Source organism: Pantoea deleyi (genome assembly GCF_022647325.1).
Lineage (GTDB): Bacteria > Pseudomonadota > Gammaproteobacteria > Enterobacterales > Enterobacteriaceae > Pantoea > Pantoea deleyi.
Genome location: NZ_CP071407.1, coordinates 343,994 through 450,383, shown reverse-complemented (window position 1 = coordinate 450,383; position 106,390 = coordinate 343,994). Strand labels below are relative to the sequence as shown.

Genomic DNA, 106,390 nt, shown 5'->3' with positions numbered 1-106,390 from the left:
GCTTAAGATCTTCATTCTGTGGATGAAAGGGATCGTTTTCTGACTACAGTGAACATTAGCACTGTTTATAGTGAACATTCTACCTGGTACAGTGAATAAAGTACTGATTACAGTGAACACTTTACTGATTATAGTGAACACGATCACCCTTTGAGCCCTTGGGGCGTGCGGCCTGCGACGATCGGGGATCTCTTAGGATCTCTCTATGATCTGTTAAGGATCGTTTTTTAGGATCTGGTCACTGTATAAGTGGAAAACATCAGAATCTGGCGATCCTCTGCGGGCAGTCTGCCGGCTGAGATAAGCGAAATGCAGGGATCCCGATCGTCTCGCCGAACCGATCCTGCCAGCATCAGTTCACTTTTAATAAACAACTTCCTCACTATTATTCATTTTTCATCACCAACCAGAGCGCGTATCGTTTTTCCATCACTGACAGAATGAGGAAACCGGCATCATGACTGAACATGTCCTATCACGTAACCCGACAACGGGTGAAATTCTGGCACGCTATCCCTTACAGTCCGCATCAGAGCTGGAGCAGGCACTGACAGAGAGCGCCGCTGCATATGCCCGATGGCAGCAGAGCGACATGGCGGACAGAGTGCGCGTGTTGCGCCAGCTGGGTGAACAGCTCCGTCAGCGCGAACCGGAACTCTCCCGCACAATCACGCTGGAGATGGGAAAACCGATTGCACAGGCCCGTGCCGAAGTCCTGAAATGTGCGAACTTATGTGACTGGTATGCTGAACATGGCCCGGCGATGCTTGCTGATCAGCCGACTCAGGTTGCAGAGGCCTGGCAGCGTTTCCGTCCGATTGGCGTTATCCTGGCCGTTATGCCGTGGAATTTCCCCCTGTGGCAGGTTCTGCGGGGCGCTGTCAGCATGCTGCTGGCAGGTAACACCTATCTGCTGAAACACGCGCCTAACGTCATGGGAAGCGCCACACTGATGGCCGAGCTGTTCAGGGCGACCGATCTGCCCGCGGGCGGCTTTAATCTGATTAATGTCGATAACGACGGCGTGTCCATTGCAATTAAAGATGACCGGATCGCCGCGGTCGCCGTGACCGGCAGCGTCCGGGCCGGTGCCGCAATCGCTGCGCAGGCGGGTGCCGCCCTGAAGAAAACCGTGCTGGAACTGGGCGGTTCGGATCCTTTCATCGTGCTGGCCGATGCCGACCTCGATGAAGCCGTTAAGTCTGCCGTGATCGGACGCTTCCAGAACACCGGACAGGTCTGCATGGCGGCCAAACGCTTTATTGTGGAAGCGCCGATTGCCGACGAGTTTGAAAAACGCTTTACGGCAGCAGTTCAGGCACTGACCATGGGCGATCCGCTGGACGAGAAGACGTTTCTCGGCCCGATGGCGCGCGCCGATCTGCGTGACGAACTGGACGGCCAGGTCAGGGCTACGCTGGCAGAAGGGGCGCGTCTGGTCCTGGGTGGCGAAAAGATCGCGGGACCGGGTAACTACTATGCACCGACGATCCTTGCGGATGTCACCAGCAGCATGACGGCGTTTCGTCAGGAGCTGTTTGGCCCGGTTGCCGCGATTGCCGTCGCACGGGATCCCCAGCATGCGCTTGAGATCGCCAACGACAGCGACTTTGGCCTCAGCGCTACCGTCTGGAGCGGCAATGAAGCGACCGCCGACCGTCTGGCACTGCAGCTGGAAGTCGGGGCTGTGTTTGTGAACGGTAACGGGGCCTCCGATCCGCGCGTCACCATCGGGGGGGTGAAGAAAAGCGGTTACGGTCGCGAGCTGTCACACTTTGGTGTGCATGAATTCTGTAACGTACAGACCGTGTGGAAGAACCGCCGCTGAGGGTTACTGCGCCGCAGGAAGATAGGCGGGTGCGCACCTGATGCCCGCACTGAGCGGTCGCAGCAGCCGATGCGGTGCAAAATCGTTCAGCATCGGCGAGGCGGTGCCGCTCAGCATCTCTTCCGCCACCAGCCTGCCCAGCAGCGGGGCCAGGGTCATGCCGCTGTGGGTGACCATCAGATAGATTTTTGACGATGCACTGAGATAGCCCAGCGCGGGCAATCCGTCAGCCGGGCGCGACCGCTGCCCGGTTTCAATTTTCTCAATTTTTGCCCCCTCACTGTGCCTGAACAGCCGCTGCAGCCGTCGCAGCATCTCTTTGCCAATCAGCCCATCCGGCGAAACCGGGCGGGCCGGATCGGCATGCTGATCCAGATCGAGCGCCTGCAGCATAAGGCGGCCTCCGCCGTCCGGCCGCACATTAAGTTCCGGCGTGATCAGATTGCAGTTAAGCGGGATCGGCAGCGGCTGGGTGTGCGCCAGAAAACTGCAGGCCACCGGATCGGCACGGTTCGCATCGGTCATCGCCAGTTCAAGCCCGCACTGGCTGAGCAGCTCAGGTGCCCAGCGGCCGGTTGCCAGAACCAGCTGATCGCCGCGCCACTCTTCACCGCTGGCCAGCGTCAGATGCACACCCCGGTCCGACTCCGCCAGCGTGGTGACCTCACTCTGAGAAATGAGTCGCCCCCCGCTGGCGTGCAGATCGGCCAGCAGAGAGGCGATGTAGAGGCTGGGATAGAGCAGGCATTCCGAGGAAAAAAACCACGCCTGCTGAACGCGGGGATCAAGCCGCAGACCGGGCAGGGCGCTGAGCAGCGCCTCGCGGTCACGCGTTTCACAGGGATAACCCAGCGCCGTGAGTTTCGCGGCACGCCGGGTCAGCTGCTGGTGGATAGCGGGATCGGCCGCCCATTCCAGCGTGCCCGTTTCCAGCAGCCAGCGGGGCGAGACCGGATGGCTGGCCTGCCAGCTCCGGTGCGCCTCTGTCGCGTGCGCATTGAGTGCGTGGTAGCTGGCGGGATCCTTGCCGTTGGCATTCACCCAGGCGTAACTGATCTGGCTGGTGCCGCCACCGGGACAGCCCTTGTCGAAAACGGTGACCTGCGCACCCTGACGGGAAAGGGACTGTGCGACGGCTAAACCCAGCACACCTGCACCAATAACGGCAATACGTTGCGGCATCTGCGGCACCTCCTGAACAGGGATCGGCGGGCGATCGTCACCCGCGCGGTTGTGTCACTATTGCGGAGCCCGGCCATGCCGTCAACCGGTGCGTCAGGCCGTTACCTCGTCAAACCAGGCGGGAACCGGGTCCGCCAGCATGACCCACTGTTCCGGGCCGGCCGCCATCTCCTGCTCTGTCAGCAGCGCGCGATCCAGCGCCGCACGGATGCGCGGCTCATCCATTTCGATACCGATAAAGACCAGCTCCTGACGCGCATCACCGGTGCCTTCCTGCCACTGTCCGGCGATGAAGTTAAGGGACTCCGCATCCTGCGGCCAGTCGGCGCGCGGAACGCTGACCCACCAGCGGCCGGCATATCCCTGACGCGCCACTGCGCCCGCCTGCGACCAGAGTCCGGCATAGTCGGGGCGGCTGGCCAGCCAGAAGTAGCCTTTTGAACGGACGATCCCGTCGAGTTCGTGGTTCACCACCTGCCAGAAACGCTGCGGATGAAACGGCCGGCGGGCGCGATAGACAAAACTCCGGATGCCATACTCCTCCGATTCCGGCTGATGCTCTCCGCGCAGCGTCTGCAGCCAGCCGGGTGCCTGAGCCGCCCGATCAAAGTCGAACCGGCCGGTATTCAGGAGTGCGTCCAGCGGCACCTGACCGAATTCGCTCTCCACAATACGGGCGTGCGGGTTAAGCGCGTGCAGCATGCCCTGCAGTTCATGGCGTTCCGCCTGGCTCAGCAGATCTGTTTTGTTGAGCACCAGCAGATCGCAGAATTCAATCTGATCCACCAGCAGATCCACCACGGAGCGCTCATCCTGGTCGCCCAGCGATTCGCCACGCGACCGAAGATCGTCGACCGAGCGGTAATCCCGCAGGAAGTTGAGGCCATCCACGACCGTGATCATGCTGTCCAGCCGGGCATAAGCGGAGAGGCTTTCCCCATCTTCATCCTCGAAGGTGAACGTTTCCGCCACCGGCAGGGGTTCGGAAATGCCGGTGGATTCGATCACCAGGTGGTCGAACCGACCAGCCTGCGCCAGACGTTTCACCTCCAGCAGCAGGTCTTCACGCAGCGTGCAGCAGATGCAGCCGTTGCTCATCTCGACCAGTTTTTCATCGGTACGGGAGAGTTCTGCGCCGCCGTTGCGCACCAGCGCCGCATCGATATTGATCTCAGACATATCATTGACGATGACCGCGATCCGCCGTCCTTCGCGGTTGTTCAGGATATGGTTCAGCAGGGTGGTTTTGCCTGCGCCAAGAAAGCCGGAGAGCACCGCCACCGGCAGGCGGGGATCGAGGGGAGTGACTGAGGAGAGGGTCATAGCGTTACCTTACAATGCACGTTAATTATTATGTTATAACATAACATTCAGGATTTTGTTTTCAACCCGTAATTGTGTTTAGTTGTCCGGATAACCACAGATGAGCAGGAGAAAAGATGCAGCGGCTTACACTCGTTCCGCGCCTGATGCCGGCCGTCCGGCGCGGCGAAAAAACCTCGACGATACGCTGGCAGGAGGGGGTGATCGTCCCTGGCCTGCTGAGACTGGAAAATCGGCAGGATGCAGCCGACGCGGTCACTGTGTGGGTGACGCACGTTGAGACTCTGCGTTTAAGTGAGGTGGCTGCGCGGCTGGGAAAAGCGGCGGAATGGCCGGATGCGTGGCTCCTGGCGGGGATGCGCGAACACTATCCGGCTATCTGCCTGAGCAGCGAGGTGCAGCTCATTCATCACCTCACGCCCGCGCAGACAGAGGCGAAACGCGCCGGACGCTAATCAGGTGTGTTCGATCACCAGCAGCGCCAGCGTATCGGGTTCCAGCGCCCGGAACATATGCAGCTCATCGCCCGGATAGGTGATGTAATCTCCCACGTCCAGATCGACCGCACTGTCGACCGGTCCCACCCGCGCACGCCCTCTGGCGATAATGATGTGCTCGATGGTATTGGGAATATGGGGCTGTGAAACGCGCTCGCTGCCGGGCTGAACCTCCAGCAGATAGATGTCACGCCGCGCACCGGGCGGGCAGGAGGCCAGCAGAACGGCCTGATAATCCGCCAGGTCGGCCGTCACCGTCAGTCCTTCCCCGCGCCGGATAACCTGCAGACGGCGGGCATCCGGCTCCAGCAGCCGCGAAAACGGGATATTCAGCGTCACGCAAAGCGACCACAGGGTTTCAATGCCCGGATTACCATTTCCTGCCTCCAGCTGGGAAAGCGTGGATTTGGCAATGCCGGCGCGGCGCGCTACCTCAGCCAGTGACAGCCCTGATCGCTGACGTTCCCGCACGAGGGCATTGGCAATAATGCTGATAGGGGTATTCAAACGCACTCCTGATAACCTGAATGTTTTTTTTATCGAACGTTACGTTCATCTTGTAAAACGATGCCCGGCTGTTCATTATATCGGATTATACGTTCATTATGAGAGGGGATGATGATTTTTCCGCAGATGCCGTTGCTGGATAAAGGGGTGATAAAAGCGATTTTTCTGGTCTGCCTGGCGGACGGAATCGTGGGCCTTTCTTACGGTTCGCTGGCCTCCGCCGACGGTTTCCCCCTCTGGGTGCCGCTGGCCTTGTCAACGCTGGTGCTGGCGGGCGCGTCGGAGTTCCTGTTTATCGGCATCGTGGCGGGCGGGGGCAGTCCCTTTACCGCCGCCGCGGCCGGTCTGCTGGTCAATGCGCGCCACCTGCCGTTTGGCATTGCGGTAAAGGATCTGGTGGGCAGGGGGCCGTCGGGCTGGTTTGGCTGTCACATCATGAACGACGAAAGCGTGGTGTTTGGCATCTCTCAGCCTCAGCTGGCCCAGCGCCGCAGCGCTTACTGGCTGTGCGGGATTGGGATTGGCCTGATCTGGCCGGTCAGCGTGATGACCGGCGCGGCAATAGGGCAGTTCATTCCGGATGTCTCCCTGATTGGTCTGGATGCCGTCTTCCCGGCCATCCTGATCGCCCTGATCTTCCCGGCGCTGCGTCAGCGTCGCACCCGGCTACCCGCCACCGTCGGCGCACTCCTCTCCCTGCTGGCGACGCCCCTGGTTCCGGCGGGCATGCCGGTACTGTTTTCGTTACTGGGCCTGCTGACATGGAGATCGCGCAAATGACGCACCAGGGATTGATCATCGCCGGCATCGCCCTGCTGGCCGCCGGAACCTATCTGATGCGCTTTGCGGGTGTCCGGCTGGGTAACCGGCTGCCCATCAGTGAGCGCACGCAGCAGATGCTCTCTGACGCGGCCACGATACTGCTGCTGGCGGTCGCCGCGACCACCACGCTGTTCGAAGGCCAGCATTTTGCCGGTGTGGCGCGGGTCGCGGGCGTGGGCTTTGCGCTGCTGCTGGCCTGGCGGCGGGCACCGCTGATCATGATCATTCTGGGGGCCGCGATGATGACGGCGCTGCTGCGTTTTCTCGGCGTGGCCTGACGCCTCCCTTACGCGCTTTCGGCGGGGCGGCCCGGTTCCCTGATCAGATTCGGGCCGCCTTTCATCCCGCGCTAGTCCGCTCCGCCCGATCCCGAAACCGCGGCTTTTACCGGGCGGGATAAAAAAGCTTCACACCGCAGGGGATTCGGTTTATGTTCAGGGAAATGATCGTTTCCTAAAGGTGCCCGCGATGAACGATAACCGCTACAAGGATCGGGGGCGGCCACGCGCCTTTGACGCCGACGCGGTGCTCGATCGTGCGATGCTGCTGTTTCGTCAGAAAGGGTATCACGCCACGTCGATCGGGGATCTGAGTCAGGCAATGCAGCTTACCACGGGCAGCATCTACAAAGCCTTTACCGACAAGCGCACGCTGTTTGCAGACGTTTTTGCCCGCTATCTCTCTCTGCGTAACAGCAGCCTGTCGCAGCGTCTGGCGCGGTGTGATAACGGCCGGGCGAAACTGGCAGAGCTGCTGGCGTTCTATGTGGATTCCGTGCGTGACATTGAGGGTGAACGGGGCTGTCTGGTGGCGGTCAGCGCCGTAGAGCTGCAGACGCTGGATGAGGAGCTGGCGGGCGCGGTCGGGGCGGCGCTGATGCGCAATTACCAGAACCTGCAGCAGCTTATCCTTCAGGGGCAGCAGGATGGCTCCGTGAATCCCACGCTCGACAGTGCACCGGCGGCCTCTCTGCTGCTCTGCGTCGTGCTGGGAATGCGGGTCGCCGGTAAAGTGGCGGCGACCCGGCCGGACGCCAGCGTGATTCCACTGGCGATGAAGCTGCTCGATTAATTTTTTTACCAATAAAGGAAATGATCGTTTCCTTAATATCCGGAGGTTCTATGTCGTCGCATCCCGCGTTTCAGCATCACTTTGTCACTGTCGGCTCACAGCGTCTGCACTATCTGCATGCAGGCGGTGATCACCCGGAAACCGTGGTCCTGCTGGCCGGATTTCCGCAGAGCAGCTATGCCTGGCGGGATGTGATCCCTCTGCTGGCCCGCCGTTTCAACGTTATCGCCCCCGATATGCCCGGTCAGGGAGATTCAGATTTCCCCGCCGACGGTTACGACACGGACACGGTGGCCAGGCGGATCGTCGAGCTGCTGCAACAGCTCGGCGTGGAACGTTTCTCGCTGGCCGGACATGATGTCGGTGCCTGGGTGGCGTGGTCACTGGCAGCCCGATACAGCGGAAAGGTCAGCCGGGTGGCGCTGCTGGACGGGGGCATCCCCGGCGTCACGCTTCCGGAGACGCTGCCGCTGGTCGGGGAGAGCGCCCGGAAAATCTGGCACTTTGCGTTTCACTCTGTGCAGGACCTGCCGGAAGCCCTGATCGCGGGCAGAGAAGGCCTCTATCTCGACTGGTTTTTCAACCAGAAAGCCGCCAGCCCGCATCGCATCGATCCGGCGGCCCGGCGTGAATATCTGCGTGTCTTTCAGCAGCCAGGCGCACTGCGGGCCGGGCTTGCGTTCTACCGCGCCGTTGACCAGTCCGCAGAGCAGAATCGCCAGCGTGCGCGCCAGGGAAAACTGTCTCTGCCGCTGCTGGCGGTGAGTGCCGATCGTGGCTCGATTCCTGATATGGCGGCGCCCCTGCGTGCCGTTGCGCAGCAGGTTTATGGTGAAACGATAACTGACTGCGGCCACTTTATTCCGGATGAGCAACCCGAAAAACTGGCGGACATCCTGACCCGCTTTTTTACCCCACAGCCCGGCACAAACGCCGAGGCGCGGCTATAACGCGCGCGGGCGATGATGCGCTGCGCCGCTGAAGAACTTCGCTACGGCCGCGGCCTGCGCATTGCAATCTGAACAGCCAGCCGGGCATGATGGAAGCCCCTGTATTTCCGGAGTTAACGCATGACCCCTTCACTGAAGATAGGCCTGTTGCTGTTTCCTGATGTTACCCAGCTCGATCTGACCGGCCCCTGGGAGGTGTTCGCGCGCACGCCGGGCGTCGAATGCTTCCTGATGTGGAAAGATCGTCATCCGGTGCGGTCCGATCGCGGCCTGTCGATCGTGCCGACCATGACGTTTGCGGCCTGTCCGCCGCTGGATGTGATCTGTGTGCCGGGCGGACCGGGGCAGATCGCCCTGATGTCCGATGCGGTCACGCTGGATTTTCTGCGGCGGCAGGCGGAACAGGCGCAGTGGGTTACGTCCGTCTATACCGGGTCGCTGGTGCTGGGCGCGGCCGGGCTGCTGCAGGGCTACCGTGCCACCTGCCACTGGGGTTCCCTCGATCAGCTGGCCCTGCTGGGGGCGGACCCGGTTAGCCAGCGCGTGGTGCGCGACCGTAACCGCATCACCGGCGCGGGCGTCACCTCTGGCATCGATTTTGCGCTGACGCTGGTGGCGGAAATCGCCGGTGAAGACACCGCCAGAGCGGTGCAGTTGCAGATGGAATATGATCCTGAACCTCCCTTCAGCAGCGGTTCACCCCGCACTGCGCCGCCACAGGAGGTGGCACAGGCACAGGCTCAGATGGCCCCCTTTATCGCCACACGCCGTGCGGCAACGGAAAGGGCGGCTGCCCGGCTGCAGGCTCAGCCGCGCGATCCCGCCGGAGACGGGGCGGAATAACCTTATCCGCAAGCCGGGTCAGGCTGGGCTGTTTCGTCCGGCGATTCGGTTTTTATTCCGGATGCCCAGCCGCAGCCTCAGCGAAAAGAGTGCTGATTTATTTTCAGTAGCGGGATTAAAGCCATTATCCCGCCGCGAAAGTAGGGAAAGTAATGTCACAAGGCGGATTATTAATATTATTGCTGATCCGCTGCTATCTCATACGACTTTCCAATAAATAGTTCTATCTTATTGATTTATCGTGATTGATTGCCGCTTCTTCCGCGTTGCTTTCTGCAACGTGCTGTGAATAAATAAATGGTCATCATCATCCGCCATCAGGATGAATTAAAAAGAAGGTTGGCCGGAGCCTGCCGATCTCATATTGCCGGGGCTGCTATGAATCAGGAAAAAGCACGACTGGCCGGGGAAATAAAAGCCAGAGTTAATGAACTCGACTCGCAGTTAGTGGCGATTCGACGGGATATCCACGCCCATCCGGAATTAGGATTCGATACGCTGCGGACGGCCGGTCTGGTGACGGACTACCTGCAGGCGCTGGGGCTTCAGCCCCGCAGCGGAGTGGGCCGCACCGGCGTGGTGGTCGATATCGAGGGCGCAGAGCCGGGTAAAACGCTGCTGCTGCGCGCCGATATGGACGCGCTGCCTATCCATGAGCAGACCGGTTTACCCTTTGCCAGCCGCTATCCCGGAAAAATGCACGCCTGCGGGCATGACATTCACACGGCGACCCTGCTGGGGGTGGCGACCATCCTGCCGCACTACCGCCAGCAGCTCAAAGGCCGGGTCCGGCTGATATTCCAGCCCGCGGAAGAGACGCCCGACAGCGGCGCAGCCGCCATGATTGCGGATGGCGTTGCTGACGGCATCGACTGGGCCGTAACCCTGCATAATAAACCCGAGCTGGCTGCGGGCGAAATCGCCCTGACACGCGGGGCCAGCACGGCCTCCAGCGACGAATTCGATGTGACGGTGCACGGCGTCTCGACCCATGCGGCCCGCCCGCATATGGGCACCGATCCGATCATCGCCACCGTTCATCTCATCAGCCAGCTGCAGACCCTGATTTCACGCGAACGCGATCCGGCGCACTCCGCCGTTTTGACGATCGGACATATTCAGGGCGGAACCACCCACAACATCATTCCCGACAGCTGCCTGTTTCAGGGCACGATCCGGACGAAATCGCCTGAGGTCCGCGCGGCCATGGAAGCCTCATTCAAACGGATGTGTGAAGGCGTCGCCCTGGCGCAGAATGTGCGCATCGACGTTAACTTCCAGCGTGGCGTGCCGCCCCTGATGAACGACGATCGTCTGATCGATGCGCTGGAAACCATCCTGTCGCATCAGTTTGACCAGACGATCGTCGCACAGCCCAGCGCCAGCTTTGGGGCTGAAGATTTTTCACTGTTTACGGAACGCGCACCCGGCTGCCAGATCCACATCGGATCGGCCACACCGGGCCGTGATGACCACCTGCATAACTCCGACTATCAGCCGGATGAACGCAGCATTGCCGCCGGGACGCAGGCGCTGACGCGCCTCGCAGTTGATTTACTCTCTTAATTATAACAATGAGGTTTCTATGATGATGCGTAACCGCCTGTTCACGGCGTCACTGACCGTGGCACTGCTTGCCACCTCCGCGTTCAGCCAGGCGAAAGATTTTGGCACCCTGAAGTTTGCGACCGAAGCGGCCTATCCTCCGTTTAACCAGACGACGCCGGGCGGCAAAATCGTCGGCTATGAGCCGGATATGGTGGCGGAGCTGGCAAAGCGCGCGGGCTTTAAATATGAAATCATCGCGCAGAAGTGGTCAGGCATGATCCCGGGGCTGATCGACGGTAAATATGATGCCGTGGTCGATGCGGTGACCGTAACGCCAAAACGTGCCGAAGCGATCGACTTCACCCACCAGTACACCGTCAGCGTCTCCAGCTTTGTAACCGCGAAAAAAAGTCCGCTGGCGACCCTGCCGGGCAGCGGCAGGGTCGTCGCGGCAGATGACGAAGCCGGGATGAAAAAAGCGATCGACGATCTGAAAACCACCTTCAAAGGCAAAACCATTGCGGTGCAGGTCGCCACCATCCAGGCTGATTTCCTGCAGAAATATCTGGGCGATGTCGCCACAATCCGCACCTATCAGGCCGGTCCGGAAACCTATGCCGATCTGCTGAATGGCCGCGTTGATGCGGTGATGGCGTCGCGCACCAACCTCAACGCCTTTGTGAAAAAACAGAGCGATGCGATCAGCAGCAGCGGCTATGGCTTCACCGGTGGCGTGCTGGGTGCCGGCTCGGCGATTGGCCTGCGCAAGGGCAACAGCGAGCTGCAGCAGGCGCTGAACCAGGCGCTGGAGTCGATGATCAAAGACGGAACGCTGAGCAAACTGTCGATCAAATGGTTCGGCGAAGATGTCGCGCCGAAAGCGTAACCCCGGATGCTGATGACTATTGACTGGCAGATACTGGGCTTCGGGGATGAGGGATGGGGCGGCGTGCTGCTTAACGCCGCCGCCGTCACCGTCAGCGTGTCGCTCTGCGCCTGGCTGCTGGGGGCGATGCTGGGCAGCGTGCTCTGCTGGATGCAGATTGCCGGTTCGCGCTGGCAGCAGCGGCTGGCGGCAGGCTACATCACACTGTTTCGCGGCGTGCCGGAGCTGCTGGTTATCTATCTCTTCTACTTCGGCGGACGGCAGGTCGTCTCCACCGTCGGCACCGCGCTGGGCTTGCAGGGGCCGTTTGATGTCAACGGTTTTGTGGCCGGTGCGATTGCCATCGGGCTGATTTCGGGGGCCTATCAGAGCGGCGTGTTTCGTGGCGCCTTCTATGCCATTCCGGGCGGCACGCTGGAGGCGGCCACCGTAACCGGCATGGGCAGGCTGATGATGTTCCGGCGCATTATTGTGCCGCAGGCGTTACGCACCGCGCTGCCGGGCATGGGCAACCAGTGGCAGTCGGTGATCAAAGAGTCGGCGCTGGTTTCCGTGACCGGGCTGGTGGAAACCATGAACCAGGTCTCCACCGCCGCAAACTCGACCCAGATGTCCTTTTTCTTCTACAGCGTCGGGGCGGTGATCTACCTGATTATCACCACCTGTTCCGATATGGTTTTCCGCTACGTGGAAAAGTTTGCGATGCGCGGTCAACAGCGCGTAAAGGGATAAGGAGTCCACGTGGATATCATGTTTTTACAGCAGACGCTGCTGGCGCTGCTGAAAGGATTGCCGCTGACGATTAACCTGGCGCTGCTCTCTCTGCTGGGCGGCGGCGTACTGGCGCTGCTGCTGAATCTGCTGCGCATGACGCGCGTCGGCAGCCTGTTCTGCCGGTTCTACGTCTGGCTGTTTCGCGGCACGCCGCTGCTGATCCAGATTTTCATGGTTTATTACGGCCTGGGCAGCTTACCGGCGGTGCGGGAGAGCCTCTTCTGGCCGCTGCTGCGCGATCCTTACTGGTGCGGCTTGCTGGCGCTGATCCTCAACGATGCGGCCTACACCTCGGAGATCCTGCGCGGCGGGCTGCGCGCCGTCAGTCAGCAGTCGCTGGAGGCCGCGAAAGTGTCGGGCATGTCGTCGTATAAGATCTTCACCCGCATCACCTTACCGATTGCGGTCCGTCAGGCGTTACCCGCCTACAGCAATGAAATCATCTCCATGATCAAAGCGACGTCACTGGTCAGTACCATCAGCCTGATGGAGATGACCGGCATTGCCGACTCCATCGTCTCGTCCACGTTCCGGGCGCTGGAGGTGTTCCTGAGCGCGGCGCTGATCTACCTGCTGCTGACCATCCTGGTCAGTAAAGGGGTATCGATGCTGGAACGACGCTTATCACCTTACTATTTTGGAGCACGCTCATGACCGCACCTACCATCATGCTGAGCCACCTCAGAAAGAGTTATGCGGGTCACGAAGTGCTGCATGACATCAGCCTGACCGCGCAGGATGGCGACGTCATTTCGCTGATCGGGGCCAGCGGATCGGGCAAAAGTACGCTGTTACGCTGCATTCCGTTTCTGGAGGTGCCGCAGGCGGGGGAGATCGCCGTCGGCGACGTCAGCGTCACGCTGGACAATGCCGATGAAAAACTGAGCCGCGAGCAGCGTCGTCGCATCAAGCTGATGCGGATGCAGCTCGGTTTCGTGTTTCAGAGCTTTAACCTGTGGCCGCATAAAACGGTGATGCAGAACATTATCGAAGCGCCGGTGCATGTGCAGAAGCGCAGCCACAGCGAGGCGCTCGAAGAGGCCGAAGCGCTGCTGCACAAGGTCGGACTCTACGCAAAGCGCGACGCCTGGCCGTCGCAGCTCTCAGGCGGACAGCAGCAGCGCGTGGCGATTGCCCGGGCGCTGGCGCAGCAGCCGAAAGCGATACTGTTCGATGAACCCACTTCCGCGCTGGACCCGGAACTGGTGGGGGAGGTGCTGCGGGTTATTCGCGGTCTGGCGGAGGAGGGGCGCACCATGATCATCGTGACGCATGAGATGGGCTTTGCGCGCGACGTCTCGAACAAAGCGGTGTTTCTGCATCAGGGCATGATCGAGGAGTCTGGCTCACCGGAACAGGTGTTTCTGGATCCGATCTCCCCGCGCTGCCGCGCCTTTGTGAACAGCCATTTTGAGCGCAATGCAGGCTGACGCAGACAGGCGCCGCCGCGCCTGATTTCCCCCTGCGGCCCATCCGTAGTGCGACGCCGCGCCATTCAGTCACCCGGATGGCGCGGCCGGTTGCATATTCTCCTGTCCGCCGCCGCTCACGTTAACCTGTTAAAAATCAGCGTGTTAAATTTTATTTCCTCCTGCCCTAAAAAAAATTCAACTTTTTTGCATCCGTTTTCCCTGCTCATTCGTATTAACAGATAAGGGCACATCGGCCCTGTCCGTAAACTCAATGAGGAAAGTGAAAATGAAACCATTCATGCCAGCTCTGCTTTTTTCTGCTTTAGTTTTCAGCGGTGCCTCTTATGCAGCGACCATGGACAGCGACACGGTGATGGTCGGTGGGGCAGCGATGTACCCGTCGAAAAATATTGTACAGAACGCCATTAACTCCAAAGATCACACCACGCTGGTGGCGGCCGTTAAAGCGGCGGGTCTGGTGCCGACGCTGGAAGGCAAAGGGCCGTTTACCGTTTTCGCGCCGACTAATGCCGCGTTCGAAAAACTGCCGCAGGGTACCGTCGACTCCCTGCTGAAACCCGAAAACAAACAGAAACTCACCAGCGTGCTGACCTATCATGTCGTGGCCGGGAAACTGGATATGAAAGCGCTGCAGAAAAAAATCAAAGCGGGTGGCGGCAAAGCCGAACTGAAAACGGTGCAGGGTGGCGCGCTGTGGGTGATGGCGAACGGCCCGCACAACATCCAGCTGAAAGATGCCCAGGGCAACATTGCTAATATCACCACCTATGATGTGAACCAGAGTAATGGCGTCATTGACGTTATCGATACCGTGCTGATGCCATAAAAAGTGTCATCTATACTGTGTGTAGCCACTGATGTGGCTACACCTTTAACAGGGAAGACGATGACAAAAAACGTGCCTCACATTCAGGCTGAGTTAATGAATCAGATTGCCTGCGGCGACAAAGCCGCGCTGGCGCAGCTGTATCACAGCCTCTCTCCGAAGCTGTTCGGCATTATCCTGCGTATGGTCCGGCGCCGTGACTGGGCAGAAGAGATCCTCCACGACACCTTCCTTCAGATCTGGCAATCGGCAACTTATTACGACGACAGGCGCAGCGAACCGCAGATATGGCTCTGTCACATTGCCCGTAATCGGGCGATCGATTTTCTGCGAAAACATGAGAACCGGTGCTGTTCCATGGAGGAGATCACCGAAGCGGAAGCGGGCTTTCATACCCCGCTCTCTGCCGATGGCGGACATGCAGAGGCGCGCCGTCTTCAGCACTGTATGGCGCATCTGCCGTCAGAACAGCGCCAGACGCTTTCGCTCGCCTATTATCGTGGCCTGTCGCAGAGTGAAATTGCCCTCTCCCTGAGCCAGCCGGAAGGCACCATAAAAAGCTGGATCCGTCGCGCGTTAACCCATCTGCGGGAGTGCATAGGCCTATGAGTGCTCAGGAAAACGAAGACCTTGTCGCCGCGGAATATGTGCTTGGGCTGACCGATGACGCCACCCGTCAGTCGCTGGATAAACGGCTTAATGAGGACGCAGCCTTTGCTGCCGAGGTGCTGCGCTGGCAGAAAGCCTTTAGCGGACCCGATCGCATCACTCCGTCGGTCGCGCCTGCGCCCGGCGTCTGGCAGCGGATTGAGCGGGATCTCAGCCGCGCCGCTTCCACAGCCTCTGCACCCCGCACATCCGCTCATCCCGGATTCTGGCTCGGCTGGGGGCTGGCGGCGGCGCTGGCGGGCTTCCTGATTGTCAGTTACGTGACCAGGCCCGATGTCACCCCTGCTCTGCAGCCGGTGGCGGTGCTCAGCGGGGCGCAGCCTGATGCGCAGTTTGTGGTGAGTCTGGATAAGTCCGCTTCGCTGATTGAGGTGTCTGCCCTCAACATCACGCTGCCTGCGGATAAAAACTTTGAGCTATGGCTGATCAAAGGCAGTGCCGCACCGCAGTCGCTGGGGCTGATCGCGCGTCGCGAGGGCAACGCCTTTAAACTGCCGGCCGGCGCGCTGGATAACCAGACGGTGCTGGCAGTCAGTCTCGAACCGCTGGGCGGCTCTAAACAGGCCGGGCCATCGGGGCCGGTCGTTTTCCAGGGCAGGGTCACACTTCTCTGATCGGGCCCCAGACCCGCACTGTTAATCATCCGGCCCGGCAGCCGGCTGTGCTGCCGGGCCGGCACTCAGGGCTGACGTCTGCAGCTCGCCAGAATATCGTCAGCGGCGACATATTCCCGGGTCTCCACGCCCGTCATTCCCAGCAGCGTGGAAAAGAGATTGTCGTGGGAATATTTCTGCGTCGCGGCGTGCTGGCCCAGACAGTGGTAGTCCACGCCGTAACGCTGCTGGTAGTCAGGCGACAGCCAGATCAGCAGCGGAACGTGGGTCTGGACGTCGGGCGCAATCGCGTAGGGCAGACCATGCAGATAAACACCGTTCTCGCCCAGAGACTCACCGTGGTCTGAGAGATAGACCAGGCTGGTGGTGAATCTATCCTGATGGGCTTTCAATATCGTAATCGCTTTATCAACGATGTAGTCCGCATAGAGGATCGTATTGTCATAGGTGTTGATCAGCTGCGCCTGAGAGCACTCCTGAATCTGTTTCGTTTCACAGGTAGGTGTGAATCTACGGAACGCCGGGGGATAGCGGTGGTTGTAGGTGGGCCCGTGACTGCCAATGGTGTGCAGCACGATAATGCCATTGCCCTGCAACTGGCTGATGTACGCCTCCAGCCCGTGGAAAAGCACATCGTCATAGCATTCGCCGTTGATGCACATCTCCGGCAGATTAAGATCGGTCATCTCCTGATTCGGCACCCGTGCGCACGCACCCTTGCAGCCGCCATCATTCTCATTCCATAACACCCTCAGCCCGGCGCGCTGCAGGATGTCCAGCAGGCCCTCCTGATGGCTGGCCAGCGCATCGTCATAATGGCTGCGCGGCATATTTGAGAACATGCAGGGAACGGAGACGGCGGTGGAGGTGCCGCAGGAAGAGGTCGCCGGAAAGTAGATAACATCCTCTTTCACCAGCAACGGATTGGTTTCCCGGCCATACCCGCCCAGCGAGAAGTTGGCGGCACGTGAGGTTTCGCCCACCACCAGGATCGTCAGGTTCTTTTTCGGGCCGTTCAGCCTCTGAGGCTGCTGACGGGCATCCTCGCCTATTTTCACCAGCGGAAGGTTGGCCCGCTCGCGATGGCTGTAGTAAGAGAGTGATGCGGCGATGAAATTCGAGGGGCTGAGTGACTTCAGCAGCGAATGGTTATTGCGAATCAGTGAGGCGTAATCTTTGTAAAAAAGCAGTGCAATCAGGGCGATGAGCACCAGTGAAATCGCCAGGCTGATGCCGCGCTGTACGATCCCTTTCCACACCGGGACGGACGTTTTGAACCTGGGCCAGAAGGCCAGCGCAGCGACAAAGACGCCGCTCGCCAGGATGACGAGGATCATCTGAGGCGTCAGCAGCGCCAGGCTTTCAGCGGGCGTGGTATCTACCACATTGGTGATCATCGACCGGTCAAGGACGATGCCGTAGTGCTGAATAAAGTACTGCGCGGTGGCGGCAATCATGACAAACAGCGCAATGATGATCCTGTCGAGCCACAAAAAGGAGGCGAGCGTCACCACCATATTAATGACGCAGAACGCCACCACCGGCATAGAGAGGAAAAAGAGCAGGTTACCCGCGCCGTTAAACGGAATGAGTGAACTGGCCTGGCGGTAAAAAGGGAGGTTAAGGAAAACCGAAATATAGAGCGAGAATAAAATAATGAACGTCACGCGGTGCAGCACGGGCTGACTGATTCTGATTCGTGGCATGAAGGTATTCCGTAACCCTGAAGTGAACTGTGCAAATAAACATGAATTTCTGAGCAGGCAGGCAAGCATTAATCAGAATTTTGCGCCGGGCAGAGCAAATAAACGAAGTCAGGGAGTGTCATTAATAAAGTGGCACGTGATTACCTTTACCTGATGAGATAACGAACAGGGCGGGGGCCGGATGGGGGCCTTTTCAGGTCCACTACTGTTAAGTATTCATGAACTTTTTTCTACAGTTTGTGCGCCTGTTATCGCCGATGTGTGATGCTGATCACATCTCTTCGCCAAAGCCCGCCTGTTTTGTTAAGCAGGGCGTGGAGTAACGGCAAAACAGTCTGGCCGGTGAAATCAGGCTCAGCAGACACGCATCTGAAGGAGTATCTGCTGAGGCGCTGACGCGCAACGGATCGGTTTACCGCGGCGCTGTGCTTGCGGTTGCGCTGACGGTTAAACCTCTTTTCTGCCCAGATACCGCTCTTTCTGCAGCGAGAGCGCAATCCCGATATCCAGCGCCGGTGAAGGTGGCATAAAGCTGGCTTTTCCGAGCGACAGCATATCCGCAAGGTGCGGGTTATCCTGTTTCAGCATGAAATCAGCCAGCAGGCTGCCCGCTACCGTCTGCTTGGATACGCCCGCGCCGTTACAGCCGCCCGCCGTACAGATAAACCGGTTCAGCTCGCCCCATTCCGGCGCGCCGTTGCGGGTGACGCTCAGCGTCCCGGACCAGGTCTGGCTGATGCTGACCTCGCGCAGGGTCGGGTAGACTTTATGGAATAACTGCTGATGCAGCTGGGTTGCCTGCCAGGTCTGCGCGGCACTCACCTGACCTTTCAGTGCGGGGATGACGTGCTGACGGATCAGGAAACGGCGATCCGGTGTAAAGCGGAAGGTGGCACCGGCAATGGCATTGACCGGTGTAAGCCCCCAGCTCTGCATCGGCGGCAGGGAGGCCAGCTGCGCGTCCGTCAGCGGGTCGGTCAGGCTGGCGAAGGTCGCCATCGCCGCCTGACGGGAAAGCCCCGGCCGCAGTTCAGGCGAAAGTGCGTTGGTCGCCAGCATTATTCTGGGCGTTCTGATAACACCATAAGGCGTCAGCACTTCAGCCACGCTGCCGTAACGCACTCCCAGCACGGGCGTATTATCATAACGCTGTACGTTCTCGGGCAGGCAGTGGTTCAGTCCGGCAATCAGCTGCGCCGGATTGACCAGTACGCAGCCCGGCGTATAGATACCTTTGTGGTAAAAGCGCGTGCCGAGTTTCTGATAGAGCGCGTCCCCCTCTGCCAGCGTCCAGGGCTCCTCCATTGAATCGAGCTGACGGGCATACTCCTGCAGAATACGGTCGTTACCCCGTTCGGCCTGACAGTGATATTTACCCACCTTTTCCCAGTCGCACGTAATGCCATGCTGAGCCATCACCTGCTCCAGCTGCCGGATGCCCTCCTGCAGCAAATGACGGTAGGCGTTGGCCTTTTTTAATTCGGCCGTTGAGCTGCCGATATTATGCGGCAGGCCAATGACAAAGCCGGAGTTACGGGCCGATGCGCTTTCGCGCGGGCTGTAGGCGTCGACGATGATTATTTTCAGATCGGGATTGATTTCCGACAGCCGGCGCGCAAACGCCACGCCGGCAAATCCCGCGCCGACGATAAGCCAGTCGGCAGCGATCTGACCCCGCAGCATCGGCTGCGGCGGAAAGGCGTACTGACCCGCTGGCCAGCCCACCTGATTGTGGTTGAAGGGTAGTGATGCGTAGCGCAATTCCCTGTGCCTCATCTGAAAAATGAAGCCAATTTATAAGGGAAAGCGGCGTATACGGGCCAGCGCTAATCGGACCTGAGTTGATTTCGGACAAGGAAATGTCAGGTGAGAATTTTTCACTTTGCGGGTGAACGGCCAGCAGGCCCTTCCCGGTTCAGCGGGAGGTGTCCGGCAGATGCCTGAAGCACGGCTGCACCCCGTGTCGCGCTGGCTGGCAGCGCGACACGGGTGCAGGTGATGCCAGCCTGAAGGCTCAGCGCAGTGCGATAATGGCCCTAATCACCTGCTGCGCTGCCTCATCCAGGCTTCCCTCATTACGGCATACTAACCAGCCGTTACGGGCGATCTCCCGTTCAAACGCACGGGTACAGGCAGCGTGCTCCTCCAGCCGGTGGATCACGGTGCTGCCCAGACCCCGCGATCGCGCCGCGGCTCTTGCCCAGGATACCGCCGGGGCGGTCACCACGCCGACATGCAGGTCCGGCACACGCACGTTGTGATCCCCGTTGAGCTTTAAAATCTCCGCAAAAGGGATCATCCGGCGAAACGCGGCGTCTGAGGGATACCAGCGATCCATCAGGATAATGCTGTCGGCTGGCTGCCGGGTCAGAACCTGCTGTGAAATCCACGCCCGGCTCAGCGCAAAGCGTTTGCAAATCTCCCGTTCCAGCTCAGCAGAGGGTTGTCTGGCGATCCGGTTCACCAGCAGCATGGTTTCCGCTCTGAAAGGATCGCTTTTCTTCTCGCACAGCCGGACCACCTTGTGTTTTCCGGCTCTCAGACCCTGGGTAATTGCCTCCAGCAGGGTGGTTTTCCCGGCACCTTTGGGGCCATCCAGCGTGACAAACAGCGGACGGTTCACCATCGTGCTGACGGGCCGCGGGCGCTGGGGGGAAAACGGGGATCTGGCATAAGCATTCTCTGTTCCGGGCTGAGGGTGTTTGTGATCGTTTATCGCGGTGGCCGCAGGGTTATTGCGGGCAGGGTCCGGGTCCCTGAGCGCTCTGATTTCTGATGCGTGGATGGCCCGCGGGGCAGTGTAGTGCATGAACATCGGGCTGGAAACGAAAAGTATCGCGGTCTGCACAGGGAGAGGATGGTTGCGGTCATCCGCGTATCGCTCCGGCGCGTAAAAAAAGCCGCCCTGACGGGCGGCTCTGATCACAGCGATGAAGAGGATAATCTCAGCCTGCCGTGACACGCCGGGTGGCGGGACGCTGAGGCAGCAGAACCAGAAAAGCGATAATCATCAGCGCCAGGGCCAGCGAGGCACCGTAGCGGCTCAGCGCCAGTCCGCCTGCGGCAAAGGGTTTATCCAGGAAGTCTCCGACAACCGCACCCAGCGGGCGGGTCAGAATAAAGGCGGCCCAGAAAAGCGCGGTGCGTGACAGCGAAGTGAAGCGGCTGGCCGCCCAGATGAGGGCCAGCGCGCCGACAAACAGCAGGATACCGCCATCGTAGCCCAGTCCTTCGCTGTCTGCCGTCCAGTCACCCAGGGCGGTGCCCAGCGTCTGCGAGAACATGATGGTGACCCAGTAAAATGTCTCGGTCACGCCGTTGCTGACCGAGCTGACCGCCACCGTGCCGCAGGTCACTTTCCAGAGGAAAAGCGAGAGCACCAGCAGAATGCTCAGCAGCAGGGTGCCGCCCAGGTAACCGATGCCCAGCGAGCGGTCGGCAAAATCCGCCAGCGTGGTTCCGACGGTGGTGGTGGCGACCACGGTGAACCAGTAGATCCATTTGTTGAAGCTGTGGCGATTAATCTGCACCACCACCGCCACCAGGAAGATGATGGCGAAAATCAGGGTGCCGGTCAGGTAGCCGAGGTTCATCGACATCGTCACCGCGTCACCCCCGGTTTCACCCAGCGTGGTCGCCGCGATTTTAGTCAGCCAGAACGCCGCAGTCACGGCCGGTACTTTACTGAAGGAGAGAGAGGCTGTGTGATTATTTTGCATAGGGTAACACTCCGGAAAAGCCCAACATGGGCTAATACAGCGCAGAGGTTATAAGAAAAATCTTAAGCAAAGATTAAGCGAGCGGCGGGAGAAGCGATTTTGCTGAGCAATCCAATCCGGCTCACAAAAGCGCACAGGCGACACGCCAGGGCATGAGGCGGATTCGACTTAGTGGCTTGTCAGCAGGTGCTTCTGCACGGTATCTGAAACGCTGTTCGCGGATGAAAAGCCGGGGCCGGTGACCAGTAAATCTGGCCGCACGTTATCAGTGATGCCGGGGCGTTTAAGAAATAAAACTGCACAGTGCCGCCGCCGCCGCTGATAAAGCCTGCAACGGTTCGCCCGCGTCCTGAACCCGCCGGGCGGATAACACGAAACGGCGCCGGGGCGGCAGGCACCGCCACGTCCGTCACCGCGATCGGGCCGGAAAAACGGATGTCAGGGTTAAAGGTTTTCGGCGCATCAGCCGATATACACAGGCTAATACTTTATCACTGCATCCGGTTATAAATTTGCGCAGAGCCACAGGGAGAAGGGCACCTCAGAAATGCAGCCGGACAGGTTCGGGTTGCAGCCATTGTTCAGGGCGGAGAATCTCGCAGGAATGAACCTCAGCCCGACGCCCTCATCCGTGCCGGGCGGGTTTTAACGGTTATAATCAGGTCTGTGCGACGAGTATTGAGCTTGTTTAATATCGTCAGTCACGCCGGAGCCGACCGCCATGTACACAATGATCAAACCCTCCTTTACCGCCGTCTGGTCTACAGACGCGCAGGGTATCTGCATCGCCAGCCAGGAAAGTCCTGCCGGCGTGATGCCTGAACTCAGGGGCGTGACGCTGAGTTCATGGCTGAGGCTGGCGCAGGCTGAGGATGATGCAAAGGTGGCCCTGCAGCTGACGGCAGCGCTGGAAGAGCTGACGCCTTTTCACATTGAGGTGCCGATTCACTGTCTGGATGGCAAGACGCGCCGCGTCCTGGTCTCCGGCCTGCCCGATTCGCAGCCTGGCACCTCTCATCTGCAGTACAACGGCTTCATCCTCGACGTGACCGGTCAGCGTAAAGCGCTGGAGGATGCGCTGCGCACGGCGGCCGAATACCGTCTTTTAATCGAAAACAGCACCGATCTGATCGCCCACTGCGACGCAGAGGGCCGGTACGTTTCCATTTCGCCCTCTTATTGCGAACTGATTGGCTGGACCGCCGAAGAGGTGATCGGCCGCAGGGTGGTGGATTTACTGCATCCCGACGACCGCCAGCCCGCGACTGAAGCGCTGGCCACGCTCTTCAGCGGCGGCGTGCTGCCGGATGTGGTTGAGGTGCGCAAACTCCATCGCGACGGCCACTACATGCTGGTGGGTACCAAAGCCTGTGGCGTGACCAACCCCTCTACGGGCAAAAACATCGGGGCCGTACTGGTTTCACGCGACATCACGCGTGACAAAGAGAAGTTACGCGATCTCGAAAAGCTGGCAACGCTGGATCAGCTGACCGGGCTGCATAACCGGGCCTGGATCAACGATAAGGTGGAGCGGATGCTGGCCCGGACGGATGAACAGGCCTACACCACGGTGATGTTCATCGATCTCAACGGCTTCAAGGCGGTGAACGATCTGATGGGCCATGCGACAGGCGATACGCTGCTGCAGCGCGTCAGCAAACGCCTGCAACGCTGCATGCGTCCGGGCGACTCGGTGGCACGGCTGGGCGGTGATGAGTTTGTGGTGGCAGCCCGCTGCATGGACAGTGAAGCGGCGTCGTCTATTGCTATGCGCATCAACAGCAGCCTGCAAAAGCCCTTTACCATTAATAACGTCGAGGTGCGCATCAGCGCCTCGATTGGTATCAGCCTTGCCCGCTTCGGTTCTGCCTCTGCGAAAATGTTATTCGAGAACGCGGATAAGGCGATGTATCAGGCTAAAGCGCGTCGTGACGGCACCTGGCAGTTTTTTGACGCACCGCCGCAGCCCGCCGGACAGTAAACCAAGGCTGGGGTGATCCCCGCCTGCTCCTGTGACGTTCTGCGCCCGGCAGAGCCGCCAGATCCTGCTCATGGCACAGAGCAGGATCTGGCCCGATCCGACCCGCTCGGTCTTTCACTACCCGCGCGTTCACCGGGCATGATCGATCTCAGCGCACCACTTTACCCGGCCCTGTTCTCACCTTCGGCATCATAGGCCACCTGCGCCTGTTCCAGCGTCTCTCCATGTTGCTTTGCCCAGCCGACCAGCGCGACAAACGGGGTCTGCAGGGTCTGGCCCAGCGGCGTGATCGCGTATTCGACGGCCACGGGCGATGAGGCGATCACCCTGCGGCTCACCAATCCGTTGCGTTCGAGTCGCCGCAGGGCTTCCGTCAGCGATTTATGGGTAATCGGGTCGAGCCTGCGCTTGATGGCGTTAAAGCGCGCGGGCTGGGCGCACAGCACGGTCAGGATCAGCACCGACCATTTGTTTGCCACCTGTTCCAGAATAGGGCGGGTACTGTTGATTTCGGCCAGCAGCGTCGTGATATCGGTGGTCACAGGGTTTCCTCGATGATATCTGGTATACATCAGGTGCGTAATTGACACTAAATATACGAAATATATTATCGGGTGTCTAACGTCTGTCCGGAGTCGCCAAAAATGAAACTACGTGGAAAAGTCGCCCTGATCACCGGCGGCGGCAGCGGGATCGGTCTCGCCATTGCCCGTCGATTTGCTCAGGAAGGAGCCCGGGTCTTTATTACCGGCCGCCGCGAAACGCAGCTGGCTGAGGCTGCTGCCTTGTCCGAGGGTCAGATTGAGACCATCGCCAGCGATCTCACCCATCCTGACGATCTTGCGCATCTGTTCGATACGCTGCAGGTCAGCGCTGGCCGTCTCGACATCCTCGTCAGCTCATCGGGCGTGGCAGAACCGGCGAGCCTGGAGGAGACGACGGAAGCGCACTTTGACCGCGCCTTTAATCTGAACGTGCGGGCCATGGTGCTGGCGGTGCAGCGTTCGGTGCAGCTTATGGGGGAGGGCAGCGCCATCGTGCTGGTGGGTTCGATCGCCGGCAGCATGGCGAATCCGGGTTACGGCACCTATTCCGCCAGCAAGGCTGCGGTGCGATCCTACGCCCGTACCTGGAGTCATGAGCTGGCCCCGCGCGGCATCCGGGTCAATACCCTCAGCCCCGGCCCGACCGACACGCCGATGTTTGATCAGGCAAGCGATGAAGTCAGGGAGGCGCTGAGCGCGCAGATACCGGCAAAACGACTGGGTCAGCCCGATGAGGTCGCGTCAGCGGCGCTGTTCCTGGCCTGCGACGAGAGCCGCTATATCAGCGGCACGGAACTGGTGATTGATGGCGGCATGTCTGCATAGCAAGGCCCTGTGCTGACGCTGCCCACGCTTCGCACAGGAGGGCGGGCAGCGCCGGCGATCATCGCGACAGGGGATGACAGGTTGTCCAGTTATAGTTCACGCTGGCCAGAATCAGCTCGCCGCTGACTTCACCATAATCCCGGTCCTGATGTTCCAGAAAATAGCGGCGCAGGCTATCGGGCAGAAAATCAGCGTGGTAGCGCAGGATCGTACTGTGCCAGAATGGCGCGGGCAGCGCCCGGCCGGCATGGCGCATCAACAGCTCCGCTTTCCAGTCAGACTGCATCACCTGTTCGCAGAAGGTCTGGCGCAGGTCAGCGGCCGGGCTTTCGGGGATGCCAGCCAGCAGCAACTGATCGGGCAGCGCCACCAGGCGAAGATGCCGGATGACCAGTTTTTTTGCCTCATAGTCTGACCAGATAGCCGCCAGTTGCGCCACCTTCTCCGGCAACGGTTCATGTTCTTTATACAGCGGCAAGGTCAGCGGTAAAAAGGTCAAATGAAAGCCTCGTGCGGGCAGCAGATCCGCCAGAGGATCGTGCTGAATGCACTGTTGTAACGCAGTAATCAGCCGTGACACCGCCGCTGACAATGGCGGCTGAATACCCGTCGCCAGAGCAAGCTTCACCGGGTCATAATAATTTTCCTCTTTTACCTTACCAATCCCGGGTTTTTCCGCCCATGTCGCGACCGTTTTCGCATTGGCAGAACGGTAGATCTCTTCCAGCGTGGCTGATTTCATCACAGACCTTCAGACGAGGGCATCGTCACCTTCCTGATGCGGTTAACGGGGATGCGATAGCGTTGCGGTGAATCTTCCACTGACGACCGGTCCGGTGGCCGAATCCCGGACGTCTGACGCCTCTCTCACAGGGTATTCTGCAATCGCGCCACTATTCTGCGTCTGCAGACGAAGATAATGACGCAGAGCAGAAGGCTCAGCAACGCCGTGCAGATAAATACTCCGGCACCGGTCCATGCCAGCATCACGCCACCGATTAACGGCCCCGTCGCAATCCCCAGGGTAGACAGCATGGACGCGCCTAGATAGGCCCCCCGGTGCGCTGGCGGCGCCAACTGGTCGAGCAGAATGTTCAGATTTGGCATCAGGATCGCCTCACCCATACTGAACACACAGGTCACCGTGAGCCAGATCCAGGCATCCGGAGAACGTACCGAAAAAAAGCAGAGTTGTGATATGGCGAAAATCAAGCCACCCAGCAGAATGCGTTTTGGCAGCGCATAGCCCGCCAGAAACCGCATGATAAAGGTCTGAAACACCAGTACGGTGCACGCGTTGGTCACCAGTATCAGGGTAATCAGCTTGATGGCCTTCTCGCCGTTCAGCAGAAGGAGGTACTGAGGCAGAACCGCTTCGTAATGGATAAAGACCACGGTGCACAGAATGCTGCACAGCAGCGCTGCAATAAACACTCTGTCCCTGATAATAATGCCCGTTACCTGATGCAGCCTGAGCTTCACCTCGCTCTCTTTCTGCTCCCCGGCCAGCAATGTCCCTGCCGGAATGAACAGCAGCACGTAAACGAAAAAAGGCAGGTAGGAGAGGCCGGTGATCAGGAATGTGCCTTTCTGCGAAGTCAGCCCGAAGGCTATCCCGACCAGAGGACCAAATACGGCCGCGACGTTGATCAGGTAATAACGCATCTGCAGCGCAAGCGCCCGGCGACGGCGATCGCCCAGTAAATCACTCATCAGCGCGCGCAGTGGCGGATCCACCCAGGCAAAGGAGACGCCAATAACCATCAGGCCGGTAATAAACAGCCCCATTCCTGCCGCCTTCGCGAGAATGATGTAGCCGAGGGCCGAAAAGGCACAGCCGAGTAAAAGAATCACGCGCCGGCCAAGTCTGTCCGAGATCTGTCCGCCGTACATGCCGAGCACCACCGAGATCAGAGCGCTGCTGGTCATCGCGCCACCAATGGCGATCAGAGACATGTGGTAGTTCTGTGTCATGATCACGGCAATAAAGGGCCACGCCATAAAATAGCTAAAGCGGATAACCAACGTGAAAAAGAGCAGGGCGTGGACGGTTCCCGGAAAAGTCCGCAGCGTCCGGAATAAACCCGGTGTCTGACACGCACCGTCGGCAGGTTCAGATTTCATAAAATATCCTTATATGAGAATGATTAGCGATTCTTTGGGCGTGCAGTCATAAGCGACTAAATAGTAATAATTTTATTCATCCGCTATCGCAACCGGATTGTTAATGAACTGTTGATTTCACCCGCTTATCAGGTAAACACCGTTAACCGGAGAGGAATATAAAGGGAACAGGCCAGCCGGAATCAAAAACGCCGACGGAAGTGCTGAATTAAGGGATGCAGGCAGAGGCGGGGCGGGCAAGAGCTTAAGCAGAGGAACATTGCGCGGCAGACCCGGAGCCGGATGAACCGGCCAGGTCGGGCCTGTTACTGCCTGGTTGGGGGGGCCACCGTGACCTATTTCAGATCAAACAGCCGGAATAATGCTGTCCGGCCTGCATCCGTCACGTTCACCTCACGATACCCCGGTACCCGCGTTAACCATTTCTTTTGCAGAAACAGCGTTAGCAGTGCAGAGCCAGCATTTCCGCCTAAATGATAACGTCGCTCGCTCCAGTCCAGACACGGGCAGCAGGGCCTGCGGCGTGATCGAGGCTCAGGTACGACGCCCATTTTTGCAAAACAGATTTTCCCGGACGAGGTCAGCTCAGAGCCATCAGCTGTCAGCCATTTTTCCCGCAGCATGTATTCATAGATACTGACAGCAAGCTCACCTGCAAGATGGTCATAGCAGGTGCGTGCGTACCGTTTTTGTCGATGAGTCAGGTATGGGGTTGGTGCTGCTTAGCGATGGGCTCATCGCTGTCACAATGTATTAGTTATTGATTTTAATGATTTTTAATAATCCTCAATCCGCTTGGGCTTGCATGTTCGCCGCCGGTAAATTCACTTCTGGGGCGTGGTTCACTTTTCACTGTCGTGCGGGGTAATTAATTACTCACCGTTGCCGATAATAATGATTCCGCATTACCTGCTGCGGGGCTTTATACCAATACCTCCTGTTGAACAGGGGAACCTTTTTGCATCAGCGGTATGCCTTCATGCTGATGCCTTACACCATAGGGTAAGTATGAATAACATCAGGATAGGAATCAGGCTCGGCGCTGCCTTCGGCTTTATGGCGCTCCTTGTCATGTTTATGGTGCTCATCGGCATCATAAAAATTAACTCTCTCGGACAAGCCAACGATGAAATATCCGGCAGTCTGTATGTCAAAGCCTCCACATCGCTTTCACTCCGCTACTACACCTCAGATATGAGTCGTCTGGCGCGAAACGCCATCCTCCTGAGCGATGCCACCAAACGTGAAAAAGCTATCAGCGACTATCGCGATGAAAGGCATAAGGTGGACGGTCTGATCACGCTTATCGGCGATCAGCTCAACACACCGCAGGGAAAGGAGATTTACGCCCGTCTTAATGACCATTCAGCGCTCTTTCTGCCCTTCATTGATGACGTAGTAACTCTGGCGCAACAGGGCAAAAGCGAAGAGGCTACGCAGCTGCTTTTCGGCCCCCGTTATCAGACTCAGGGCGACTACATGGCGTCTCTGAAGGAGATGCAGACCTTCCAGGAAGGGCGTATGAGTGCCGCCGCAGCTAAGGCGCGCGACGATCGCGCTGGTGCACTGACGATCATCACTATTGCCGGCGTAGTGGCTCTGCTGCTGGCGGCTATCTCTGCATGGATTATCACGCGCAGTATTACCCGTCCTCTTCAGGATGCCGTAGAGGCAGCACAGCGTGTTTCGCGCGGGGATCTCAGTGGTGTGGTTCGCAGCGATCGCCGGGACGAAACCGGCAAGCTGCTGGCGGCCATCGGAGAGATGCAGGATTCACTGATTAATACCGTCAGTCTGGTGAGGAGCAATGCCGAAAATGTGGCAGCCGCCAGTACCCAGATTGCACAGGGCAACGCCGATCTCTCGCAGCGAACGGAGGAGCAGGCCAGTGCGCTTGAGCAGACGGCCGCGACCATGACGCAGCTCGGCATGACCGTTAAAAACAACGCCGATAATGCCCGTCAGGCAGGCCAGCTGGCCGTCAACGTGCGTGACGTCGCCAGTAAAGGCAACGAGGCGACGGTGGCCATCACCGGCACAATGAAATCCATCAGCGAAAGCTCCGGCCGCATCGGTGAAATTACGGCCGTTATCGACGGCATCGCCTTCCAGACCAATATCCTGGCGCTGAATGCCGCAGTAGAAGCCGCCCGCGCCGGAGAACATGGACGCGGCTTTGCGGTCGTCGCCAGCGAGGTCCGGTCACTGGCGCAGCGCAGCGCCTCTGCTGCGGGGGAGATTCGTCAGCTGATTGCAGCCAATGCCACAACCGTCGGAGAGGGCAATGAGCTGGTGGTCCACGCGTCAGAGACCATGTCGGGCATTCTCTCTGCGGTCGGGAGACTCACGGATACGGTCGAAGAGATTAACTCAGCCAGTGCCGAACAGGCTCGCGGGATTGAGCAGGTAGGTATTGCGGTGACAGAGATGGATACCAGCACGCAGCAGAATGCCTCGCTGGTTGAAGAGTCGGCTTCTGCGGCCTCAAGCCTCAGAGAGCAGGCGGCGCTTCTTCTTCAGGCGGTCTCTGTGTTCAGCCTGGGTAATCATGCGGCTCCTGCGGCGGTTCAGGTTCCGGCTGCTCCTCTCAGAGCGCCTGTCCAGACTGCGGTTGTTAAACCCCGCGAGGAACCAGCGGACGACGGCTGGACGAGCTTCTGATGACGTCACCGCGCCTCTGGCAGGCGCGGTGCGTTTCTAAACACCGGCTGCAGCGACGTCAGCTAAAGGCGAAATCGCTGCGGCTTATATTGAGCGTTGAAACAGCAGAATACAGACCTCTTGTTTCCGCGTGGGCAGAGGCAGAGAGGCAGGACTGCAGGAAAGGTGCGCCAGAGACGTGATAACATCCTGCCAGCAACGTACTAATCATCAGTCAGTGCTATACGCAGATGATCCTCAATAAAGCTCGCTTTTAACGCGCTGTAACGATGTGGTTCATTACCGCTGAGTAAAGCTGCTGTGTATTTAATTTCTGCATACTTCGCTGCAATTTCGCGGTTATTACGAAGATAATCGCGGAAAGCAAGGTGTCTTAATAACTGGATATTTCCAGTGGCGAACGCATGCAGCTGATAGCTACGCTTATCACCGCCTTTAGTGAAATATCTGCGTTCCTTAATCCCGTTTTCATTGCGAGCAACATATCCGGCGCGAGACATAGCTTCATTACAGGTATCCAGTTCATGAATGTCTGAGACTTCCAGCATAATATCAATGACGGGTTTTGCAGAGAGACCCGGTACAGCCGTGCTGCCAATATGATGGACAGCCATCACGACGCCATTGAGTATTCTGCTTATCAGTAAACTTTCCGTTTCAAATTCCTCAGGCCATTTATCATCATAAGGCACAACAACCACTGTCCGCATTAACAAGTCTCCTGCGCTGAATATGCTTTCTGGGCATTTATGCACCTACTTGTGCCGTGCCTGCTGCAGGCGTTCCCTGATGAAAAACCAGACGCCACTGACCCTGATCTGAACAAATCCAGCAGGATGAACGTAACGCAGGACGGCTGCCATCAGCGTAACAGGTCCGATAGTGAAGCAGGACGCAGTTGAATCCCAGGTCGGTGAGCCGGAAATCGCTGCTATGGATAGAAGGCAGAGTTTCCTCCCTCAGCAGCGATATGATGGTCTCTGAACGGCTGACAACAACCCCTGACCGGGTAATTTCCCGAAATTCAGGATGAAGGATCAACTCAAGCCACTCGCGGTCTTTTCGTCTTTCGCCGTGAAGCGAGCACTCAAGCAACTTGAGATTTTCCAGAAGCATTCAGCTTATCCTCCAAAGGTTTTGCCGGACATTCACAGCGTAGCGAAATTTTAATTTGCATGACATTCGTTACCGTCGATCCTCCGGCATGAAACGGCAGCTCAGATACGGCCTGACATAAATCGGGATACACAAGTAACAGGCATCATGAAACAGCATTGAGGCTGTCTGTAACGTTTTCTGACGGCACATTATTTTCAGCAGCCATGAAAGCGAAGCGTCCGTAGCTCATCCTTTCCTGAATATGATCAGAGAGTATGTGTTAATAGAGCAAATCAAGTTGTTCAGGTTCACTGATAAGATGGATAATACCCTGACTGTTGGAGCTGAAGAGAGCCTGATAACGTACGGTATCCACTCCCATGACCAGGTTATCGAGATCCGTATTGGCAATACGAACTGAGTGATTTTTTGCCCATTCAGGCAGACCTTGAATGTAATAAGTGAAGGTCACATAAGTAATGCCTTCTTTGTCTGATGAGATAGTTTTGATAGCTCTGACGCGCAGAGTTCCATAGCAGAAGTCATGATGTTTTTTGAACAGGGCCTGACCGTAAGGCGTTAGCTCCCATATTTTTTGTCCTGCTTCCATATGAGAGATAATCAGACCGGCATCGACCAGTGCCTCCATTTTTGCATTAATCCATACATCGGTTCCTGCTCTGATTGAGACTGGCCACTGCTTCTCACCCAGGCAAAGAGACTGCTGGTTGAGTGACTGCTGTATCAGATCACTATAGGGACTTTTGTCCATCGCATGGGCACAACACGACAGGAAAAAAAGCAAAATGCCTGAGAAACGCATTAACGAAATTTCTCCATATCCAGGGTGTTGAACGCTTCATCCACATCGTCAAACGTCTGTTTTGTAAGATAGGAACCTGCAGGTGCCCAGTAAAAAACTGATGTCCCGGGATCGTCGCTATTTTCTTCGAGCCGAAAGCGAGAAAATCTGACCGGCAATGTATCAGTAACATCTTCATTGCCAGAGCTGCCGGCATATTTTGTCGCCCGGACAACATAAACGTGTTGCTTATAGCGGTGAAGTTCTGTGCCGCTTACCTTAAGCGTGGACGCTGACAGTCTCAAATCTGTCCAGGTAAAACCCTCGTCGTCCGGAATCGGCACGATAAACCAGTTTTTTTCCTGGCGAATAAATATATTGAGGGTTTCACTTGGATGAGAAGTGTTATTGTCATAAGTGGCGGCAAAAATAGCATCAGGTATACCGTCATTATTTAAATCCAGGCTATTCAGTCCCGTATTCAGATAAAGGCGGGTGTCTGTCTGCGAAAAAGCGCAAAGGCTAATCAGCATAGTGGCCAGTGCTATAAAAGCTATGTTCAGTTTCATCATTTACGCACCAGTCTGAAGCCGGTGTCTGGCAAAGCGTATCCTGCACTGTGCATGTCGCAGCTGGCCAGATTCATCGTAGGTAACAGGAAACTGCCGCCACAGAAATAATACATCTTTACGCCGGAAACGGTGGTGAACGTATCAACCCATTCCGAAACATTCCCGCTCATATCATACAGACCGAGCGCGTTGGGCTGGCGGCTTTTCACACGCACAGTGCCGAATTGCGGATCGCTAAAATCAGGAAACCATGCAACAGTTTTTGCGTGATTGCTGCCGGAGAATCTGAAACCGTAAGTGGCATTTTTCAGTCCGTTTTTTCCTCCACGGGCGGCAATTTGCCACTCTTCCGCTGTGGGTAAGCGATAACCATCTGCCTGAGCATCCTGCATAAAATCGTCGCGGGAGCTGTCCCGCGCCGGAACGCCTTCTGGCGTGAGATAAACCGGCTTCATTCCTGCCTTTTCACTCAAGGCATTTGCAAAGATCACCGCATCTGACCATTCCACATTGGTAACCGGATGCCTACCGTTATCTGTATCCGCCGGGCGGCACTCCTCATAAATGGCACCGTTACATCCGCTACCGAATGCATAGCCACGGCTTAGTGCCCATTCATGGATAGCTGAGTAGAGCAGGTAGGTGACTTCTGTCTGCATAATTCTGAATGAGCGCAGCGTGATATTCGTATGTGCTGCATAGTCATGCTGGCCAAAAACGTTACCGGCATAATATCTGCCGCCGTCAATGACGATTTCATCGGGGGGTTGTGTTGCACGAGCAAAAGCGGAGCAGATCAATAACAGATATAAGCATTTAGTTTTCACAGAGCCATCCTGGCGGCTTAAAAAGGCCATTTTCACGGCAGTTTTTTTACATCATCAGACTATAGCAATGCTGTCTGACTGAAGCGAAGCGTATTAATCCATTAAATTCTGAGATTCATTCTGATAACCTCTTCATTCACAGCTTACATTCGATGAAAAGGTTGTCGCTATCCTATTTCCAGCGTACGTTTCCGGTACAGACAAAATAGCTATGCTGGAAAGGGAATGCGAGCATGACCCGGACCGGCCATCACTTTTAGTCGATGATGCCTGCTGCAGCCAGCACGTTGCTGACTTTGCATCTCAAAATATTTAAAGTCACATAAACCCGATTTATGCGCATCCATCAGAGAGAACAATATGCTTACGGGCCTGAATCACGTCACCCTTGCAGTAAGTCACCTACCGAAGAGCCTGGCTTTTTACGTTGAAATGCTTGGATTCACGCTGAAAGCAAAATGGAATCATGGCGCTTATCTCTTGCTGGGGGATTTCTGGCTATGCCTTTCTCTGGATAAAGTCTCTGTCGGGGATGATTACACTCACTATGCTTTCACTATTTCACCAGAGAATTTTGATTCATTCGCTGAACGATTGAGAGCATCAGGCGTTACAGAGTGGAAAACCAACAAAAGTGAGGGGAAATCTCTCTACTTCTTAGACCCCGATGGTCATCGGCTTGAAATTCATGATGGCGATATTCAAAGCCGCCTGACCGCCTGTCTTAATCAGCCTTATGCAGGAATGGAGTTCTTCTGATCCAACGGTTTGCCTGTAAAAGACGTAACCCCGTAATTATGAGTTTTCGCCAGAGGCTTTGTACCTGTGCTTGAGGCACAAAGCCGACAGAGTACATTTCGTTAATTAAGAGCGCCAAACCGGCTTACCGGCATCCTGATTGAGACAGATAACCTCTCCCGAACAGGCGCCATCGTGAATATCAACGATGACCAGCGCGGCGCAATCTTCGGGTGCCTGAGCGATACGTTCTCCCCTGGCATTCCATGCGGCGCTTTTACCCACCGGTTTCCAGCCTCCTGACGGCCCGCAGTAATTCGCCATCAAGGTGGGCAGGGCATAAAGTCTGGCATAATGCGCAAGCTGCTTCGCATCGTTGTCATAGCCACCGGCGCTTAACACGGCGTTCAGGTAAACTTCAGCACCCTGATCCACTGTCCGCTCGGCATGACGTGGCTGACCGGCATCGGCGCATATTGCTAAGCCCAGATAAAATGCCCTTTCTTCGATAACGCACTCACGGCTGCCTGCTGAAAAATAGTCGGATTCACCCGGATGAAGATACATTTTCCGGTAACAGGAAACCGGGCGATGGGATGAAATAACATATGCACCAACAGCAGGCTTTTTGCCTTCAACAGACACTGGCGCGCCTGCAATGATTGTTATGTCATATTTGTCAGACAATGCCTGAAGGGGAGCAAGGCAGGTTTCATCGGAGAGAGCCAGTTCAGCCGCCAGCTCAGGTTCATAACCAGTCAGTGAAAGCTCGGGAAAGATGATAAGGTTAACGCCAGCAGAGGCTGCGGAAGTCACCAGGATTTCGTGGTAACGCCTGTTTTCTTCGATATGCCCACGCGCCGGGGCAAACTGTCCGGCTGCGATTCTTAACTTTCTCTCAGTTGCATCCATAGACTGTCCTGTCTGATTAAGGTCTCCGGGTTACCATACGGAAACAGACGTCTGGCATCATCACTCTGGCCGCGTAAAAAAGACCTGTTAACTTCCGGCACTCAGCGACACCTGGAAGCCAGACGCAGTACCCTAATCATCCCGGACGCTCAGGTAATTCCGTCGTTTATGCAGGCTGAAATGCAGGAGGATTTAATGAATATCCAGTTTGCGAAGATAACCCCAGACAGCGCCGGCTTTGGACCGCTGAAATCGCAGAGCATAGCCGGGGGATTTAATATGCTGCGTCGGCTGGAAGAAAACTGGCTCAGCGGACATAACCGTTTTGACAGGCCCGGAGAGAAACTGATGGGCGCTTACGCTGGTGGCCTTATGGTCGGAGTGTGCGGACTCAACATCGATCCCTTTGTCTCCGAAACGGGCATCGGGCGGCTGCGACATTTCTATATAGACAGGGAATGGCGAAACAGGCGGATAGGCAGCCGTCTCCTCAGTGAAATACTCCGGGATGCCGACCGCTGGTTCGATCGGATTAATACCAATGCGCCCTTATCGGCATTCGCTTTCTACGAACGGGCGGGCTTTATTGTGTTATCGGGCAGAGATAAAGTCACACACCAGTTCTGCCTCAGGCATCCAGCCTGACCGCAAAAGCACCCACTGGTCTTTCAACTTATATTCATCCATTCTCCAGAAACGTTTCATACACGTTCTGAAACACGGAATAGAAGGTAGCAATCACAGCAGAAATCCCCTCCATGCTTTCGTATGCCATTACAGTATCGCCTCGTTCTTTGAAATAACACATCGGGCACGGGATTGCCGACATTCAGCGTCTGCTAAACCACGCAATTGGTAAAAAATTTTATCAGTTGTAACGGATAATCGGCTGACCAGAAATTAAAACGCGTCGTGTTGATTAACGATAAGTGCGCATATTTTAGGGGGAAAACCCTGACAGGTATACGGTGATTAAACAGTCTTAATTTTTCTGAATACATTCACCAGCCTTGACTGTTCATACGGTTATTCCACTGCCTCTTCAGTGTTACAAAATTGTTGCTGCCTTCATTTTCAGCGCGTCTATAACGGTAGGGCGTTAGCAAAATAAGACCAGAGATAAACACTATTCTGAGGATGGATGGCTATGAAAACACTGACAAGAAGACACTTTATGGCTTTTGCGGCAGGGGGAACGGTCGCGCTTGCGGCTGGTCAGGCGATGGCTCACGACAATACCGTGAAGACGTTTCCTGCCGGAACGGGTGGCGGAGGACGGGATCCCGGCCCTCATGATCCCGTCCGCGAAGCAGAAAACCCGGATATCGTTAATCCGCCTGCGACAGACAGCGGAACACTGCCGAATCTGCGCTTCTCTTTCAGCGACGCGCACGTTCGCAAGGGAAGCGGTGGCTGGACGCGGCAGGTGACGCAGCGTGAGCTGGGCATCTCTACGACGATTGCGGGCGTCGATATGCGCCTTAATGCCGGAGGCATCCGCGAGCTGCACTGGCACAAGGAGGGCGAATGGGCTTATATGACATACGGCAATGCGCGGGTGACAGCGTTTGACACCAGCGGCGGATGGTTCGTCGACGACATTGCGGCGGGCGATCTCTGGTATTTTCCGCCCGGCATTCCCCACTCGATTCAGGGGCTCGGTCCCGATGGCTGCGAGTTTTTACTGGCTTTTGATGACGGTAATTTTGATGAGGACAGCACTTTTCTGCTGTCAGACTGGTTCAGACACATTCCGCCGGACATTCTCGCCAAAAACTTTAAGGTACCCGTCTCTTCTTTTGCGCATCTTCCTTCGCCTGATGATGAATATATCTTTGCCGGTAATGTGCCGGGCAGCCTGGAATCGGACAGCATAAAAGGCGCCGCGAAGTCGAAAATCCGCTTTACGCACAGGATGCTGGCTCAGGAACCGGTGCGCGCGCCGGGAGGAACTGTCAGGATCACCGACTCATCCAATTTCCCGGTATCCAAAACCATTTCCGCCGCGCTGGTGGAAATTGAGCCCGGTGGCCTTCGCGAGCTGCACTGGCACCCTAATAATGATGAGTGGCAATATTATCTGGAAGGTGAGGGGCGGATGGGGGTCTTTGCCTCGTCGGGTCAGGCAAGAACGTTCGACTATCGCGCCGGAGATGTTGGCTATGTGCCTTTTGCAATGGGGCACTACATTGAAAATACCGGTAAAGGGCCGCTGCGTTTTCTTGAGCTGTTTAAAAGCGATTACTATGCCGATATTTCGCTTAATCAGTGGCTGGCGAGCACACCGCCTGAGCTTCTCCGGCAGCATCTGCACCTGGATGATGAGTTTATGAACATGCTCTCTCTTAAAAAGAACCCGGTAGTGAAATAACGTAAAAGCGTCTGCACCTGAATCAGAGGTGCAGACGCCCCTCTGTAAAGAGGCAGAGCAAACAGTGCTATCAATTTTCAGGTATTCTCTGGCATTCCAGCGTCCGCTTCTGGCACAGAGCGGACGAACTAACTGAGCTGAAGTCCGCTATGAGCGAGAAGCGGACGTTCGGCAGTGGTATCAATGAACGGAGCATCGCAGATTAAAGTTTACTGAGATAGTTCAGCTCATCGCGTGATGATGCCCTTCCAAGAAGCTGATTCCGATGTGGATAACGCCCAAAGCGAACGATAATTGCGCGGTGTTCCTGTTGATGTCGGATAAAATTTGGATCGCCCAACTCTTCAAACAGTTCAGTGGCTTTTACATGAATAAGAGATGATTCTGAATGCATCCATGGCATCAGCAGAAAAGCTCTCTGAGGAATGCTAAGTTGCGGATACTCGGGTCTATTAATAGCTTCTTGTGAGAGAACCAGCGCCATATTATCGTGTGCCCATGCGTCCGGACTGTTTCTGTTCAGATTACGTGAAAACTGGTCCAGTAGTATGATTTCCGCTAAACGTCCCTTGATGCTTTCCCGCCATGTATAATATTCACCACGATACGCCGCTTCCCAGTGCGTTCGGAACCGGGCGCTGACTTTTTTGTCAAACTGCTCATCCCGGACGAACCACTTATCCTGACTGGCCTTACTGAACCAGAAATTCAGCACATCTTCGTAGTCCATAATGTTACTCCGTTTATTTTTAACGCCGATCGGATGCAGTCATAACGGAAGAATAGCTGAAATTTAACTCAGAGTGCTGGAGCTTAAACAGATTTTGGACCGAGCGGTCCTTATCGGTTATGCTGTCTGGCATCAAGTGAGGAGATTATGGCCAGACCCCGTTCATTCAATGAGCATGAAGTTCTTTTACAGGTGATGCAGATATTCTGGAAACACGGCTATGAGGCGACATCGCTCAGCGATATCATGCGCGAGACCAGACTCAGCAAAAGTAGCCTTTATGAAGCCTTTGGTAGTAAGCGCGAATTGTTTTTGTCAGCTTTTGAAATATATCGTCAGATGCGTATGCGAACGCTAAATGGTTATCTCACCAGCCAGCCAACTGCAATGGCCTCCATCAAGCATTTTTTTTCGATGATACTGGAACATGCCCGCAATCAGGAAAGGCCTTTTGGATGTATGAGCTGTAATGAGGCGGTCGAGCTGGCCCCGCATGATGACGAGGTTCACAGGCTGGTTGAGCGCGACTTCCAGGGAATTGAAGATGCACTGACGGCGGCCATTGAGCGCGGCATTATGGACGGCTCTGTTCCGGCTGAAAAAAATGCTCGTGCTCTGGCGCGTCATATGACCGTAGCCCATCATGGATTTATGATGATGTCGCGATCACGGGCCGACATCAGAAGATTAGAAGATACGATCGAAGTTATTCTGTCACTGCTATCCTGAAAATAGCAGCTAATTTTTTTAATAGTTCTGGACCGATCGGTCCTTAACGGTCCGGAATTATCCCGGCTGTTTCATTACCGGTTGGGGAAACCTGACATCAGTCCGATCAAATGAGAGGAAACCGAGATGAACATCAGAGAAACAAACATTCTTGTCACCGGCGGAACCGGCGGCCTTGGCGAAGGAATTGTCCGCAGCCTGATGCGACAGGGTGGCCGCCTTCTGGTTCCCACCCGTCAGCTGGAAAAACTGGACGCACTCAGGGAATACGTTGCAGACATAAACACCGGAAGCCTGGAGGGTGTGACGGGTTCACTTTCCACACCTGATGAGGCGCAAAAGCTGGCCACAGCCGTCAGCAAAAAAATGACGCCTGATGTTATTGTCGCCTCTATAGGTGGATGGTCGCAGGGGGGTAACATTACTGAGACTTCATTCGATTCCTGGGAAAAAGTCGTACGGGATAATCTGACTACCCACTTTCTTGCTATGAAGCACCTATCCCCCCTTTTGCGTCAGAACGGCACTTATATTCACGTAAACGGCATAAGCGCAGAAATGGCATGGCCCGGCGCGGGTCCGGTTGCTGCAATGGCTGCAGCTCAGAAATCATTATCGCTGACGCTGGCGAAAGAAAATGAAGCTCGTTTCCATGTCCGCGAACTTATCCTCCCGCCGGTAAACACCCGGGCACGTCAGGGACGTGGCAGACCGGAGTGGCCCACTGCAGAAGAAGTGGGTGATTTCATTGCTGGCATCCTCCATGGCGATGACGATCAGATCATTCATCGTTTTCCCGATTTCCATAAAACACAGGAGAAATAATTATGTGCACCCCCGTTCTCAGACATCTAATCCCTCCGGTCACTCTGGGCGAACTCAGACTGAAAAACAGAGTTATTATGGCACCCCTCACCCGCAGTCGTGCGGGTGAAGGTGATGTGCCCACGCCGATGATAGCTGAGTATTACTGGCAGCGTGCCGGCGCTGGTTTGATCATCACTGAAGCCTCACAGATTTCTCCACAGGGTAAAGGCTATCCTCGCACGCCAGGTATCTTCAGTTCGCAGCAGATTAATGGCTGGAAAACCGTAACCGATGCGGTGCATAGCCGTGACGGAAAAATCTTTCTGCAGTTATGGCACGTCGGGCGACTTTCTCATCCGGACGTTCAGCCACACGGAGGACTGCCGGTGGCACCATCTGCCATTGCAGCGGAGGGAGAAATTTTTACTTCTGAAGGCCTCAAGCCGCTGGTCACGCCGCAGGCGCTGACGGAGGAAGGCATTCTCAGCACCATTGATGATTTTCGTAAGGCTGCAGAAAATGCCCGGGAGGCAGGATTTGACGGCGTGGAAATCCATGCCGCCAATGGTTACATCATTGATCAGTTCCTGCGCGATGGAAGTAATCAGCGAACCGATGAGTGGGGAGGGAGTGCGGAAAACCGCATACGCTTCCTGAAAGAGGTGGTTGAGGCGGTAGTGCCGGTATTCGGCGCAGGTCGTACAGGCGTACGGATTTCACCGGTATTTGACGGTTTTTCTATGCGCGACAGTAATCCGGCCGAAACCTTCAGAGCAGCAGCTGAAATGCTGCGCGGATTTGGCCTGGCATATCTTCATGTCATGCAGCTGGGAAGTGAAACCTGCAGCTTCGACTTTGGTGCCCTGAAAGAGCAGTTTGGTGGCCCGTATATTGCTAACGGCGGATACAACGGCGACAGCGCCGCGCAGGCAATTGCAGCAGGGCAGGCTGATGCAGTCTCTTTCGGAACGCTTTTCATCGCAAACCCGGACCTGGTTTCCCGCTTTGCATCAGACGCACCATTAAACGATGTGGATAAAACGACTTTCTACCAGGGTGAAGAAAAGGGATATACCGACTATCCCGTTCTGTCAGGTGTGCCACTGGGTGGTCAGGGTGAATGGCACTGGATGGGGCTCACAGGGCAATCTGATAAAAAGCTTAAAGACGACGCGGGAGAATAGTCATGACTTCAAAGATCTTAATCACTGGTGCAACCAGTTCCATTTCCTCTCAGGTAGTGCATGAACTATTGTCTCAGGGGATCGCGGTACGCGCGCTTGTACGCAGCCCGGATAAGGCAGAAAAAATACGTCAGGCAGGTGCGGAAATTATTGTGGGCGATCTGGAAAAACCTGAAACCCTGCAGGCGGCTTTTAACGGCATTGAACAGGCTTTCATTCTGACGCCGCCGTCAGATCGCGCATCAGCTCAGTTTTCAAATGCTCTCTGGGCAGCCAAACAGGCGGGCGTCAGATACGTGGCGCGACTTTCAGCATTTGGCGCGGATCATGACGCCCCAACCATAAATGGACGGCATCATGCCCTGTCTGACAGTGAACTGATGGCTTCGAATCTGGCATGGACCATTATACGACCACACTTTTTCATGCAGAATCTGATGATGGCCGCGGACGGAGTAAATGCAAAAGACAAACTTTATTTTGCATTGGGCGAGGGCCGGATGGGCATTATTGATTCCCGGGATATCGGTCACTTCATCACATGTATTCTGACGACAACAGGCCATGAAGGAAAAATCTATACCCTTACCGGACCCGAATCGATCAGTATGCACGATGTGGCGGCCGACCTCAGTACTGTCCTGGGAAGAGAAATCCGCTATCAGCCGGTGATGACAGGACTGGCACTGTCAGATCTCAGAAGTAAAGGAGCAGACCAGTACACGCTTAACGTTCTTCATGACTACCTTGTAGAATACAGTCGTAACTGGGGTGATGTGGTCACTGACGACTACAAAAACGTCACCGGCAATGAGCCGCGAACGCTGAAAGACTTTGTGCAGGATCATGCTGAATTATTCCATAGTTGATTCATCACGTAATAAGCCTGCAGACGGAAGCTGCAGGCTTACAGTACATTCTACTGTCATGCAGATCAGTCTTTGAGTTATACGCCGATCTTTGCACGTACGGTATGACCCTGAATTTCCCAAACGTTTATTTTTCGGTCGTCCGCCTGAAATGCATATATTTTTGATAAAATTCAGGTCCGCTTCTGGCACAGAGTCGACAGTGACAGCATTATCACCACGATGAGCAAAAAGCGGACATGCTGAAACACTCATCGGTGTTTGCACGAAGTTCATCATGGTTTTCTTTGATTTCTGATACGTCAGCATTCAGCCCGGCTCTCCAGCCGGGTTTTTGCTGATCTGCCAGAAGCCTCATTTCATAAACATAATCTGAGGGGATGAGGGAGATTCAGCGCTTTCTGCCAGCAGCAGAGACGTTACTTCATGTAGGAACGGATTACCGCCACAATCTCATCAAGATCTTCCTTTCTTTCCTGTTCAGAGGCTTTTTCATCCATCAAATGTTCCCGGATATGGCCTTCCAGTAACTCACTCATCAGCCCGTTAACGGCACCTCGCACTGCGGCTACCTGCTGAAGGATCTTCAGACATTCCTGACCGGACTCCAGCGCCGTTTCGAGCGAGGCAGCCTGACCTTTGATACGGCGCACACGGGTAAGCAGGCTCTTCTGATTATTTAATGTATGTCCCATTGCCGATCTCCTGTCGATTAGGATGTATACTGGGGTATAGTATATTGGTTTAGTTTACGGTCCTTTTGGCCGTCTGCAACTTATCACGACCGGATCACGACATGAATGCTTTTTCCGTATTACTCAGCCAGGGCACGTCCAGTGCGCTGTTGTTTATACCCAGCGCAATACTGCTGGGCGCACTTCATGGCCTGGAACCTGGCCATTCAAAAACGATGATGGCGGCTTTCATTGTTGCGATCAGGGGGACAGTGAAACAGGCGGTCATGCTGGGTCTGGCGGCGACGCTGTCGCATACCGCCGTGGTCTGGCTTATTGCGATGGGAGGCATGTACATCAGCCAACAGTTTACCGCTGAGGCTGCTGAACCCTGGCTTCAGCTAATCTCCGGGATCATTATTCTGCTTACCGCCGTCTGGATGTTCTGGCGCACCGCATCTGATGCGCGGGAGTGGAAGAAAGGGCAGGGCAGAGAACATCATGAACACGATGAAAGCCACGTCATTGATACCGGTCACGGCAAAGTCAGACTCGCTATTGATGAGTCTGTTGGCCCAGCCCGATGGGTCCTTACCACCCTGTCGGGCCACCAATGGACTGAAGATGATGTCGTCGTGACGACCCGCCGCCAGGATGGTTCAGGCCAGGTATTCTGCTTTACCCCGCAGAATGGATCGCTTATTTCTGAAGAGGTTATTCCTGAGCCACATACGTTTAGTGCGCGCCTTGAGCTGGCACATCGCAGCCATGTTCACGGCTACGATGTAGCTTTTCATGAACACGATCACGCAGAGCTGGAAGGGCTTGAGGTTGGAACTGCTGCATATCAGGATGCTCACGAACGGGCTCACGCCAACGATATTCGCCGTCGGTTCGACGGGCGTGAAGTCAGTAATGCGCAGATCCTTCTTTTTGGGCTGACGGGCGGACTGATCCCCTGCCCGGCGGCTATCACCGTTCTGCTCCTGTGCCTCCAGGTTGAACAATTTACGCTTGGCGCCGCTCTGGTGGTCTGCTTCAGCATCGGATTAGCGCTGACGCTTGTCACCGTGGGCGCTGGCGCCGCGCTGAGCGTTCACCACGCCAGCAGGCGCTGGAAAGGCTTTGCCGGTATTGCACGCCGGGCACCTTATTTTTCCAGTGCCCTGATTGCGGTGGTCGGCATATATATGGCCTGCCATGGGCTCAACGGTTTGAATAAATAAAGAGGTGTGAAATGGCAGTGAAATCTCCCTGCATCGACCAGTGCGTTTTTACGGGTAAAAATGGATGGTGCGAAGGATGTGGACGAACGCGCAAAGAAGCACAGGACTGGCGCAGGTTGTCACCCTTTCATCAGAAGGCAATTGAGCGCGCGCTTGCAGGCCGGATGAACATACTGCGCACAAAATCCTGATACTGATTGAATCAGAAGCGAGGCCTCTCCTGATGCGGCCTCCCTGCCATCAGTCCGACCTGCCTCTGCTCTGTCCTCGCCAGCCTATCCCGCCTGCCGCACCACCCACGTTTCATTCACTGACCGGGTCTCTGCGGCACGCTCATCCGCGTTAAGGTTTTTTTAATCTTCGGCGGTAAGAATGAAGGTCGCTCTTTTTCTGAACAGGGTGGGTGTTTTATAACCGGCGTTCAGCGTCGGATATTTCTGCTCCCTGAATGCAGCGCGAGGTTCACCTGCCGGAAATTAAATCGATGGCTGATTCGGTCCCGGACGGCGCAGGGACTGTCGTCTTTCAGTAAACATGTCCCTGCATAGTGGCTTTCAGGAGCCAGTCAGGTTATCCGCACGGGACCATTTATATTAACCCGTCTTACCAATTTCAAGCGCTGAATCAGGTGTTGAATGGACAGAAAGAACGGCTGTTAAGCTCGCTTTCCGACAGGCAGAAAGGGTTTTTTGGCTTCATACCACAAAAAAGGTTTGAGACATTCCTCCCGCTGGCGGGAAAACCCCGGGATCTGCGAGTTGACATTTTGTGCTTTTTAGATAGTTTAAGTTAAATTATTCTTAACCTTAAAGACATGGGCGAACTGGTTAATGCGCATTCTGATCTTTGATAAAAATCAGGCTTCATCCCGCTTTGCCCCGGCGTTGATCTCACGGCTGGGATTTGTGACCGATACGTTTTCAGACACGGATAACGCACTGCGTTCGCTTAAAAAATTCTCTCCTGACGTGTTTATCATCAGCACTCATCAGCTTTGCGAGCAGCACTGTGCGCTGATCAGACGTTACCGCAAGCGGGGATTTACAACGCCGGTAATCGTCACCGCGACCGAAAGTACGCAGGTTCTGCGGATTGCTGCTTATGAAGCCGGCGCGGATGACATTGTGTCCGATGAGATCGAGCCTGAAGAGTTTGTCGCGCGTATCAGCGCCATCGACCGCCGCAGCCGGGGAATTGCCTCAAGCCGGATAACGCTGCCGCCCTATGAGCTGGACCTGACGGGTAAGCAGGTATTAAAAAATGGTACGCAGATCGAACTGACCAACTTCGAATATCTGGTCGCCGAGTTCCTGATGAAACGCAATGGAAAAGTCGTGACGCGGGATGAGCTGATGGGCCAGCTTTACGCCGATGCGGATCTGCGCAACCAGGATGTGGTTAACGTTCTGATCTGTCGGCTGAAGAAAAAACTGTGCCGGGATTCCGGGTTTCAGATCCAGAGTATCCGCGGGCTTGGGTATGTCTTCCGGCAGCAGCTATAGCGGCCCGACGCTGAGCCGGTTCGCGTAAGCTAACGCGAGCGATTGCTCAGGCCCGGGCGTCGGTGTCATGCCGGACAATCTGCGTGGCAGGGCCGGGCAGACGGAATCTCCGCCTCTCTTTAGCGCGGAGTCAGTGATATCGGTTCCAGCAGAGGCCTGCTTATCACGCCGCGCCATAAAAAAGGGCCTGCGCCGCAGGCCCCGAAAGTTAACGCAGCCTCAGCTGCTTCTGAACGTCACCACCGGAAAGCGTGATCGCTCATCCATGGCCCCAATGGCCCTGTTCCCGGCCGTCCGGGCCGCAGACGCACGGACCCGGCGGGCTGAGGATGATCCGGTCACCCGGTAGTCAGGATGCCACTCCTGAGAATTAATGACCGCTCAGCAGTTTTTCCGCTTCTTCGGGGTTTTCATGCACGCCGAAACGATCGACGAGCGTCCGGGTCGCGTCATTCATCCCTCTGATTTCCACCACGGCGCCTTCCTGGCGGAACTTAATCACAATACGATCCAGCGCGCTGACCGACGTGATGTCCCAGAAATGGGCGTGCGTCACGTCGATGATTACGCGCTTCAGCGGCTCGCGAAAGTCGAAGTGGCGGGTGAAGCGATCGGCCGAAGCAAAGAAGACCTGCCCGGTAACCGTATAGGTCCGGGTCTCCTCTTTCCGCTCAGAGGTGACTGCCATAAAGCGGGCTACCTTCGTGGCGAAGTTCAGGGACGCAATCAGTACACCGGTCAGCACGCCAAACGCCAGGTTGTGAGTTGCCACCACTACGGCAACGGTCGCCAGCATCACCACGCTGGTTGAAAGCGGATGCGTGCGCAGGTTCGCAATTGAACGCCATGAGAAGGTGCCGATGGAAACCATAATCATCACCGCCACCAGCGCGGCCATAGGGATCTGCGACACCCAGTCGCGCAGGAACACCACCATCAACAGCAGCACCACGCCCGCCGTCAGCGTAGAGAGCCGTCCGCGACCGCCCGACCTGACGTTAATCACCGACTGACCAATCATCGCGCAGCCCGCCATCCCGCCAATAAACGATGTGCAGATATTGGCGATGCCCTGCGCCTTGCACTCGCGGTTCTTGTCGCTCGGCGTGTCGGTCATGTCATCCACAATGGTGGCCGTCATCATGGACTCCAGCAGTCCGACCACGGCGAGTCCCGCTGAGTAGGGCAGGATAATCAGCAGGGTATTAAGGTTAAGCGGGATGTCCGGAAGGAGGAACACCGGCAGGCTGTCCGGCAGTTTGCCCATGTCACCCACCGTGCGCACATCCAGATGCAGCCACATGGAAATCGCGGTCAGCACAACGATGCAGACCAGCGGGGAGGGAAGGGTTTTATTCAGGAGGGGGAAGAGATAAATAATCGCCAGACCGGCAGCCGTGAGCGCGTAGACGTGCCAGGTCACGTGGGTCAGCTCCGGCAGCTGCGCCATGAATATCAGTATGGCCAGCGCATTAACAAATCCGGTCACGACCGAACGGGAGACATAGCGCATCAGACTGCCAAGCTTCAGGTATCCGGCCATCAGCTGGATGATGCCGGTCAGCACGGAGGCCGCCAGCAGATACTGCAGCCCGTGATCTTTCACCAGCGTGACCATCAGCAGCGCCATCGCGCCGGTGGAGGAGGAGATCATCGCCGGGCGACCGCCCAGAAAGGCCATGACGAGGGGGATGCAGAAGGCGGAATAGAGCCCGACCTGCGGATCGACGCCAGCGATGATAGAAAAGGCGATCGCTTCAGGAATAAGCGCGAGCGCAACCACAATACCGGCAAGGACGTCACCACGGACGTTACCCAGCCAGTCCTTACGCGTTGAGGACAGCAGCATAGTCATTTCTCAGATTTTAGATACGGTCAGCCCTTGAGGGCAGAATATTCAGGTACGAAAAAGCACATCCGCAGACGGGATGTTATTGAGTGCGCGACTGAGATGTCTCAGTGCAGCAGGGAGGGGGGACGACTCAGGGTGGCGTAAGACGCATGATGTCTGAAATCTCCTTTACGGCAACAGCGTGCCTTCAGGATGGATGTAAACCAGGCTCCGGTGACGGGCGCTGGCGGCGAAGTCCGATCGGCACATCAGGCCAATCGGGACAGGCTGAATACTATAAACGAAAGCAGGATGAGGTCAATCTCTGCTCAAAATGCCGGGCAGGGACAAAAAGCAGTGCATGGCTGACGACGCGCGGGGGAATCCGGCCCGGCAGGATCGCATCAGGCAGGACAGAGGTAAATCGTGCACCCCCGGCTATGCTTACTCTGAAGCCGGATGTGCGCCGCGCCGGGCGTAACCCACGCGGGCCATCTCTGACGATGCCGTTACAGCTGCTGTTCTTCACACCGGGGATGCAGCAGAACGATCATCTCAGAGGCCGTGCTGACTGTTCAGCCGTAACTGAAATTAATGATAACAGGTGACATGATGTCTAAAACGCAGTGGATTATTCACCGGCTGACCCGCCAGCTCTGGTTTCGCAGCTCACTGTTCGCCGTGCTGGCGGTGATCACTGCCCTGGTTGCCATCGCGATTAAGCCTTTCATTCCCATCTCTATGTCGGGCATCGTGGGAAGTGACGCGGTGGATAAGATACTGACTATCCTCGCCTCCAGTATGCTGGCCGTGACGACCTTTTCGCTTAACATCATGGTGACGGCGTACAATTCTGCCAGCAGCAGCGTCACGCCGCGCGCGACGGTTCTGCTGCTCGAAGACAGCACCACACAGACCATGCTGGCAACCTTTATCGGCTCTTTCCTGTACAGCCTGGTGGGGATTATCGCGCTCGGCATGGGGGCTTATGGCATGCAGGGGCGCGTTATTCTGTTTTTTGTCACCCTGGCCGTGATTGCCATGATCGTGATCACCCTGCTGCGCTGGATACAGCATCTGGCGCAGTTTGGCTGCCTGTCTGATACGTCGCATCGCGTTGAGGAGGCCACGACGGCGGCCCTTCACCACCGCCTCCGGTCGCCCTGCATGGGCTGCGCCTTCTGGGACGGCATCCTGCCGGAAACGATCCCGCTGCACCGTGTTTATCCGCCGCAGGCGGGCTATCTGCAGCATCTGGACCTGCAGGAACTTGCCGGCTTCGCAGAGGAAAAAGCGTGCCATCTCTATCTCACCGCGCAGCCCGGCAGTTTTGTGCATGGCGCGGCCCCGCTGTTCTGGTGCGACAGGCCGCTTGCGGATGAGGACCTTCAGCGACTGCTCAGCGCGTTTACCCTGGGTGAACAGCGCTCGTTTGAACAGGACCCCCGTTTTGGACTCTGCGTCCTGTCTGAAATTGCCTCACGCGCACTCTCTCCGGCGGTTAACGACCCCGGCACGGCAATCGATATTATCGGGCGGGCGGTCCGGCTGTTCAGCCCCAGCGAACCGCAGGAATCGGAGACTCCGCAGTATCCCCGGCTCTTTATGCAGCCCGCCGGGATAGGCGATATGTTCGACGATATGTTTACCGGCATCGCACGCGATGGGGCCGCCCTGGTGGAGGTACAGCTGCGCCTGCAGAAAGCGCTTCAGGCGTTAGCGATGATTGCACCGCATCGCTATGGCGCGGAGGCGAAGCGTCATGCGCAGCTTGCGCTGGTGCGTGCCAGCGTCGCAATGACCAGCGAAGCGGACAAAGCGGCGGTGGAACGGGTTGCCCGCTGGCAGGCAGAGGCCGTTATCTCCGACAAAACGCTGAATAACTGACCAAACGACGCCGTTTCGCTTTTACTCTTTTATACTGATTGTTACATTTGGTCTTCATTCATCTTGATCAGGATACCTATGTCTTCATCAGAAACTGAAACGCAACACAAGCGAAGCCACATTAATCCACCCGTATTTTTCACCTCTGCCGCACTGATTTTTATCCTGGTTGCCTTTGCTGCGCTCTTCCCTGAACAGGCTGATGTGCAGCTGGGCGCACTGCAAAACTCCCTGTTTGCCAACGCCAGCTGGTTCTATATCCTGGCCGTTGCGCTGATTTTGCTGACGGTCGCCTACCTGGGCTTCTCCCGCTATGGCGACATCAAGCTCGGCCCGGATCATGCGGAACCCGATTTCAGCTACCACTCCTGGTTTGCCATGCTTTTTTCAGCAGGCATGGGCATCGGACTGATGTTCTTCGGCGTGGCGGAGCCCGTGATGCACTACATGGCACCGCCCACGGGCCAGCCGGAAACGGTTGAGGCCGCACGGGAAGCCCTGCGCATCACCTTCTTCCACTGGGGTCTGCACGCCTGGGCCATTTATGCCATCGTGGCGCTGATTCTGGCGTTCTTCAGCTACCGCCACGGATTACCGCTGACGCTGCGTTCGGCGCTCTATCCGATTATCGGCGATCGGATCTACGGCTGGATGGGCCATGCTGTCGATATTTTTGCCGTTATCGGTACGGTCCTGGGCGTGGCAACCTCGCTGGGTTACGGCGTGCTGCAGGTGAATGCCGGGCTGAATCACCTGTTTGGTCTGCCGGTTAACCAGACCATGCAGGTCATTCTGATTGTCGGGATCACCGCGCTGGCGACACTCTCCGTGGTTTCGGGGCTGGATAAGGGCATCCGCATCCTGTCCGAAATCAACCTGACGCTGGCCGTGCTGCTGCTGATTATGGTGGGCGCACTGGGTCCGACCGTGCTGCTGCTGAAATCCTTTGTCGAGAACACCGGCGGCTATCTCTCCGAACTGGTCACCAAAACCTTCAACCTCTATGCCTATGAGCCTAAATCGGGTAAGTGGCTCGGCGGCTGGACGCTGTTTTACTGGGGCTGGTGGCTGGCCTGGTCGCCATTTGTCGGAATGTTTATTGCCCGTGTTTCACGCGGCCGCACCATCCGCGAGTTCGTGACCGGCGTCCTTTTCGTGCCAGCCGGTTTCACGCTGCTCTGGATGACATTCTTCGGCAACAGCGCAATCTGGCTGATTATGCAGGAGGGGGCCACCGATCTGGCGCAGACGGTGATGAGCGACCAGACCCTGGCGCTGTTCAACTTCCTGGAGCACTTCCCCTTCAGCGCGGTGCTCTCCTTTATCGCCATGGCGATGGTCGTCGTGTTCTTTGTCACCTCCGCCGACTCCGGCGCGATGGTGGTGGATACGCTGGCGGCGGGCGGAAACGACAACACACCGGTCTGGCAGCGCATCTTCTGGGCCGGACTGATGGGTGTCGTCGCGGTCACGCTGCTGCTGGCGGGCGGAATGAAGGCCCTGCAGACCGTGACCATCGCCAGCGCGCTGCCCTTTGCGGTGATTCTGCTGATGTCGATCTATGGCCTGCTGAAGGCGCTGCGCATTGACGCCTGGAAACGTGACAGTAAGCAGATTGCCACCATCGCCCCAACCGCGGCGCGTAATCCGATCCCGTGGCAGCGGCGGTTACGCAATATCGCGCACTTCCCGAAACGCTCACAGGTGAAGCGGTTCATGGCCGAGGTGATCTATCCGGCGATGGAGATGGTAGAGCAGGAGCTGGCGAAGCAGAATACCGTGTCGCATACCTCAAACGAGGTTGAAGATCGGGTGCGCTTCGAGGTGGATTTGGGCGACGAGCTTAACTTTGTCTATGAAGTGCGGGCCCGCGCCTATCTGCAGCCAGCCTTTGCCCTGGCGGGCATGTCCGGCAGCGACAAGGCAGAGGAGCAGAAATATTACCGTGCCGATGTTTATCTCAAGGAAGGGGGTCAGGATTATGATGTGATGGGCTGGAATCAGGAGCAGATCATCAATGATATTCTCGATCAGTATGAGAAGCATCTGCACTTCCTGCACATCGTACGCTGATGCAGCGCTGAGTTGAAAAAGAGGAGCCTGGCTCCTCTTTTTTTATCCTGGCGCGCTTTCTGTGCCCGCGACGGCGGGTCATCTCTCTCCGGTTGCGCATGGCGCTGAGCCCGGTCCCGCCGTCACTCTCAACGGAAGCCGGGCACGGCAGGCTGGCGCTGTCCGCGCTGCGTTCTTCCGGATCTTTTTTTTTCAGCCCGCCTGCTGCTGTGTAACATTATCAGACAGGGCGCACGTCCGCGCCTGCCGGGTATGCTGAGCTGAATCGCGAGTCAGCGCGGCACTCCGTGCCAGGGCGACCGGCGAAGCCTGCGTCATGCTGCCCGTGACGGTCAGATCCCCAGGCTGGCCAGCAGATCATCCACGTCATCCTGACTGGCCGCCTGTTCAGCGGGCGCAGGCGACTGAGGCGGCGCGGCACGTTCGCTGGAGGCCGCTGAAGCGGATTTATCGCGGATGATCTGAATCAGCTGCTGTTCGCACTGATTCAGAACCGCCATCATGCGCTGCACAATCTGTCCGGTCAGATCCTGAAACCCCTGCGCCATCATGATGGCGTGAAGCTGCTGCTGGGTCAGGCCGGTGATACGCGGCACGTCATCCAGCCAGGCCCGCGTGTCCGCCGCCAGCGTCTGCGCCTGGTCGTCGGTAAACGGACGTTCGGCGTTCGCTTCCCAGCGTTGCGTGAGTTGCTCTGCGTGATCGGCCAGCAGCGTCTGCATTGGCTGGGTAATTTCGACGCTGTTAATGACGCCATCTGCGGCTTCCCGCGTCAGCGTGACGACGTAGCCGAGCCGTTCACGCGCGTCCGGGATGCTGCCCGCCACCTCGGCAATGGTTTTATCAAGCCCCAGCTGTTGCAGACTGTCGTGCAGCGTCCGCAGGATAGCGCCAGTCCGCGCGGTGATCTCGCTGATTTGCTGTTGCTCATTGTGGGTATCGGGTAATGGCATGGATGTTATCTCCTGTGTACAAAATGTCGCTACCAGTGGTTATCGGCAGTTCGCCACGGTTTTTGAATCTCCTGAAAATCTTTCATGCCAGAGAGACGAACAACAGAAGAGGGCGTCACAGCGCGGGCATGCCCGAAGCGCGAGGGCCTTTGCCCTGAGCGGCGCTTCCGTCACCGACGTGCATCCGTCAGGTCAGTGATGGCGGGGCGGCCAGCGGGCCAGCCCGGTAAAGCGGATAGACAAGCCCTGCCAGAGTCCGTAGCCTTGATAAGAAAGGTTATTGCTCCCTAAAGAGTCCATGATGAAAAGTGATATCAGCGGGTTGGATCTCAATCTTCTCAAAGCCCTGGATGCGCTGCTCGATGAAGGCAGCGTGACGCGCGCCGCCCGGCGTCTCTCGCTGACGCAGCCTGCCGTCAGCGGTATGCTGACCCGTTTACGAGACTATTTTGACGACCCGCTTTTTGTTCGCAGCAGTCACGGTATGGTGCCGACAAGGCGAGCCACCGAGCTGGCGGGGCCGGTAAAAAATATTCTTACGGATATCGCCGTTCTGGTGAGATCGCCTGACTTTGACCCTGAAACCGCAGAGATGGTCTATTCGATTGCCGCCACCGATTATGCTCTCAGCGCGGTGGTCGTTCCCCTGATCGCCCGGCTGAAAAAGCAGGCGCCCCTTATCCGGATTGCCGTAAGGCCCGTTGATGACGAGCGCATGCATCAGCAGTTGTCCTGTGGCGAACTTGACCTGGCACTGGTAACGCCGCAGACCACGCCCGGCGATCTGCATGCAAGAGCGCTTTTTGAGGAGGAGTATGTCTGTGTCGCGGGCCGTCACCATCCTCTGGCCGCCGCCACGGCAAAAATGACGCTTGAACAGTTCTGCGAACAGGAGCACATCCTGGTTTCAACGGAAGGGCGCTTTGCGGGCGTCACCGACGAGGTGCTGGCGCAGCGGGGTCGTGAAAGGCGGGTGGGCGTGTCGGTAAACAGTTTTCTGGTCGTTCCCGATATTTTGCGCGTGACGGAGATGATGGCGGTAGTACCCGCCCGTCTGGTGCCGATGGACAGCAACCTGGCTGTGATCCCTCTGCCTGTTGCGATTCCGGGTTTTACCAAAAGCATGGCGTGGCATGAACGCACCCATCGCGATCCGGCACATCAATGGATCCGCGCCCTGTGCCTTGAAACAGTCCGTAAACCCTTTCCTGATATAAGTTAACTTATAGAGTTGATCACTAATCGCGATTCGTTTTATTACGCGGGCGGCGGAATAATGGCGGCTGTCGCGTCAGATAGCCTTTACTGATGGCACTGACGCTGCAGAAGATAACCACCGCTGGAGAAAACGATGAATGCGATTTACTGGCCGGAAGGCTATGCGCCTGGCTTCACCGATAACTTTGTTTCAAATGAAATTATTATTGCGGGGCTGGCGGTTGAAACGATCTGGCCTTTACTGAGTCAGCCCTTTCTGTGGCCGGACTATTATAAAAACGCCGCCGATGTCCGCTTTTATGACAGCAAAGGTCCGGAGCTGGAGGACGGGGTGCGTTTCTTTTTCAGCACCTTTGGGTTTCCGGTTGAGGCGCAGGTGGTGGAATGTGTGCCGCCGTCAGAGGGGCAGCCTGCGCGCCTGGCATGGCACGGCTGGTCCGGTAAAGAGAACACGCCTGAGCGTCTGGATGTGCATCATGCCTGGCTGCTGGAGGATCTTCCCGGCAACCGGGTTCGTATCCTGACGCAGGAAACGCAGAAGGGCGCGCCGGCAAAGGCGCTGGCCATCACCCGCCCGAATCCCATGCTGAATGGCCATCAGGAATGGCTCGACGGACTGACTGAGGCGGCAATGAAAAAATGACCGCTTTCCGGAGACGGTGTTAACCGGGGCGACGGGCCCTTCAGCGTGCCAGCATGCTGGCACGTTTTTATGAGATTAAAACACCGGCAGCAGATGAAACTCGCTGAGCGTCCACGAGAGGATATTCAGCACCGCGAAGGTCATGATGATGCCCAGCTGCAGCGGATCCCACCTGCTGCTCTGATAGCCGGAAGCGGGGCGTGCCTTCATCTTCAGATGGAGCATTCCCGGAATAATGACGGCCCAGAGCGTTGCGAGCAGGCCCGCATAGCCGATGGCGGTGACGAATCCATCGGGATAAAGCAGCGACAGACTTAACGGCGGCAGGAAGGTTATCGCCGTGGCTTTGAGGCGGCCCATCCGGGTGGTGGGGATGCTGAAGCGATCGCTGATGTAGTCCACCAGACCGGCGGTGACTCCCACGAAGGAGCAGATAACCGCAAAATGTGAAAACACAGAGAAGAGCAGCGAGAGCCGGGTGGTCACGCCGTCAGGGTTAAACGCCCGCATCAGGGCGGCAATGTCACCGCCCTGTCGGGCGATCTCCGGGAACGCGGAACGGGGCAGGTTGCCCATGGTGCAGACGATCCAGAACAGATAGATAACCAGCGCCATCGCCGTGCCGATGCACAGGCACCGTTTCACCCGGCGGGCATCGCCATCGTAATAGGCGATCAGGCCGGTGATGTTACCGTGATAGCCGAACGAGGCGAGGCAAAAGGGCACGATACCGAGCATATAGGGCCAGTAGGTTCCCGCCGGGTTATCGCTATCCAGCAGGTAATCGCTGTTCACGGTCGTCAGTAATCCGCCAAACAACGCCAGCAGCAGCACGATTTTGGCGATGAGCAGAACCGACATGATCCGGCCTATGCTGCTGGTTCCCAGCCAGACGATAGCGGCAACCGTCACGCCCAGGATGATTTTTGCGTCTGAAGATGAGACGCTGAGGCCGGTCAGGGCGCTCAGTGAGTGCTCGTAAACCGGCCCGGTAGCGGAAATATAGGCATAGGTCAGAATGCCCAGCACAAACATCAGGCTCAGGCCGTTGATCTCCGCCCAGCCGCGACCTGACAGGTCACGGACGATTCTGTCATAGCCGGTTTCCAGCGGATAGTGCTGGCTGACGCGCTGAAACAGCAGGCCACTGATCAGCATACTGATCCAGCTGAACGCCAGTATCAGCAACGACCAGCCAAACCAGGCGCCCGCCATCACAACCGGCAGGATGAACATTCCTGCACCAACCACCGTGCCGCAAATGATGGTCGCTCCCCAGAATACCGAAGGGGAACGCCCCGTAATTGCACTGTCTGACATGTGGGTTTCCTGAAGCGTTAAAGTGAGCGCAGAAGAATAGCGTTATTCGCCAGGGTATGGCGAATTAACTTGCGATCTTCTTCCGGTTATCTGTTCAGAAACAGGTCAACTTCGCCGTTCAGAGGTCAGTATGCAGGCGATCGTGTTAACCGGCGTCCGCATGCCGCCGGTTACGCAAAATCAGTGCGGGAGTGAGGTCTCGTGCAGGTGACGCCAGAGGAGTTCATCATCTCTGTTGACGTCGAACACCACCGTGGAGAAGCGCAGCGTCGGGGGCTGATCCGGCAGGCGCTGTAACTCTTTATAGACAACCGTTGCGCTCTTTTCGCCCTCAGCAATGATCCGCATATCGCTGATTTCAATCTCCAGACCAACGCGGGCGCCGCGCTGTGTGCGGAAGAACGAGGTCAGGGTCGTGATGTCCAGCATACCGCCGCCAGGCGTTACCATCGAAAAAGCGGGGCTGAAACGCGCCAGAAGCTGGTCACAGATTTCATTCTTTGCCGCGTGGTTGCCCAGCCACGCCCTGATTAAGTTATGGGCATCCAGGACTTCCTGAAAATAGCGATTCATTGTGACTCCCCGTTAAGCATAATTATTACTCTGTGATTAGCGATGCGCAGGGCGCACAGCAGCGGGATTGCCGCACTGCAGGCCGCAATCGCAAAGCAGAGTTGATAGGCGTGTTGCGGGGCCATCCCCGCGTTCGCCAGAAGATTGAACAGCAGGCTGACCAGCGTCACACCAAGGCAGAAACTGAGCTGGCGATTGATGTTCCACAGGGCGCTGGCATCCGCCAGATCGCGATCGTCGATCTGTATAAACGCCGCACTTTGCGCCGTGCTGCTGCAGAGGCTGCCCCCGAATCCCATCAGCGTGAAGGCCAGCAGGCAGAGCGGGGTGTCCGCTGCCTGCTCCGTCAGCGCCAGCAGGCCCATCCCCGCCGCCTGTGCCAGGCATCCGGCAATCAGCAGCGGTCGCGGCCCCCGGCGGTTGAACGTTCTGCCCGTCAGGCTGATAGCGGCAAAAGAGGCCAGCGACCACGGCAGCATCAGCGCACCCGCGACGCTGGCGGCCATACCCAGCTGATTCTGCAGATAAAGCATGGCGATCACACTCACGCCGGTAAACACGCCAGGGATGAACTGATAGATCAGCATCGCGGTGTGAAATAGCGGGTCCTTCACCAGTCGCAGGTTCAGGAGAGGTCGGCTCTTTCTGCACGCGTTTCTGACATACCCGGCCAGCACGACCAGTCCGGCCAGCAGCATCAGCGCGCCCTCCCCAGGCCGCGCCGCCTCACCCAGCGCGGTCAGGCTGAGAAGGATCAGCGTGAGCGCGGCACTCCCGCCGAGAAACCCAGTGAGGTCCAGCGGATCGGTTTTCGCCGTCGGGCGATCCGGTTTCAGCCACCATGCCGCCAGCATAAAGGCCATTACCGCCAGGGGCAGGCTGACAAGAAACACTCCACGCCAGCTGAGATGCTCGACCAGTACGCCTCCCAGAGCGGGCGAGAGTGCCGGTGCCAGCAGGGCAACCAGCATCACTACGGATGAGAGTCTGGCGCGCTCATGGTTCTGGTAAAGGGCATAGGTCAGCGTCTGACCGATCGGAATCAGCAGTCCGCCGCCGATCCCCTGCAGCCAGCGCCAGGCGATGAGGTGTGAAATCGATGCGGCTGCACTCACTCCGCAGGTACTGACGATAAAAATGAGCAGTGAGAGCATAAACAGACGCCGGGCGCCCAGGCGGCCAGCCAGCCAGCGGCTCAGAGGAATCACCAGGGTCAGCCCCAGAATGTAGCCGTTACTGATCCACGCCAGCTGGCTGACCGGGGCATCGAAGTGTCGGCCAATCTCCGGGTAGGCGACGCTGGCGATAAACATGTTCACCAAATCGATAAAAAATCCCAGCAGATAAACGCTGGCGACACGGACGCGATAGGTCATTTTGATTCCGGTAGCGGGAGGCTGTGGCGCGCAGTATAGGCGTGACGACGAACGGGATAAATTCGCTTCCGGTTGTTACACTGTCAAAAATATTTTGACAATCAGCCAGCGCAAAGGAGAGGGCAATGATCAATATGCAACGGCTGGGGATATTCGTCGCGGTGGCGGAAGCGGGCAGTTTTACCGGTGCGGCGCAGACGCTGGGGCTGACCAAAGCGGTGGTCAGTTTTAACGTCAGGCAGCTTGAGCAAGAGCTGGGTGTCTCGCTGCTCATCAGGAGTACCCGCCGTGTTTCAACCACCGATACCGGTGAACGGTTTTATCATCGCTGCCTTCAGCTGCTGCAGGATGCGGAAAGCGTGCTGGAGGATGTCCGCAGCGATCACGCAGGGTTAAGCGGACTGCTCAGGATCACGACGACGCCCGAGTATGGCGCCCGCGTGGTTGTTCCGGCGCTGGCCGCCTTTGCCGCTATTCATCCGCAGTTGCGCATCCAGCACGTTTCGTCATCTCAGAATGACGATCTGATTGCCGGTCGCTTTGATGTCGCGATCCGGCTCGGTCAGCTGGCCGATTCAAATCATCACGCCCGGCTTATCGATCAGTTCGCGATTCTGACCGTGGCGGCACCAGGCTATCTCGACACGCTGGCAGGGGCTGCCATCCGGGACCTGACACAGCTCGCGTCGGCAGACTGGATTGCGCACAGCCGCTTAGCGACGCCGCTAAGCTGGCAGGTGATCACGCCTGTCGGAGAAAGTGTGCTCTTCAGCGCCCGTCATCCCGCCATGATCACGGCAGACAGTGCCTCTTCGCTGCTGGCTTTTGCTCTGGCGGGGGCGGGTGTGGCTCTCCTGCCCGCCTGGCTGGTGCAGGATGAAATAAACCGCGGCAGGCTGACGCATGTGCTGCCCGATCATCTCTTTCCGCGCCAGGGGATCTACGCCCTCTACCCCAATACCCGCCATGTGCCGGAGAAGGTGCGCGCCTTTATCGATTTTCTGAGCGATCGTTCCGGTGCGGCGGAGAGGGCGTGATCAGGCGGCGGCGATACCCGCCGTCTGTCCGGATTAAAGGGCCGCCTTAATCGCCGCGTCCATCTTTTCCGGCGGGGTGATCGGTGCGAAACGCCTGAGCGGCTGACCATCGCGACCGATTAAAAACTTCGTGAAGTTCCACTTAATCCGACCGCCCAGGACGCCGGGTAACGCCGTTTTCAGATAGCGAAACAGCGGATGCGCCGACGCGCCATTGACCTCGACTTTGGCGAACATCGGAAAACTGACTCCGTAGTTGATGTGGCAGGTCTGCGCGATCTCGTCGGCACCGCCAGGCTCCTGTTTACCAAACTGATTACAGGGGAACCCCAGAATCACCAGGCCCTGATCGGCATACTTTTTATATAGCGTTTCCAGGCCCGCATACTGCGGCGTGAATCCACATTTGCTGGCGGTATTCACCACCAGCACTACCCTGTCAGCGAAGTCGGCCATCGTGACAGGCTGGCCATCCAGGCGGGTGGCGGTGAATTGATAAAAGGGCGACATACCATAATCCTCAGAGCATAATCCGTATTGCGTCAACCATAACACAGTGAGCGCAGCCGCCGTTCAGCTGAACGCCCCTGCGGGCTGCCTGGCAGGCGGGCGAAAAGAGGCGCTCTCCGCCCGCCTGAACGCGACCCCAGGCACAGGGTCAGGGGATTAGCCGTTGTCGCGGAAGCCGGGATAGAGGCTCATTCCGCCATCAATAAACAGCGTGGTGCCATGCACGTAGTCGGACAGGTCACTGGCCAGCCACACGACCGCATTAGCCACATCTTCCGCGTCGCCGATGCGGCCATAGGGGATCAGTTTCAGCAGTTCTTTGCCTGCCTCGCCCTGCGTAGTGTCTTCATTGATTGCGGTGGCGATCGCGCCCGGTGCGATACCGTTAACGCGGATGCGCTCTTCACCTACCTCCTGCGCCAGGGTCTGCATCAGCAGATCCACGCCCCCTTTGGAGGCGGCGTAATTGACATGGCCCGCCCACGGAATGCGCTGGTGCACCGAACTCATATGGATAATTTTGCCCGCCGCGCGGCTGATCTGCGTGTCGTGGTTCTGTTTGCGGAACTGGCGCAACGCGGCGCGTGCGCAGAGAAACTGGCCGGTCAGATTCACGTCAATGACGGTGTTCCAGTCTTCAAGAGTCATCTCGATGGAGGGCGCATCTTTCTGGAGGCCGGAGTTGGCGACCAGGATATCCAGCCTGCCAAATTCCGCGATCGTCTGGCTGAAAAGGGCGTCAACGTCCGCCTCTTTCGACACGTCGCCCTTCACGGCGATGGCCTGGCCTCCCGCTGCGCGGATTTTTTCAACCAGTTCCTCGGCCGGTTCTGCCTGACGATGGTAGTTCACCACCACACTGGCTCCTGCCCTGGCGAGTCCTTCTGCACAGGCATAGCCGAGGCCAGAGCTGGCGCCGGTGACCAGTGCAACCTGGTTTTCGAGTGATAAGATCATGAGGCTTCCTTTATTGGCAGATGATGAGCTTCATTAACCCGGCTGGCGTTATCCAGGGCATAAACGTCGATGCTTCGCTGACATGACGTTCAGTTACCCTGACGCTGGCTGACGCGCGCTCCGGGGCTGAGTCACTGAATTATAGATGCGAAGTCGGGGGTTGGCCGTTATCCTCGGGGTAAGGAGGATTAGCGCGAGACAGTAAGCGGCAGAAAGGCGCGACGAATATGAAGCCCGGACGGGCGGCAATCAGAGAATGCAGCCTGAGGGACAAGGTCGCTTGCGCACCCGTACTCCCCTCGTCTTGTGAAAAGCTCAGGAGCAGTCCGGCTGCACAAGTGCTCTTTCTGGCATGTAACCCGGGGAATAACTGTTCTGCCCCGCAAGTCATACGGCCTTATCTCAATGCGAAAAAGCCCGGGGCGGTCATAAGGCGCTGACTTTTTTCCATGCCGCTAAATTGTGACAGGGCCAGCTCCGCTTCCTTACCCGCGCCGGGCGTTTCACGGAGAGGGCTTAACGTGAATATCCCGCCCTGCCTGACGCCACATGCTAATGAGTTTGTTTCTGGGATGCGGATAGCAGTTCTGCAGAAGGTCCAACTCATCTAACCGGCTGACGTCGAAATGACGAAAATCATTCCGGAGCTCGCACCAGGCTGCAAGAATAATTTCACCAGAGAAGTAGCCTATCGCAAAAGGCCAGATCACTCTTTCACTCACGTGGCCCGAACGATCGGTATAAACCGCCCGGACTTTTAATCGTTGTCTTATAGCGCGTCGGATCAGGGGCGGAGCGGGCAGTACCTTGCTGGAAGGTGCTGCTTTTCCCACCAGCAATGTCGAATTTCCGAAGAGTGTCTGTAATTCGTCGGGAAGACCCTGGCTGACCTTGCCTTTTACTTCTGAGGCGGCTTTCGCAATCCCGGCGTCACCATACATCTGCACCCAGCGTAAGCCCAGCGCCAGAGCGTCTAACTGCTCCGGAGTGTACATCAGAGGGGGTAAAAGATAGCCCCGCGAAAGAATAAATCCTGTTCCTGCTTCACCCTGTATGTCAGCGCCCTGCATCCGCAGGGCCGCGATGTCACGGTAAAGGGTGCGCAGGCTGACAGAAAGTTCCGCAGCCAGTTGGTGCCCGCTTATTGGGTAGCGATGCTGATAAAGAATTTCCATCAGCGTGAGTAAGCGCCCCGCTCGCTGAGGTCCTGATGCTGACATGTTTTGTCACTGCTCCCTGCCATAGTGATCTCTCACCCATCTGAATGAGACATGCACAGAATGATACCGAATCTCTGGATACTGTACGTGGCAAATCCACCTGCCAGCAGTGAGTTTTATCAGCGCCTGTTCAATAAGGCGCCTGACATTGTACTTCCGACGTGGGCGGCGTTTTCTTTCGACAACGGTCTGAATCTCGGATTGTGGTCGACGTCCGCCCCAGATTTTATCTCCTGTGGACAAGGTAGCCGCACTGAACTGAGTTTTATGGTTGAGGATGCGCAGACCGTAGAGGCGTTGTATCAGCGATGGACAGACGCAGGCGTCAGGATGGAGCAGCAACCCGGCCAGGCTGTTTTCGGGTTAACTTTTGTCACGCTCGACCCTGACGGGCACCGCATTCGTGTCTGCATTCCGGACTAATGAGAGTCTGCCGCCTTCGCGCAGAACGTTATGATGCGAAGGCGGTATCATCGCTGGCGCCAGCACCCGCTTATTGATTCTGTGAAAGAGTTTCAGTCAACGTGGATCATTACCGGCGTTTAAAGCCCGGCCGATTCCACACCCGGTAAAGATGGAGTCAACAACGTTATCAGTAATGAACCAGTCCGCCATCGACGGCGTACTGACTGCCAGTAACGAATGGTAAACCCGGCGGGTAAGACCGCGATCGACAAAGATCAGCTTATTCGCCGAGCCAGAGACATCGATCTTACCATTCGCCAGTTAAAACTGTTCAGCAGTGGACTCAGACATATTGCCCGCTGTACAGAACAGGATCACACCCAATGTAAAGAGTTCCGGAGCGTGATCGCGAAAGGAAACCGGCTGATCCGTTAGCGAACTCTCACCATATTGGCCTGTTCTGCGATTCTGCACTCTGCGTGCAGACTCTGAGATGAGCCGCCCTGTCATCCCGACTAAGCCGACGTTTGCGGCTTCACTCTCTAAAGCCTTTATTTGCGTAAAGCGGCACTGAGATGAGATTTCACGCCAGAGACAAACATAAGGTTATCTCCTCCCGCAACACACCCTCCCTTGTACGCTGCTCCCCGCAACCCTCGGCAACGACACGCTCGTCACATAAAATAAAACTGGTGTGTACTTTTTTGTGACAACTGACACAACCTGATTACATCTTCCGGCGGAGAAGCAGTTTTATCGTGATAATGGTTTTACTGAGTACATCGATGTTTTACAGAGTACAACAAGGCGTCTGGCGTCACACACGCAGGGCGATGACAAAATTGTGAGGATCATCATGTCTGAAAAACAGCACATCACGACATTCTCTGCCGATATCGAGCAGCAGACCGTTAAAAAGGTGGTCTGGCGCATTTTGCCTTTTCTGATCGTCTGTTATCTGATTGCCATTATCGACCGCGGTAATATCGGCATGGCGTCATTGCAGATGAACGAAGATCTGGGCCTGTCAAAGGCGGTGTTTGGTCTGGCGAGTAGCCTGTTTTTCGTCGGTTACTTTCTGTTTGAAGTGCCCAGTAACCTGGCGATGCAGAAAATCGGGGCGAAAATCTGGATCTCCCGCATCATGGTGTCGTGGGGCGTCATCTCGGTCTGTACGGCGTTTGTGGAGAGCGCCAACACGCTCTATGTTCTGCGCTTTTTACTGGGTGCCGCAGAGGCCGGATTCTTCCCTGGCGTAATTCTCTATCTGACCTACTGGATCCCCGGTAAATACCGTGCGCGTGTGATTGCCACCTTCATGGTCGCGATCCCGGCGGCAAACTTTATCGGCTCGCCGATTTCGGGTCTGATTCTGTCGCTCGATGGCTGGTATGGCCTGCGCGGCTGGCACTGGTTGTTTATCCTGGAAGGGATCCCGGCCGTGATTCTGGGCATCGCCGCCTTCTTCTTACTCAGTAATCGTCCCTCCAACGCCAGCTGGCTGAACGAGGAGCAGAAAGCCTGGCTGAACGCGACGCTGGATGCTGAAAACGCGAAGAAAAAAGCGATTGGCCATATCTCGCTGTGGCAGCTGCTGCGTCACAAACATATCTGGGTGATGGCGCTGATTTACGCTGGCGCGTCTGCGGCGGGTTCTACGCTGAGCGTCTGGTCTCCGCAACTGCTTAAATCCTATGGTCTGGATAACCTCACTACCGGATTAGTGAATGCGATTCCATATGGTCTGGCGTCGATTCTGATGATCGTCTGGGGCAGAAGTTCTGACCGCAGCGGTGAGCGTCGCTGGCATACCGCGTTGACCCTGTTCCTGATCGCGGGTGGTCTGCTGTCGGCCTTTATCACCAACAGCCTGACCGGCAGCGTCGTGATCCTGTCGCTGGTTCTGATCGGTGCCTACTCCATGAAAGGGCCGTTCTGGGCGCTGGCATCCGGCTGGATGTCCTCAACCACGGCGGCGGCAGGGCTGGCTGCGATTGGGGCGATGGCAAACCTGATCGGCGGCGGATTGATGGTCAACGTCTACGGCATCATCAATCAGGCGACCGGCAGCCATACGCTGGCGATGGTGCCGCTGGCAATTCTCTGTGGCATCGGCGGTATCGCGGTGCTGATTATGGGCCGAAAAAAAGAGCTGACCATTAACGTCGAAAATGGCGCTTCGCCGGTAAGCAAATAACCTCAGCCCCTGCAGACGCGCGGGAAAGCGTCTGCAGGGAGATTCCGCACGCCACTCCGCATCGCCACCTCACCGAAAACCCAGCCTGCAATAATGCCCCGGCCACGCTCTGATAGCCTGTCGGACAGACGCTATCCCCCGTTCATGCTAATGCGAAGAGACATACGCCGAGACCGGCGGCGCAGCCGGAAAGGCGAAGTGACGCTGCATTCTTCGGATCTCTTCTGCCGGTGGCAGCCCAAACAGCCGTTTGAACTCGCGACTGAACTGAGAGGGGCTCTCATAGCCCACGGCATAGCCTGCGGCGGCGGCGGTCAGCTGCTGACGAACCATCAGCATCCGTGCCTGATGGAGGCGAACCGATTTCACATACTGCATCGGCGCCTGCTGGGTTATCGCCTTAAAATGGAGATGAAAGGTTGGCACGCTCATCCCGGTTTCTTTCGCCAGTTGCCCGAGCGTCAGCGGCGCGGCGTAATGCGCATGGATGTGCTGCAGGGCTTTGCCGATCCTGCCGAAGTGACCCTGTAACGACAGGGCGGCGCGCATCGCGTTTCCCTGCGCACCCGTTAGCACGCGGTAATAGAGTTCGCGCAACCGGCAACGCCCCAGGATGGCGGCGTCCGCCGGGTTGTCCAGCACCTCCAGTAAGCGCAGCATCGCCGTTTTTACCCCCGCATCCATCCGGCTCGACATCATGCTTTGCGGTGCGTCACCCGCGAGGGGCGCGCCCTGCTGGTCGATCTCGATCATCAGCTCTGCCGCCAGCCGGAAATCAAGATGGAGATACAGCGCCAGCAACGGACGCGCCTCAGAAGCATCGGTTTCCATCGTAAAGGGCACCGGAACCGAGACGGCCAGATAGTGCTGCTCATCATACAGATAGGTCTTCTGACCAAAATAGCCGCGCTTGCTTCCCTGGCAGACAAAGACGATCCCCGGATCGTAAAGCACCGGCGTTTTATCAAGCGGCCGGTTGGCCCGTAAAATCCGCACGTCGGGCAGCGTCGTCAGGTTGTAGCCCTCATGCTCAGCAAGCGCCTTTACCCGTGTAATCATGTCGGTCATCGCTGTTCCTCATAAGATCAGGCAAGGAAAGGAGAAGATCCGGCCTGAAAATCCGTCAGGTTTGAGAATAACATGCAATTTTTAACCGCAGGAGGAATCATGATGTCAGCAAAAACGATTCTGATTACCGGCGTCAGCAGTGGATTTGGTCTTGCTCTGGCGAAGGAGGCGCTGCTCGCAGGCCACCGGGTGATCGGGACGGTGCGCAGCCCTGAAGCATTACAGGATTTCAGGGCGCTGGATCCGGACCGGGCTTTGGGTTACCTGCTTGATGTCACCGACACCGATCGCATCGCCGGGGTGGTGGAGGAGGCGGAGCGTGCCGCCGGGCCGGTGGATGTGCTGGTGAACAACGCCGGATACGGGCATGAGGGCATTCTGGAAGAGTCGCCGCTGGCAGAGATGCGCCGTCAGTTTGAGGTGAACGTGTTTGGCGCGGTGGCGATGATCAAAGCGCTGCTGCCCGGCATGCGCGAGCGCCGTCGCGGGCACATCATCAATATCACCTCAATGGGCGGTTTCATTACCCTGCCGGGGATCAGCTATTACTGTGGCAGCAAATTCGCGCTGGAAGGGATATCTGAAACGCTAAGTAAAGAACTCGCGCCGTTCAACATTCATGTGACTGCTGTTGCACCCGGCTCCTTCCGCACTGACTGGGCAGGACGATCCATGAGCCGCACGCCGCGCACTATCCCGGACTATGACGCGCTATTCGATCCTATCCGCCACGCCCGCCAGGCGAAAAGCGGGCATCAGCAGGGGGATCCCGTTAAAGCGGCGCACGCCATGCTGACACTGATGGCGAGTCCGGCTCCGCCTGTACATCTGTTGCTGGGCAGCGATGCGCTGGACCTGGTACGGCAGAAAATAGCGGCGCTGAGTGAGGAGATCACGCAGTGGGAAGAGGTCACGCTCTCTACCGGGGGATAGGCCATTCCGGCGCGTGGAGAAGGGGTAAACCCAACCCGCGCGCGCCGTGCGCAGGCCGGGCACCCGCGATCAGGAAACCGGCGTCTCTTTTTTCAGCGGCGCCGCCAGTGCGTTCAGGATATTGCCGGCCGCCACGGTGCCCATCTTCACGTAGGAGTTGTCGCTGACGCCGCCGATGTGTGGCGACAGAATGACATTCTCAACCTGCTGCCAGATGTGCGGGGCTGCCAGCGGCTCGGTGGTGAAGCTGTCCAGTGCCGCCCAGGCCAGGGTGCCGTTGTTCAGTGCCGCTAACAGCGCCTGGTCGTCGATCAATCCTCCGCGCGCCGTGTTCACCAGGATGGCGCCCGGTTTAAACAGGGCCAGTTTCTCGGCATTGATCATCTGCCGGGTCTGTTCGGTCAGCGGGCAGTGCAGCGAAATCACATCGGCCTGTTGCAGCAGTGCGTCCAGCGAGGCGGATTCACACTCATCCGGAAAGCTACTGGCGAAAGGATCATAGGCGATCACCTTCATTCCGAATGCGCGTCCGATGCGGGCCACGCGGCCGCCGATCGCGCCCAGGCCCACCAGCCCCAGCGTTCTGCCTTCCAGCTCAACGGATTTATGCGTGGATTTGTCCCAGTAGCCCTGGCGCATCCGCTGATCGAGCGTCAGTACCGATTTGGCGCAGGCCAGAATCAAGGCCCAGGCATGCTCCGCAACGGCCGCGGCGTTGGCACCCGGCGCGGACGCCACCCGGATATCACGTTCCGCCGCCGCCTGCTGGTCGATAACGTCAATGCCGCTGCCATGTTTGGAGATGACCCGCAGAGCGGGTGCGGCATTCATGATACGGGCGTTAATTTTGCCGTAACGCACCAGAATCGCCACCGGATTATGCTGCTGGCAGAGCTGGATCAGGCTCTGTTCATCGGGTTGCTGACCCGCGTAAACGATCCGGTAATCGCTGAGCATACTGAGCGCCTGCGGTGCCAGGTCAACGCCTGTCACCAGAATCACGGGTTGTGAGGTGGTCATCAGAGTGCCTCCCCGTCCGCCAGCATGCCCGCGCTGCGCAGGGCTTTCTCTAACCAGGGCGCGCGCAGGTCGCCATCACGGATCGCCGCGATACGGCCGGTTTCGAAATCCAGCTTTTTCTGTGCCAGCGCCAGCAGGGCCGGAACGGATTCACGCGGCAGGACCACCACGCCATCGATGTCACCAATGATCAGATCGCCGGGCTGAATAGCGGCACCCGCAACTGAAACCGGCTGATTGACCTGACCCGCGATCGATTTTGTCGGACCACAGGGGTTCAGACCCGCCGCGAACACCGGGAAGCCGTTTGCGCTCAGGGCATCGGCGTCACGCACCGCACCATCGATGATAATGCCCGCAATGCCGGAGGCTTCCGCCTGCGTCGACATAATTTCGCCAATCAGCGCGCAGCTGATGTCGCCTTTGCCGTCGACGACGATCACATCGCCGGGCTGCGCAATCGCCAGCGCGGCGTGGATCGCCAGGTTATCCCCCGGTCTTACCTCAACGGTGATCGCCGGACCGGCCACTTTCATGGTGGGCGAAACGGGTTTAACGCGTCCATGCAGCGTGCCGCGTCGTCCGGCGACATCGGCGAGTATTGCGGCCTGGAACTGAGCCGCCTGTTTTACGAGCTCCGGCGCGATACGGATAATGTCGCGCGTGATGAAAGTACTCTCTGCATGAGACATAGATAATCCTCGCTTGTTTCACCAGGTACAACTAAGTTGTACAATATAAAACAACTATAGCGATGTTAAATCCGATCGCACCAGTGTTAAGCGTTCATTTGTGATGTAAATACGATGTGAATCACAAATTGCGCGGTAAACTGCCTGCCGTCGCAAACAGGAGGACGTACTGATGGGAAATGAAGGCGTAATCGCCGTAGAAAAAGCGCTGGCGCTGCTGGACTGTTTTAAACCGGGCGAGGAGGCATTGACGCTGACCGCGCTCGCGCAGCTTTCGGGCTATCATAAAACCACGGTTTATCGTCTGATGAACTCACTGGAGCGGATGAACTATGTCATCCGCCGCGACACGGGCGTTTATACCCTCGGGCCCCGGCTGCTCTATCTGGGTAAACTCTATGAGCAATCCTTCCATCTGGCCAGCGTGGTTCAGCCTGAACTGCATGCGCTGGCCGCCGCCACCGGCGAGAGTGCGACCTGGTATGTCATCGAAAACGGTCAGCGGCTCTGTCTGTTCAGGGCCGAGCCGTCCGAAGGGCTGCGGGAAACGCGGCTGCCCGGCACCTTTCTGCCGCTGGATAACTCCGCGATCGGGCAGGTCCTGCGTCACTGGGGACAGAATGAAGCCCTGTTTGACGCCACGCCTGCGCTGCCGTTGTTCACCTCCGGCATCCGCGACCCCCATATCGCCTCGCTGTCCCTGCCGGTCTTTGGCGAAGGTGACAGGCTGCTTGCGGCGCTGGCGCTCACCGGGCCAGCCTCACGGCTTACGGAGTCGAAGCGTGAAAGCGGGCTGGGCCAGCTCATGCGGGAGACCGCCTGCCGGCTCTCACTGAAATCCGGCGCCCGGAAAGTGATGTGTGAGCAGTTTTATCAGGTTTAACGGTCGCGCTTTGCGCTGAGCCTGTTGCACAGGGCCGGGCTGCCGGGCGCAGGCCTGCGGGGTTGAGCGTCTGCGTTCACGTACCGTCTAGCCCGCTGATGTGAGCGTTCTGCACGCCGCAGGCCGGGCCTGCCAGCCCTTTCTTTACTGCCCGGCGCGTGAGATCTTCCGCGCGGCGCAGAAGGCTGGCCGCGCCTGCGAGGCTGGCAGATGAAAAAATTCCCGCATCACGCTGCCAACATGAATTTCCTTCATGTTCGTTGAAAATTGATCACTTTTTTTCAACTCCGGGTTGAGGCATAAAGTAAGAATTGTTAATAACTTTGTGTCATATGACCGTTTGTTAAGGGAAATAGCCCACGACGTTCATATCAGCGAGCAGGATACCGACAGCGATGAATACTTTAGCCTTTACCCTCAAGCGCATTCGTTTCGACGAAAACTATAATCCTTCGAAAAATACGCGGGCGACGACTAACTTCGCTAACTTAGCGCGTGGCGAAAAACGTCAGGAGAATCTGCGTAACGCCCTGGCGATGATCAACAATCGCTTTAACGCACTGGCAAACTGGGATAACCCGAAAGCCGACCGGTACACTGTCGAACTGGATATTATCTCGGCGGAGCTGAACCTCTCAGCGGGTGGTGCGGGTGAATCCTTCCCGGCGATTGAGATTCTGAAAACGCAGATCGTCGATCATCACACCGGGCAGCGCATCGAAGGCATCGTGGGCAATAACTTCTCCTCCTACGTGCGTGATTACGATTTCAGCGTGGTGCTGGCGGAATATAACAAGGGCCAGACGGCGTTCAGTACGCCGGAGGACTTCGGCCAGCTGCACGGTAACATCTTCAAAAGCTTTGTTAACTCGGCGGTCTATAAAGAGAACTTCAGCAAATCTCCGGTTATCTGCCTGAGCGTGTCAAGTAAGAACACCTATGTGCGCACCGGGAATCAGCATCCGGTGCTGGGAATCGAATACCAGCAGGATGCGCCTTCGCTGACTGACTTCTACTTCGGAAAAATGGGCCTGAAGGTGCGCTTCTTTATGCCGCAGGGCAGCGTCGCGCCGCTGGCGTTCTATTTCCACGGCGATCTGCTCAGTGATTACACCAATCTTGAGCTGATCAGCACCATCAGCACCATGGAAACGTTCCAGAAGATCTATCGCCCGGAAATTTATAACGCGAACTCTGCAGCCGGACAGTGCTACCAGCCGACGCTGCAGCATCAGGACTATTCGCTTACCCGTATTGTTTACGATCGCGAAGAGCGCAGCCGTCTGGCGGTTGAGCAGGGCAGATTTACTGAGACACACTTTATTAAGCCGAATCAGACGCTGCTCTCACAATGGTCTGCTGAATCCGTTCTTTGATTAATTAAACAGAAATAAGGTCACCTGCTATGAAAACGTTACTACCGACATCCACTGCGGGCAGCTTGCCTAAACCCTCATGGATTGCGCAGCCAGAAGTCCTCTGGTCACCCTGGAAACTGCAGGATGACGAGCTGGTTGACGGTAAAAGAGATGCCCTGCGTCTCTGTCTGGATGACCAGGTGCGGGCCGGTATCGACATCGTGAGCGACGGCGAACAGACCCGTCAGCACTTCGTGACCACCTTTATTGAACATCTCAGCGGCGTGGATTTTGAGAAGCGCGAAGTGGTGCGTATCCGTAACCGCTACGACGCCAGCGTGCCGACCGTGGTGGGTGAAGTTTCCCGTCCGAAGTCCGTCTTCGTCGAAGATGCAAAGATTCTGCGTAAGCTGACCGATCGCCCCATCAAGTGGGCGTTACCGGGCCCGATGACCATGATCGATACGCTGTATGATAACCACTACAAAAGTCGCGAAAAGCTGGCCTGGGAGTTCGCCCGAATCCTGAATCAGGAAGCCAAAGAGCTGGAAGCGGCGGGTGTCGATATCGTTCAGTTTGATGAACCTGCGTTCAACGTCTTCTTCGATGAGGTGAACGACTGGGGGATTGCCGCGCTGGAGCGTGCGGTCGAAGGCCTGAAGTGTGAAACTGCGGTGCACATCTGCTACGGCTACGGCATCAAAGCCAACACCGACTGGAAGAAGACCCTGGGAACCGAGTGGCGTCAGTATGAAGAGGTCTTCCCGAAACTGCAGCGTTCGGCTATCGATATCGTCTCGCTGGAGTGCCAGAACTCACGCGTGCCGATGGATCTGATCGAGCTGATTCGCGGTAAGAAAGTCATGGTCGGTGCCATCGACGTGGCGACGCATGAGATCGAGACGCCTGAAGCTGTGGCCGACACCCTGCGCAAGGCGCTGCAGTTTGTGGATGCGGAGAATCTCTATCCCTCCACCAACTGCGGCATGATCCCGCTGCCGCGCCACGTTGCGAATGGCAAACTGCATGCGCTGAGCGCGGGTGCAGAGATTGTGCGCCGAGAGATCCTGGGCAAATAATCCTGGCTTAACACGCAGTCCGGCTGGTAATACTGGCCGGACTGCATGCAAATCTTCTTTCCTCAGCCGTTGTTTTACCTCCCCCCTTTTTCTGCATCTGTTCAGCGTCTTACCGCGTTCCGGTTATAAAGAGACATGGCATTTTCTGGCCTCAGCCGATATAACTGAGCGTACATCCCGCCCTTCAGAGGAATCACATGGCGCTTTCCCACGAACTGCTGCTGATTTTTACGACCTATCTCGTCGCGACGGCCAGCCCCGGACCGAGCAACATGGCAATTATGGGCACGGCAATGAAAAAGGGCCGGAGTGCCGCGCTGGCGCTGGCGGCGGGGGTGGTGAGCGGGTCGCTGCTCTGGGCGCTGCTCGCCGCCTGCGGTGTGCTGACCGTGCTGGCTGCCTTTGCTCAGTTGCTGATCGTGCTGAAAATCGGCGGTGGCCTGTATCTGCTCTGGCTGGCGTTTAAAGCGGGTAAATCGGCCTTACGCCGGACGGAGACCGCGGCCCTGAACGCCAGCGGGGAGCGGGTCGCCTATGGCCGGCTTTTCCGACAGGGCATCCTGATGCACGTCGGCAATCCCAAAGCGATTCTGACCTGGGTGGCGATAATGTCCTTTGCGATGAGGCCGGATGGGGGCGCTTCGACGCTGCCGATCATCCTCTGCGGCTGCGCCGCGATCTGCATCTGCGTGTTCGGCGGCTACGCGCTGCTCTTCTCCACCGCTGTCATGAGCGCCTTCTACTTACGCATTCGTCGCGGGCTGGATGCGCTGTTAGCCTGCTGCTTTGCGCTGGCAGGCGTGAAACTGCTCTTCAGCCGTAGCTAGCGATGACTATCCCGGGTCTGCCGATGGCCCGGCATCCCAACCGGTAAGGCGATTAAATGAAAGGCACCTGTCTGTGTGAAACCGTGACGTTTGAACTCGCCGTCACGCCAGCATTCTATTACCGCTGCCACTGTTCCCTGTGCAGAAAACAGAGCGGAACCGGCCATAACCTGGCAACACTGGTAAACGAGCGTGATTTCACCTGGTTATCGGGAGAGGCGCAGATCGCGTCCTGGTCAAAACCAGGCGGTTATCGATGCGATTTCTGTTCATGCTGCGGCTCGCCGGTGCCAAACCGGTTGCGTGACCCTGCGTATATCTGGATTCCGGTAGGGTTGCTTAATGAACCTGCCGGGATGCAGTGCATCGGGGATTACTGCACCGATGACGCGATGCCCTGGGATACCACCCGATCCGCATCTGACCACGCCGGGCCCGTCGCGTCGCTGGACGCGCTGCTGGCGAGCCTGAAGCTCGTTGATTAATGGCTGGTGTTACCGGGGGATGTTCAGCGCTAACCCCCAGGATTCCGAGCAGGCTTGAATCTCACTCTGTGAGTGAAGCCGGATTTTTGGCAGGCTTACCTGAGCAAAGATCTGCTGATGGCGTTTCCGGTTCTGCGGGGCGGTGCGGGTAATATATTTCAGCATCGCCAGGGTTATGGGATCGCGGCCCGAACCCAGCCCGCCAATGCGCGGGGCAGAGGAGTAGCACCTGCGGATGTACCTCAGCAGGGCCACGGGCACGCTGACATCCAGCAGAATCAGCCCCGTGGCGCGAGCGAGTCGCTCTTCAATGCATCGGGTGTAATTTCCCTCGATCACCCATCTCTCCTGCCTCACCGCTTCAGTATGCAGCTGCAAAAATTCGGCTGTGGCTCTGGGTTGCCACTGACTTCCCGGCACATGGTGAAGCTGATCAAGATAGACGGCGGGTAACGCGGTTTTGCGGGAAATCGCCTCTGCCAGGGTCGATTTTCCACTGTTCGATGGCCCCATAATAGAGATACGTGGTCCGAGCGCGTCTAACGCGAGGGGGTTATTCACGACGTTTCCTCTGGCTGAATCCTGCGGAAGGAAGCGCGCAGAAACCGTGTCTCTGTCGCGCACGACTCAAGGCGATGACCATAATAAGCGACAAAAGGGCGATTCGTCACAATACGCGGATGCGGGGTGCACAGGAGAGGCGGATGAGGACGCCGTCCGTCTGCGGAAAACCTCTGTCGTGTGCGTCCGCCGGGACAGGCGTTCGCTTAAAAGCGGTGTTAATGCTTCGCCTCATCCTGCCGCTGAAACAGGCTGGATATCAGCGGGTGCCCGTCCCGGCGAGCCTCAGATAAAAAAAGCGATTACACATTTACAAATTTAAATGTGTAAATATAATGACGGCTTTTCACGCATCCGAGGATTTTTTTATGCCGTCACTGTTCAGCCCCCTGACCCTGGGCGATCTCAGCCTTCGTAACCGCATCGTCCTGCCGCCGCTGACCCGCTGCCGCAGCGAACAGCCGGGCAATATCCCCGGCGAGATGATGGTGGAGTATTACCGCCAGCGTGCCAGTGCCGGGCTGATGATCACCGAAGGTACCCAGATTGAGCCACGCGGGCAGGGCTACGCCTGGACGCCGGGCATCCACAGTGAGGCGCAGATCGCGGGCTGGAAAAAGGTGACAGAGGCGGTGCATCAGCAGGGCGCCACGATTTTCTGCCAGCTCTGGCACGTAGGCCGCGTCTCTCACAATGCGCTTCAGCCGGGCAATGAGGCACCGGTTGCCCCCTCGGCCATCGCTGCCGATAACGTCCGGGTATTTATCGAAACCGGACCGGGTACCGGGATGCTGACCGCACCCAGCGAGCCACGCGAGCTGACCACCTGCGAAGTCAAAGAGATCGTGGCGCTCTACCGGCGTGCGGCGGAGAACGCTAAAGCTGCCGGATTCGACGGCGTTGAGCTGCATGCTGCCAACGGTTATCTGATCAACCAGTTTATTTCGGCGCAGACAAACTTCCGCACGGATGAATATGGCGGCTCGGCAGAGAAGCGTCTGCGCTTCCTGCGTGAAGTGGTTCAGGCCGTCAGCGCAGTCTTTGGCAGCCATCGGGTTGGCGTCCGGTTTGCGCCGCTGTTTTCGAGCACCGACGAAGAGCGCGTTTACCTCGGTCTGGTTGAACGCGATCCACACGCCACCTATATCCACGCTGCGCAGCTGCTGAATACGCTGGAAGTCGGCTATCTCTCCATCGCCGAAGCGGACTGGGATAACAGCCCGGCGATGCCGGAGAGTTTCCGCATCGCACTGCGCGACACCTTCCGTTCACCGATCATCTATTCCGGCCGCTACACCGCAGAGAAAGCGCAGCAGATGCTGGAAAAAGGCTGGGGTGATCTGTTTGGGTTTGGCCGCAGCTTCATCGCCAACCCCGATCTGCCTGCGCGTATCCGGTCGGGTTATGCCCTGAACGCGGTGGACCACGCCTCGCTGTATGGCGGCGGTGAGAAAGGGTATACTGACTATCCTTTTTACCCATCCTGATACTCTGTGAGGCGGCATGTCCCCGGAAAATGCCCTGAAGCTGCTGGCCAACCCGACGCGTGTGGCCGTGCTGAAGTGGCTTAAAGAACCTGACGAGGCGTTTGCGGGCTATTCGCAGCTCTATCCCTTCGATCAGTACGGTGTCTGCGCCAGCCTCATCCAGGACAAGGCGGGCTTATCACAGCCCGCCACCTCGTTATGCCTCAAGGCCCTGCAGAGTGCCGGTCTGGTCGAAGCCAGCAAAGTCGGTAAGTGGACCTACTACCGCCGCGCCGAACCGCGTATCCGCGAAGTCACTGAGACCCTGACACAGGCGCTGCAGGCGCTCTGATCGCCCTGGCGCCCTGGCGTCGTCAAACGAACCGGGGTTGCCTGTCTCTTTTCTTTCCCCGCGCTTTTCTGCCCCTGCTTTGTGCCCGCGTCTTGACGAACCCGCCCGCTTAACTTACAACTAGAGCCGTCAGGGGAGTCTCGCCGGAGAGACTGAGAGGCTAATAGCGCATCGCGCGGCTTAGCGACCCTTAGAACCTGACCCAGTTGATACTGGCGTAGGAAGACGGGTATCGCAGCCGATACTTGCCGCAGGGGCACATGCGCCTTTGCCTTTTCCCTCTGTATCACGGGTCTTCGTTAACCAAAACGAGGGCAATGTGAAAAATCTCATCCTGAAACCTTCTCTTCCTGCCGGATGGCGGTCATGAGCCGCTGGTCGGTGCTCGGCAGCGGCGTGGCCGGGCTGTGCGTCGCCACGCTGCTGATGGAGCGCGGAGAAACGGTCGAAATCATTACGCAGCCAGCGTGCCGTGCCGCGTCCCACTGGGCGGGCGGGATGCTCGCGCCCTGGTGCGAAGCCGAGAGTGCGCCGCCGGAGGTGATCACCTGGGGCCAGCACGCGGCCGGCTGGTGGGCGAAGCGCGTGGCGGGCGTAGCGCAGCAGGGCACGCTGGTAGTGGCGCCGCCGCGTGACAGTCGCGAACTCATTCGCTTTGCCAGCCTGACCCAGGCGCATCAGTGGGTCACGCCCGGCGAAATCGAGCCTGCGCTGGAAAACCGTTTTGCCCGCGGCCTGTTCTTTGCCCGGGAAGCGCATCTCGATCCACGCCGGGCGATGCAGCAGCTGCGCGACACCCTGCAGCAGGCGGGCGTTGCCTTTCACAGCGGACAACCTGCCGGAAAAATCATCGACTGCCGTGGCATTCACGCCGCCGCACAGCAGCCCGCACTGCGCGCGGTGCGGGGCGAAATGGTGATCCTGCAGACGTCCGACATCCAGCTTTCCCGTCCGGTACGGCTGCTGCATCCCCGTTTTCCCTGCTATCTGGTGCCGCGTGCCGGGGGGCACTTCATGCTGGGGGCGACCATGGTCGAAAGCCACGACAGCAGCCCGATTAGCGCCAGGGCGATGATGGAGTTGCTCAGCGCCGCCTACAGCCTGCATCCGGCGCTGGCCGAAGCCCGCATTGTGGAGAGCGGCACCGGTCTGCGTCCCGCCTACCGGCAGAACCTGCCGGAGGTGCGCTACGAAGAGGGCCGTTTTTCGCTGAATGGCCTCTACCGCCACGGCTTCCTGCTGGCCCCGATCATGGCTGAAAAACTTATGCTGCAACTGACTCAGGAGATGACACATGCGGGTTGAACTCAATGGACGCACAATCGAAACCGCTGCCAGCACGCTGGCAGAACTGATGACGGAGCAGCAGATCGATCCGCGCAGCGTCGCTACCGCCCTGAACGGTGCGTTTGTGCCGCGCAGCGGCTATGCCAGCCAGCAGCTTGAGGCGGGTTGTCAGGTCGAAGTTCTGTCACCGATGCAGGGAGGATAATCATGTTCTATCAGTTCGAACCTCAGTCGCGCTTCCTGCTCGGCACCGCCGGGTATCCCTCGCCGGAGATCCTTCACCAGGCGATCGACGCCTCCGGCACGGAAATCATTACCGTCAGCCTTCGCCGCGAGGGCAGCGAAGGCGGGGCTTTCCGCTCGCTGCTGCAACAGGTGAATAAACGGATTCTGCCCAACACCGCGGGCTGCCACACGGTCAAAGAGGCGGTGACGACGGCGCAGATGGCGCGCGAACTCTTCGGCACCCCGTGGATCAAGCTGGAGGTGATCGGTCACGCCGATACGCTGCAGCCCGACCCCTTTGCGCTGGTGGAAGCGGCCCGGATCCTCTGCGCGGAGGGTTTTCAGGTGTTTCCCTACACCACGGAAGATCTGATCGTGGGCGAAAAACTGCTGGAGGCGGGCTGCGAACTGCTGATGCCCTGGGGCGCGCCGATCGGCTCCGGCCAGGGACTGCGCAACATCGAAGGGCTGCGCGCCATGCGCGCCTGGTTCAGCGATGTGCCGCTGATTATCGATGCGGGCATTGGCGCACCGGGCCAGGCGGCGCAGGCGATGGAGATGGGCTTCGACGGCGTGCTGCTCAACACGGCGGTCGCCAAAGCACGCGATCCGGCGCGGATGGCCGGGGCCTTTGCCGCCGCGATTCACGGCGGACGCGAGGCATTTGAGGCGGGGCTGATGGAGCCTCGTGATATGGCATCGGCCTCGACGCCGATTTTCGGGCTGGCACAGTTCAGTTAAGGAGCGGCGATGGATCGTTATCAGCGACAGACCATGCTGCCGGAGATCGGCGACGCGGGCCAGCAGCGGCTGAGCCGGGCGCGGGTTCTGGTGGTGGGGGCGGGCGGACTCAGCGCGGCGCTGCTGCCGTTACTGGCGGGCGCGGGCACAGGCTTCATCCGTCTTTACGATGGTGACTGCGTCGAACTGCACAACCTTCATCGGCAGACGCTGTTCGGCGTTGAGGATGTGGGGCAGCCCAAAGCCCTGTGCGCGCAGCGCGCGCTGGCGGAGCGGAATCCGGCGTGTCGGGTGGAGGCGCATCCCTCTGCACTCAGCGCCAGTCAGTTGCCGCAGGCGCTGGAAGGGATCGATCTGGTGGTGGATGCGGCGGATAATTTTGCCATTACCTACCAGCTTTCCGATGCCTGCTACCCGCGAGGCGTGCCGCTGATCTGTGCGTCGGTGCTGGGACGCAAAGGTTACGTGGGGGGATTCTGCGGCGGCGCACCGGGCTACCGCGCGCTCTTTCCGCAGCTGCCGGCCGCCGCAGCGAACTGTAATACCGCTGGCGTAATGGGACCGGCTGTCGCGACGCTGGGGGCGATGCAGGCGCAGATGGCGCTGAGCGTTTTATTGGATCTGACGCCGTCGCCGCTGGGCTGCATGATCCACTGCGATTTTGTGGCGTGGCACATCCGGCGCTTCCGCTTTGACGATGCGCAGGAGCCTGACGGGCCCGTGACGCCTTTCATCGATCGATCGATGCTGACGGAAGCGGATTGCATCGTAGAGCTGCGTGATACGCAAGAGGCGCCGGCCAGCGTCGCCGGGCGGGTCGAGCGGATCCTGCCGCAGCAGATTGCGAGCTGGCAGCCGCCAGCGCATCAGCGCGTGGTCCTGGTCTGCGCCAGTGGGCTCCGTGCCGCCCAGGCGGCGGAAATTCTCGCCGCGCGGGGCGTCACCCGGCTGGCGCTGATAGCGGCTAACACCCTGTAGACCGGTTCAGATCACCTCGACCAGCTGGAAGGTCTCGAAAATCAGCTCCATTTCGGCGTGGAAATAGCCTGCACGCTGGAAGTAACGCTGATGCTCCTGCCGCCAGTAGTCGAGGCTCAGATCGCCTTCGCCTTCCAGCATGGCCATCTCAGGGGTGACCCGGTCAAAGCGTGTCAGAAACAGTCCGGTGGTGCGGATCACACAGACGGGCTTCTGTTCGCCATTCAGCACGATGGTGTAGCCGCCCGGCTGTGGCAGCGGATCCTGCTGCTGCCAGCTCTGCAGCGCGCCGCAGGTGGCCACTTTTTTCCCGGCGATAATCAGTGTGGCCAGCTCACTGGCTAAGGCCGGTGAGTCACCGAAGGCATCGGTTATCGCATCCGGGTATTTTTCCTTTACCTGTTCCAGCGTCATCGTCATCTGCAAATCCTTGTTGAGTCACGCGTCTCCGGCGCTGCCGCAGCGTTGTAATGAGCCGCCACCGCGGCTGAGGTTCCGCAGAGGCTGTGAGCGGAACAGCTTAACCGCCCTGATGACAAAAAAACAATCACAATGTCAGGTAATTACCTCTGACGGGCGGAAAGGTGAAGCGCATCATGCGATCCCGTTACCCTCGATTAACGCGTCAGGAAACTTGCCCAGTGTGCAATGTCGTCACCGCTGCCGATCTCCGGCTGCACCAGGCCATTGACCATAAAGGTCGGCGAAACATGGATGCCGTTCTGGCGGGCATATTTACAGTGCCACTTGATGGCGTTCTGCAGGTCAGGTCGATCGAACGCGGCGGTGGCATCCACGCCGCTGTACGCCTTCAGGCGCTCAATAATCTGATTCGGAGTCGCATCGCGGTTCGGGCCGGTGCAGTGATCGGTGAACTCAAAGTCTTCGCGGTGATCGGCCACCGCCTGCATCACCCGCTTCGCGGCGGCTTTACTGTCACAGGCCGCGGCAAGGATATAGCGCACGATCACCCCGGAATAGAGGTGCCACGGCTGCGACTGCAGACGGATCTTCAGCGTCATCTGATCTTCACCCACCTGCGCCAGTAACGCGTCTAATTTATTAAATGCCCGCACCGAAAAAGGACAGGTGGGTTCCAGAAAGACCTCGAAAACCGCAGGGCCGTGACCCCAGATCAGGTGATCGGCAGGTTGACTCATCGTTAACTCCTTAAAGATAATCGGAACGTAAAGGGATTTTACCCTGGCAAATTGCCGGGACATCAGCCAGTTAATCGTCGGCCGTAATTGTTACAAAAAGCAGCAGTCAGTCGCGGCAGGGCGTGAAGCAGGCGACAGGCCGGTCCATTAGTCGTTAGAATTGCTGGCCCTGAAAGTCTCACCCGCGGGCATCCCGGCTGACGAGCAGCTATAGTTATCCGCTGAGTTTGCCTGAACCGATGAACAAGCCAGGGCTGCAATGTTCCTGTCTGGCGGCTTCCGGCGCCGACACGCGTTAAAAGAGGTTAATTTTGTATACCGATCTCACCTGGAAAACGCTTCACCGCGTCATCAACCAGACGATCTCAGACATGCTGGATGAGCAGCAGACCCTGAATGTGCCGTCATTGCGCGCCCGGCTGCACGACATGGCGGAGAAAGAGGACGATGAACTCATGGTGCTCTGCTACTGGCAGGCGAGCAAAATTCTGACGCGACTTCCCGCTACCGTTACCGCCACTCAGCTGATTGAGGCGGCCCGTCATGCTTTTCGCACCCCGCTGGATCACGATCTGCTTTAACCCGCGCTGACATACAGAGGGAAAAATGGCCGGCCGCACGCCGACAAAATTATCAGGCTCTCTGTACGCGCATTAAATTAACTTTTTAGATCGAGATTATATTATTTATTCATCGGATTTAATACCTATTCCAATTCTGGAATGGCTAAAGATTTAATGTGAATTAAATCAGTTCAAAAAGTAAAACTGATATTATATGAAATAAATTTTGCTCTTTTTATGCGATTTCTGAGGCTGCAAATTGATACAGATCAGAAAAATAGTCCAGTCTGAACATTTATTTCGGTAGTTAAACGACCTGTTTATCTTTTATATAGTTCCGCAGGCTTACTATGACGCCAGCATAATAAACCCTGTGTTGTTATGTTGGCGCATTTAAAAATGCATATCTACTCATCAGGTGGTGAATTCAGCCACATTGCATGTATTGAAAAGAGACAGGTTTAATGAATATCAGAAAACGTATTCTGCCAGTAGCCCTGGCTGGCCTTATGGTTTCAGCATCCGCATTAGCAACAGGAACCGCGCCTGCTGATGGCCCGTCACCGATTAATCCAAATCCGGGTACCTCTGCCGGTACTCAGGGTGCCGGTGGCCAGGTCAACTTTACGGGTGAAATCACCGATGTTTCCTGTGACGTCTCCACAACCAGTATTAATGTTGATTTAGGCAAATGGGCGAAATCCTATTTCGCCAGCCGCACTGAAACCACCCAGACACCGTTCACTATCTCCGTAAAAAATTGCCCGGAAACAGTGAAGAGCGTGGCTGTGCTGTTTGACGGTGAAAAAGATAAAGGCGACAGCACCCTGCTGAAACTGACCAGTGGCGAAGGCACCGCCTCCGGCGTCGGCATTAAACTCTATAATGCCGACCGCAAAACCGCTATTCCGGTTGGCACCGTTTCCAGTGCGGTCAAAATTGCACATGACAGCCTGAGCGGAACCGGCACGCCCGCCGCTGGCGCAAGCGCAGATTTAACTTTCTTTGCCAACTATAAAAGCGATGGCGCAAGCGAAATCAAAATTGGTAAAGCCGATTCAGTTTCAAACTTTGTGATGGTCTATAACTGATTAATCACAGGCTTTTCCTGTCCCCCCCAAATAACTAACGGCGTACATGACTATGTTAAAAGTACTAAGATCGTTTTCGCTCATCTCTGCGTGCATGCTGAGCATGGCTGCTCATGCCGGTGTTGTGATGGGGGGGACGCGTGTTATTTTTTCAGAAGGTAAGAAAGAAGCCTCAATTTCAGTTACGAATCAGGAAAAAAATATTCCTTATCTGATCGAATCCTGGGTTGAAAATTTTGACCAGAGTAAAGCACGCGTGCCGTTTATTGTCACGCCGCCGCTGTTCCGGCTGGATGCAGGAAAAGAGAGCGAGCTGAGAATTAATTATCTGGGGATGCCGCTGCCGCAGGATCGCGAATCGGTCTTCTGGCTGGACGTGAAATCTATTGCGCCGATGCCGCGTGACGATAGCAATGAACTGCAGGTGAATATTAAATCGAAATTCAAACTCTTTTATCGTCCGAAAGGGCTGACCGGCAAACCGGAAGAGGCCTGGCAGCAACTGACTTTCCGTCATGAAGGCAACCAGTTGATTGCGCATAATCCGACGCCTTACTTCGTCTCCTTTTACTCCCTCAGCGTTGCCCATCATGAGATCAACGATCCCGGCATGATTGCCCCGTTTGCCGATCGTCGCTGGACGGACGCGGATACCGGCGCGGTAACCTGGTCAGCCATCAATGATTTCGGCGGTATTACCGGTCAGCGCACGCGTTCGTAGTCTGTGCGTCGTGCTCGCTTGTAATCTCAATTCGGGGCGTCAATGGTGAAAGTCACTCATTCTTCTTTGATGGGAAAGATCCGGTCTGCAAAGCCGCTCTCTGCCACGCCGTGGCTGGCGGGCGTGCCGGGTTTAATGCTGATTCTGTTCTGCCCGCTGCGCGGTGCCCGTGCAGATGACTATTTCAATCCGGCGGCACTCGAATTTTCATCCGATCAACATAATGCTGCCGACCTTCACTATTTCAACCATGAGGGCGGACAGCAACCCGGCACCTATCATGTCACCCTGATGCTGAACAACCAGGTCATCGACAGCCGTGACGTCAGCTTCGTGCAGGGTAAGTCCGGCCTGGTGCCGGCGCTGACGCCCGCGGCGCTGGAAGCGTTAGGGGTAAACGTTAAGGCTTTTCCTGCCTTTGCCGCTGTGAAGAAGGATGAAGCGATTCATGACCTGGGTAAATTCATTCCGGATGCGTCGACCGATTTCGATTTTGCCCATCAGCAGTTAAATCTTTCCGTGCCGCAGATCGCCCTGACGATGAAGGATCGCGATTATATCGATCCGGCGCGCTGGGACGAGGGGGTGCCCGCCGCGTTCGTGGACTATAACCTTACCGGCAGCAGCGCCCGTAATCAGGATGAACACTGGAACTCGACGCTGCTCAGCCTGCGCAGCGGGGCAAATCTCGGTGCGTGGCGACTGCGCAATACCGCGACATGGCGCTACGATCTGGTCAGCCACTGGCAGTCTCAGACCACCTACCTGGAGCGGGATCTCAAAACGCTGAAAAGTCAGTTCCGGGCAGGGGATACCTACACCGACGGCGACATCTTCGACAGCGTACAGTTTCGCGGCATGCAGCTTAAATCGGACGACAGTATGCTGCCTGAAAGTGAACGCGGGTTTGCGCCGGTGATCCGCGGCATCGCACACAGCAACGCGCGGGTGACCATCAGTCAGCATGGCTACGTCATATATGAAACGGTGGTGGCACCGGGCGCTTTCGAGATCAAGGATCTCTTTCCCACCGCGCAGAGCGGCGATCTGGACGTCACGATTCACGAAACTGATGGCTCCGTCCGCACGTTCACCCAGCCCTATTCGGCGGTTCCCTACATGCTGCGTCAGGGCCATCTGAAATACAGCGTCAGCGCCGGGCGTTTTCACTACTCGGGCGGCGGCGACATGCGCGCGCCGGTGTTTGTCCAGTCGACGGCGTTCTACGGTCTGCCTCACGATGTTACCGCCTTTGGCGGCCTGCAGGTTGCGCAGAATTATCACGCAGTCGCCGCTGGCCTGGGGAAAAGCCTGGGTGACTTTGGCTCGCTGGGCACCGATGTGACGCTGGCGAAAACGCAGTTGCCGGATGGCAACAGCAGCAGCGGTCACTCCGTACGGGTGCAGTATCAGAAAGATTTCGACTCGACCAACACCAGCTTCAGCATGGCGAGCTACCGCTACTCCTCCAGCGGTTTTTACGGCTTCAGCGAAGCCAATGCGATGACCAGCCCGGCCAGTTATGTCATGAACAAACGCAGCCGGTCGGAAATCTCCCTTTCTCAGGGGATCGGCGATTACGGCAGCCTGAATGCGTCCGCCTACATACAGCGTTACTGGCGCTCAAACAGTGAAGATCGCACCCTGCATCTGGGCTTCTACAGCAATTACAAGAGCGTCTCGTGGGGCATCGCCTGGTTCTACACCGACTCGACCCGCGCCCGCAAAGCAGACAGCGCCATCTCCTTTAATGTCTCGGTGCCTTTCAGCGCCTTGCTGCCTGGCAGCGCGATCAACTACAGCATGAACGCGGGTAACGATGGCAACGTCTCACAGCAGGTCAGCCTCTCTGGCAGTGCCCTGCAGGACGATAAACTGCACTACAACCTGCAACAGGGCCACGACAGTCAGGGTAACAACGTGAACAGCAGTGGCGCACTCGACTATCGCGGCAGCCGCGGCAGCGTGAATGTCGGGGTCAGCCACGACCGACACAGCAGCCAGTTCAACTATGGGCTGTCCGGCGGCATCGTGGCCCACGCGCATGGCATCACGCTGAGTCAGCCGCTGGGCGATACCTTTGCGATTGTCCGGGTACCGGATACCGCCAATGTGGGCGTGCAGGGCAGCGCCAGTGTCTACACCGATGGCCGGGGATATGCAATTGTGCCCTCCCTGTCGCCCTATCAGGCTAATGCCATCGAGCTGGAAACCGACACGCTGCCGGACAATGTCGATGTCGGACTGGATGGCAGAACGATGATCCCGACCCGCGGCGCGATCGTGATGGCGGATTACGCCACGCGCATCGGGAGCCGGGTACTGTTCACGCTCAGCTGGCAGAATGCGTTCCCGCCTTTCGGCGCAACGGGCCGGGTGGCACTGGCCGGTGACGATAAAGAGAGCAACACCAGCGGCATCGTGGCCGAAAAAGGCGAACTCTATCTGAGCGGCGTGCCGGTGCAGGGCGTCATCGTGGTCAGCTGGCAGGAAAATGGCGAGAAGAAGAGCTGCCGCGCGCCTTTCCGTTTGACTGACGCGCCTCAGTCCACCCCGGTCAGGCTGGTTTCTGCCGTTTGCCGGTAACCCACAGGAATTCAGAATGAAATCAGTTCAGCGATTACTTACAGGGGGCGCGCTCGTTGTCCCGGCTCTTTTCTGCCTGCCGGCTTTCGGACAGGAGTCCTGTCAGGGCGAGTCTCAGGCCGTGGTACAGGTACATAACGTCAATTTTGTGCCCGGTGCAGCAGATGGCACGCCGATTTCGGCCCAGATGCCTATGCAGATCAACAACGTCTTTACCTGCGTCAAAAACAGCGGTGAGCAGGGGTATAACTACAAAGATCTGGGCTTTGAAATCAACGCCGAAGAGTCGGGACTGCAGACTAACATCGCTGGCGGGCACAATACGCCCATTTATCGCATTGCCGGTCTGGACAGCGTGGGCTTCGCGCTGGGCTTTAAAGAGCCGACCTTCTGCAACGCAGCCTTCTCTGACACCACGGGTAAAAACCAGACCAGCTCCGTCTGCAGTTCTCAGGTGAATCCGCAGATCAACGGAGCCAGAAACCTCAATCTGCAGCCCTATATCGTCTTTTATAAAATTCCGGGTCAGGGATCGCCCCTCAATCCCGGCAATCAGCCCGCCAGTATTCATGAGGTGAGCATCGGCACCGCCAGCCTGAAGGTGGGTGACAGTGCCGCCAGCAGTCAGCCCATCAACGATAAGCCGCAGATCTTTCTGTCGAGTTTTACCGTGCAGTATGGCAGCTGCGCCGTGGTCACCTCTCGCGCTTCGATCAATGTCGATTTGGGCAAGGTCAGCCGGACAGATTTCCGGGGGGTGGGCAGCCGGGGCGGCAACCCGAGAGGCTTTCAGATTCAGGTGAAATGTGAGCACAGTGCCGCGGTCAAAGTGGGCTTCTTCGGGATGACGACCCCGGAGGATAAAGATGCGATCAAACTGACGCCGCAGACTAATGTGGCTTCCGGTGTCGGGATCGCCCTGACCTATGGCGCAGGGCTGCAGGTGCCGGAAGGACAGCGGGTGCCGCTGAATGTCTCGCCGGATCAGCTGCCGGTGCTGACCACGGTCGCCTCGCCCGATCAGGCGGCATCGATGGCGTTTAACGCGCAGTATATTCAGACCGGCGGCGAGGTCATGGCCGGTAAAGCCGATGGCACGGTGACCTTTAACCTTATCTATAACTAAGGCATCCGCAGCGCGCCCCCCGCATACGGGGGCGATGCACGCTGACCTCTCTGTATGCCAACACGTCACTGGCAGTCATCGTTAAAACCTGCTAAACCCGATCCGCCGTTTTCCACAATCTCTGTTAAAATTGAACCGCTGCGCCACCGTGCAGGATGTTTATACGGGAGAGATTATGTTGTGGATGTGGAATGCCCTGATTGTTCTGGTCACCGTGATCGGTATGGAGATTACGGCTGCGCTGGCACATAAATACATCATGCATGGGTGGGGTTGGGGCTGGCACCTGTCACATCATGAACCGCATAAGGGCTGGTTCGAGGTCAACGATCTCTATGCCGTGGTGTTTGCCGGCCTGTCGATTCTGCTGATCTATCTGGGCAGCACGGGTATCTGGCCGTTGCAGTGGATTGGGGCAGGGATGACGCTGTATGGCCTGCTCTATTTCATCGTGCATGACGGGCTGGTGCATCAGCGCTGGCCATTCCGTTACGTGCCGCGTCAGGGCTACCTGCGCCGCCTCTACATGGCGCACCGCATGCATCATGCGGTGCGTGGCAGAGAGGGGTGTGTCTCGTTTGGTTTTCTCTATGCGCCGCCGCTGTCAAAACTGCAGGCGACGCTGCGCGCGCGTCACGGCGCTAAACGGGGCGCTGCCAGAGGTGAGCGGGGCGCGGAGCAGGACGTGCCATCCGGGAAGTAACCGCCTGACCGGAGGCCGCCATCAGCAGCGCCAGTTTCTCTGACGTGCTGGTGGACTGGCGCTGGTCCCACGCCGCCGGGCCCGCCGCGACCACTTTGATGCCGATTTTGCGATAGACCTGTCTGGCCGTCGCGATCGCCCACGCCGAACGCAGCGACAGGTCAGGCAGCCCTGCCGATGACGAATGATAATAGGGCTCAGCGGCCTCCACCAGTCGCCGGGCGATGCGGCTGAGCGCCTGCCGGTGTCCTTTGTCGGCCAGGTTCTCCCGCGTCAGACCCTCTTCCGCCAGCCAGGTTTCGGGCAGATAACAGCGTCCCGCTTCCGCATCCTCCACGATATCCCGGGCGATATTGGTCAGCTGAAACGCCAGACCGAGATCGCAGGCGCGATCCAGAGTAGCGTTGTCGCGCACGCCCATAATCTGCGCCATCATCAGGCCCACCACCCCCGCGACGTGATAGCAGTAACGCAGCGTATCATCCAGCGTCAGATAGCGGGTCTCTTGCACATCCATCGCAAAGCCCGCCAGATGATCGAAGGCGTAAGCGGGCAGGATATCGTGCGCCATCGCCACCTCCTGAAAGGCGGCAAAGGCGGGCTCATGCATCTGCGACCCGGCATAAGCCTGACGGGTTTTGATCTCCAGCTGAGAGAGACGCTGTTCGGCAGACTGCAGCGACGGCGTCTCATTGCTGAAGCCCAGCACCTGGTCGTCAATCACGTCGTCACAGTGACGACACCACGAATAGAGCATCAGCACACTGCGCCGCGTTTTGGCATCAAAGAGCTTCGAGGCCGTCGCAAAGCTCTTTGAGCCGACCTCCATCGTCTCTACGGCATGATCGAGCAGTGACGGACTATTCAAGCCAGATCCTCCACCATTAATCCTGCGGTCGCTTTGGCCGAACCAATCACGCCAGGGATACCCGCGCCGGGATGGGTGCCCGCGCCAACCAGGTAGAGGTTACGGATGTTTTTGTCGCGGTTATGCGGCCGGAACCAGGCGCTTTGCGTCAGAATTGGCTCTACCGAGAAAGCCGAACCCTGATAGGCATTCAGTTCATCGCGGAAATCGAACGGCGTAAAGATGCGATGCGTCACCAGCTGGCTGCGCAGGCCGGGCATGTAGTGCTGTTCCAGATAGTCGAAGATGCGATCGCGCAGGCGCGGGCCTTCAACCGCCCAGTCGATATCGGCGGTGCCGAGATGCGGAACCGGTGCGAGCACGTAGTAGCTGCCGCAGCCTTCCGGGGCCAGCGAAGGATCGGTCACGCAGGGGGCATGCAGGTAGAGCGAGAAGTCCTCTGCCAGCGCATCCCTGTTAAAGATCTCATCGATTAATTCGCGGTAACGCGGACCGAAGCAGACCGTGTGGTGCGCCAGCTGATCGTGATGATGATTGAGGCCAAAGTAGATCACAAACAGCGAGTTGCTCATGCGTTTATTCTGCAGGGTTTTCCCCTGCGCCACCGACGCCGGATGCTGACTCAGCAGCTCGCGATAGGTGTGCACCACATCCGCATTCGAGGCAACGGCACGGGTCGGGAAGACACGGCCATCCTGCAGATGGACGGCGGTAATCTGGTCATTCTGCGTTTCCAGATGGGCAACGCTGGCATTCAGCTCCACTTCGCCGCCCAGATCTTCAAACAGTTTCACCATGCCCCGAACCAGCGCGCCGGTGCCGCCGCGCGGGAACCAGACGCCCCACTCCCGCTCCAGCGCATGGATCAGGGTATAGATCGAGGAGGTGGCAAACGGGTTACCGCCGACCAGCAGCGAGTGGAACGAGAACGCCTGACGCAGATGCTCATCTTCGATATAGCTCGCGACTTTGCTGTAAACGCTGCGCCACGCCTCCAGTTTCACCAGCTGGGGGGCGGCCCGCAGCATGTCGCGGAACGAGAGAAACGGTACGGTGCCGAGCTTGAGATAGCCCTCTGCAAACACCGCGCGCGAATAGTCCAGGAAGCGACGATAGCCTTCGACGTCACGCGGATTAAACGCGGAAATCTGCGCTTCCAGCGCGGGCTGGTCGTTGTCATAACTGAAGACCTTGCCGGACTCCCAGCAGAGGCGATAGAACGGTCTGACCGGCATCAGCTCGACGTAGTCAGACAGTTTTTTGCCCGCCAGAATGAACAGCTCTTCGATAGCAGTGGGATCGGTGATCACCGTGGGGCCGGCATCAAAGATGAAGCCCTGATCCTCGTAGACATAGGCCCGGCCGCCAGGCTTGTCACGCTGCTCCAGCAGTCGGGTCGGAATGCCTGACGCCTGAAGGCGAATTGCCAGTGCCAGGCCACCAAAGCCTGCGCCAATTACCGTAGTTCTGTTCATTGCATCGCCTGTTGACGGTGAGGGGTCATAATAGCCTGTAACGCGGCCAGCACGGGAACCGGCGGTTTGCCGCTTAAGATGCGTAGCCGGTCAGGCAGAGTGAGTTTTCCCGCATAAAAACGGGCAATCAGACCTTCGGGAAGGCCATAAAAACGTTGCATAACCTGCCAGCGGCCGTCTGCCGGTCCGGCGAGAAACAGCATACGGTTGAGCATGCGGAAAAAGCGCTGCTGCTGCCACGTCTGGCGGGCGAACTGCTCAATGGCGGCCTGCAGGCGTTCTGTCGTCAATGACGTCATTGCCGCCAGCCGATCCGCCAGCGACACCGCCAGCGGCAGAGAGTAACCGGTCGTGGGATGGAACAGGCCGGCGCGCAGACCGCTGCAGGGCAGGTCACGCGTCTGCCAGAAGGCGTTGATGTCACCGGTCAGGGTAATCGGCAATGCGCCCTGTTCTTCGCGCAGCAGCGTGGCTAACTGCCAGCCCTGCTGCGCGGCGTAGTCGCGGATATTCTGCCGGGCGCGATCGCCCTGCAGCGTAGCGTGGTCGATATAGTGCGTATCCTCAATCAGCAGCGTATCGGCTGAAAAGGGGAGACTGTAAACGAAGCGATAGCCTGCCTGCTGATCCACCGTCGCGTCCATGATGATCGGGGCGGTCAGGCCATGCGGCTCGCTGAGCCGCCACTCCTGACCGACAAACGACTGAAAGCCCATGCGCAGTGCGCTGTCGGGCTGATAGCCCCGGCCATCGATCACCGCGTCACTCTCCAGTACGCGCCCATCCTCCAGCGTGACCGAATGCGAGGCGACGTCGGCCACGCGGGTGTTCAGCAGCAGGTCCGGGCCGAATCTGTCGCGCATGACCTGTGCGAAGCGCCCGGCGGTGACGCAGAAGTAGCCGCTGTTCAGGCTGCGATGGCGCTGGGGGAACCGGACCTCATAGCCGGGCCAGTGGTGCGCCACCAGCGGGGCGATCCAGCGATGCTGGCTCGCCGTGAGATCGTCGGCATGAAACGACCAGGTGTGACCGGCGCCCGGCTCGCTTTCGGCCTCAATCAGCAGGATGCGCAGTGCTGGCCGCTGCTGGCGCAGGCGCAGGGCGATCAGGCCGTTAGCCAGCCCGGCACCCACCAGAATCAGATCATACCGTGGCATATTCTCTCCTGGCGCTGACCGGCTGGCGGGTGCGCATCGCCTGCTCGACAATGTCCGCCGCCAGGGCCGTTCCCCCCGCCTGATGCAGCGCATCGCGCAGGGTTTTCATTCGCTGACGGTAGCTGTCGTCGGCCAGCAGGGTCTGCAACTGACGGGCCATCGAGTGGCTGGTGGTGAAGCGCGAGGCACGGCGGCCAATGCCGTGCCAGACCACCCGCGCGGCCACACCGGGCTGATCAAACGCCAGCGGGAGGGTCAGCAGCGGCGTGAGATGAGTGACCGCATCCAGCACCGTGTTCATCCCGCCGTGGGTAATCGCCAGATCGGCCTGGGCCAGCGCCGCCGCCTGATCGGCAAAGTCGATCACCTGAACATGGCTCGCCTGCGCCAGTTTTTCCACCTGGAAAGGCGTCAGGCGACCGCAGTGCGCCAGCAACAGCTGCGCGTCGATCTCCTGACAGGCGCGGACGATGGTTTTGAACAGGCCGTAGCGGTGTCCCTGCAGCGTGCCAAGCGACGCAAAGATGCGCGGTCGGCCGTCGTCGGCGAAGTAACCGGGCTGTGCGGCGGCTGCGGGAATCTCCGTGGCGCGCAGCGGCCCCACCGAATGGAAATGGTCGGGCAGATCCTGGCGGGGGAAATCCAGCGCCGGGATCAGCTGACTGATCTGCGCCAGCGGTGAAAAGCAGTGATGCAGTTTTTCCCGTGACGCCACGCCCATCGCCTGAGCGTGGCGGGCGATCACCCGGTCGTGGCGGCGCATCAGCCAGTCATAGATTTTTTCACTGGCGCGGTAGCGCTCGCGCGCCTGATCGCTGTGACCATACTCAAACGGCATCACGGCCAGCGGGAAATCGGCCTCACGGTTCAGCGGCAGCGCACAGGCGACGGAGACGTAGGGCAACGCCAGCGCCTCGGCCGCCAGTGCGCCCGCAGGCTCCATCTGGTCGACAATCACGCCATTAATCGCCAGGGTGTTCAGCACCCCCGGCAATTCGCGGCAGAGCATATCGGTGCTGCGGGCCATCTCATTGATCAGTTTCAGCATTGAGGGGCCGAGCGGATGGGCCGCCAGCTGCAGCGTGTGCGCCAGGCTGCCCGCCGGATGGGTGGTTAAGCCCAGCGGGAAAAAGCCGATCCGGCTATCGGTGAGTAGCGTGCTGACATCACTCTGCTGAATAAAGGTGATCTGGTGTCCGCGTGCAATCAGGGCCTGGCTGAGATGCTGAAGCGCCTGCACATGGCTATAGAAGGGCGGTGCTATCACCGCGAAGTGGCTCATGCAGCATCCTTAACTGACGGCAGCGAGTTTTTTCTCAAACCAGGCCTGAACAAAATGATGGGTGGCATAGCCGTCCTGGCAGGCAGATAACAGATGTTCACCGGCGCAGCGCAGGTGGTCGCGCAGCCGCGTTTCAACGGCCTGCGGGCCGAGCAGATTGACCAGCGTCGATTTTCCCGCGTCCTGATGCGCGTCTTTGCCGGTGTCGCTCATGCCGTCCGTGAGGTCGTCCAGCAGCTGAAAAGCCTGGCCCAGATTGAGCGAGAACCGGTGCAGCTGCTCGCGCGCTTCGCCCGAGGCTTCTGCAACGATAGAGGCCATCTGCATGGAGGCGCAGAACAGGGTGCTGGTTTTGTAGTGGTTGGTCATCAGAATGGCATCGGCGCTGCGTGGCTTATCGCCCTCGGAGAGATCTTTAAACTGGCCCTGCACCAGCCCCTGCATGCCGACCGCGTGAGAGAGTTCGGCCACCGCATCGGCTCTGGCGGCGGCGGTCAGGCCCTCTGCCACGGCGACCACGCCAAACGCCTTACTCAGCAGCGCTACCGCAGCCAGAATCGCCACATGTTCGCCATACTGACAGTGAATGGTCGGACGCCCGCGACGCAGCTGCGCATCGTCCATGCAGGGCATGTCATCCAGGATTAGCGAAGCGGCATGAACCATCTCCACCGCACAGGCGAGATCCAGCAGACCGGCTGGCGTAGCGCGGCAGCCCAGGTCACGCGCCGCCAGCAGCAGCAGCAGCGGACGGATGCGCTTCCCCGGTGCCAGCGCACCGTCGCGCATGGCGGCGCCCACTAAGTCACGTTCACTTTCAACCGGTAAAAGCTGGTCGAGCCGTTGCTCAATGTCGTTCAACAGAGTGGCAGCATCGCTGTGTATGAAATTGACGTGTTGTTCTGCACAGGCCGTCATCAAGGCTGTCCTTATCTACAGAGGAAGTCACAGCAGGTCGAAATGATTCGATGCCATCTTCAATTATCGTCCCCGACTGCCCTTGCATCGCGGGCAGGTTTTTAACAAACGGCGGGTGAATCCATTACCACTAAGCGTAGTTCAGGATGATAAAAATGTTGGAGAATTCAGGCGCATTCCGCGTTTTGCAGCGTATGCGGGCGCACAACAGAGCGTGAATCAGCCCAGCAAATCGCGCAGCTGTTTCATCACGCTGGCGACATCCTCCGTGGATAATGCGCCATCTTTAGCGAAGCGCACAATACCCTGGGGGTCAATCACCAGAACCGACGCGCTTTCAGGCTGGAGTTGCCAGCGATGGGCGGTGACGCCGCTGCTGTCGATAATGAACTGTTGCCAGGGATCTGCTTTTTTACTGGCTGCGATACTGCGCACCACAAAAAGGGCACTACCGGGCAGCGCATCGTCCGTATTGACGATGGTCGTGGTCTGGAAACGATCGCGCGGCAGCCTGGCCTGCTGAATGGCGTCGATCAGGGGTGCGCTCTGCTCCTTCGCCGAAAGGCGGCCCGCAACATGGATTACCAGCCGCACCTTGCCGGCGAGTGACTGACTGTTCCAGCGCTGATAGTGAATGTCGCCCTGGTTTAAGACCATCTCACCTTTCTCGGCGACCGAGACCGGGGGAACAGGCTGGCCCGTCTTCAGCGTATCCGCCGTGGCGAAACCGGAAAACAGTAAAGCAATCATCAATCCATAATGGCGCACGGGGCTCCTCACTTTTTCTCGGTCTGCGGCAGGCAACATTTCTGATCATCAGGCAGATGATTAGTACCACATCCATGTTTCAGATCAATAAAAGCATTAAAGATTTGGGCTGAAAATGCGGGTATGGATTGATTAACATGAGGTGTAAAATGAGCAAAGCACTGATGACCTTACCCGAGTTTGCCCGCTATATCGGCATCAATACCCCGACGCTGGCGCGTGCCTTCTGCTGCCGGGGATCGCTGGCGGGTGTGCCGCTGCCCCAGGCGCTGGATGATGCCCCGCTGACGCAGCGCCACTGGCTGCGCGACGATGTGCGCCAGTTCGATAATGCCTACCGGCGGGTACAGGCGATGCAGCAGCAGAACGGGCATTAAGCCGCCTGTCGCGCGGAAAAAACGGGATCCGCGCGGCAGGGAAAATTCGCTTCGGTTGCCGCGCGTCCCGCCTGCAGCGGGCGTGATTCGCGCCGCGTACACGACCTGGTGATTGATCGCGCACTCAGGCGGCTGTGGCGCGATCGCCGTCTCTCAGGCCGGACCATCCGGTTTCACCAGGAAACAGACCAGATTAGCATCACGCTCGCCCGTCATTTCCACACCGCTTCCGGAGCCGGTAAGCACATCGCCACGGCCCAGTCGCTGATTACCGACGCGGATAATGCCTTCCAGCACCGTCAGCCAGGCGACAAAGCCCGGCATTGCGGGCACATCCAGCGACTGGTTGCGCTCCAGCAGGGTGTCATAAATATAGGCCTCCTGACGCAGTTCCAGCGGGGCATCGGACGCTTCCGGCCCGGCAAGCTCGGTCCAGCCGTTGGTCATAATCCCCTGATCGCGCTCCAGCACCTGGGTCATCGCCTCGCCGCCGGGCTGAGAAGGCCGGATAACCGCCTGCAGCAGCTCCGCCTCAAACAGTGGCACCGACTCCTCGTACTGCACGCCTTCGCCCGCATTGACGACCATAACCCGCTTTGCCGAGAGCTGCGTCCGCTCGCCGTTGCTGTCCTGATGCTGCATCGAACCGCGCCACAGGTAGGTGAACACCTCTTCATCCTGATGCTGCTGCATCGGCATCCGGGCATCCAGTTTCAGTGACATCAGGTCAACGCTGAGCAGGGGGCTTAAAGCCTCGCCGGGACGCTGACGACGGACAGTAAAGGGGCCGTATTCAAACAGCTGTTCGGGGTTTGCACGCACAATGTTCATGATTTGCTCTTTTTTAACAGGAGTTCACTCGATCATAGACTCCGGACGGAAAATGAGAAGCCGGGATGATTGCCCGGCTTCGTCAGTTATTTCGAACAAAAGCCGCTGAGCGGACTATTTACCCTGTTCGTCGCTCTCTCCCAGGAAGAAGTACCAGAGCGGAATCGACAGCAGTCCGGTAAAGACCGTGGAGTAGAGCAGGATCATCATCGCCTGGGTCATATACATGGTCAGCGACCAGTGGCTGAAGGGGATCTGATACTGGTCGATCACGCCACCAATCATCGCGTTGGCCATCACCGAAATCACGATCAGCGCCAGCACCGTCACGCTGCGCAGGAAGTAACGCATCTCTTTGCGCTTCACGGCAAAGCGTGACTGAACGATAGCCAGCGGAGACTGCTTATCGGGTGCCGTATCCACGCGGACGATCCGGGCACGCCGGGCGCTGCGCCAGCGCTGGATATCCAGCAGTACCAGCAGCAGCAGGCTTACCCCCATCACCGGCAGCGCATAGCCCAGCGCCAGCATCACGATCAGGCTGGTGCCCTGCGCGTAGCGTGGCATCGCCAGCCAGGCGGCGAGCAGCGTCTGCGCGGGGCTGAGCTGCGGCACCGCCGGGCGGCGGATCCACCACATCCGGTAGCCCAGCACGATCATCGCACAGAGGCCAAAGCCAAAAAATGCCAGGATCAGCTGATTCGCCAGGCCAAACAGCACGCCCATGTGCGCATCCACGCCCCAGCGGGTCAGTTTTGCCACCAGCGGGAAGTGGGCGAACGCCACCCGATCCACCACACTGAAATCGGTAGGATTGATTGACACCGCATCGACCTGGCTGGGCCAGCGGCGATCGATCTCAGACACCGTCCACGCCTGATCCTGCTTTTTAGGCTGACGCAGCTCCAGTTTTGCCGCATCCAGTCCGGCCTCGCGCGCGGCGACAAGCACCCGATCCCAGCGGGCATCCGGCTGATTCTGCACGACCGGCGCCACGGTTTTCGCGGGCATCGTCATATCGGACATGTTCATCCCGGTCATCGTGCCGCGATGGTCGGCATGGGGATCGGCGGCTTCGGCAGGCGCTTCACCGTTCAGGGCGGTGTTCACCTGCGGCGTCTTCCAGCCGAAGTCACTGCGCATTTTTTCGATGTTGTTGCCCGCCCACTGTGACCAGGTCAGCCCGGTCACAGAGAAGAACACCAGCCCCACCGCCAGCAGCAGCCCCAGCGTGACGTGCCAGTGGCGGATAGCTGCAAACCCGCGACGAGCTTTGGTGCGTTTGCGTGGCCGGGTGCCTGCCCATAAAACGAGGCCACCCAGGGCGGCAACCCACAGCCATGAGGCTGCCAGTTCGCTGTAGTTCCGGCCAAAATCACCCAGCAACAGACCGCGATGGAGTTGATCCAGCCACATCCGCAGCGGCAGCACGCCGCTGGTGCCATAGACCGTCATATCTCCTTTTACCTGAAGGGTGTAGGGATCGATAAACAGCGAGCGCGACTCTGACGGACCCAGTTCCGGGCCGCTGAACTGCACGCGGGTCGTGTCCTGTGGACCGGGCGCAGGCCGCACGGCATAGATGTACGCGGCGTCACCGGCGCGCGCGCGGGCAGCGGCAATCTGGGCGGACAGCGGCCGGGCCGCACCCTGAGGTTCGGCGGTCAGGGCATCATGATAGAGGGCCTTTTCCAGCTGCGGCGTCAGGACGTAGAGCGTCCCGGTAAGGGCAGCGACAAATATAAACGGCGCAATAAACAGGCCGATGTAAAAATGCAGGCGACGCAGCAGGTTAAACAGCGTGCCGCGTGGCGCAGGAGACATTTCCTGTGAAGAGGACATAGCATTCCACACTTTTCAAAAGATAACGGCGATCAGGTGACATTGTCACTTAATCGAACTATTCAGCGGTGAGTGTGACGCAAAAAGGGCGGGGCACGCGGTCTGTTGAGACGCCATTGCCGCCGCCGACGGGGGACGGCGGGCGCCGGGGCAGGTGGCGCGCGGCTGATCAGGCACATCCACCAGATAAAGGGGATAAAGACCCAGAGCATCAGCGGCACATGCACCAGCAGATCGCAGTAGCCGCAGGCGAACCCCATGTCGCCGGCGGCAGGATCCGCCATCGGCATCTCGCCATGATGATGCATCATCGGCATCTCTGCGCTCATGGCGGACATACCCGGCCTATCCGCCATCATGGCGTGATGCGCCGCGAGATTCTTCGAGATCATCGGCGCAACAAACAACAGCAGCACGGCCAGTATCGCAATACAGGCAGTCAGGCGTTGTCTGAGTGAAGATCTCGGCATTATTTCAGTGAACGTAACAGGGTCAGAATTCAGGGCGGCAGTGTAACGCGAAGGGGATAAAAGCGTTAAATAAAGTGGCTTTGGATGCGAAAAAATTCGCACTCTTTGAACATATTCACTTTAATTTCAGCATCATTTAACTTAACTGTTACCCGGTAAACACATACAAATAACATTAAAGCGCTGGCTGCGTTTAATCGGAATCCATAAGGGACGAAATATGAAAATTGTGATGCTGGATGGTGAAACCGTGCCTCTCTCCCTGCCCACCGGCCAGGTGCAGGCCGACTGGGTAATTCGCCCGCAGACCTCAGCCAGTGATGTCGTCGCCGCGCTGGCCGGTGCGACGGTGGCGATCACCAATAAGGTGGCGCTGCGGGCCGATACGCTGGACCAACTGCCCGGGCTGCGTTTCATCTGCGTGGCGGCCACCGGCTATGACTGTATCGATCTCGACGCCTGCCGGGCGCGCGGCATCCTGGTCAGTAACGTGCCGGGTTACTCCACGCAGAGCGTCGCCGAGTCTGTGATTGCCGCGATTTTTGCCCTGCGCCGTCAGCTGATGGCATATGCCCTGAACACCCGCACCGACTGGCCGCAGGCTGCCCATTTCTGCCTGCATCGTCAGCCGATTCAGGATATCGCGGGCGCCACGCTGGGGATCGTCGGGAAAGGCGATATCGGTCAGGCGGTCGGACAGCTGGCGCAGGCGCTGGGGATGCAGGTGCAGTACGCCGAGCGTAAAGGCAGAGACCGGGTACGCGAGGGTTACGTCAGCTTTGAACAGATGCTGGCGACCAGCGATATCATCTCACTGCACTGTCCTCTGAGCGAACAGACCCGCCAGCTGATCGATCGGCAGGCGCTGCGTCAGATGAAACCTCACGCGCAACTGATTAACACTGCCCGCGGCGGACTGATTAACGAGGACGATCTCGCGGCGGCGTTAAAACAGGGCGTGATTGGCGGCGCGGCGCTGGATGTGCTGAGCAGCGAACCCCCGGCGGCAGATAATCCGCTGCTGGCCGACCTGCCGATGCTGCTGCTGACGCCACATATCGCCTGGGCCAGCCGCAGCGGCGTGGAGAACCTGGTGTCGGGCGTGATGACCAACATCGCGGCCTTTGTTCAGGGCCAGCCCGTAAATCTCGTGCGCTGAAGCCAGCGCTCAGGCGCCGGATCGCCTGCCGGCGGCTAAGAAATGCCCGGGCAGGCGCAAACACGCCCGTCACGCAGGGCGCTCACGTCTGCCGTTAATCTTCCGGCACGTCTCGAAAAATCCAGCCAGACCCTTTTACCCTGCGGGTGAATCAGGCTATTAAGCAGAGAGCCTGTTCAGACGGCAGCCATTACACGTTCCAATGAGGTGGACGACGCAGGCTTGTGCCTGCCGGGTTGCGCCAGTTTAGACAGACACAATCGGGGCGACGTCGTCGTCCCTGCCGTTTTATAAACCGAACCGGATGTCGCATGGCTCAGGAACACGCCGTCGCAGAGAACTGCAGGAAAAGGGATTTGGCTGATGACTAAAAGAGCGGGGACACCCACACCGCATGATGCGACCTTCCGGCAGTTTCTGACGCAGCCGGATATTGCCCGCGACTTTATGAGGCTGCATCTGCCGCCGGAGTTGCGGGAAATCTGTGATCTCAGCACGCTGAAACTGGAGTCGGGCTCCTTTGTTGAAACGGATCTCCGGCACTATTTCAGCGATGTGCTTTACAGCCTTAAAACCACGGCGGGCGAGGGCTATATCCATGTGCTGATTGAGCATCAGTCTGTGCCCGACAGGCACATGGCCTTTCGCCTGATGCGTTATGCCATTGCGGCTATGCAGCGCCATCTGGAAAGCGGCCATAAAAGACTGCCGCTGGTGATCCCCATGCTCTACTACGCTGGCCGCCGCTCACCCTATCCCTATTCCACCCGCTGGCTGGATGAGTTCGACGATGCCCGGCTGGCAGGGAGGCTTTACAGCCGCAGTTTTCCGCTGGTGGATGTGACGGTCATTCCGGACGATGAGATTATGCAACATCGCCGCATGGCCGCGCTGACCCTGTTACAGAAGCATATCCGACAGCGGGATCTGGCGGAACTGATGGAGAAGCTGGTGTCCGTTTTGCTGAAGGGCTATCACTCTTCAGCGCAGATAGTTTCGCTGGTACACTACATGGTGCAGGCGGGCGAAACGGCTGATGCCGAAGCCTTTGTTCGGGAGCTGGCACAACATGTGCCACAACATGGAGATGCCCTGATGACTATCGCACAGCAGCTTGAGCAGATCGGCGAGCGCAAAGCCGCGCTGAGAATTGCCCTCGCCATGCTGCAGAACGGTGTGGAGCGCCCTGTCGTCCTGAAGCTGACCGGGCTGAAAGAGGAAGATTTAGCGCAGATCGGGCACTAAGCCCATCGCAGCAGCAGGGCGGTCACGACCGCCTCTGCAACGCTGACCGCTGGCTGGCGGAGTCGTTCACCGCCGCCCGCCAGGCGGCTGGACTCCGTCTGCCACCCTGAGCGGCCAGGCGCAGGCCAGCCTCAGAATATCGAGCGGCCCAGCTTTTCGGTCAGTAACTCCAGCGCCGCGGTGCCCGCCAGCGAGTTACCTGCGCTGTCCAGCCCCGGCGACCAGACGGCAATGCTCATCTCGCCCGGAATGATAGCAATGATCCCCCCGCCGACCCCGGATTTCGCGGGCATCCCGACCCGCCACGCAAATTCGCCGGCGCCATCGTACATGCCGCTGGTGATCATCAGCGCGTTGATCTGCCGCGCCTGACGCGGGGTGATCATCTCGCTGCCATCCAGCATCCGGCCCTGATTTGCCAGATAGATAAAGGTGCGCGCCAGCTCCACGCAGCTCATTGAGAGCGAGCAGTAGTGGAAGTAGGTCTGCATCACGCTGGTGACATCGTTATCAAAATTCCCGAAAGACTTCATCAGCCAGGCGATCGCAGCATTGCGCGCAGAGTGCTCGAACTCCGAGCGGGCAACGTGGCGGTCGTAGTTGATATCGGGCTGCTGACTCAGTTGCCTGACGATCTCCAGCATCCGCTGACGCGGCGCGGTGAGGCGGGTTTCCAGCAGATCGCAGATCACCAGCGCACCGGCATTGATAAAGGGATTACGCGGCTTGCCCTGTTCCAGCTCCAGCTGCACCAGCGAGTTAAAGGGCTGACCGGACGGCTCTTTGCCGACCCGCTGCCAGATTTCACTGTCGTCATAACGGGTCAGCGCTACCGTCAGCGACAGCGCTTTGGAGATGGACTGAATGGAGAAGCGCGTTTCTGCATCGCCCGCCTGAAATAGCGTGCCATCCCGCAGGCAGACCGCAATGGCCAGATTGTCCGCCGCCACATCCGCCAGGGCAGGGATGTAGTTCGCCACTTTTCCCTGATGAACCAGCGGACGCACCTGATCCAGCACTTCCTGCAGCAGAGCATTATTCAGTTCAGACACGCACCTTTCTCCTGTTGTTACGGGCCGCCCGCGATGCCGCGCATCAGCGAACTGCCATTAATAGTATCAGCGGCAGATCGCCCTTAGCTGATGGGTTTTGACTGCGCCGCCAGCGGTGCCAGCAGCATCTGTAGCAGGCTCAGCAGCGTCAGCATGCCAAAGGGCAGCGTCCAGCTTCCGCTCTGCTCATGCAGGACGCCGAAAAAGAGTGGCCCGAGCGCCGCCAGCGCATAGCCGACACACTGCGCCATGCCGGAGAGCTGTGAAGCCTGACGATGGCTGCCTGCGCGCAGGTTAAACAGCGAGAGGCAGAGCACCAGCGAGGCGCCTGCTCCCAGCCCGGCCAGCGTCAGCCAGAGGATGGCCCACTGCGGATAGAGCAGCAAGCCCAGCAGGCCGAGAAAAATGCCAGAGGAGGCCACAAACGCAGTGATCCGGGCATCCTTTACCCGCTTCAGCGCCACCATGCAGCCCAGGTTAGCGACAATGGCGACCGCCTGATACCAGAACAGCAGCCAGCCCGCCTGTGCCTGGCTGAACCTCCTGTCCTGGGCAAACGGGCTGAACCAGTCGATCAGGGTATAAAACGCCAGCGACTGCAGCGCCATAAACAGGGCGATGTGCCAGCCGCCCGCTGAGCGCCAGGGGTGGCGCTGCGGGATCGGGGCCGCCGCAGTGGCTGAGGCAGGCTGTTGCTGACGTAACAGCGGCAGCCAGGCGAACAGCGCCACCAGCCCGGGCAGCGCCCACACCACCAGCGAGAGCCGCCAGCCCGCTGCTGAAATCTGACTCAGCGGCACGGCGATGCCGGAGGCCAGGCTGGCGGTAATCGACATCGTGGCGGCATACAGGCCGATGTAGCGGGCGGTGTGCGCGGTAAAGTCGCGTTTGATCAGCGGCGGCAGCAGCACGTTAGCGGCGGCGATGCCTGCGCTGAGCAACAGCGTGCCGCCCCAGAGCGCCGCTTCGGCTGACAACCCGCGCAGCAGCGAACCGGCGGTGATCAGGCACAGGGCGCCCCATAAACTGCGCACGAGGCCGATGCGGTTGCCCAGCCAGGCGGCTGGCGGCGCGAGCAGGGCGAACAGCATCAGCGGAATGAAGTTAAACAGACCGGCTTCACCGGCGCTCAGACCGAACGTCTGACAGATATCCTGTAAAACCGGTCCGGTGACGGTAATCGGCGCCCGCAGGTTCGCCACGGTGAGAAGCAGAACGAATAAGAAAAAGGAGGCGCTGGAAAACGCAGCGTGAGGTCGGGCTCGGTGCTGTTCAGGCATCATGGCAGGGATCATCACAGGCAGCAGTGCTGCGGGGGGCGTTGGTTGACGTTAACGCTTACGCATCAGAGTTGATGTCTGGGCGCTACTTTACTGACCGGTTAGCGGAGTGTAAAGCCTTGTTATGCGATGAAATAGCGTAAATCTAATCCTGTAACAGGATTCACAAAATCAGAACGAATGGAAGGCGGATTCGGGAACGTGACCACCGTCGTTCTGACGGGGTATGGCGCCGGGCTGGCAGGTCTGCTGCCGGGTTTCAGCCGGCGGTACGGTTTTCCGGCATGCCCCGGAGCACCGCAGGCATGGAGAAGGAAGCCAGTATCACCACACTGAGAAGAGGCAGCTCCGCGTCTTGTCCGCCTTCAGCATCACGCCGGTGATCGCCGCGTGCAGGTCGGGGGCACCTGACCGGCGTCGGGTGTAAAACGGTGTTCAGTCAGTCAGAACAGCGCAAACATCAGCGCCACAGGGAAGCTCATCGGCCAGGTTGCGCCGACTAAAAAGGCGCTCAGCAGTTTGATGCTCAGCTTATCTTTGGCGATGAAGAAGGTGATTAGCGTAGCGAACAGTGCAACAACGGCATAAAAAATAAGCATACCCTGGTACAGTGTCATTGTTCTCTCCGCAGCGTCAGTCAGGTTTTGCTGCGCATGATGCGGATTTTTGTGATCCAGATCAAGTGGGACAGGGTTTCGCATCTAAAGAAAGCAGGGCCGTGCGCTGACATTATCGCGGGCGATTTCAGGCTGAAAACCGGCGGCTGAACGCCCCTGAAACCCCCGCAGGCAGGCGCCAGCGCCAGCTGGTAACTTCTGGCGAAAACGCCGCAATTTCCCCGGATCTGCAGACCAGAAGCCCGCCTCTGCGGGCGGGCTTTTAGCCTGTCAGCGCGGGTTCAGCTGTGACGGTAGAGCGCCATCACGGCCTCCAGATCGGGCGCGCGTGGGTTGCCGCCGGTGCAGACATCGTCCAGCGCCGCCTGCGCCAGTGCGGGGATATCCGCCTCCTGCAGGCCGACATCACGCAGTGAAAGGGGGATGTTTACATCGCGACAGAGCTGGCGCACGGCAGCGACGGCCGCCTCCCGCGCGGCCTCCAGCGGCAGCGAGTCCGCCTGCCTGACGCCCATGGCGCGGGCGATGTCACGATATTTCTCGCCGGTGCAGGGGGCGTTCCAGGCCATGACCTCAGGCAGCAGAATGGCATTCGCCACGCCGTGCGGAACGTTGTAAAAGGCGCCCAGCGGATGGGCCATGCCATGCACCAGGCCCAGGCCGACGTTGGAAAAGCCCATGCCGGCCACATACTGCCCCAGCGCCATCTGCTCGGCCGCCTCCGGATCGCCCGCCATCGATCCACGCAGTGACTGGCTGATCATCTTTATTGCTTTGAGATGCAGCATATCGCTCATCGCCCAGGCGTCACGGGTGAGGTATCCCTCAATCGCATGGGTCAGGGCGTCGATACCGGTGGCCGCCCTGAGCGACGCGGGCATCGTCATCATCATCTCCGCATCGATAATCGCGACTTTCGGGATGCAGTGCGGATCGACACAGACAAACTTGCGCCGATTCTCCTCGTCGGTGATCACATAGTTAATCGTCGTCTCCGCCGCCGTACCGGCCGTGGTGGGGATGGCGATAATCGGGGCGGCCGCAAAGCGGGTGGGGGCAGTTCCTTCCAGACTGCGCACATCTTCAAAGCCGGGATTGGTGATAATGATGCCGATCGCCTTGCTGGTATCCTGAGGGGAGCCGCCGCCGACGGCGATCAGGTAGTCGGCACCCGCGGCTCTGAACGCCGCGACACCCTGCTGCACCGTGCGAATCGTCGGATTCGGCACGACCTCATCATAAACCGCCCACGCCAGCTGGTGGGCAGTCAGCAGATCGGTTACCCGCTGCAGCACCCCGGCTGCTGCCAGCGCTTTATCGGTGACGATCAGCGCTTTTCGCATCCCGCGTCGGCTGACCTCTTCCGGTAAATGGTGCAGTGAACCGGCACCAAACCAGGCCGTTTCATTCAGAATCATACGGTGCGTCATCAGAACATCCTCTGTCAGCAAATGATTTTTTTACCCTCTGCCATTATCAGGGCTGCTTCTGCGTGAAACTTCTCAATTCCTGACAAAGCCAATTGATATTAATCAATAAATTAGCAAAAAATCGTACATGCCAGGCGCGTTTAACCCGCTTCCGGGCGGTCGCCCTCCGGCTACGGATGTCTCACTGTTGCCGGCGGTGTGCAACACTGGTTTATCTGTTACCCGACACGCCCATGAGGAAAGATATGACCCGATTCGTAATGAATAAAAAGGATGATCTCGTCGACAGTGCGTTAGATGGCATGATTTACGCCAGCCCGTGGCAGAACCTGGTCCGGCTGCAGGTCGATCCGCACATCCGCATCGTGATGCGTCGTGACTGGCAGAAGCAGCAGGTTGCCCTGATCTCCGGGGGTGGCTCCGGCCATGAACCGGCCCACGTCGGGTTCATCGGCAAGGGGATGCTGACGGCGGCCGTCTGCGGCGATGTGTTTGCCTCGCCCAGCGTTGACGCCGTCTATAACGCCATCATTCATCTGACCGGTGAGGCGGGATGCCTGCTGATTGTGAAAAATTACACCGGCGATCGGCTCAACTTCGGTCTGGCAGCCGAGAAAGCCCGCAAAGCGGGCTTCAGCGTCAATATGGTGATTGTCGGGGATGATGTGGCGTTGCCGGACAATCCGCAGCCGCGCGGGGTAGCGGGAACGTTACTGGTGCACAAAGTGGCGGGTTTTGTCGCAGAGCGCGGTGACGATCTGGCGGCGGTCACCGGGGCGGCCGAGGCCGCGAGCCAGGCCATTGCGTCCATGGGTGTGGCGCTCTCCGGCTGTCATCTGCCAGATGAAGAGAGCGGTCAGCGCGTGCCTGAGGGCAGCGTGGAAATGGGACTGGGGATCCATGGCGAGCCGGGCGTGGATGTCATGCAGACGCAGAACGCGCAGGCGATTGTGCAGCATCTGCTGGAGAAGGTAATGCCGGGTACTGACCAGCGATGCGCGCTGCTGGTCAATAATCTTGGCGGCATGTCTGCGCTGGAGATGAGCCTGGTGACGCGTGACCTGATCGCCTCGCCGCTCAGCCAGCCATGTGATTATCTGATCGGCCCGGCTCCGCTGATGACCGCGCTGGATATGAAAGGCTTTTCAGTCACCCGCCTGACGCTCAACCCGCTGCTGGAGGAGGCGATCTGCGCGCCGGTCGAGGTCACCGGCTGGGTTAACGCCGTGAAGATCGCGCCGCTGGCACCTGTGGTGGTGACCCGTGAGGCCAGCGCGCAGCCCGTGCAACCCTCCGCGAACCCCAGCGTAGCGGCGATGGTTAACGCTATCTGCGATACCCTGATTGCCAGCGAAAGCGAACTCAACAGGCTGGATGCCCAGGTGGGCGATGGCGACACAGGCTCCACCTTTGCGGTCGGCGCACGCCAGATCCAGCGGGAATGCGCCGATCATCAACTGCCCCTGAATGCGCTGCCCGACCTGCTGGCAGTGACCGGTGAACGCCTGGCGACGGTGATGGGCGGCTCCAGCGGCGTGCTGATGGCGATCTTCTTTACCGCAGCGGCGCAGCAGCTGGCTGAAGGGGATACGCTGCCGCAGGCGTTACAGCAGGGGCTGGAAAAGATGAAGCAGTATGGCGGCGCACGACCGGGCGATCGCACGATGATCGATGCACTGCAGCCCGCTATCGAAGCGCTGGTGGCGGGCAAATCGCTGGCGGCGGCGGCGGACGCGGCGCAGCAGGGCAGTGACGCCACCGCCGGGATGGGGAAAGCCAATGCGGGGCGGTCGTCTTATCTCAACAGCGCGAATCTCAACGGCGTGCCGGATCCGGGCGCGGTCGCGGTTGCCCGGGTCTTCGCGGCACTGAAGCAGCAGTGAGTTTCAGCCGCGGCCAGGCAGGCAATGGGCCGGTCAGCCCTCCTTTACCGGCCAGACAGCACCCATTTTCCTGTCCGCGCCGACGCGCCCGGCGGCAGCGGGTCATGCAGCCGGGCGCCCGGCTGAGCGCGACGACGATCATAGATCTGGCGTTTCGTTCGCAGGAAACGGGCGGGTCGCCGGGCCAACGGCGCGAAAGCCGTTATAGTAAGCAGGTTGCAACGCAATCTGCACGGGCATGCGTGTCCGGGTTAATCTGATAAGGAGTGGCTGGTGAAAAAATTACTCTGCGCGACGATACTGGCAGCGTTGCCCGTGACCACACTGGCGGCGTCGGTATTTACGCTGCAATCGAAAGACTTCAGTGACAATGCGCTACTGGATAAGAAATTTGCCGGTGCCAATAAAAGTAATCCTTCCTGTACCGGTGAGAACGTTTCTCCTGAACTCAACTGGTCTGCCGTTCCGTCCGGCACCCGCAGCCTGGCGCTGCTGATGACCGATCCGGTCGGGGCGAAAGGGCTGGGCGTCACGCACATGGTGGCCTATAACATTCCCGCCAGCCGCTCTTCATTCGCTCAGGGGGCACTGACGCAGGGCAAGGGCTATACCGGCGGTAAAAACAGCCCCGGCACGCTGCACTACTATGGGCCCTGTCCGCCGGCGGGCAGCGGCCTGCATCACTACAACTTCGTCCTCATCGCCACCGATCTGCCGGTGGGCCAGCTGAAAGCGGGCCTGACCCAGACAGAGCTGGTCGCCGAGCTTAAAGGCCACGCGCTGGGCGCGGCCAGCACGGTCGGCCGTTTCAGCAACGAATAGCAACGCCCCCGCAGAGGCAGCCACCTGCCTCTGCACATCGCCTACTCTGCGCTGAACCGAGCCCGTATCCGCGACGCGATATAGTCGGTATGCGTCTCCAGCGCAAAATGCCCGCTGTCGAGCAGTTCTACTTCCGCCTGCGGATTATCACGCTGCCAGGCGGCTGCGCCCGGTGGAATAAAGAAGGGATCGTGCCTGCCCCAGATCACCAGTGTGGGCACCTGATGCTGGCGGAAGAACGCCTGAAACGCAGGATAGCGTTCCAGATTGCTGGCGTAATCCAGAAACAGGGCCAGCTGAATCGCTTTGTTGCCGGGGCGCGCCATCAGCAGCGTGTCCAGCGTGTAAGTTTCCGGCGCGACCTGCTGTGGATCACTGACGCCATGCAGATACTGCCATTTCACCCCTTCCGCCGTCAGCACATTGTCGCGGACCACCTGACGGTTCGCTTCGCTGGGGTCCGCCCACATCGCACGCACCGGCGCCCAGGCTTCCCCCAGTCCTTCCAGATAGGCGTTGCCGTTCTGCGAAATTAATCCGGTGACGCGATCGGGATAGGCCAGCGCCAGCCGCAGGCCCGCCGGTGCGCCATAGTCAAAGAGATACATCGCATAACGCGTCAGCCCCAGCGCATCGACAAACGCGGTCAGCGTCTGGCCGAGTGCATCAAATGTCCACGAATAGTGGCGTTCAGCCGGGACCTCTGTAAATCCAAAACCCGGTAAATCGGGGGCGATGAGGTGAAACTTATCGGCCAGAAGCGGGATCAGATTCCGGAACTGATGTGATGAGGCGGGAAAGCCGTGCAGCAGCAGCAACACCGGCAGGGAGGGATCGCCCGCTTCGCGGTAGAAAACGTTAACGCCGTCCGCCTGCTGATAGCGGTATGAAACAGAGTGTGCGCTCATAGGAGATTCCTGTAACTGGTAAATTGGGATTTATATGGTTACATAATCAGGGTAGGTCGCCAGGCTGTAACCTGTCAAATGAATTTATAAGGGTTACATCACCCGAGGTACCTGCTAAAATCGGGGTTGAAAGCAGGCGCCGGGGCGAAACCGCATTATGAGAGGAGGCAGTAGCATGAGTGACACACAGGTACACAGCGGCCAGGGGCCGTGGTTTCTGGCCGATCATCCGGCGCTGGATTTCATCAACACCGAGGCCATCGTCGAGGGCGCGCCGCACGATTTCTGGCAAACCGATCGGGACGTGGACGCCTGGCTGACGCAGGCCGGACTGGCATCCGATGAACCGGCGTCAGACGGGGCCGAAGGTGCGCTGTTGCAGGCCGCGCGGCAGTTGCGCCAGCTTATTCGCGACAGCGTGCAGCAGCAGAAAGCGGGTAAGCGCGTGGACTGGCAGGCGCTGAATGGCTGGCTGAATCAGGCCACCAGTCATCTGCAGCTCACTGAAGAGCAGGGTGTCTGGCAGATCAGGCGAATCTACGCGGGTCAGAATGCAGAGCAGCGGCTGGGTAAGGTGGCGGAGCAGGCCGCGCTGCTGCTGACGCAGGAGGATTTCAGCAGGGTGCGTGCCTGTGAGCATCCTGCCTGCACGCTCTGGTTTTATGACCGGACGAAAGCGCATCGCCGACGCTGGTGCAGCATGGCGCTGTGTGGCAATCGGGCGAAAGTGGCGCGTTTCCGGCAGTTAAATGCGGTCACCCGATCGGGGGATTAAGTGATAAAAAAACACCCTGCAGCGCAGGGTGTCGGAAGCGTTATTTTGCCGGTGTGGCGGCGGGCTTGTTGCGCTTGCGCAGCTTGTCGATCAGACGATGCGCCTCCGCTTTGGTCGCTACCGCCGGGGATGATCCGGTCAGCGGCTGGCGGGCCGTCTCACGCACTGTGAGGATGGTCAGCAGACCGATAATGCCCGCGCCCATCATATAGTAGGCCGGCATCATGGTATTTTGGGTGGTATCCACCAGCCAGGCGGTAATCAGCGGCGTCGTGCCGCCAAACAGCGACACCGAGAGGTTAAAGCCGATCGCCAGGGCGCTGTAACGGATGTCAGTGGTAAACAGCGCAGGCAGCGTCGAAGGCATGGTGCCACTGAAGCAGGTGTGCAGCACACCCAGAATCAGCAGACCGCCAAAGACGGCCCACATATTACCGGAACCGATCAGCATAAAGCTCGGGATAGCCAGCAGGATCAGACCCACCGCGCCGAAACCGATGACCGGACGACGGCCGATGCGGTCGGTCCAGCGACCCCACAGCAGCGTCAGCGGCATCATCACAAACATGGCGACCATCACCAGCAGCAGACCGCTCAGCTCCGGCAGGCCCAGCACGCCGGTCAGGTAGCTCGGCATGTAGGAGGTCAGCATATAGTTGGAGACGTTAAACAGCAGCACCAGACCAATACATTTCAGCATCGGCGCACGGTATTTGCTCAGCATCTGCATCAGCGTCAGACGCGGTTTACT

General features: G+C 58.1%; 106 protein-coding genes, 1 pseudogene and 1 riboswitch (1 of these 108 only partly in view). Of the genes and pseudogenes, 59 read left to right on the top strand and 48 right to left on the bottom strand.

Going from position 1 to position 106,390, the window contains the following annotated elements:
* Positions 1–457 precede the first annotated feature (457 nt).
* A complete protein-coding gene (locus tag J1C59_RS21355) occupies positions 458–1,828 on the top strand; it encodes an aldehyde dehydrogenase family protein (protein WP_128087008.1) in 1,371 nt (456 codons plus the stop codon).
* Between the two features lie 3 nt (positions 1,829–1,831).
* Here the strand turns inward: J1C59_RS21355 and J1C59_RS21350 are convergent, their stop codons facing one another.
* Both J1C59_RS21350 and zigA read right to left on the bottom strand, forming a co-directional pair.
* Complete coding sequence (locus J1C59_RS21350; protein ID WP_140916927.1) at positions 1,832–3,010, bottom strand: NAD(P)/FAD-dependent oxidoreductase; 1,179 nt, start codon at positions 3,008–3,010, stop codon at positions 1,832–1,834.
* Positions 3,011–3,103: 93 nt separating this feature from the next.
* Positions 3,104–4,333, bottom strand: coding sequence for a zinc metallochaperone GTPase ZigA (gene zigA, locus J1C59_RS21345; protein WP_128087009.1), 1,230 nt, complete (start codon positions 4,331–4,333; stop codon positions 3,104–3,106).
* Between the two features lie 116 nt (positions 4,334–4,449).
* On the opposite strand from zigA, the gene J1C59_RS21340 reads away from it, so the two are divergent.
* On the top strand, positions 4,450–4,788 hold the full coding sequence (locus tag J1C59_RS21340) for an ASCH domain-containing protein (RefSeq protein ID WP_111138933.1): 339 nt from the start codon (positions 4,450–4,452) through the stop codon (positions 4,786–4,788).
* Here J1C59_RS21340 and J1C59_RS21335 read toward each other — a convergent pair whose 3' ends face one another.
* A complete protein-coding gene (locus J1C59_RS21335; protein ID WP_111138934.1) occupies positions 4,789–5,337 on the bottom strand; it encodes a helix-turn-helix domain-containing protein in 549 nt (182 codons plus the stop codon).
* Between the two features lie 111 nt (positions 5,338–5,448).
* On the opposite strand from J1C59_RS21335, the gene J1C59_RS21330 reads away from it, so the two are divergent.
* The 13 genes from J1C59_RS21330 to J1C59_RS21270 all read left to right on the top strand — a co-directional run bounded on the left by J1C59_RS21330 (position 5,449) and on the right by J1C59_RS21270 (position 15,773).
* Complete coding sequence (locus tag J1C59_RS21330; RefSeq protein WP_128087057.1) at positions 5,449–6,117, top strand: AzlC family ABC transporter permease; 669 nt, start codon at positions 5,449–5,451, stop codon at positions 6,115–6,117.
* Positions 6,114–6,437, top strand: a complete 324-nt coding sequence (locus J1C59_RS21325; protein ID WP_128087058.1) for an AzlD domain-containing protein — start codon at positions 6,114–6,116, stop codon at positions 6,435–6,437. The genes J1C59_RS21330 and J1C59_RS21325 overlap by 4 nt, the downstream gene beginning before the upstream one ends.
* Positions 6,438–6,627: 190 nt before the next feature.
* The gene (locus J1C59_RS21320; RefSeq protein ID WP_140916926.1) at positions 6,628–7,230 is read left to right on the top strand and encodes a TetR/AcrR family transcriptional regulator; all 603 of its coding nucleotides are present in this window, start codon (positions 6,628–6,630) and stop codon (positions 7,228–7,230) included.
* Positions 7,231–7,280: 50 nt separating this feature from the next.
* A complete protein-coding gene (locus J1C59_RS21315; RefSeq protein ID WP_128087010.1) occupies positions 7,281–8,180 on the top strand; it encodes an alpha/beta fold hydrolase in 900 nt (299 codons plus the stop codon).
* A gap of 120 nt (positions 8,181–8,300) precedes the next feature.
* Positions 8,301–9,023 carry a DJ-1/PfpI family protein gene (locus tag J1C59_RS21310; protein ID WP_128087011.1) on the top strand — a complete coding sequence of 241 codons (723 nt, stop codon included), beginning with the start codon at positions 8,301–8,303 and terminating at the stop codon, positions 9,021–9,023.
* Between the two features lie 378 nt (positions 9,024–9,401).
* A complete protein-coding gene (locus tag J1C59_RS21305; protein WP_128087012.1) occupies positions 9,402–10,589 on the top strand; it encodes a M20 metallopeptidase family protein in 1,188 nt (395 codons plus the stop codon).
* Positions 10,590–10,608: 19 nt separating this feature from the next.
* Positions 10,609–11,457 carry a substrate-binding periplasmic protein gene (locus J1C59_RS21300; RefSeq protein WP_208721845.1) on the top strand — a complete coding sequence of 283 codons (849 nt, stop codon included), beginning with the start codon at positions 10,609–10,611 and terminating at the stop codon, positions 11,455–11,457.
* Between the two features lie 6 nt (positions 11,458–11,463).
* A complete protein-coding gene (locus tag J1C59_RS21295; protein ID WP_208721844.1) occupies positions 11,464–12,189 on the top strand; it encodes an ABC transporter permease in 726 nt (241 codons plus the stop codon).
* A gap of 9 nt (positions 12,190–12,198) precedes the next feature.
* Complete coding sequence (locus J1C59_RS21290) at positions 12,199–12,885, top strand: ABC transporter permease (RefSeq protein WP_128087013.1); 687 nt, start codon at positions 12,199–12,201, stop codon at positions 12,883–12,885.
* On the top strand, positions 12,882–13,661 hold the full coding sequence (locus J1C59_RS21285; protein WP_128087014.1) for an ATP-binding cassette domain-containing protein: 780 nt from the start codon (positions 12,882–12,884) through the stop codon (positions 13,659–13,661). Before J1C59_RS21290 ends, J1C59_RS21285 begins: the two co-directional genes overlap by 4 nt.
* Before the next feature lie 268 nt (positions 13,662–13,929).
* The gene (locus J1C59_RS21280; RefSeq protein WP_199559976.1) at positions 13,930–14,490 is read left to right on the top strand and encodes a fasciclin domain-containing protein; all 561 of its coding nucleotides are present in this window, start codon (positions 13,930–13,932) and stop codon (positions 14,488–14,490) included.
* Between the two features lie 60 nt (positions 14,491–14,550).
* The gene (locus J1C59_RS21275; protein WP_128087015.1) at positions 14,551–15,099 is read left to right on the top strand and encodes a sigma-70 family RNA polymerase sigma factor; all 549 of its coding nucleotides are present in this window, start codon (positions 14,551–14,553) and stop codon (positions 15,097–15,099) included.
* Entirely contained in the window at positions 15,096–15,773 is a 678-nt protein-coding gene (locus tag J1C59_RS21270) for an anti-sigma factor (protein ID WP_140916924.1), read from the top strand. Before J1C59_RS21275 ends, J1C59_RS21270 begins: the two co-directional genes overlap by 4 nt.
* Positions 15,774–15,838: 65 nt before the next feature.
* Here J1C59_RS21270 and eptA read toward each other — a convergent pair whose 3' ends face one another.
* The 4 genes from eptA to J1C59_RS21250 form a co-directional block, all read right to left on the bottom strand.
* Positions 15,839–17,479: a phosphoethanolamine transferase EptA gene (gene eptA / locus J1C59_RS21265; RefSeq protein ID WP_128087016.1), complete on the bottom strand. Its 1,641-nt coding sequence runs from the start codon at positions 17,477–17,479 to the stop codon at positions 15,839–15,841.
* 447 nt (positions 17,480–17,926) lie between these two features.
* A complete protein-coding gene (locus tag J1C59_RS21260; protein ID WP_167498250.1) occupies positions 17,927–19,240 on the bottom strand; it encodes an NAD(P)/FAD-dependent oxidoreductase in 1,314 nt (437 codons plus the stop codon).
* 253 nt (positions 19,241–19,493) lie between these two features.
* Complete coding sequence (locus J1C59_RS21255) at positions 19,494–20,102, bottom strand: dTMP kinase (protein WP_128087060.1); 609 nt, start codon at positions 20,100–20,102, stop codon at positions 19,494–19,496.
* 322 nt (positions 20,103–20,424) lie between these two features.
* Positions 20,425–21,198, bottom strand: a complete 774-nt coding sequence (locus J1C59_RS21250) for a COG4705 family protein (RefSeq protein ID WP_128087017.1) — start codon at positions 21,196–21,198, stop codon at positions 20,425–20,427.
* Positions 21,199–21,919: 721 nt separating this feature from the next.
* Between J1C59_RS21250 and J1C59_RS21245 the strand changes: the two genes are divergently transcribed.
* On the top strand, positions 21,920–23,179 hold the full coding sequence (locus J1C59_RS21245; RefSeq protein ID WP_128087018.1) for a sensor domain-containing diguanylate cyclase: 1,260 nt from the start codon (positions 21,920–21,922) through the stop codon (positions 23,177–23,179).
* Positions 23,180–23,340: 161 nt separating this feature from the next.
* On the opposite strand, the gene J1C59_RS21240 is transcribed toward J1C59_RS21245, so the two are convergent.
* Positions 23,341–23,721, bottom strand: coding sequence for a winged helix-turn-helix transcriptional regulator (locus J1C59_RS21240; RefSeq protein ID WP_128087019.1), 381 nt, complete (start codon positions 23,719–23,721; stop codon positions 23,341–23,343).
* 102 nt (positions 23,722–23,823) lie between these two features.
* Here J1C59_RS21240 and J1C59_RS21235 point away from each other — a divergent pair, with 102 nt between their 5' ends.
* The gene (locus J1C59_RS21235; RefSeq protein WP_128087020.1) at positions 23,824–24,549 is read left to right on the top strand and encodes an SDR family NAD(P)-dependent oxidoreductase; all 726 of its coding nucleotides are present in this window, start codon (positions 23,824–23,826) and stop codon (positions 24,547–24,549) included.
* A 58-nt stretch (positions 24,550–24,607) separates the two neighbouring features.
* Here J1C59_RS21235 and J1C59_RS21230 read toward each other — a convergent pair whose 3' ends face one another.
* The 3 genes and pseudogenes from J1C59_RS21230 to J1C59_RS21220 all read right to left on the bottom strand — a co-directional run.
* The gene (locus J1C59_RS21230) at positions 24,608–25,291 is read right to left on the bottom strand and encodes a hypothetical protein (RefSeq protein WP_128087021.1); all 684 of its coding nucleotides are present in this window, start codon (positions 25,289–25,291) and stop codon (positions 24,608–24,610) included.
* Positions 25,292–25,416: 125 nt separating this feature from the next.
* Entirely contained in the window at positions 25,417–26,673 is a 1,257-nt protein-coding gene (locus tag J1C59_RS21225) for an MFS transporter (protein ID WP_128087022.1), read from the bottom strand.
* Positions 26,674–27,008: 335 nt separating this feature from the next.
* A pseudogene (locus tag J1C59_RS21220) lies at positions 27,009–27,359 on the bottom strand (transcriptional regulator); the annotation flags it as partial.
* Positions 27,360–27,681: 322 nt separating this feature from the next.
* Between J1C59_RS21220 and J1C59_RS21215 the strand changes: the two are divergent.
* Positions 27,682–29,334 (top strand): methyl-accepting chemotaxis protein, encoded by a 1,653-nt coding sequence (locus tag J1C59_RS21215; protein ID WP_140916923.1) that lies wholly within the window; start codon positions 27,682–27,684, stop codon positions 29,332–29,334.
* Between the two features lie 203 nt (positions 29,335–29,537).
* Here J1C59_RS21215 and J1C59_RS21210 read toward each other — a convergent pair whose 3' ends face one another.
* From J1C59_RS21210 to J1C59_RS21190, 5 genes are all read right to left on the bottom strand, one after another.
* Positions 29,538–30,044 (bottom strand): GrpB family protein, encoded by a 507-nt coding sequence (locus tag J1C59_RS21210; protein WP_128087024.1) that lies wholly within the window; start codon positions 30,042–30,044, stop codon positions 29,538–29,540.
* Positions 30,045–30,081: 37 nt separating this feature from the next.
* A complete protein-coding gene (locus J1C59_RS21205) occupies positions 30,082–30,450 on the bottom strand; it encodes a nuclear transport factor 2 family protein (protein WP_128087025.1) in 369 nt (122 codons plus the stop codon).
* A gap of 262 nt (positions 30,451–30,712) precedes the next feature.
* Entirely contained in the window at positions 30,713–31,255 is a 543-nt protein-coding gene (locus J1C59_RS21200) for a CpmK protein (RefSeq protein ID WP_128087026.1), read from the bottom strand.
* Positions 31,255–31,806 (bottom strand): carbapenem self-resistance protein CarG family protein, encoded by a 552-nt coding sequence (locus tag J1C59_RS21195; protein ID WP_242281409.1) that lies wholly within the window; start codon positions 31,804–31,806, stop codon positions 31,255–31,257. The genes J1C59_RS21200 and J1C59_RS21195 overlap by 1 nt, the downstream gene beginning before the upstream one ends.
* Positions 31,803–32,633 carry an SUMF1/EgtB/PvdO family nonheme iron enzyme gene (locus tag J1C59_RS21190; RefSeq protein WP_242281408.1) on the bottom strand — a complete coding sequence of 277 codons (831 nt, stop codon included), beginning with the start codon at positions 32,631–32,633 and terminating at the stop codon, positions 31,803–31,805. The genes J1C59_RS21195 and J1C59_RS21190 overlap by 4 nt, the downstream gene beginning before the upstream one ends.
* Before the next feature lie 360 nt (positions 32,634–32,993).
* On the opposite strand from J1C59_RS21190, the gene fos reads away from it, so the two are divergent.
* Positions 32,994–33,392 carry a fosfomycin resistance glutathione transferase gene (fos, locus tag J1C59_RS21185; protein WP_128087027.1) on the top strand — a complete coding sequence of 133 codons (399 nt, stop codon included), beginning with the start codon at positions 32,994–32,996 and terminating at the stop codon, positions 33,390–33,392.
* Between the two features lie 105 nt (positions 33,393–33,497).
* On the opposite strand, the gene J1C59_RS21180 is transcribed toward fos, so the two are convergent.
* Positions 33,498–34,283 (bottom strand): carbon-nitrogen hydrolase family protein, encoded by a 786-nt coding sequence (locus tag J1C59_RS21180; protein WP_128087028.1) that lies wholly within the window; start codon positions 34,281–34,283, stop codon positions 33,498–33,500.
* A 195-nt stretch (positions 34,284–34,478) separates the two neighbouring features.
* Between J1C59_RS21180 and J1C59_RS21175 the strand changes: the two genes are divergently transcribed.
* Positions 34,479–34,928, top strand: a complete 450-nt coding sequence (locus J1C59_RS21175) for a GNAT family N-acetyltransferase (protein WP_128087029.1) — start codon at positions 34,479–34,481, stop codon at positions 34,926–34,928.
* Between the two features lie 502 nt (positions 34,929–35,430).
* A complete protein-coding gene (locus J1C59_RS21170) occupies positions 35,431–36,654 on the top strand; it encodes a cupin domain-containing protein (protein WP_140916922.1) in 1,224 nt (407 codons plus the stop codon).
* Between the two features lie 202 nt (positions 36,655–36,856).
* Here the strand turns inward: J1C59_RS21170 and J1C59_RS21165 are convergent, their stop codons facing one another.
* Complete coding sequence (locus tag J1C59_RS21165; RefSeq protein ID WP_128087031.1) at positions 36,857–37,384, bottom strand: DUF924 family protein; 528 nt, start codon at positions 37,382–37,384, stop codon at positions 36,857–36,859.
* Positions 37,385–37,531: 147 nt separating this feature from the next.
* Between J1C59_RS21165 and J1C59_RS21160 the strand changes: the two genes are divergently transcribed.
* From J1C59_RS21160 to J1C59_RS21145, 4 genes are all read left to right on the top strand, one after another.
* On the top strand, positions 37,532–38,113 hold the full coding sequence (locus J1C59_RS21160) for a TetR/AcrR family transcriptional regulator (RefSeq protein ID WP_128087032.1): 582 nt from the start codon (positions 37,532–37,534) through the stop codon (positions 38,111–38,113).
* 126 nt (positions 38,114–38,239) lie between these two features.
* Positions 38,240–38,938, top strand: coding sequence for an SDR family NAD(P)-dependent oxidoreductase (locus J1C59_RS21155; protein ID WP_128087033.1), 699 nt, complete (start codon positions 38,240–38,242; stop codon positions 38,936–38,938).
* A gap of 2 nt (positions 38,939–38,940) precedes the next feature.
* The gene (locus J1C59_RS21150) at positions 38,941–40,104 is read left to right on the top strand and encodes an alkene reductase (protein WP_128087034.1); all 1,164 of its coding nucleotides are present in this window, start codon (positions 38,941–38,943) and stop codon (positions 40,102–40,104) included.
* 2 nt (positions 40,105–40,106) lie between these two features.
* Entirely contained in the window at positions 40,107–40,973 is an 867-nt protein-coding gene (locus J1C59_RS21145) for an SDR family oxidoreductase (protein ID WP_128087035.1), read from the top strand.
* A gap of 419 nt (positions 40,974–41,392) precedes the next feature.
* Here the strand turns inward: J1C59_RS21145 and J1C59_RS21140 are convergent, their stop codons facing one another.
* The gene (locus J1C59_RS21140) at positions 41,393–41,668 is read right to left on the bottom strand and encodes a metal/formaldehyde-sensitive transcriptional repressor (RefSeq protein ID WP_128087036.1); all 276 of its coding nucleotides are present in this window, start codon (positions 41,666–41,668) and stop codon (positions 41,393–41,395) included.
* A gap of 101 nt (positions 41,669–41,769) precedes the next feature.
* On the opposite strand from J1C59_RS21140, the gene J1C59_RS21135 reads away from it, so the two are divergent.
* The 3 genes from J1C59_RS21135 (at position 41,770) to J1C59_RS21125 (ending at position 44,375) form a co-directional block, all read left to right on the top strand.
* Positions 41,770–42,873 (top strand): nickel/cobalt efflux protein RcnA, encoded by a 1,104-nt coding sequence (locus J1C59_RS21135; protein WP_128087037.1) that lies wholly within the window; start codon positions 41,770–41,772, stop codon positions 42,871–42,873.
* Between the two features lie 11 nt (positions 42,874–42,884).
* Entirely contained in the window at positions 42,885–43,064 is a 180-nt protein-coding gene (locus J1C59_RS21130; RefSeq protein WP_128087038.1) for a DUF1289 domain-containing protein, read from the top strand.
* A 639-nt stretch (positions 43,065–43,703) separates the two neighbouring features.
* Positions 43,704–44,375 carry a winged helix-turn-helix domain-containing protein gene (locus J1C59_RS21125; protein WP_128087039.1) on the top strand — a complete coding sequence of 224 codons (672 nt, stop codon included), beginning with the start codon at positions 43,704–43,706 and terminating at the stop codon, positions 44,373–44,375.
* Between the two features lie 370 nt (positions 44,376–44,745).
* Here the strand turns inward: J1C59_RS21125 and J1C59_RS21120 are convergent, their stop codons facing one another.
* A complete protein-coding gene (locus tag J1C59_RS21120; RefSeq protein WP_128087040.1) occupies positions 44,746–46,224 on the bottom strand; it encodes a SulP family inorganic anion transporter in 1,479 nt (492 codons plus the stop codon).
* A 591-nt stretch (positions 46,225–46,815) separates the two neighbouring features.
* Here J1C59_RS21120 and J1C59_RS21115 point away from each other — a divergent pair.
* Positions 46,816–48,093, top strand: coding sequence for a DUF2254 domain-containing protein (locus J1C59_RS21115; protein ID WP_242281406.1), 1,278 nt, complete (start codon positions 46,816–46,818; stop codon positions 48,091–48,093).
* A 78-nt stretch (positions 48,094–48,171) separates the two neighbouring features.
* Entirely contained in the window at positions 48,172–50,166 is a 1,995-nt protein-coding gene (locus J1C59_RS21110) for a BCCT family transporter (RefSeq protein ID WP_128087042.1), read from the top strand.
* Positions 50,167–50,498: 332 nt separating this feature from the next.
* Here the strand turns inward: J1C59_RS21110 and J1C59_RS21105 are convergent, their stop codons facing one another.
* Positions 50,499–51,119 carry a protein phosphatase CheZ gene (locus J1C59_RS21105; RefSeq protein ID WP_128087043.1) on the bottom strand — a complete coding sequence of 207 codons (621 nt, stop codon included), beginning with the start codon at positions 51,117–51,119 and terminating at the stop codon, positions 50,499–50,501.
* Positions 51,120–51,420: 301 nt separating this feature from the next.
* On the opposite strand from J1C59_RS21105, the gene J1C59_RS21100 reads away from it, so the two are divergent.
* A complete protein-coding gene (locus J1C59_RS21100; RefSeq protein ID WP_128087062.1) occupies positions 51,421–52,341 on the top strand; it encodes a LysR family transcriptional regulator in 921 nt (306 codons plus the stop codon).
* A 129-nt stretch (positions 52,342–52,470) separates the two neighbouring features.
* On the top strand, positions 52,471–52,980 hold the full coding sequence (locus J1C59_RS21095) for an SRPBCC family protein (protein ID WP_128087044.1): 510 nt from the start codon (positions 52,471–52,473) through the stop codon (positions 52,978–52,980).
* A gap of 75 nt (positions 52,981–53,055) precedes the next feature.
* On the opposite strand, the gene J1C59_RS21090 is transcribed toward J1C59_RS21095, so the two are convergent.
* From J1C59_RS21090 to J1C59_RS21080, 3 genes are all read right to left on the bottom strand, one after another.
* Positions 53,056–54,300 carry an aromatic amino acid transporter gene (locus J1C59_RS21090; protein WP_128087045.1) on the bottom strand — a complete coding sequence of 415 codons (1,245 nt, stop codon included), beginning with the start codon at positions 54,298–54,300 and terminating at the stop codon, positions 53,056–53,058.
* Positions 54,301–54,480: 180 nt separating this feature from the next.
* The gene (locus tag J1C59_RS21085) at positions 54,481–54,873 is read right to left on the bottom strand and encodes a DUF4440 domain-containing protein (RefSeq protein ID WP_128087046.1); all 393 of its coding nucleotides are present in this window, start codon (positions 54,871–54,873) and stop codon (positions 54,481–54,483) included.
* Positions 54,870–56,249 carry an MFS transporter gene (locus J1C59_RS21080; RefSeq protein ID WP_140916921.1) on the bottom strand — a complete coding sequence of 460 codons (1,380 nt, stop codon included), beginning with the start codon at positions 56,247–56,249 and terminating at the stop codon, positions 54,870–54,872. Before J1C59_RS21080 ends, J1C59_RS21085 begins: the two co-directional genes overlap by 4 nt.
* 125 nt (positions 56,250–56,374) lie before the next feature.
* Between J1C59_RS21080 and J1C59_RS21075 the strand changes: the two genes are divergently transcribed.
* Positions 56,375–57,286 (top strand): LysR family transcriptional regulator, encoded by a 912-nt coding sequence (locus J1C59_RS21075; protein ID WP_128087047.1) that lies wholly within the window; start codon positions 56,375–56,377, stop codon positions 57,284–57,286.
* 33 nt (positions 57,287–57,319) lie between these two features.
* Here the strand turns inward: J1C59_RS21075 and J1C59_RS21070 are convergent, their stop codons facing one another.
* The 3 genes from J1C59_RS21070 to J1C59_RS21060 all read right to left on the bottom strand — a co-directional run bounded on the left by J1C59_RS21070 (position 57,320) and on the right by J1C59_RS21060 (position 59,973).
* The gene (locus J1C59_RS21070) at positions 57,320–57,796 is read right to left on the bottom strand and encodes a glutathione peroxidase (protein ID WP_128087048.1); all 477 of its coding nucleotides are present in this window, start codon (positions 57,794–57,796) and stop codon (positions 57,320–57,322) included.
* A gap of 156 nt (positions 57,797–57,952) precedes the next feature.
* The gene (locus J1C59_RS21065; protein ID WP_128087049.1) at positions 57,953–58,753 is read right to left on the bottom strand and encodes an SDR family oxidoreductase; all 801 of its coding nucleotides are present in this window, start codon (positions 58,751–58,753) and stop codon (positions 57,953–57,955) included.
* Between the two features lie 503 nt (positions 58,754–59,256).
* Positions 59,257–59,973 carry a helix-turn-helix transcriptional regulator gene (locus J1C59_RS21060; protein WP_128087050.1) on the bottom strand — a complete coding sequence of 239 codons (717 nt, stop codon included), beginning with the start codon at positions 59,971–59,973 and terminating at the stop codon, positions 59,257–59,259.
* Positions 59,974–60,060: 87 nt separating this feature from the next.
* On the opposite strand from J1C59_RS21060, the gene J1C59_RS21055 reads away from it, so the two are divergent.
* Positions 60,061–60,396 (top strand): VOC family protein, encoded by a 336-nt coding sequence (locus J1C59_RS21055; protein WP_242281405.1) that lies wholly within the window; start codon positions 60,061–60,063, stop codon positions 60,394–60,396.
* 838 nt (positions 60,397–61,234) lie between these two features.
* On the top strand, positions 61,235–62,575 hold the full coding sequence (locus J1C59_RS21050) for an MFS transporter (protein WP_111141993.1): 1,341 nt from the start codon (positions 61,235–61,237) through the stop codon (positions 62,573–62,575).
* A 147-nt stretch (positions 62,576–62,722) separates the two neighbouring features.
* Here J1C59_RS21050 and J1C59_RS21045 read toward each other — a convergent pair whose 3' ends face one another.
* Positions 62,723–63,643, bottom strand: a complete 921-nt coding sequence (locus J1C59_RS21045) for an AraC family transcriptional regulator (protein ID WP_128087052.1) — start codon at positions 63,641–63,643, stop codon at positions 62,723–62,725.
* Between the two features lie 99 nt (positions 63,644–63,742).
* Here J1C59_RS21045 and J1C59_RS21040 point away from each other — a divergent pair, with 99 nt between their 5' ends.
* Entirely contained in the window at positions 63,743–64,576 is an 834-nt protein-coding gene (locus J1C59_RS21040; protein WP_128087053.1) for an oxidoreductase, read from the top strand.
* 69 nt (positions 64,577–64,645) lie between these two features.
* On the opposite strand, the gene J1C59_RS21035 is transcribed toward J1C59_RS21040, so the two are convergent.
* Together J1C59_RS21035 and J1C59_RS21030 are read right to left on the bottom strand one after the other, a co-directional pair.
* Positions 64,646–65,596, bottom strand: coding sequence for a hydroxyacid dehydrogenase (locus J1C59_RS21035; RefSeq protein WP_128087054.1), 951 nt, complete (start codon positions 65,594–65,596; stop codon positions 64,646–64,648).
* Positions 65,596–66,288 carry an RraA family protein gene (locus J1C59_RS21030; RefSeq protein ID WP_111141997.1) on the bottom strand — a complete coding sequence of 231 codons (693 nt, stop codon included), beginning with the start codon at positions 66,286–66,288 and terminating at the stop codon, positions 65,596–65,598. The genes J1C59_RS21035 and J1C59_RS21030 overlap by 1 nt, the downstream gene beginning before the upstream one ends.
* A 172-nt stretch (positions 66,289–66,460) precedes the next feature.
* On the opposite strand from J1C59_RS21030, the gene J1C59_RS21025 reads away from it, so the two are divergent.
* The 5 genes from J1C59_RS21025 (at position 66,461) to J1C59_RS21005 (ending at position 70,920) form a co-directional block, all read left to right on the top strand.
* Positions 66,461–67,171: an IclR family transcriptional regulator gene (locus J1C59_RS21025; protein ID WP_111142140.1), complete on the top strand. Its 711-nt coding sequence runs from the start codon at positions 66,461–66,463 to the stop codon at positions 67,169–67,171.
* 395 nt (positions 67,172–67,566) lie between these two features.
* On the top strand, positions 67,567–68,547 hold the full coding sequence (locus J1C59_RS21020) for a DUF1852 domain-containing protein (RefSeq protein ID WP_128087055.1): 981 nt from the start codon (positions 67,567–67,569) through the stop codon (positions 68,545–68,547).
* A 29-nt stretch (positions 68,548–68,576) separates the two neighbouring features.
* Positions 68,577–69,608, top strand: coding sequence for a methionine synthase (locus J1C59_RS21015; protein WP_128087056.1), 1,032 nt, complete (start codon positions 68,577–68,579; stop codon positions 69,606–69,608).
* Positions 69,609–69,805: 197 nt separating this feature from the next.
* A complete protein-coding gene (locus tag J1C59_RS21010) occupies positions 69,806–70,435 on the top strand; it encodes a LysE family translocator (protein WP_140916920.1) in 630 nt (209 codons plus the stop codon).
* Positions 70,436–70,491: 56 nt separating this feature from the next.
* On the top strand, positions 70,492–70,920 hold the full coding sequence (locus tag J1C59_RS21005; RefSeq protein WP_128086885.1) for a GFA family protein: 429 nt from the start codon (positions 70,492–70,494) through the stop codon (positions 70,918–70,920).
* 9 nt (positions 70,921–70,929) lie between these two features.
* On the opposite strand, the gene J1C59_RS21000 is transcribed toward J1C59_RS21005, so the two are convergent.
* The gene (locus J1C59_RS21000) at positions 70,930–71,481 is read right to left on the bottom strand and encodes a P-loop NTPase family protein (RefSeq protein ID WP_128086884.1); all 552 of its coding nucleotides are present in this window, start codon (positions 71,479–71,481) and stop codon (positions 70,930–70,932) included.
* A 368-nt stretch (positions 71,482–71,849) separates the two neighbouring features.
* Between J1C59_RS21000 and J1C59_RS20995 the strand changes: the two genes are divergently transcribed.
* The 6 genes from J1C59_RS20995 (at position 71,850) to J1C59_RS20970 (ending at position 76,530) form a co-directional block, all read left to right on the top strand.
* Positions 71,850–72,968, top strand: a complete 1,119-nt coding sequence (locus J1C59_RS20995; RefSeq protein ID WP_128086883.1) for an alkene reductase — start codon at positions 71,850–71,852, stop codon at positions 72,966–72,968.
* 16 nt (positions 72,969–72,984) lie between these two features.
* Entirely contained in the window at positions 72,985–73,299 is a 315-nt protein-coding gene (locus J1C59_RS20990; RefSeq protein WP_128086882.1) for an ArsR/SmtB family transcription factor, read from the top strand.
* 121 nt (positions 73,300–73,420) lie between these two features.
* Positions 73,421–73,540: riboswitch (TPP riboswitch) on the top strand.
* Between the two features lie 125 nt (positions 73,541–73,665).
* The gene (locus J1C59_RS20985; protein ID WP_140916919.1) at positions 73,666–74,604 is read left to right on the top strand and encodes an FAD-dependent oxidoreductase; all 939 of its coding nucleotides are present in this window, start codon (positions 73,666–73,668) and stop codon (positions 74,602–74,604) included.
* Positions 74,594–74,791, top strand: coding sequence for a sulfur carrier protein ThiS (gene thiS / locus J1C59_RS20980; protein ID WP_128086977.1), 198 nt, complete (start codon positions 74,594–74,596; stop codon positions 74,789–74,791). Before J1C59_RS20985 ends, thiS begins: the two co-directional genes overlap by 11 nt.
* A 2-nt stretch (positions 74,792–74,793) precedes the next feature.
* Complete coding sequence (locus tag J1C59_RS20975; RefSeq protein ID WP_140916918.1) at positions 74,794–75,552, top strand: thiazole synthase; 759 nt, start codon at positions 74,794–74,796, stop codon at positions 75,550–75,552.
* A gap of 9 nt (positions 75,553–75,561) precedes the next feature.
* Complete coding sequence (locus J1C59_RS20970) at positions 75,562–76,530, top strand: HesA/MoeB/ThiF family protein (RefSeq protein WP_140916917.1); 969 nt, start codon at positions 75,562–75,564, stop codon at positions 76,528–76,530.
* A gap of 6 nt (positions 76,531–76,536) precedes the next feature.
* On the opposite strand, the gene J1C59_RS20965 is transcribed toward J1C59_RS20970, so the two are convergent.
* Together J1C59_RS20965 and J1C59_RS20960 are read right to left on the bottom strand one after the other, a co-directional pair.
* Positions 76,537–76,950: an ASCH domain-containing protein gene (locus J1C59_RS20965; RefSeq protein ID WP_128086583.1), complete on the bottom strand. Its 414-nt coding sequence runs from the start codon at positions 76,948–76,950 to the stop codon at positions 76,537–76,539.
* Positions 76,951–77,147: 197 nt separating this feature from the next.
* On the bottom strand, positions 77,148–77,690 hold the full coding sequence (locus J1C59_RS20960; protein ID WP_128086584.1) for a DsbA family protein: 543 nt from the start codon (positions 77,688–77,690) through the stop codon (positions 77,148–77,150).
* Between the two features lie 311 nt (positions 77,691–78,001).
* Between J1C59_RS20960 and J1C59_RS20955 the strand changes: the two genes are divergently transcribed.
* From J1C59_RS20955 to J1C59_RS20930, 6 genes are all read left to right on the top strand, one after another.
* Positions 78,002–78,271 (top strand): hypothetical protein, encoded by a 270-nt coding sequence (locus J1C59_RS20955; protein WP_128086585.1) that lies wholly within the window; start codon positions 78,002–78,004, stop codon positions 78,269–78,271.
* A 446-nt stretch (positions 78,272–78,717) separates the two neighbouring features.
* Complete coding sequence (locus tag J1C59_RS20950; protein WP_128086586.1) at positions 78,718–79,344, top strand: fimbrial protein; 627 nt, start codon at positions 78,718–78,720, stop codon at positions 79,342–79,344.
* 52 nt (positions 79,345–79,396) lie between these two features.
* Entirely contained in the window at positions 79,397–80,065 is a 669-nt protein-coding gene (locus tag J1C59_RS20945) for a fimbrial biogenesis chaperone (RefSeq protein WP_128086587.1), read from the top strand.
* A gap of 69 nt (positions 80,066–80,134) precedes the next feature.
* Positions 80,135–82,651 carry a fimbria/pilus outer membrane usher protein gene (locus J1C59_RS20940; protein ID WP_479687494.1) on the top strand — a complete coding sequence of 839 codons (2,517 nt, stop codon included), beginning with the start codon at positions 80,135–80,137 and terminating at the stop codon, positions 82,649–82,651.
* 16 nt (positions 82,652–82,667) lie between these two features.
* Entirely contained in the window at positions 82,668–83,777 is a 1,110-nt protein-coding gene (locus tag J1C59_RS20935) for a fimbrial protein (RefSeq protein ID WP_128086588.1), read from the top strand.
* A 175-nt stretch (positions 83,778–83,952) separates the two neighbouring features.
* Positions 83,953–84,480 carry a sterol desaturase family protein gene (locus J1C59_RS20930; RefSeq protein WP_140916916.1) on the top strand — a complete coding sequence of 176 codons (528 nt, stop codon included), beginning with the start codon at positions 83,953–83,955 and terminating at the stop codon, positions 84,478–84,480.
* Here J1C59_RS20930 and crtB read toward each other — a convergent pair.
* The 6 genes from crtB to J1C59_RS20900 form a co-directional block, all read right to left on the bottom strand.
* Complete coding sequence (gene crtB, locus J1C59_RS20925) at positions 84,419–85,348, bottom strand: 15-cis-phytoene synthase CrtB (RefSeq protein WP_140916915.1); 930 nt, start codon at positions 85,346–85,348, stop codon at positions 84,419–84,421. The genes J1C59_RS20930 and crtB overlap by 62 nt on opposite strands.
* The gene (locus tag J1C59_RS20920) at positions 85,345–86,823 is read right to left on the bottom strand and encodes a phytoene desaturase (RefSeq protein WP_140916914.1); all 1,479 of its coding nucleotides are present in this window, start codon (positions 86,821–86,823) and stop codon (positions 85,345–85,347) included. Before J1C59_RS20920 ends, crtB begins: the two co-directional genes overlap by 4 nt.
* Positions 86,820–87,980, bottom strand: a complete 1,161-nt coding sequence (gene crtY, locus J1C59_RS20915) for a lycopene beta-cyclase CrtY (RefSeq protein WP_140916913.1) — start codon at positions 87,978–87,980, stop codon at positions 86,820–86,822. Before crtY ends, J1C59_RS20920 begins: the two co-directional genes overlap by 4 nt.
* Positions 87,967–89,262 (bottom strand): glycosyltransferase, encoded by a 1,296-nt coding sequence (locus J1C59_RS20910; RefSeq protein WP_140916912.1) that lies wholly within the window; start codon positions 89,260–89,262, stop codon positions 87,967–87,969. The genes crtY and J1C59_RS20910 overlap by 14 nt, the downstream gene beginning before the upstream one ends.
* 9 nt (positions 89,263–89,271) lie before the next feature.
* Positions 89,272–90,180 (bottom strand): polyprenyl synthetase family protein, encoded by a 909-nt coding sequence (locus J1C59_RS20905; protein WP_140916911.1) that lies wholly within the window; start codon positions 90,178–90,180, stop codon positions 89,272–89,274.
* A gap of 219 nt (positions 90,181–90,399) precedes the next feature.
* On the bottom strand, positions 90,400–90,930 hold the full coding sequence (locus J1C59_RS20900; protein WP_128086627.1) for a YtfJ family protein: 531 nt from the start codon (positions 90,928–90,930) through the stop codon (positions 90,400–90,402).
* A gap of 167 nt (positions 90,931–91,097) precedes the next feature.
* On the opposite strand from J1C59_RS20900, the gene J1C59_RS20895 reads away from it, so the two are divergent.
* A complete protein-coding gene (locus J1C59_RS20895) occupies positions 91,098–91,325 on the top strand; it encodes a hypothetical protein (protein WP_140916910.1) in 228 nt (75 codons plus the stop codon).
* A 153-nt stretch (positions 91,326–91,478) separates the two neighbouring features.
* On the opposite strand, the gene J1C59_RS20890 is transcribed toward J1C59_RS20895, so the two are convergent.
* The 3 genes from J1C59_RS20890 to J1C59_RS20880 all read right to left on the bottom strand — a co-directional run bounded on the left by J1C59_RS20890 (position 91,479) and on the right by J1C59_RS20880 (position 94,468).
* Complete coding sequence (locus tag J1C59_RS20890) at positions 91,479–92,156, bottom strand: pirin family protein (RefSeq protein WP_128086626.1); 678 nt, start codon at positions 92,154–92,156, stop codon at positions 91,479–91,481.
* Positions 92,157–92,270: 114 nt separating this feature from the next.
* Complete coding sequence (locus tag J1C59_RS20885; protein WP_140916909.1) at positions 92,271–93,998, bottom strand: DUF2534 family protein; 1,728 nt, start codon at positions 93,996–93,998, stop codon at positions 92,271–92,273.
* Between the two features lie 62 nt (positions 93,999–94,060).
* Complete coding sequence (locus J1C59_RS20880) at positions 94,061–94,468, bottom strand: DUF2946 domain-containing protein (RefSeq protein ID WP_140916908.1); 408 nt, start codon at positions 94,466–94,468, stop codon at positions 94,061–94,063.
* 220 nt (positions 94,469–94,688) lie between these two features.
* Here J1C59_RS20880 and J1C59_RS20875 point away from each other — a divergent pair, with 220 nt between their 5' ends.
* Complete coding sequence (locus tag J1C59_RS20875; RefSeq protein ID WP_140916907.1) at positions 94,689–95,627, top strand: D-2-hydroxyacid dehydrogenase; 939 nt, start codon at positions 94,689–94,691, stop codon at positions 95,625–95,627.
* A gap of 363 nt (positions 95,628–95,990) precedes the next feature.
* Complete coding sequence (locus tag J1C59_RS20870; protein ID WP_140916906.1) at positions 95,991–96,872, top strand: Rpn family recombination-promoting nuclease/putative transposase; 882 nt, start codon at positions 95,991–95,993, stop codon at positions 96,870–96,872.
* 131 nt (positions 96,873–97,003) lie between these two features.
* On the opposite strand, the gene glsB is transcribed toward J1C59_RS20870, so the two are convergent.
* From glsB to fucO, 4 genes are all read right to left on the bottom strand, one after another.
* Entirely contained in the window at positions 97,004–97,924 is a 921-nt protein-coding gene (gene glsB / locus J1C59_RS20865; RefSeq protein ID WP_128086808.1) for a glutaminase B, read from the bottom strand.
* A gap of 83 nt (positions 97,925–98,007) precedes the next feature.
* A complete protein-coding gene (locus J1C59_RS20860) occupies positions 98,008–99,207 on the bottom strand; it encodes a CynX/NimT family MFS transporter (protein ID WP_140916905.1) in 1,200 nt (399 codons plus the stop codon).
* A gap of 440 nt (positions 99,208–99,647) precedes the next feature.
* The gene (locus J1C59_RS20855) at positions 99,648–99,821 is read right to left on the bottom strand and encodes a GhoT/OrtT family toxin (RefSeq protein ID WP_009093071.1); all 174 of its coding nucleotides are present in this window, start codon (positions 99,819–99,821) and stop codon (positions 99,648–99,650) included.
* Between the two features lie 281 nt (positions 99,822–100,102).
* A complete protein-coding gene (gene fucO, locus J1C59_RS20850) occupies positions 100,103–101,251 on the bottom strand; it encodes a lactaldehyde reductase (RefSeq protein WP_140916904.1) in 1,149 nt (382 codons plus the stop codon).
* A gap of 245 nt (positions 101,252–101,496) precedes the next feature.
* Here fucO and J1C59_RS20845 point away from each other — a divergent pair, with 245 nt between their 5' ends.
* Positions 101,497–103,134: a dihydroxyacetone kinase subunit DhaK gene (locus J1C59_RS20845; protein WP_140916903.1), complete on the top strand. Its 1,638-nt coding sequence runs from the start codon at positions 101,497–101,499 to the stop codon at positions 103,132–103,134.
* A 273-nt stretch (positions 103,135–103,407) separates the two neighbouring features.
* On the top strand, positions 103,408–103,956 hold the full coding sequence (locus tag J1C59_RS20840; protein WP_128086139.1) for a YbhB/YbcL family Raf kinase inhibitor-like protein: 549 nt from the start codon (positions 103,408–103,410) through the stop codon (positions 103,954–103,956).
* A 41-nt stretch (positions 103,957–103,997) separates the two neighbouring features.
* On the opposite strand, the gene J1C59_RS20835 is transcribed toward J1C59_RS20840, so the two are convergent.
* Complete coding sequence (locus J1C59_RS20835; protein ID WP_140916902.1) at positions 103,998–104,864, bottom strand: alpha/beta fold hydrolase; 867 nt, start codon at positions 104,862–104,864, stop codon at positions 103,998–104,000.
* A 175-nt stretch (positions 104,865–105,039) separates the two neighbouring features.
* Between J1C59_RS20835 and J1C59_RS20830 the strand changes: the two genes are divergently transcribed.
* The gene (locus tag J1C59_RS20830; RefSeq protein WP_128086138.1) at positions 105,040–105,639 is read left to right on the top strand and encodes a CGNR zinc finger domain-containing protein; all 600 of its coding nucleotides are present in this window, start codon (positions 105,040–105,042) and stop codon (positions 105,637–105,639) included.
* Positions 105,640–105,679: 40 nt separating this feature from the next.
* On the opposite strand, the gene proP is transcribed toward J1C59_RS20830, so the two are convergent.
* A protein-coding gene (proP, locus tag J1C59_RS20825) for a glycine betaine/L-proline transporter ProP (RefSeq protein ID WP_128086137.1) crosses the window boundary here: on the bottom strand, positions 105,680–106,390 show its 3' end. 756 nt of this gene lie beyond the right edge of the window; 711 of the gene's 1,467 nt are visible here — the last part of the coding sequence; the start codon falls outside the window, past its right edge — the gene reads right to left on this strand; it ends in the stop codon at positions 105,680–105,682.

Coding starts and splice junctions, on each gene's coding strand:
- J1C59_RS21355 (WP_128087008.1), top strand. CDS start 458: ATGACTGAACATGTCCTATCACGTAACCCGACAACGGGTGAAATTCTG.
- J1C59_RS21350 (WP_140916927.1), bottom strand. CDS start 3,010: ATGCCGCAACGTATTGCCGTTATTGGTGCAGGTGTGCTGGGTTTAGCC.
- zigA (WP_128087009.1), bottom strand. CDS start 4,333: ATGACCCTCTCCTCAGTCACTCCCCTCGATCCCCGCCTGCCGGTGGCG.
- J1C59_RS21340 (WP_111138933.1), top strand. CDS start 4,450: ATGCAGCGGCTTACACTCGTTCCGCGCCTGATGCCGGCCGTCCGGCGC.
- J1C59_RS21330 (WP_128087057.1), top strand. CDS start 5,449: ATGATTTTTCCGCAGATGCCGTTGCTGGATAAAGGGGTGATAAAAGCG.
- J1C59_RS21325 (WP_128087058.1), top strand. CDS start 6,114: ATGACGCACCAGGGATTGATCATCGCCGGCATCGCCCTGCTGGCCGCC.
- J1C59_RS21320 (WP_140916926.1), top strand. CDS start 6,628: ATGAACGATAACCGCTACAAGGATCGGGGGCGGCCACGCGCCTTTGAC.
- J1C59_RS21315 (WP_128087010.1), top strand. CDS start 7,281: ATGTCGTCGCATCCCGCGTTTCAGCATCACTTTGTCACTGTCGGCTCA.
- J1C59_RS21310 (WP_128087011.1), top strand. CDS start 8,301: ATGACCCCTTCACTGAAGATAGGCCTGTTGCTGTTTCCTGATGTTACC.
- J1C59_RS21305 (WP_128087012.1), top strand. CDS start 9,402: ATGAATCAGGAAAAAGCACGACTGGCCGGGGAAATAAAAGCCAGAGTT.
- J1C59_RS21300 (WP_208721845.1), top strand. CDS start 10,609: ATGATGATGCGTAACCGCCTGTTCACGGCGTCACTGACCGTGGCACTG.
- J1C59_RS21295 (WP_208721844.1), top strand. CDS start 11,464: ATGCTGATGACTATTGACTGGCAGATACTGGGCTTCGGGGATGAGGGA.
- J1C59_RS21285 (WP_128087014.1), top strand. CDS start 12,882: ATGACCGCACCTACCATCATGCTGAGCCACCTCAGAAAGAGTTATGCG.
- J1C59_RS21280 (WP_199559976.1), top strand. CDS start 13,930: ATGAAACCATTCATGCCAGCTCTGCTTTTTTCTGCTTTAGTTTTCAGC.
- J1C59_RS21275 (WP_128087015.1), top strand. CDS start 14,551: ATGACAAAAAACGTGCCTCACATTCAGGCTGAGTTAATGAATCAGATT.
- J1C59_RS21270 (WP_140916924.1), top strand. CDS start 15,096: ATGAGTGCTCAGGAAAACGAAGACCTTGTCGCCGCGGAATATGTGCTT.
- eptA (WP_128087016.1), bottom strand. CDS start 17,479: ATGCCACGAATCAGAATCAGTCAGCCCGTGCTGCACCGCGTGACGTTC.
- J1C59_RS21250 (WP_128087017.1), bottom strand. CDS start 21,198: ATGCAAAATAATCACACAGCCTCTCTCTCCTTCAGTAAAGTACCGGCC.
- J1C59_RS21245 (WP_128087018.1), top strand. CDS start 21,920: ATGTACACAATGATCAAACCCTCCTTTACCGCCGTCTGGTCTACAGAC.
- J1C59_RS21235 (WP_128087020.1), top strand. CDS start 23,824: ATGAAACTACGTGGAAAAGTCGCCCTGATCACCGGCGGCGGCAGCGGG.
- J1C59_RS21230 (WP_128087021.1), bottom strand. CDS start 25,291: ATGAAATCAGCCACGCTGGAAGAGATCTACCGTTCTGCCAATGCGAAA.
- J1C59_RS21225 (WP_128087022.1), bottom strand. CDS start 26,673: ATGAAATCTGAACCTGCCGACGGTGCGTGTCAGACACCGGGTTTATTC.
- J1C59_RS21215 (WP_140916923.1), top strand. CDS start 27,682: ATGAATAACATCAGGATAGGAATCAGGCTCGGCGCTGCCTTCGGCTTT.
- J1C59_RS21210 (WP_128087024.1), bottom strand. CDS start 30,044: ATGCGGACAGTGGTTGTTGTGCCTTATGATGATAAATGGCCTGAGGAA.
- J1C59_RS21205 (WP_128087025.1), bottom strand. CDS start 30,450: ATGCTTCTGGAAAATCTCAAGTTGCTTGAGTGCTCGCTTCACGGCGAA.
- J1C59_RS21200 (WP_128087026.1), bottom strand. CDS start 31,255: ATGCGTTTCTCAGGCATTTTGCTTTTTTTCCTGTCGTGTTGTGCCCAT.
- J1C59_RS21195 (WP_242281409.1), bottom strand. CDS start 31,806: ATGATGAAACTGAACATAGCTTTTATAGCACTGGCCACTATGCTGATT.
- fos (WP_128087027.1), top strand. CDS start 32,994: ATGCTTACGGGCCTGAATCACGTCACCCTTGCAGTAAGTCACCTACCG.
- J1C59_RS21180 (WP_128087028.1), bottom strand. CDS start 34,283: ATGGATGCAACTGAGAGAAAGTTAAGAATCGCAGCCGGACAGTTTGCC.
- J1C59_RS21175 (WP_128087029.1), top strand. CDS start 34,479: ATGAATATCCAGTTTGCGAAGATAACCCCAGACAGCGCCGGCTTTGGA.
- J1C59_RS21170 (WP_140916922.1), top strand. CDS start 35,431: ATGAAAACACTGACAAGAAGACACTTTATGGCTTTTGCGGCAGGGGGA.
- J1C59_RS21165 (WP_128087031.1), bottom strand. CDS start 37,384: ATGGACTACGAAGATGTGCTGAATTTCTGGTTCAGTAAGGCCAGTCAG.
- J1C59_RS21160 (WP_128087032.1), top strand. CDS start 37,532: ATGGCCAGACCCCGTTCATTCAATGAGCATGAAGTTCTTTTACAGGTG.
- J1C59_RS21155 (WP_128087033.1), top strand. CDS start 38,240: ATGAACATCAGAGAAACAAACATTCTTGTCACCGGCGGAACCGGCGGC.
- J1C59_RS21150 (WP_128087034.1), top strand. CDS start 38,941: ATGTGCACCCCCGTTCTCAGACATCTAATCCCTCCGGTCACTCTGGGC.
- J1C59_RS21145 (WP_128087035.1), top strand. CDS start 40,107: ATGACTTCAAAGATCTTAATCACTGGTGCAACCAGTTCCATTTCCTCT.
- J1C59_RS21140 (WP_128087036.1), bottom strand. CDS start 41,668: ATGGGACATACATTAAATAATCAGAAGAGCCTGCTTACCCGTGTGCGC.
- J1C59_RS21135 (WP_128087037.1), top strand. CDS start 41,770: ATGAATGCTTTTTCCGTATTACTCAGCCAGGGCACGTCCAGTGCGCTG.
- J1C59_RS21130 (WP_128087038.1), top strand. CDS start 42,885: ATGGCAGTGAAATCTCCCTGCATCGACCAGTGCGTTTTTACGGGTAAA.
- J1C59_RS21125 (WP_128087039.1), top strand. CDS start 43,704: ATGCGCATTCTGATCTTTGATAAAAATCAGGCTTCATCCCGCTTTGCC.
- J1C59_RS21120 (WP_128087040.1), bottom strand. CDS start 46,224: ATGCTGCTGTCCTCAACGCGTAAGGACTGGCTGGGTAACGTCCGTGGT.
- J1C59_RS21115 (WP_242281406.1), top strand. CDS start 46,816: ATGATGTCTAAAACGCAGTGGATTATTCACCGGCTGACCCGCCAGCTC.
- J1C59_RS21110 (WP_128087042.1), top strand. CDS start 48,172: ATGTCTTCATCAGAAACTGAAACGCAACACAAGCGAAGCCACATTAAT.
- J1C59_RS21105 (WP_128087043.1), bottom strand. CDS start 51,119: ATGCCATTACCCGATACCCACAATGAGCAACAGCAAATCAGCGAGATC.
- J1C59_RS21100 (WP_128087062.1), top strand. CDS start 51,421: ATGAAAAGTGATATCAGCGGGTTGGATCTCAATCTTCTCAAAGCCCTG.
- J1C59_RS21095 (WP_128087044.1), top strand. CDS start 52,471: ATGAATGCGATTTACTGGCCGGAAGGCTATGCGCCTGGCTTCACCGAT.
- J1C59_RS21090 (WP_128087045.1), bottom strand. CDS start 54,300: ATGTCAGACAGTGCAATTACGGGGCGTTCCCCTTCGGTATTCTGGGGA.
- J1C59_RS21085 (WP_128087046.1), bottom strand. CDS start 54,873: ATGAATCGCTATTTTCAGGAAGTCCTGGATGCCCATAACTTAATCAGG.
- J1C59_RS21080 (WP_140916921.1), bottom strand. CDS start 56,249: ATGACCTATCGCGTCCGTGTCGCCAGCGTTTATCTGCTGGGATTTTTT.
- J1C59_RS21075 (WP_128087047.1), top strand. CDS start 56,375: ATGATCAATATGCAACGGCTGGGGATATTCGTCGCGGTGGCGGAAGCG.
- J1C59_RS21070 (WP_128087048.1), bottom strand. CDS start 57,796: ATGTCGCCCTTTTATCAATTCACCGCCACCCGCCTGGATGGCCAGCCT.
- J1C59_RS21065 (WP_128087049.1), bottom strand. CDS start 58,753: ATGATCTTATCACTCGAAAACCAGGTTGCACTGGTCACCGGCGCCAGC.
- J1C59_RS21060 (WP_128087050.1), bottom strand. CDS start 59,973: ATGTCAGCATCAGGACCTCAGCGAGCGGGGCGCTTACTCACGCTGATG.
- J1C59_RS21050 (WP_111141993.1), top strand. CDS start 61,235: ATGTCTGAAAAACAGCACATCACGACATTCTCTGCCGATATCGAGCAG.
- J1C59_RS21045 (WP_128087052.1), bottom strand. CDS start 63,643: ATGACCGACATGATTACACGGGTAAAGGCGCTTGCTGAGCATGAGGGC.
- J1C59_RS21040 (WP_128087053.1), top strand. CDS start 63,743: ATGATGTCAGCAAAAACGATTCTGATTACCGGCGTCAGCAGTGGATTT.
- J1C59_RS21035 (WP_128087054.1), bottom strand. CDS start 65,596: ATGACCACCTCACAACCCGTGATTCTGGTGACAGGCGTTGACCTGGCA.
- J1C59_RS21030 (WP_111141997.1), bottom strand. CDS start 66,288: ATGTCTCATGCAGAGAGTACTTTCATCACGCGCGACATTATCCGTATC.
- J1C59_RS21025 (WP_111142140.1), top strand. CDS start 66,461: ATGGGAAATGAAGGCGTAATCGCCGTAGAAAAAGCGCTGGCGCTGCTG.
- J1C59_RS21020 (WP_128087055.1), top strand. CDS start 67,567: ATGAATACTTTAGCCTTTACCCTCAAGCGCATTCGTTTCGACGAAAAC.
- J1C59_RS21015 (WP_128087056.1), top strand. CDS start 68,577: ATGAAAACGTTACTACCGACATCCACTGCGGGCAGCTTGCCTAAACCC.
- J1C59_RS21010 (WP_140916920.1), top strand. CDS start 69,806: ATGGCGCTTTCCCACGAACTGCTGCTGATTTTTACGACCTATCTCGTC.
- J1C59_RS21005 (WP_128086885.1), top strand. CDS start 70,492: ATGAAAGGCACCTGTCTGTGTGAAACCGTGACGTTTGAACTCGCCGTC.
- J1C59_RS20995 (WP_128086883.1), top strand. CDS start 71,850: ATGCCGTCACTGTTCAGCCCCCTGACCCTGGGCGATCTCAGCCTTCGT.
- J1C59_RS20990 (WP_128086882.1), top strand. CDS start 72,985: ATGTCCCCGGAAAATGCCCTGAAGCTGCTGGCCAACCCGACGCGTGTG.
- J1C59_RS20985 (WP_140916919.1), top strand. CDS start 73,666: ATGAGCCGCTGGTCGGTGCTCGGCAGCGGCGTGGCCGGGCTGTGCGTC.
- thiS (WP_128086977.1), top strand. CDS start 74,594: ATGCGGGTTGAACTCAATGGACGCACAATCGAAACCGCTGCCAGCACG.
- J1C59_RS20975 (WP_140916918.1), top strand. CDS start 74,794: ATGTTCTATCAGTTCGAACCTCAGTCGCGCTTCCTGCTCGGCACCGCC.
- J1C59_RS20970 (WP_140916917.1), top strand. CDS start 75,562: ATGGATCGTTATCAGCGACAGACCATGCTGCCGGAGATCGGCGACGCG.
- J1C59_RS20965 (WP_128086583.1), bottom strand. CDS start 76,950: ATGACGATGACGCTGGAACAGGTAAAGGAAAAATACCCGGATGCGATA.
- J1C59_RS20960 (WP_128086584.1), bottom strand. CDS start 77,690: ATGAGTCAACCTGCCGATCACCTGATCTGGGGTCACGGCCCTGCGGTT.
- J1C59_RS20950 (WP_128086586.1), top strand. CDS start 78,718: ATGAATATCAGAAAACGTATTCTGCCAGTAGCCCTGGCTGGCCTTATG.
- J1C59_RS20945 (WP_128086587.1), top strand. CDS start 79,397: ATGTTAAAAGTACTAAGATCGTTTTCGCTCATCTCTGCGTGCATGCTG.
- J1C59_RS20940 (WP_479687494.1), top strand. CDS start 80,135: ATGGGAAAGATCCGGTCTGCAAAGCCGCTCTCTGCCACGCCGTGGCTG.
- J1C59_RS20935 (WP_128086588.1), top strand. CDS start 82,668: ATGAAATCAGTTCAGCGATTACTTACAGGGGGCGCGCTCGTTGTCCCG.
- J1C59_RS20930 (WP_140916916.1), top strand. CDS start 83,953: ATGTTGTGGATGTGGAATGCCCTGATTGTTCTGGTCACCGTGATCGGT.
- J1C59_RS20920 (WP_140916914.1), bottom strand. CDS start 86,823: ATGAACAGAACTACGGTAATTGGCGCAGGCTTTGGTGGCCTGGCACTG.
- crtY (WP_140916913.1), bottom strand. CDS start 87,980: ATGCCACGGTATGATCTGATTCTGGTGGGTGCCGGGCTGGCTAACGGC.
- J1C59_RS20910 (WP_140916912.1), bottom strand. CDS start 89,262: ATGAGCCACTTCGCGGTGATAGCACCGCCCTTCTATAGCCATGTGCAG.
- J1C59_RS20905 (WP_140916911.1), bottom strand. CDS start 90,180: ATGACGGCCTGTGCAGAACAACACGTCAATTTCATACACAGCGATGCT.
- J1C59_RS20900 (WP_128086627.1), bottom strand. CDS start 90,930: ATGATTGCTTTACTGTTTTCCGGTTTCGCCACGGCGGATACGCTGAAG.
- J1C59_RS20895 (WP_140916910.1), top strand. CDS start 91,098: ATGAGCAAAGCACTGATGACCTTACCCGAGTTTGCCCGCTATATCGGC.
- J1C59_RS20890 (WP_128086626.1), bottom strand. CDS start 92,156: ATGAACATTGTGCGTGCAAACCCCGAACAGCTGTTTGAATACGGCCCC.
- J1C59_RS20885 (WP_140916909.1), bottom strand. CDS start 93,998: ATGTCCTCTTCACAGGAAATGTCTCCTGCGCCACGCGGCACGCTGTTT.
- J1C59_RS20880 (WP_140916908.1), bottom strand. CDS start 94,468: ATGCCGAGATCTTCACTCAGACAACGCCTGACTGCCTGTATTGCGATA.
- J1C59_RS20875 (WP_140916907.1), top strand. CDS start 94,689: ATGAAAATTGTGATGCTGGATGGTGAAACCGTGCCTCTCTCCCTGCCC.
- J1C59_RS20870 (WP_140916906.1), top strand. CDS start 95,991: ATGACTAAAAGAGCGGGGACACCCACACCGCATGATGCGACCTTCCGG.
- J1C59_RS20860 (WP_140916905.1), bottom strand. CDS start 99,207: ATGATGCCTGAACAGCACCGAGCCCGACCTCACGCTGCGTTTTCCAGC.
- J1C59_RS20855 (WP_009093071.1), bottom strand. CDS start 99,821: ATGACACTGTACCAGGGTATGCTTATTTTTTATGCCGTTGTTGCACTG.
- fucO (WP_140916904.1), bottom strand. CDS start 101,251: ATGACGCACCGTATGATTCTGAATGAAACGGCCTGGTTTGGTGCCGGT.
- J1C59_RS20845 (WP_140916903.1), top strand. CDS start 101,497: ATGACCCGATTCGTAATGAATAAAAAGGATGATCTCGTCGACAGTGCG.
- J1C59_RS20835 (WP_140916902.1), bottom strand. CDS start 104,864: ATGAGCGCACACTCTGTTTCATACCGCTATCAGCAGGCGGACGGCGTT.
- J1C59_RS20830 (WP_128086138.1), top strand. CDS start 105,040: ATGAGTGACACACAGGTACACAGCGGCCAGGGGCCGTGGTTTCTGGCC.